The following is a 92,520-nucleotide window of genomic DNA, read 5'->3' as shown; positions in this document are numbered from 1 at the left end:
CGTATCCAGTTTCTTATCCACCTCTGTCAGGATATGCTCCTGCGATTCCGCAATCTCTTCTTTCATGATTGCTCGTATCATCTCCAGGTCCTGTCGTTCAAGCATTTATCCACCCCTTATCCTATGACCTGAGCGTTTCAGCACTCAGGTAAAAAACGTCGTTCAGATTCCAGTACCGTCTCAGCCGTACACTATATATAGCATATCTTACCTGGGGTGTCAAGGGAAGAAGCAGGGGTTATCCTCCCCTGCTCCTTTCTCATATCCGTGATTCATTTTTCCATAAATATTCCTGCCAATGAACTATTTTTATCTTTATTCGCTGAGATATGCTTTTTTTACCTGATCATTGTTCATAAGCTCCTTTGCATCTCCGCTGAGAGCAATATTTCCTGTCTCCAGAACATAGGCCTTATGTGCAATGGAAAGAGCCTTCTTTGCGTTCTGTTCCACAAGAAGCACGGTGGTCCCATCCCCGTTTATCTTCTGGATAATATCAAATATCTCATTTACATAGATAGGTGAAAGTCCCATGGAGGGCTCATCCATAACAATCATCCTGGGATGGCTCATAAGGGCCCTTCCCATGGCAAGCATCTGCTGCTCGCCGCCGGACAGTGTGCCTGCAAGCTGGTTCTTGCGCTCCTTTAGACGCGGGAAACGCTGGTATATCATCTTCAGCGTGGCTTCTATCTCTTCCTTGTCTTTTCTTGTATAAGCCCCCATCTTCAGGTTCTGCAGCACCGTAAGGGTGGCGAACACACGCCTTCCCTCCGGCACATGGGCGATTCCCATGCCCACCAGTTTATAACCGGGAACCCTGGTTATGTCTGTTCCCTCATATACGATTTTCCCTGTCTTCGCGCTGATAAGCCCAGTGATGGTGTGCAGGGTCGTGGTCTTTCCTGCACCGTTGGCACCAATCAGAGCCACGATTTCTCCCTGGTTCACATCAAAGGAGATTCCTTTTATGGCCTGGATTACACCGTAGTATACTTCCAGGTCCCTGACTTCAAGCATAGCCATATTATACGCTCCTCCTATTCACCAAGATATGCTTTGACAACTTCCGGATTGTGAAGCACCGCGCCGGTCTCGCCCTGGCACAGGACCTGTCCGAAGTTGAGAACGGTCAGTTCTTCGCAGATACCGCTTACAAGCTTCATATCATGTTCAATCAGAAGGATAGTCATGTCGAAATTATCCCTCACAAAACGGATTGTATCCATAAGCTCGGCTGTCTCGTTTGGATTCATTCCCGCCGCCGGCTCGTCCAGGAGAAGGAGCTTTGGCTCTGTGGCCAGCGCCCTGGCTATCTCCAGCTTCCTCTGTTTTCCGTAGGGAAGGTTGGACGCCTTGTAGTCGCACTCTTCATCCAGTCCGAATACTTTAAGCAGCTCCATGGCCCTCTCATCCATCAGCTTCTCCACCTTAAAATAGTTGGGGAAACGGAAAATTCCGGCCGTGGCGGAATACCTGTAATGATTGTGAAGGCCTGCCTTGACGTTATCCAGCACGGACAAATCCTTAAACAGACGGATGTTCTGGAAGGTCCTGGCTACGCCGGCCTGGTTTATTTCCGTGGTTCTCTTACCGGTAATGTTGACACCTGCCAGCTCAATGCTTCCCGCATCCGGCTTATATACGCCTGTCAGCAGATTGAAAATGGTGGTCTTGCCGGCTCCGTTTGGTCCGATAAGACCGTAAAGCTGTCCCTTTTCTATGCTGATTTGAAAGTTATCAACTGCCTTTAGGCCGCCAAAAGATATGCTTAAATTCTTAACTTCAAGTAATGCCATCTTATGCTGCCTCCTTTGCGGGTTTCTTATCTTTTCTGCTGAATTTCTCCGCCACGCGCTCACGCATCACCACAAACCGGGGAGCGGAGTTGAAAAGCATGACCAGAATCAGCACGATTGCGTACATGAGCATACGATAATTGCTGAGTCCGCGTAACATCTCCGGGAGGAGATACAGGATGACCGTTGCAATGACGGAACCGCGGATGTTTCCGATGCCACCCAATACCACATATACCAGAATCATGATGGACATGTTGTATCCAAAATTCTTGGGCAGAGCCGTCAGGGTGGTCAGGTTGTGGGCATACAACACACCGGCAACACCGGCAAGTCCGGCGGAAATGGAGAATGCCAGCAGCTTGTACTTAGTGATGTTGATGCCGATGGACTCCGCTGCAATACGGTTGTCGCGGATGGCCATGATGGCACGGCCCGTGCGGGAGTTCACCAGGTTCATGACAATGAACAGGGTGATGAGCACCAGGATAACGCCTATGGTAAAGGTGGCTGCCTGGGGCGTTCCCGTGATGCCTTGGGCGCCCTTTATCAGGATCTCCCCGCCCTCTCCCAGCTTTAAGGACATGGAATCCTTAAAGGAGATATGGAAGCCGGAAGCGTCCCGTCCCAGATAAACAGCATTGACCAGGTTCTTGATGATTTCGCCAAAGGCCAGGGTCACAATAGCCAGATAATCGCCTCTAAGGCGCAGTACGGGGATTCCGATGATGACGCCGAACAGGGCCGCTGTAACGGCTCCGATGAGAATGGCGATGACCAATCCCAGGGTCGGGTCAATGGCTCCCTTCATGCACTTTGAAAACAGGGCGCCGGCAAAGGCTCCCACGCACATAAAGCCTGCGTGGCCCAGACTCAGCTCTCCCAGGATACCCACGGTCAGATTCAGGGATACAGCCATGATTACGTAGATACAGAAAGGAACAAGAAGTCCTTTCATAAGGCTGGATATATGTCCTGTTCCCACCAGGACCTGCATGATGATATAGGCAGCCACCACCATGCCGTATGTTATCATATTATTTATGAATGTCTTTCGTTTTGCGTTACTCTTCATACCGGCACCTACACTTTCTCATTAATCTTCTTGCCCAGAATACCGGTAGGCTTCACCAGAAGCACGATAATCAGGACGGAAAACACAATGGCATCTGACATCTGTGAGGATATGTATGCCTTGGACAGAATCTCAATGACGCCCAGCAGGATACCGCCGATGAAAGCACCGGGAATGGAGCCGATTCCTCCGAATACAGCCGCAACAAAGGCCTTGATACCCGGCATGGAACCAGTATAAGGTGTAAGGGACGGATAAGCGGAGCAGAGCAGCACGCCCGCTATGGCAGCCAGCGCGGAACCGATGGCAAATGTAAGGGCAATGGTGCCGTTTACATTGATTCCCATGAGGGTAGCCGCCCCCCTGTCCTCGGAAACCGCCAGCATGGCCTGTCCGGCCTTGGACTTGTTGATAAATGCAGTGAGTCCAATCATGATGATGATACAGGAAAGGATGGTGACAATGGTCTCCCCTGTAATGGTCATCTCTCCTCCCGCCAGTTTGATGGCAGGCAGAGTCACCACGGAGGTGAAGGACTTGGTATCTGCCCCAAAGATAAGAAGGGCAACGTTCTGCAGCAGGTAGCTGACGCCGATTGCCGTAATGAGAACCGCAAGGGGAGAGGCGCCTCGCAGGGGCTTATAAGCAATCCGTTCAATGGTCATGCCCAACAGCGTACATACGGCCACCGCAAGGAGAACTCCCGCCATGGGCGGCAGTCCCATTGTGCTGACCGTGATAAATACCACGTAGCTGCCTATCATAATAACATCGCCATGAGCGAAATTCAGCATCTTGGCAATGCCGTAAACCATTGTATATCCAAGTGCGATTATGGCATATACACTGCCCAGGCTGATGCCGTTAATTAAATAGTTAATAAAGCCCATACCTACACCTCTTCGTCTGAAGTTTTTTTAGTTTATCGCTATAAAGCGACAGATAATTCAAAATTATATCATATATCGTTCTATAAACAAGAGGGTTGTCATAGTGACAACCCTCTGTTGGGTTTTCTGGTTGGTTCTGGCCGGATTCAAAGGACTGCTGATTACATTGCAGAGTAAGCTCCGTCCACTACCTTAACAGCCTTTGGAGCCTTGTGAGGCTCACCGTCCTCGGTCCAGGTCATGCCCTCACCGGTCAGGCCGTCTAATTTGATGTTCAGCATAGATGCCTTTAATGCGTCGCAAATCGTGCTGGCGTCTGCGTCAGGAGTTACATTGGCATCTTCAATGGCAGCCTTGATAGCGTAGATTGCATCGTACGCGTCTGCCGCGAACTGAACCGGAACCTCGTTGTAAGCTGCCTTGTAGCTGTCTACGAACTTAACGGTCAGGTCGTCGGTTGCATCTGCTGCGAATGGTGTCAGAAGCATAAGTCCCTCTGCCAGCTTGGTGTCAAAATTCTCAACCTGAAGGATACCGTCCATACCGTCACATCCGAAGAACTGCGGAGCAAATCCCATGGTGCTGGCCTGCTGAAGAATCAGGGAAGCCTCGGTATAGTAGATTGGCAGGAATACCAGCTCAGCGCCCGCATCCTTAGCCTTCTGTAACTGGGTGGAGAAATCCTTGTTGCTGTCAGCGGTAAACGCCTCTGCTGCAACAATCTCGATGCCCTGGTTTGCGGACTCTTCCGCGAACTTCTCATAGATACCGCTGGAATATACGTCGGAGCTGTCATAGATAACAGCAACCTTGGAAGCCAGCTTGTTCTCGCCTATGTACTTAGCGGATGCAGTGCCCTGATCCGGATCGGAGAAGCAGATACGGAATACGTTGGGGTTAGCCGCACACTCTACAGCGGAACCGGATGGTGTAATCTGGAACATGTTGTCAGCTGCGGTCTTGTCTGCAACTGCGATACATGGAGCGGAGGTAACCGTGCCCATCAGCACCTGCATCCCCCAGTCCTTTAATGTATTATAAGCATTGACAGACTTCTCTGCGTCATGCTCGTCGTCCTGGAAATTGAATTCAATCTGTGCGCCGTTTATTCCTCCGGCCTCATTGATTTCCTTTACTGCCAGTTCTGCGCCGTGCTGTACAGCCACGCCGTACACAGCTGCACCGCCGGTCACAGGGCCGATGCCGCCAATCTTGAACACGCCGCCTGCCGCAGTGGTATCTGCCGCCTCGCTTCCCTCTGCTTTTGCATCTGCCGCAGTGGTCTCCGCTGCCTTTGTGGTATCTGCCGTATTGGAACCGCCGCATGCTGTCAATGACATAGCCATAACGGCTGCCAGGCCCAGACTTAAAAATCTCTTCTTCATAATTAGTTCCTCCTCTTGCCTTGAAATATAGAGCTTTCTATATTATAGGTAGTCCGGGTGGTTTTGTCAATCGTTTCATGAAAATTATGGTGCATTTTCGATGATTCGCCGAAAAATTAGAGTAAAAACAGGTATAATACGCCAAAAACAGGCTATTTTTTAGGGGAAAGGCGCCATTTCTGGTTCCTTTCCCCTATTTTTTATTCCTCTGCCCACTCCAAATCCGAGTTTTCGATACGCTTATCCCTGAGCATCAGCTCCAGGACCGCTTCCTTTGCCGGCATGCCTCCGAACAGGATGGCATTGACCTGTTCCACGATTGGCATGGACACCTTGTACTGCTGTGACAGCGCCAGAGCCGCCTTGGCGGAATATACGCCCTCCACCACCATCTTTACCTCTGCCATGGCTTCCTCCATGGTACGGCCCTGGCCAATCAGTATGCCTGCCCTGCGGTTGCGGCTGTGCATGCTGGCACAGGTTACAATCAAGTCCCCGATGCCTGTAAGTCCGGCAAATGTCTCCATCCGTCCGCCCATGTCAATGCCCAGGCGGGATATCTCCGCGATTCCCCTGGTAATGAGAGCAGCCTTGGTGTTGTCACCGTATCCCAGACCGTCGGCCATACCGGCAGCCAGGGCAATCACATTCTTAAGAGCGCCGCCCAGCTCGATTCCCAGCACATCCGGGCTGGTATACACGCGGAACACTTCGCTCATGAAGATTCCCTGGACAAATTCAGCCACGCAGCGTTTATGGGCGCCTGCCACACATGTGGTGGGAAGGCCCCTGCTCACTTCCTCCGCATGGCTGGGCCCTGAAAGGACTGTCACCTCTGCCTCCGGCAGCTCCTCCTCAATAATCCGGGACAGGGTCATGAGGCTCTTCTCCTCGATTCCCTTTGCCACGTTGGTTATCACCTGGCCCTGCTTTATGTAGGGCTTCATCCTTTGTGATGTCTGCCTCACAAAAACCGAGGGAACAGCAAGTACCAGAAGGTCTTTATCCCTCATGGCCTCCTCAAGGTCTTCCGTAAGCCCGATTGCTTCCGGGAGCCTTGCCTCCGGAAGATTACGGTGGATACGTGTCTCCTTTAGTTCCGCTATCTCCTGTGGGATGGCGGACCATATCTGTACCGTATGTCCATTGCCGTTAAGTAAAACTGACAGGGCCGTGCCCCATGTGCCTGAGCCGATTACACCGATTGATGCCATAACCTCACCGTCCATTAATTGTTTTTTTACTGTCCTTTGTATATTACTCTGTCTTTTTCTTAGCGCCTACCTTGTTCTCCCTGCCCTGTACCAGCCTGACGATATTCGCCCTGTGTCTCCAGAAAGCCATGGCCGCAATCACCGCGGAAACAGCGTAGAACTGGGGTCTGGCCTCGGGCACGAGTCCGTAAGCCCCCAAATGGCCGAAATAGATGTTCCAGCACAGGAAGATGGCGGACACGACCAGAGAGCCCAGGGACACATACCTGGTCACTGCCACGATGAGTACAAAGGCCAGCAGACAGACCGCTGTCAGCCGCCAGTCCAGTGAAAACATGATGCCTGCTGTTGCCGCAATTCCCTTCCCGCCCCTAAACTTAAGATAAAAAGGAAAATTATGGCCCAATATGACGCCGAAGCCCGTACAGAGTATCAGCACATAGGTATACCCCGGCTGGGACCGGAAAAGAATCCTTACCAGGAAGCAGGGTATCACCGTCTTCAGGAAATCACCCATGAATACAATGAGACCTGCCTTTACTCCCATGACGCGCAGTGCGTTGGTGCTCCCCGAATTGCCGCTGCCGTGCTGGCGTATATCAATTCCCTTGGACTTGCCGTAAACGAAACCGGTCTGGAATAAACCAAAGACATATCCCATAACCAAACATATAATCTGTTCCACTCCTTAATCCCCCTTTCCTTACACTTACTGCTCTTTTCCTTTTCGTTCCCTGACAAGGAATTTTAAAGATGTCCCCTTAAAGCCGAAGGCATTTCTGATCTGGTTCTCCAAATACCTGGTATAAGAAAAATGCATCAGCTCCTTGTCATTGACAAAGATAACAAAGGTAGGAGGCTTTACCGCCACCTGGGTCATATAGTAAATCTTAAGCCGTTTTCCCTTGTCGGAAGGCGGCTGCTGCATGGCCACTGCCTCTGTCATGATTTCGTTGAGAACGCCGGTGGCCACTCTCAGATTCTGGTTCTGGCGCACCACGTCAATCATCTCAAAAAGCTTGGTGAGACGCTGTCCCGTTGCCGCGGATATAAAGAGGAATTCCGCGTAAGGGATGAAGGACAGGACCTCCTTGATTTTCCTGGTATATTCGTATATGGTCTTGTCCGTTTTCTCAATGGCATCCCATTTATTCACGGCCACGATGATTCCCTTGCCCCTCTCATGGGCGATTCCGGCAATCTTGGCATCCTGCTCCGTGACGCCTTCCGCTGCGTCTATAACCACAACCACCACATCGGCCCGTTCCACGGCGGACACGGTGCGGATGATGCTGTAGCGCTCCAGATCTTCCTTTATCTTGCTCTTGCGGCGCAGACCGGCCGTATCTATGAATACATAGGGAGTGCCTTCATGGATAACCTCCGTATCCACCGCATCCCTGGTGGTGCCCGCTATATCCGACACAATGACTCGGTTCTCACCCAGAAGCTTATTTATAATGGAAGACTTTCCCACATTCGGCTTGCCTACCACGGCAATCCTTGGCCGCTCGTCCTCCTCTTCCTCCATCTGCTCCGAGTCAAAGTGCTTCACCACCTCGTCCAGCAAATCACCGATTCCCAGCCGTGATGCAGCCGACACGGCGATGGGCTCTCCGATTCCCAGGTTGTAAAACTCGTAGACGTCATTGCCGTACTTGGCAACGCTGTCCACCTTGTTCACAGCCAGCACCACCGGCTTGTGGGACTTGCGCAGCAAATCAGCCACCTTGGAATCCGCGTCCACCAGTCCCTGGCGCACATCCACGATGAAAATAATCACATCCGCGGTGGAAATGGCAATCTCCGCCTGCTCCCGCATCTGGGACAGGATGATATCCTTGGAATCCGGCTCAATGCCGCCGGTGTCAATCAGCGTAAAATTCATATTCAGCCAGTCGCAGTCCGCATAAATGCGGTCCCTGGTCACTCCCGGCGTGTCCTTTACAATGGAAATGGTATCTCCTGCTATGACATTAAACAACGTAGACTTTCCCACATTGGGCCTGCCTACGATTGCAACTATTGGTTTACTCATGTTTTTATATCCTCCTCATCAATGACCTTCCGTCACATCTGCCTGCGCACAATCCGGTACTCATCATCGGACTGGTAATAAGGACATGCGCTTACGGTACCTCTCAAAAAGCGCCCCATCTCATCCTCATCCAGATTCACTTCACAGATATAGTAATCATTTTCCTCATCATATACGTAATTGCCGCAGCACTCGCAGCTGGTCTTTCTGTTCTTTCCCGTTTTCATCTGAATACATATCCTTTAACACAAATTCTTCGCATCCGCTTGATTTTACTATACCGGACCTGACTTGTAAAGCACTTTCTTATTAACCTCTATCATAGCAATATAACTTATTTTTGTAAATGCAAAGTTAATTTTCTAAAAATGTTTCTGAAAATATTTTGTTTTTTTTGACGAAATTATACCAACCCCTTGACCCGGTCAGATGGAAATGGTATAAATCATATGTGATATTTTCAAACAAATGATGATTTCAAAGGAGTAAAGCTATCATGGCTAACAATTTTGTATTCAAAGATTCCCTTCCCGTAGCGCCTTTAAAAATCGCCGCACTGGAAAGCTGTAAGAATCTTGCAGCCAAGGTGAACGACCATATTGTACAATTCAGGCGCAATGATATAGAGGAACTGATGCGCCGCAAGGAGGACCTTCACTACCGCGGTTACGACGTGGATTCCTATCTGCTTCACTGCAGCTGTCCCAGATTCGGAACAGGCGAGGGCAAGGCCGTCATCAATGAATCCGTAAGGGGCACAGATGTTTTTGTCATGGTGGATGTGATGAATTACAGCATTCCCTATACGGTAAGCGGTTATACCAACCACATGTCGCCGGACGACCATTTTCAGGATTTGAAGCGGATTATCGGGGCCTGCTCCGCCACTGCCCACAGGGTCAATGTGGTCATGCCCTTCCTATATGAAAGCCGCCAGCACAAGCGCAGCAAACGCGAGTCTCTGGACTGCGCCATGGCTTTAGAGGAACTGGCAGCCTTAGGCGTGGAAAACATCATCACCTTTGACGCCCACGACCCGCGGGTACAGAACGCCATCCCGTTAATTGGCTTTGACAATTTCATGCCCACGTATCAGTTTGTAAAGGCCCTCTTTTCCCATGATTCCAACATCCGTATTGACAAGGAACACTTAATGGTCATCAGCCCGGACGAGGGAGCCATGAACCGCGCCGTATACCTTGCCAACAACCTGGGCGTGGATATGGGTATGTTCTATAAGCGCAGGGATTATTCCCAGGTAATTGACGGACGCAACCCAATCGTGGCTCATGAATTCCTGGGTTCTTCCGTAGAAGGCAAGACCGTACTTATCATCGACGACATGATATCCTCCGGCGAAAGCATGCTGGATACCTGCAAGGAGTTAAAGGAACACAAGGCTGACAAGGTCATCGTATGCTGCACCTTCGGTCTCTTCACCAACGGCCTTGAGAAATTTGACGAGTACTACCACCAGGGATATCTGGATTATGTCATCACCACCAACCTGAATTACCGCACCCAGGAACTGATTGACAGGGAGTGGTATCTGGAAGCCGACATGAGCAAATACCTGGCCGCTATCATCAACTCCCTGAATCACGACCGCTCCATCAGCGCCTCCCTCTCTCCCACGGAGAAGATTCAGAAGCTGGTCCAGAAGCATCAGAACGGCGGATACGAGTATTTCCAGAAGCTTGTGTAAAGTCCTGTCACCCATGCAGAAAATCAATGTACAAAAATGCACAGTCCATGGCAGCGAAATGCTCACCGAAAGGGACTGTGCATTTTTTATGTTTCTCTCTATGTCTCATCCTGAAAATACTGTTCCATCTTTGGCTGGGCCAGGGCCCCGTTTCCAAGGTTAAATGAATACAGGAGATTATGCTACTTAAGGCACAGAAACGCTGCCAGGTTCCCCCGCTCCTCCCCCGCTTTCCTGTGCGAAAAGAGGTAATCGCTGTTGCACATGGTGCAGATGTTAGTGATATGGATATTCTCCCGGCGTATGCCTGCCTCACGAAAAATGATTTCATTGGCCTTCCACAAATCCAGCTGGTACTTTCCAGGCCTTTTTCCCCGGCAATACAGTTCTTCCCAATGTTCCGGCCCAAAAACTTCCCTGAATTCCTCCGCCACTTCACCGCCCACTTCAAAGCAGTCCCGGCAGATGCTGGGACCCACACACGCAATCAGATCCTCCGGCTTTGTGCCAAAGGCTTCCTTCATGGCATCCACCGTCACCTGGCCCATGCGTTTAACCGTCCCCCTCCATCCGGAGTGGCTGAGCCCGATGGCCCTGTTCACCGGGTCCAGCAGGTACAGGGGCACACAGTCCGCATAAAAGGTCACCAGGGTTAGCCCCGGCACATCGGTAATCAGGCCGTCGATGTCCCTGTAATCCCTGTCCCTTACAACGCCCTTTCCCGCATCCTCCTGTGTCACCCTGCGCAGGTTGACCGTATGGGTCTGGTGGGACACCACCATGCGGTCCCGCTCCACTCCCAGAGCAGCTGCCATACGCGTAAAGTTTTCCAGCACATCTTCCGCCGCGTCTCCCCTGCTGTAAGAGAAATTCATAGTGGAGAACTTTCCCCTGCTGGCTCCGCCCATGCGGGTGGAAAAACCATTGACTGCCAGTCCGGTATCATCCAACGCCTTAAATGAGAGATAGGGAACGCCTGTACTGTCTTTTGTGTCAAATACGTGAGACTTGTTCTTATAGCTCCAATTTATATCCATAACACCATTGCCTCCTTATATTCAAAATGCATCCTGTATCAGCTCAATGTCACTGCCCAGGATTCCCACCACGTCAAACCGGCAGGGAACATCCTCGCCCATTCCATGGCTGTACAGATAAAAGGCCGCGGCCCGCCGTATCCGCTCCTGCTTCCTTGCGCCAACAGCCTCTGCCGGGCTTCCCTTGGACAGCCCGGAGCGGTATTTTACCTCTGCGAAAACAAGATATCTGCCATGGCGGCAAATCAAATCAATTTCTCCCTGACGGCACCGGAAATTCCGTTCCAGCACGCGGTAACCCTTACTTGTTAAAAAAGCAGCCGCTGTTTCCTCATAACGGCTGCCTGTCTGTCTCTTATTCATATGTATCCGCCTGAACAATATTCCTGATAAAGCTTCTCCTGTGAATGGGGCAGGGACCAAGCTCCCTGATGGCAGCTATGTGGGCTGCTGTCCCGTATCCCTTGTGTTTGGCGAATCCATATCCGGGAAACAATTCCTCGTACTCAGCCATCATATGGTCCCTGGTGACCTTTGCCAGGATGCTGGCCGCCGCTATGGACAGGCTCTTTGCGTCCCCCTTAATAATAGGCACCTGCACTGCATCCAGCCCGGGAATGGTGACAGCGTCGTTGAGAAGTATTTCCGGCTTCACGGCAAGGCCCTTCACAGCCTCCCTCATAGCCTCATAGGTGGCCTGAAGAATATTTATTTCGTCAATCCTGGCAGGAGCCGCCAGGCCCACGTTCCATGCAACAGCCTTTTCCTTTATCTCTAAGAACAGCTCCTCGCGGCGCTTCTCCGACAGCTTCTTGGAATCATTGAGATACAGGATGCGGCATCCCTTTGGCAGCACCACGGCTCCTGCCGCCACCGGTCCTGCCAAAGGTCCGCGGCCCGCTTCATCAATGCCGCAGATATAAGTGTATGCATCATATTCCTTCTCGTATTCCGCCATGGCCTCCAGACGGGCCATTTCCTGCTCCAGCTTTTCTCCCTTTAGTACTCTTGCAGCCATTGTCATCCCACCTTGTCCTTTTGATTCTCCGGCTCCTCCAGCGTGATCCGTCCCAGCTTGCCTGCCCTGAAATCATCCAGAAGCAGGGCTGCCGCCCTGGACATATCCAGATCCCCGCCTTTTAACAGGCAGGCCCGGACCCTGGCAATTTCCTCCAGGATAAATGCTGCTTCCTTTCCCTCCGTCTCCAGGCCAAACCGTTCCGGCAGCACCTTAGGATAACGCTTTTTCAAAAAGCGTATGAGCTCGCAGGCCAGCTCGTCTTTGTTGAGAATCTGGTCATTGATGGAGCCGATGAGAGCCAGCTTAAGGCCCACCTGCTGGTCCTCAAACCTGGGCCACAGAATGCCGGGGGTGTCCAAAAGCTCCAGCGTCTTATTCAGGCGTATCCACTGGTTTCCCTTGGTGACGCCGGGCTTGTTGCCTGTCCTGGCGCAGGCCTTTCCTGCAAAGGAATTGATGAAGGTGGACTTGCCCACATTGGGAATCCCCACCACCATGGTACGAATGGGACGGTTTAGGATGCCCCTGCGCCGGTCCCTCTCTATCTTTTCCTTGCAGGCCTCCCGGATTACGGACTGCACCTGCTTAAGTGTTCCCTTGTTCCTGGCATCAATCTTCACCACGTGAATGCCCTTGTCCTCAAACCAGGCTGCCCAGCGGGCATTCTGCCGCTCGTCTGCCAGGTCCGATTTGTTGAGCAGCACCATCCTGGCCTTGCCCGCGCCCAGGTCATCTATGTCCGGATTCCGGCTGGAAAGGGGAACCCTGGCGTCTACCAGCTCGATTACCAGATCAATAAGCTTCATATCTTCCTTCATGGCCCGTTTTGCCTTGGTCATATGACCAGGATACCACTGAATATTCATATCTGTAAACTCCTGTTCTATCTTGAATGGATGAAGTCCAGCTTCAGAAGGGGGAACATCCTGAACCAGACCTTGCCCTGTATCTGTTCTCTTTTTACATTTCCAATATTAGGAAAACGGCTGTCCTCACTGCTGTCCCTGTTATCTCCCAGCAGGAAATACTCGTTGTCCTCCAGCTTAATGGGGGTGTCCGCCCTTCCTGCCAGGGACACCTGTTCCAGGCCGTCCTCGGCATTTAAAAGCTCGCCGTCAATGAATATATAACCGCCCTTAATCTGCACGGTCTCGCCGGGAAGACCGATGATCCGCTTCACATTCTTCTTGTGGTCCTCACGCTCAAATGCCACGATGTCAAACCGTTCCGGCTTTCCCACATCATAAATCAGGCGGTTCACCAGGACCACGTCGTCCGCATCTAAAACCGGCTGCATGGAACCGCCTGACACGGGCACCTGGGTACAGAAACTGTAGACCAGAAACCAGGCACAGGCCAGGACCAACACCACATTGACCGCCCAGCGGACTGATTTTCTCAGCCACGCCGTATCCTCATTCACATAAAAATCCATGTACCCACACCTATCTCTTAAGGCACTTCCCGGACTGCTTCCGGGTATGCCGCCTGCTTAACAAAATAGAGTTTGCATCTGCAAACTCTATTCTCGCTTCCACTACCTGATTATTTAACTAATTCTTTAACCTTGGCAGCCTTACCAACCCTGTCTCTTAAGTAGTTCAGCTTCGCTCTTCTTACTTTACCCTTACGTACAACCTCTACGTTGTCAACGCTTGGGGAATGTAATGGCCAGGTCTTCTCAACGCCGATACCATTGGAGTTCTTCCTTACGGTAAAGGTCTCTCTGGCTCCGCCGTTCTGTCTCTTAATGACAGTTCCCTCGAAAATCTGGATTCTCTCGCGGTTGCCCTCTTTAATCTTGTTGTATACCTTAACGGTATCGCCAACGTTAAAGCTGGGTACGCTTTCCTTCAACTGGGCTGCTTCAATGTTCTTAATAATATCGTTCATCGTGTGAACCTCCTTCATCTATTGGATGTTCTTAATACGCCGGCAGTAAATCAGATTCACCACTCACAGTAACAGAGGACCATCTATTTCTTGTCACAACGATTTATTCTAGCATATATTGTCCCAAAATGCAAGCATTTTATGAGCTGTTTTCCCGCTCTGAACTGTTACCGTTCTATTCCTCCTCTTTCTCCTCAGGAAGAATGTACAGATGGACCTTGTCAATACGGTTCTTTTCCACCTGCTCCACCACCAGGCGCACGTTGCCGCACACCACCTCTTCGCCCTGGGAAGGCAGATGTTCCAGGCGGTCAATCACAAGGCCTCCCACGGAATCATAGTCCTCAGAGGACAGTTCTAAATCCAGGATATCATTGAGGTCATCCAGCTTCATGGAACCTTCCACCAGATACTGGCCGCCTCCCAAATCCATCAGCTCCTCTTCCTCATCCTCGTCATACTCATCGCGGATATCGCCCACGATTTCTTCCAGGATATCCTCCAGAGTAATCAGCCCTGCCGTGGCGCCGTACTCATCCAGAACAATGATGATATTGTTGGGAGACTTCTTAATCTCCATCATCAGCTCGGATAGCTTTTTAGATTCAAAGGTATAAAAAGGCTGGCGCAGGTAATCCGACACACAGAAGGACGCCTTGTCCTCCACCAGCAGCAGGTCCTTAATATTGATGATGCCCACCACATTGTCCGTTGTCTCCTTATAGACCGGAAGCCTGGTATAATGCTCCTCCCTGAATATCTGAATCAGGTCATCATAATCAGCCTCAATGTCAGCAAACACCATATCGATTCTGGGAACCATGACATCCTTTGCCACGGAGTCTCCCAGGTCAAACACATTGTTAATCATCTCACGTTCTTCCGACTCGATGACGCCCTTTTCATGGCCCACGTCCACAATGGTCCTGAGTTCGTCCTCCGTAATGTCGTCGTTCTTCTTATCAGGGTCCACATGAAGGGCCTTAAGGACGATCAAAGACATCCAGTTAATGAGGACAATGAGAGGGGTCAGCACTGTCATCAGAATGTGAATCATATGGCCTACCCGCAGGGAATACCGCTCCGCCTCCAGGGTAGCCATTGTCTTAGGTGTTATCTCACCAAAAATCAAAATCAAAAGCGTCAGTACGCCGGTCGCGGCTCCAGCGGCTTTATTTCCAAATATTTCCGTCACCAGCACGGTAAGCATGGACGAGGCCGAAAGATTTACCACATTGTTGCCGATTAAGATGGCGCTGAGCATCTTTCCCTGATTCTCAGACAGCTTCATAACCCACTGCGCAGATTTGTTCCCCCCTTCTGCCAATGTCCTGATACGGATTTTATTGACGGTTGTGAGGGCGGTCTCCGAAGACGAGAAAAAAGCGGAAAGTCCCAGTAAAATGATAATGATAACGACACGTATGGCAATACTGTCACCCGATGGGTCCAAAAAAATCAACTCCTATTATTTCATATTTTACGGTCCCAAAAGCCTGGAAAGTATAGGCCGGAGCCTGTAATGGATGTATATATGTGGATAGTTTCAGAGAATTGTACAATATTATTGGGGGATTGTCAATATGGACGGATTCGCGGGGAGGGGGACGCGGGTGGAGAGGGATCGAGGAAAAGCAGCGGGAGGGGGCGGGGAGTCTGGACTCATGGTTCCTTCGGGGGCTGCCTCTAAGCCGGGATCGGGAGCTGCGCAGGGGGATCGGGAAAAGTTCGCCGAACTCTTGATGAGTGCGCCGACCTGTTCCCTTTCGCTCGGGCGTTGAGCGCCCTCCCTCACCCCCTGCTCCGCTCCCGCTCCCGGCTAAGAGTCAGCGGCCCTCAGTAAAATTCGCTCAGCCTCCCCGCCCCCTCCCGCTGCTTTTCCGGCCACTCTTTCTCTTTCCCGCTGACATTCCCCGGCTCATTTAAAAAGTCGCAGGCCGATTCTTTTTCTGGCCGGTATCCCGTGCCTGGTGTTTTTTGGCGGACCCCGCTTTCCGGCTCCGACGTATCTCTTTGGGCGCGGAATTACCGGCAGCCCATACTTTTAGCCGGAGACTGTCCTCCCCGCGAAGCGGGGGATATGCGGCTGATGGGGAGATACGTTGTGGAGTGAGAGGAACGGGGGCGGTGATGGAGGTGACTTTGGAGCGATTCGGAGAGACTTGGGCCCTAGTCTCTCCCATCGCGGAAAGCGGAACCTCCGGCACCGCCCCCGTTCCTCTCACGGCCGGATGCACCTCACCACCCCACCCCATCATCCCCCCGCAAGCACCCCCATCACTTTATAGTACCCCTCCAGTTCCCCCACCGTACAAGCCTTCTCTGCCAGCAATTTCTTGGCCTCGGCCATTGCCTTTCGTTTGGTGCGGCCGGCAAAGGTCTCGTCGCCCAGGGCTTTTACATATTGGTCCATGAGCTCCTCCAGGATTTCCAGGTCGCCCTTTTCCTGACGGAGGGAATCCAGGTATTTTACTTCCTTCATGGTCAGGCTGGCGTGTTTAAGAAGGTCCGGACGGCGTTCCAGGGTGCGCTTTATGGATTGCTGCCTGCGCCACTCCTCGATGTTTTTATGGTGGCCGCTTAAAAGCACCTCCGGAACCTCCATTCCGCGGAATACTTCGGGACGGGTGTACTGGGGGTATTCTAACAGGCTGTCATGGAAGGATTCCTCCTCCGCTGAGGTATCATTGTTCAGTACCCCCGGCACCAGGCGGGAGATACAGTCAATCATGACCATGGCGGGAAGTTCCCCGCCTGTGAGGACATAATCCCCCACGGAAAGATAGTCCGTGGCAATCAGCTCCAGGGCGCGCTCGTCAATTCCTTCGTAATGCCCGCAGAGAAAGACCAGGTCCTCCTCCTTTGCCAGCTCCTCTGCTATGGTCTGGTTGAACACCCTGCCCTGGGGCGTCATGTAGATAAGCCTGGGTTTCCTGCCGATGCGCCCGCACAGGGCCTCGTAAGCCTCGCACACAGGCCCGGGCTGCATGACCATGCCTGCGCCGCCGCCGTAAGGGGCGTCGTCCACGTGCCTGTGCTTATCCTTTGAATAATCCCTGATGTCAATGGCTTCCACGAATATGGTTTTGCTCTCCATGGCCCGCCCCGTTATGCTGGTTCCCAGGCCTCCCATGACCATGTCAGGGAACAGTGTCAGTATGTGAAAATTCATCCGGTCTCCTTCCAGCGGTTCTTAAGCTTTGTCTGAAGGCGGTACAGGGTGTTCATGGCATCAAGGGGAGTCATGGTGGACAGCTCCAGACTGTCCAGCTCGCGGATGATGTCGTCATCCTTTACCGTATCAAAGAAGGACAGCTGCTGCAGGTCCACCTCATCCGGCTTTGGCACCGCCTTGTGCTGGGTGATGTTGGAACTGATTTCCGCGATTTCCTTTGCCCTGGCCGTAATATCCGCATCGCTTAATTCTTCTGCGATTTCCTTTGCTCTGGCAATGACGGAATCCGGCACGCCGGCCAGCTTTGCAACCTGGATGCCGTAACTCTTATCTGCCCCGCCGCGGACAATCTTGCGCAGGAATACAATGTCGTCCCCCTGCTCCTTTACCGCTATACAATAATTCTTTACCCCCGCTATGGTGCCTTCCAGCTCTGTCAGCTCATGGTAATGGGTGGCAAACAGGGTCTTGGCTCCCAAAAGCTTGGAATTGCTTATGTGTTCAATAACAGCCCAGGCAATGGATAATCCGTCAAAGGTGCTGGTTCCCCTTCCGATTTCATCCAGTACCAGGAGGCTGTTTCTGGTGGCGTTGCGCAGGATGTTGGCCACCTCTGTCATTTCCACCATAAAGGTGCTCTGTCCGCTGGCCAGGTCGTCGGAAGCCCCCACCCTGGTGAAAACGCGGTCGCATATGCCGATATCGGCCTCCTGGGCCGGCACAAAGCTGCCCAGCTGGGCCATGAGTACAATCAGGGCCACCTGGCGCATGTACGTGGATTTGCCTGCCATGTTGGGGCCGGTGATAACGGACAGCCGGTTCTTTCCATTGTCCAGGAAGGTGTCGTTGGCCACAAACATGTCGTCCCGCATCATCTGCTCCACCACGGGATGGCGGCCGTTCTTAATTTGAATCACGCCCTTGTCGTTGATGGAGGGCTTCACATAATTGCGGCGGGTAGCTACCACGGACAGGGAACAGAATACGTCGATTCCCGCTATGGACTTGGCAGTCTTTTGAATGCGGATGACCTCCGCCCCGATTTTGTCCCTGACCTCGCAGAACAGGTCATACTCCAGGGACACCAGCTTTTCCTCCGCGCCCATGATAATGTCTTCCAGCTGCTTTAATTCATCTGTGGTGAACCGCTCCGCATTGGTCAGGGTCTGCTTACGGATATAGTAATCCGGCACCTGGTCCTTGAAGGAGTTGGTCACCTCAAAATAGTAACCGAATACCTTGTTGAATTTTACCTTCAGGGTCTTGATGCCTGTCTTTTCTTTTTCCTTTGCCTCCAGCTCCGCCAGCCAGTTCTTGCCCTCTGTCTTGGCCTGACGCAGCTTGTCTGCCTCCTCATTGTAGCCGTCCCTTATGATGCCGCCTTCCCTGACCGTAATGGGCGGGTCCTCCACGATGGCATTCCCTATGAGCTGGAAAATATCCTGCAGAGGGTCCAGTTCCCGGGCCAGCTCTGCCAGAAGTTCGCTGTTAAACTCTCCCAGTATCCGCTTGATGTAGGGAAGCATTTCCAGGGAGCTTCTGAAGGCAATCAGGTCCCTTGGATTGGCTGTCTTATAACTGATTCGCCCAATCAGACGCTCCAGGTCATAGATGGGATTTAAGTACTCGCAGATCTCTTCCCTGGAGATATAGTTCATGTTCAGCTCTTCCACCGCGTTCTGGCGCCTGATGATTTCGTCCCTGTGAATCAGCGGCTGTTCGATGCAGGCGCGAAGCAGCCTGGCGCCCATAGCTGTCTTTGTCTTATCCAGCACCCATAACAGGGTGCCCCTCTTCTGTTTTTCACGCATGGTCTCCACCAGCTCAAGGTTCCTTCTGGTGGATGTGTCAATGACCATGTACTGTCCGGTGGAATAGGGGGTAATCGTGGTAATGTGCTCCAGGGTGCTCTTCTGGGTCTCATAGATATACTGCATCACGGCGCCGGCAGCAATGATGCCGGTGGCATAGTCCTCCAGCCCCAACCCCACCAGGGCTCCCACCTTAAAATGCTCCATCAGGATGCGGCGGCAGGATTCCTCGCCGAAAAAGCGGCTGTCCAGGGCGGAAATGACCACCTGATAGCGGTTTTTAAGCTCGTCCATATCTACGCCTGACATGTAAAGGGCATTGTTGCAGATGATTTCAGATGGGGAAAATTTGTTGATTTCGTCAAACAGTTCCCGGTCTGAGTCCACCTCAGTCACCATGAAATCCCCGGTGCTGATATCTGCCGTGGATATGCCGTAGATTCCATCCATGTACACAATACCCATCAGGTAATTGTTCTTTGTCTCATCCAGCACCTGGGAGCTGGTAATGGTTCCCGGAGTCACCACCCGGATTACCTCCCGCTTCACCAGGCCCTTGGCCTGCTTAGGATCCTCCATCTGCTCTGCTATGGCAACCTTATATCCCTTCTGGACCAGACGGTACAGGTAGGAATCCACTGCGTGGAACGGCACCCCGCACATGGGAGCCCGCTCAGAAAGACCACAGTCCTTTCCTGTAAGGGTTATCTCCAGTTCCTTTGACACTGTCAGGGCATCATCGAAAAACATCTCATAGAAGTCACCCAGACGGTAAAACAGAATACAGTCCGGATACTCCTTCTTGGTCTCCATATAATGCTGCATCATGGGAGATAATTGTGACAAATCTATCAACGTGCTGACCTCTCTTCTCTAGTATGCTTGGTTATTCTTGTTTATCTTAATTTGTTTGTTTTTGTTGGTCTGGTTTTATTCATTTTCCTTATCAGCTATATGTCCCATATAATAAAATCCCTTGCTCTCCTGCAGATACACCGGCACCAGCTTTCCAATCATGGATGCATCTCCCGGGAAGTGCACCACTGTGTTGTTGGACAGGCGGCCTGTCATAAGCCCCGGCGCATGGCCGTTCACCTCTTCCACCAGAACCTCCTGGACTGTCTTAACGTCCCGCCCGCACACCTCTGCCGAAATATCCTGTACTTCCTTTAAAAGCCTGTCAAACCGCTCCTTCACAATCGCCTCCGGCACCTGGTCTTCCATGGCTGCCGCCGGTGTGCCGGTACGCTTGGAATAGATGAAGGTAAAGGCGCTGTCAAACCGCACCTTTCTCACCACATCCATGGTCTCCTCAAAGTCCTCGTCTGTCTCGCCAGGAAATCCCACAATAATATCCGTTGTCAGTGAGATGCCCGGCACTGCCTTTTTAATCCGCTCCGCCAAATCCAGATACTGCTCCTTTGTATAGCGCCGGTTCATAACCTTTAGAATCCGGCTGCTGCCGGACTGGAGGGGAAGGTGCAGATGTCGGCATATCTTTTTGGACCTGGCCATAACCTCTATGAGTTCATCGGATAAGTCCTTTGGATGGGATGTCATAAAACGGATCCGCTCAATTCCGTCTATCTTTTCCACTTCCTCCAAAAGCTGTGCAAAGGACATGGGATTGTCCAGGTTCTTTCCATAGGAATTTACATTTTGTCCAAGGAGCATGACTTCCACCACTTTGTCCGCTGCCAGCTTCTGTATTTCCTTAATGATTTCTTCCGGCCTGCGGCTGCGCTCCCGCCCTCTTACATAGGGCACAATGCAGTAGCTGCAGAAATTATTGCAGCCAAACATGATGTTGACTCCTGATTTGAAAGGAAACTTGCGCTCCACCGGCAAATCCTCCACGATCTGGTCCGTATCCTTCCATACATCCACCACCATCTCCGGTTTTCCCTGCTTCTGCCCGTCCATGGTCCGCCGCTCCAGGCACTGGGATACCAGTTCAGCCAGCTTGAATATGTTGTGGGTTCCGAAAATCAAATCCACATAGCGGTAGCTCTTCTTGATTTTCGCCACCACTTCCTCCTCCTGCATCATGCAGCCGCACAGGGCAATCATCATGTCAGGATGTTTCTTCTTATAGGTCCCCAGCTGTCCCAGACGGCCATAAACCCGCAGATTGGCATTTTCCCGCACCGTGCAGGTGTTGTAGAGCACAAAATCCGCTTTCTCCGATTCTACGGCCTTGTAGCCGATTGTCTCCAAAATCCCCAAAAGCTTCTCCGAATCCCTGGCATTCATCTGGCACCCAAAGGTGTTGATGCAGCAGGTAAGGGGACGTCCCAGCCTGGCGGAAAGTTCGGCCAGCTGTCTCCTGGCCCGCTCCATGAAGTACTGCTGCCGCTCCGGCTCTACGGCAGGCGGGCCCTGGTTTATGGTTGTTTCTGCATTTTCTATGTTGTCCATGGTATCTCTGGATTCTTCCATTAATCTGCTCCTCAGCTTCTATAATTTAGATAGTTCAGTTTGGATATTGCTTTCTTTCCCGAAACGCATAGCAGGCCGGGCTTTTTGCACGGACCGGCCAACTACGATTAACAGTATGAATTTTACTTTAAAATGGTTGGGAAGTCAACATAAAAAACTCCCTGCCCTGCGCCTGCAATAAAGGCCCTGCCCCGCAGCTGGTCTAAACCAACTGCGGGGCAGTCCTTATCACAGTTTCCGTCAAACCATTTTCGTTATGTGTTTCTGAGAATCCAGGTTTCATTCTAAACCCTCTCATTTGCACCACCACCTGTCCAGCCTCTTACGGCAGAAGGACGTACAGTAAAATGATAACAGACAGAGTACCGTGCCGTAAATTTTACAATGGAGGTGCCTTTATGGATAAAATTTACGACAATTGTTGTGGTATTGATGTGCACAAAAAGCTCATCGTTGCCTGCTTTCGAAAGGGCAACAAGCAGAAATACGCGAGTTTGGTGCAACAACCAGAGAGCTCCTTGAAATGGTTGACTGGCTCAAAAGCGGCGGCTGCGAAATGGCCGCTATGGAGAGCACTGCATCTTATTGGAAGCCTCTGTATAACATCCTTGAATCCTCAGACCTGAATGCTATGGTGGTCAATGCCCGCCATATGAAGGCTGTCCCAGGGCGCAAGACAGATGTAAAGGACGCAGAATGGATCGCTGATCTTCTTCAGCATGGCCTGCTTCAGCCCAGCTATATTCCCAATAAGGATCAGCGGGAACTCAGGGAACTGGTCCGTTACCGAAAAAGCCTTGTTGGTGAGCGCACCAGAGAGTTAAACCGTCTCCAGAAGATGCTGGAAGGCGCCAACATCAAGCTATCCGGCACAGTGTCGGATATCAATGGCAAAAGCGCACGCAGTATTTTAGAATACCTTCTTACTGGGGCGTCCATTGACGAAGCATCCACATCAAAAATCTGGATGAGGAGATCGACAGCTTTATGAAACCGGAAGAAAAACAGGCGTCTCAGGCAATTCAGGACGTCACTGGCATAGCTCTCTTTTGCGGACAACCCTGATTACCTGTGCACATTCGGCTGTCAAGAATAAAAAATCCTATTTCCATGCACAGTTCATGAGGATCAGTGCCCATAGGGGATCTAAACGTGCCTATGTCGCAGTTGCCCATTCCATGCTCACCGGAAGGTTATGTTTCACAGTACAAGTTTTACTTATCTCATTCCAATTGGTTCTTTCGATGGGATTTTCAGTCTTATAGATTTTCTTGTAGTACTGCGGGATATTTAAAAATAAAAACAACATTTACTGCAGGTTAACCGCTATGGCGATTGCTATGGCAGCAGTTCCCATAAGGAAGAAAAATGCCTGCATCTTAATCTGAAATTTTGCCCATTTTCCCCAGTCAATCCTGGCAACGCCCAGAACGCCGATCAGACTGGCGGAAACCGGTGTGAACGCATCCACAAATCCGGCTCCCATCTGAAATGCCAGTACCGCCACCTGACGTGTGACGCCCACCAGGTCCGCAAGGGGCGCCATGATGGGCATGGTCAGGGCGGCCTGACCGGAGTTGGAGGTCACAATCAGATTAAAGCAGCTCTGGAACAGGTACATAAACAGCGCTCCGATGAATGAGGGCACTCCTGCAAGCGCATTTCCGATGGTGTACAAAATCGTATTCAGCGTGGAAGCCACATTTGCATCGGAGCCGCCCAGCACCAGCAGAATTCCTTTGGCCATACCTACCACCACCGCGGTTCCTGCCAGGTCAGCCACGCCGCTCTGGAAGGCGGAAGCCATACCGTTGACCGTCATATCATTGAGCTTAAAGATGACCGCGGTCACACCGGCCGCAAATCCCATCACAAAGAACTGGGAGGCAATTTCCGGAATATAATACCCTTCCTGGGTAACGCCCCAGATAATCCAAATCAGGACTGCCAGCATCTCCAGAAGAATCAGCTTGTGGCCCAGGCCAAATTCCCTTTCCTCCTCCGATACAGAGTCCATCCTTCCCCTGAAATAGGCGTCGCTCTCATAGACAACGGAGCGGGCAGGATTCTTACGTATCTTTTCAGCGTAAATCATCAAATATCCTGCGGAAAGCAGAGTGACAATCGCCCACAGGGCCAGACGAAAGCCGGCGCCGGACAGAACCGGGATTCCCGCTATGCCCTGGGCTACTGCCACTGAGAAGGGGCTCATCCACGAAACCGCATTGCCCACCTGTGACGCCACGTAGGTAACAGTGATGGCCACAATGGAATCATAGCCCAGCGCAATCGCAAAGGGCACCATAATCATGGAAAAGGGAATGCATTCCTCCGCCATTCCAAAGGTGGCGCCGCCCAGTGAAAACAGGATAAACAACAGCGGCAGGGCCAGACGTTCCAATCCCTTTGTCTTTTTGATAAAGGCATAAATACCCGCATCAATCGCCCCTGTCTTCATGATGATTCCAAAGGAACCTCCCACCACCAGAATCAATGCGCAGATTCCAACCGCGGAGCCGGAACGGTCTCCTGTCACCAGCCCCTCGAATACATAGTTGAGGAAGCCAAAGCCGCCAAAATCCTCTGTGCCCCATACCTTTGCCGTCTTATGAAGCTTCTGGCTGGTATCATAGATGGATTCGCCGTACTGTCCGTACAGCACATCATCTGTCAGCCCCAGTTCATCCAGATCCTCCTGGGTCCACTCAGAAGAATCCGTTTCAAGAAACGCATCCAGCTCTCCGGGGTCAACGCCCAGGGATTCCATCAGAGCTTCATCACCGCTCATGGCTGCCAGGTTATCCTTCACCGCTTCCCGGTCCAGGCGGTAGCTGTAGCGGAACGTGTCCGCCATCAGCACGGTCTTGGTCTTTACCTCACCATTGGAATCCGTATATTCTACCTTGTGGGTACTGAATTTTCCCGCCGGAACCAAAAATGTCAGCATCCAGCATAGGAATATGGCGGCAAATATGATTGCATACGTATGGGGTGTCTTCATTTTTGTATAATCCCGCTTTGGGGTACCGGTATTCTTTTTGTTGTTAAATGGCATGGTTCGTATCTCTCCTTAGTCACGCATATGTCTATCCCATCCGGTCCTCAGCAGGAAACCTGCATGGGAACTGCCGGTATCCTGGGCATTTCCTTGTACTTCTTAGGAGGCACTCCCAGTACCTTCTTAAATGCCCGTGAAAAATAATATTGATTGTCATATCCCAAATGCTGGGCCACCTGATATATATGCATATCTGTATTACAGAGAAGATAGCAGGCCTGCTCCATCTTCATGTTGATGTAGTAATCCATAGGCGCACACTTGACACATTCCTTAAAGACCGCGTTGAGATAGCTCTCCGACAGCCCTGCTTCCCTTGCAATCCGGGTCAGTGTCAGGTTTTCCTGCAGATGCTCCCTCATATAGGTTATCACACGATTCAGATATTGGCTCTTTGCTGTCCTGCATCTTCTCTCCAAAGCAATCTCCTCTTTTCTCCGTTTTTTGATTCCTTCTGATTTCTATTATAAAAAAACAACAGGATTTATCCTTGAAAATCATGCGCAGAAAAGGGAATATATTGAGTTTTTTATTTAAAAATGTTATAATTCATGGGATATAACTCGACAATATTGAGATTGAGCAGAACAGACAAAAAGAAACAGCCTTCCCAAACCGAAAAAACATGCAAAAGGAGTCCGCGGCAATGCCTTCTAAAATCCAAATCATCACCAACGAACACCAGGAAGAGCTAAAGGAACACGGGACCTATGAATTTCCCGTCCTTGTCAGCGACGAGGCCCTGTCCAGGTTCTACACCAGTTCCTTCCAGTGGCACTGGCATACGGAAATCGAACTTACCCTCATCACAGAGGGGACTATGGTATATCAAATCAATGACCAGATATTCCGTCCCAGGGCCGGGCAGGCGCTCTTCGGCAACTCCAATACCATGCACACCGGGCGCATGGAAGACGGCCATGACTGCAAGTACATCTCCATCACCTTCCACCCCAGGCTGCTGTACGGCTACCAGGGAAGCCGGATTGCCAGCCGGTATACGGACCCTCTGACGGAAAATACCGCCCTGCCGGCTGTCTGCTTCGACCTGTCGGAGGAATGGCACAGGGAATCCGTCGGGCTTCTGGAGGATATCATACGCATTGACAGCCTGCGCTATGATACCTATGAAATGGACATCCAGATGGACCTGTGCCGTTTCTGGAAGCTTTTATACCTTCACTGCCGTCCTGACCGGGAACCGGCACATACGGCGGGCAGGAAGAATCAGGAACGGATTCGGCAGATGCTCTCCTTCATCCATGAAAACTATCAGTCCGATATCACCCTGGATGATATTTCCCGTCGCATCCATATCTGCAAAAGCGAGTGCTGCCGGGTCTTTAAGGGTTACATGAAGGAATCCCTGTTTGAATACCTGTTAAAATACCGCATTGAAAAGAGTATCCCCGATGTGCTGGAAGGAAAGCTGACCATGACCGAGACAGCCCTGAGGGCCGGCTTCACCGACCCCAATTACTTCTCCAAGGTCTTCCATAAGATAAAAGGCTGTTCGCCGAGAGCCTACCGGAATGCCCGGTCCTCCGCACCGCTTTCATGACCCTGCTCCTCTCCTTTACACGGCTTTCGTGACTCCGGTCCGTTTCACCTTGTCAATGCCGCCCGACATGTGGGGAATCCGATTCCCCACGAAAACAGCCCTCTGCACACAGTCCTCCCCGTACCGTTTTCTTATCTCATCCACGGCCGTGTCCAGCCTGGAGTATTTATCATGGAGTCCCCTGTCAAAAAGCTGATACTGATAATGGCCTTTGGGACTGACCTTACTTGTATGGACTCCCATCTGGCGGATGGGAGAATGATTCCACAGACGGTCAAACAGGCTCCAGGCCGCCTCATAGATTTCCAGGGTGGTATCCGTAGCCGAAATCAGGGTGGTCTGACCGGAACCATGCCTGAATTCCCTGTCCGTGATGGAAATGCCCACGCAGGCAGCTTCCATACCATCGGCCCGGAGCCTGGCGCACACGGTTTCCGTAAGGGACAATATGACCTGCCCTGCCGTCTCCCGGTCCGTCACATCCAATGGCGTGGTCATAGAATTGCCGTACCCCTTATTCTGCGGAAGTTCTCTCAAAAATGGGGACACATCCCTTCCGTTGGCATAATTCCAGATAAACTCCCCCTGCTTTTTAAGATGCCTTTTTAACAGCTCCAAATCCGAGACAGCCAGCTCCCCTATGGTCCTTATTCCCAGCGCCCCCAGCTTTCTCACCGTGGCGGGCCCCACCCAGAACAGTTCGCTTACAGGCAGCGGCCACATCTTTCTCTCTATCTCCCAGGTAAACAGGGTGTGGACCTGGTCCGGCTTTTGGAACTCAGAAGCCATCTTGGCCAGCAGCTTGCTGTCCGACACACCGATGTTCACAGTAAAGCCCAGTTCCCGGCGTATTTCTTCCTTCAGCTGGTGCGCAAACGCTGTGTGTGTTCCCCACAATCCCTTTGTTCCCTCCACCTGACAGAATGCCTCATCTATACTGTACTGGTGGACATAGGGAAAATACTTCCTGAGCAGCTCAACAAGGGCTCTGGAACAGCTCACATACAGGCTGTAATCCGGGGGTTCGATTACAAGTCCCGGACATTTGCATCTGGCCTCCGCCAGTGTCTCCCCTGTCCTGATTCCATACTCTTTGGCAGAGCCGGATTTGGCCAGCACGATGCCATGCCGGTCTGCCTCGCTTCCTCCGATAACAGAGGGAATGTCCCGCAGATCCAATTCCTCCCCCAGGATACAGACCCTGTATGCGGCTGTCCAGCTTAAATAGGCGCTGTTCACATCCACATGGTACCATACCTGCTTTTTTTGGCTTCTCATGACAGTGTCCTGAAAAATGACCACTTATGGGTAGATATGCGGTATCTCAGCTCAATAAGGTGCCTCTGTCCCTCCGCCACGGCCCAGCACACAAAGCTGATATGCTCCATGCCGCAGAACTTCTCTTCCCTGGAAGAAACAATGCTCTCAATCTTCACCGTGATGATTCCGTGCTCCTTATTCTCATACCGGAACCAGAGGGGCGTCATATCTCCCAGGGTACTGCAGGCGCCAAACATCTGTATAGGTATATTTAAAGCCGCCACTGCTTTCACCTCCTGGCTCCAATATATCAGAACATACGTTCTGTTTCAAGTGGTAATTGCTGGGAGCCGAAGGATCCGAAAAAGGGCAGGAGACGGACGCAGCGTTCGCACAGACAAAATCATCTATTGAATCGTGAAACGGTTCTTCTCATATGAAATCACTCCATCCCTCTGCATCCTGGACAGCTCCGCCGACAGCGCGCTCCTGTCCACGGACAGATAGTCCGCCATCTGCTGGCGGTTAAAGGGCACTGTGATGGTACGGCTCCCCTGCTTTACGGATTCCTGGGACAGGTACACCATGACCCTCTCCCGCAGGGACCTGAGAGTGATGATATCCATTTTTTTCGTAAGCATCAGGTTTTTCCCGGCCAGGACATACATCAGGCTCCGTATCAAACGGTTGTGGAAATCACAGCCGGATGAACAGGTCGTCAGGATGCGGTTCACGTCCATAAACAGGATTCCGGATCGTTCCGATGCCTGCACATCCACCATCAGGGGTTCCCCCTTAAGACATGCATACGTCTCCCCGAATATCTGTCCCTTTCCTATATTCTCAATGATTTTCCTGTTTCCCCACACATCGTCCTTAATGATGTTCACAGCCCCCTCCATCACCACCCCCAGACGGCCTGTCACATCGCCGGCCCTGTATATATAGGCTTCCTTCCCATAGGTCCTCTCTTCCGCCGAAAGGCATGTAAGCATGGCTTCTATCTCCTGCTCCTTAATTCCGTGAAACAGCTTTGTTCCTGACAACAGATGAATATCCATATTTTTCTCCTTTAATGTTGTTACAACAACATATTTGTTGTCAAAATTATATTATACTTTATCCATACCGTCAAGGGCAGGCAGAACATGCCGCCCATTCACGCATATTTAAAAGGAGGATAAGAATGGAACACAATATGTTTTGTTTTCAATGTGAACAGACCGCGGGATGCAGCGGATGTATGGGAAAAGCAGGCGTGTGCGGCAAGACAGCTGCCACTGCCAGGATTCAGGACGAACTTACAGGAGCCCTCATCGGCCTTGCCAGGGCCGCGGAGGGGAAAGAGCACTCCAAAGAAGCAGACCACCTTATTGTAAAGGGACTGTGTGCCACCCTGACCAATGTAAGCTTTGATGACAATGCCCTGAATGAGCTTCTGGAGGAAGCCGGACGCTTAAAGGATTCCCTGTCCCCTCTGTGCAGCTCCTGCACGTCAGAATGCGGCAAGACAGAAGATTTTGACCTGAATAGGCTCTGGACCGATAACGAGGATATCCGCTCCCTCAAATCCCTCATTCTTTTCGGCATGAGAGGAATGGCAGCCTATGCGTATCATGCCATGGTGCTGGGCCATGAGGACAGAGGGGTCATGGATTATTTCTATAAAGGACTGTTTGCCGTTGGCTATGACAGCTATACAATTCAGGACCTTCTGCCCATTGTCATGGAACTGGGCGCTGTGAATCTGGACTGCATGGCGCTGCTGGACAAGGCCAACCGCCAGGCCTTCGGCATCCCTGCCCCGGCGCAGGTAAGCCTTGCCGTGGAGAAGGGTCCCTTCATCGTCATCTCCGGACATGACCTTCACGACTTAAAGCTTCTGCTGGAACAGACCGAAGGCAAGGGAATCAACATATACACCCACGGGGAAATGCTGCCCGCCCACGCTTACCCTGAGCTCAGGAAATACGGACACCTGAAAGGCAACTTCGGAACCGCATGGCAGAACCAGCAAAAGGAATTTGCGGACCTTCCGGCCCCTGTGCTCTTTACCACCAACTGCCTGATGCCGCCCAAGCCATCTTACTCCGACCGTGTATTCACCACTGCTGTGGTATCCTTTCCGGGCATGGTCCATATTGACGACCGCAAGGACTTCTCTCCGGTCATCGGGAAGGCCCTGGAACTGGGCGGCTACAAGGAGGATGTGACCATCCCCGGAATCAACGGCGGAACAAGCGTCACCACCGGCTTTGGCAGGGAGGCTGTCCTGGCTGCCGCGGGCACCGTGGTGGAGGCTGTCAATCAGAAGGCGCTGCGCCATATCTTTCTGGTAGGCGGCTGCGACGGAGCCCGTCCAGGCAGGAATTACTACACGGACTTTGTAAAACAGACGCCTGAGGACACGCTGGTCCTGACCCTGGCCTGCGGCAAATACCGTTTTAATGACCTGGAGCTTGGAACCCTTGCCGGCCTTCCCCGCCTTCTGGACATGGGACAGTGCAACGATGCCTTCGGCGCCATCCAGGTGGCCGTGGCCCTGTCAGAGGCGTTCGGCTGCTCAGTCAACGACCTGCCCCTTACCCTGGTGCTGTCCTGGTATGAGCAGAAGGCTGTCTGTATCCTTTTAAGCCTGCTGCATCTGGGCATTAAGAACATTTACCTTGGCCCCACCCTTCCGGCCTTCCTCTCACCGGCCATACTGGATTATCTGGTGGAACAGTTTGATATCCGCCCCATCTCCACCCCCGGGAAGGACCTGGCCACGATTTTAGCCTGACATCCTGGCCGTAAAAAGGCTTAAGGATACCGTAAAACCCGGACAGGATGCGCAGGTGCTCCTGCACATAATCCCACTGTCAAGGAAACAGGGAAGATTTGCCCATTCCAGCTCGTCTTCCCTGATATTCATTTTCTTGGCAGGCGATATGATTATCTTCATCCTGTCTCTTACTCCACTTTTTCTATCTTTGGAAAATACGTAAACAGCACCTTGGCGATAATCTTGTCCTTCTCCACGAACTGGTTCTTCCAGAACCGGGCATCCAGGGAATTGTTCCTGTTGTCCCCCATCATGAAATAGCATCCCTCCGGCACTGTATAGGGCCCGTAGGAGCCTTCCATTGGTTCGGGAAGGTAGGGTTCGTCAAGAGGCGTGTCTGAATCATTGATATAGACTTTTCCGTCCACCACGTTCACGGTCTCACCGGGAAGCCCTATGACACGCTTCACGTAGTAGATTTTTCCCGTTGGATCGTCCGGGAAATGGAAAATCACCACATCCCCCCTCTCAGGGTCGCTGGTCAGATAGGACAGCCTGGAACCGATGACGCGGCTTTTGGACATGATGGTGTTCTCCATGGAACCGGTTGGCACACGGCTATTGGCTATGATAAAATTGTTAAGGACCAGGGCGATGATGACCGCTGCCACGATAATCTGTATCCAGCTGATAATCTCCTTCTTCCAGCTGAAGGGCTCTTCCTCCTGCTGTTTCCTGCTCCTTTTCTTGCTGCTTTCCTCTTCGAGCATATATATTTCCTCTTTTCCTGCATTCTGTCTGACGAAGCCGGGAACAAATTTAAAATGTCCCGGCTCCTCTGTAGCTGTAATCAGCGAATCTGTCCATCTCCGTAAATGATATACTTGGTGGTGGTCAGTTCCTTAAGGCCCATGGGGCCTCTGGCGTGAAGCTTCTGGGTGCTGATGCCGATTTCTGCTCCGAAACCGAATTCCTCACCGTCTGTAAAACGGGTGGAAGCGTTGACGTAGACAGCCGCAGCGTCCACCTCGTTTAAAAACTTTTGGGCGTTGAAATAATCAGAGGTCACGATTGATTCCGAATGACCTGTATTGTAGGTATTGATATGACGGATAGCCTCATCCACAGAGTCCACCAGCTTTAAGGACAGGATATAATCCAGGTACTCCCTGCCCCAGTCCTCCTGCGTGGCCCGGACAAAGGCCGGCTCAATGGCACACGCGTCCTCGTCTCCCCGAATCTCCACCTGCTTCTCCTCCAGCTTCTTCCTGAGAAGGGGCAGGAAGTCCTCTGCAATGCTCCTGTGCACCAGCAGGGACTCGCATGCATTGCACACGCCGATTCTCTGGGTCTTGGCATTGAAGATAATGTCCACGGCCATATTCTGATCCGCGGAAGCGTCCACATATACATGGCAGTTGCCGATGCCCGTCTCTATGACAGGGATGGTGCTGTTCTCCACCACGGTCTTTATGAGTCCTGCCCCTCCCCTGGGGATAAGCACGTCAATGTACCTGTTCAGGCGCATCAGCTCCCTGGTGGTATCCCTGCTGGTATCCTCAATCAGCTGGACCGAGTCCTCGGGCAGGCCGGCGCTTGAGAGTCCCGCGCGCAGACACCGGGTGATGGCCATATTGGAGTGAAGGGCGTCGCTTCCGCCCTTTAAGATAACCGCATTGCCTGATTTGAAGCATAGGCCGAAGGCGTCTGCCGTCACATTGGGGCGGGCCTCATAAATCATGCCGATAACCCCCAGAGGCACACGCTTCTGCCCAATCTGAAGGCCGTTGGGGCGAAGCTTCATGGACAGCACCTCCCCTACGGGGTCCTCCAGGGAAGCCACCTGCAGCAGGCCGTCCGCCATGGCCTGGACTCTGGCCGGCGTCAGTTTAAGACGGTCCAGCAGTCCCTGGCTCATGCCGTCGGATTTGGCCTTCTCATAATCCCGGGAATTGGCCTCCAGGATTTCCTCCTCGCCTTCCAGCAAGGCCCTGGCCGCTTCCTCCAGTCCCATATTCTTCTCCCTGGAACCCAGGGTACCCAGTACACGCGATACTTCTTTTGCACGGCTGCCTATTTCATTCAATGTCATCATAATCTCCCCTTCACAATGCATCAGACTTCCTTGATTCCGCCATATTTCTTTCCCAAATCCGTGATGGAGCCGTCCGGCTCCTTGATGGATATGTTATTCAGGTTATTGCGGAGGCTTCCCCGAATCGCTGCAACGTACTCCTGGCGCAGCCGGGCCTGTTCCTCCTTCTCCTGGTCCGTCAGTCCCACTGCCTGGGACTTGTGATAAAGTTCGTTGATGCGGTCAATCCTTGACACGTCCATACATTCACCTCTTTCAGGGCCTGGTACCCGGCCGGGCGCCTTCCCTAGTATTCATTGTTCAGATAATGCATCAGGTCAAAATCCAGATTGGTATGGGCCAGGAACAGGGTTCCCTTTTCCTTGCCTGACATGATGTCCAGTATGACATCCACCTGGTCTCCGTTGGCAATGACCATATCGGCTCCGCTGTCCGTGGCAATCCGGGCCGCTGCCAGCTTGGCTGACATTCCTCCGGTACCCACGTCGCTGCCCGACGTATCCTTGCCCATACGCAGGAATTCAGGCGTGATTTCAGGCACCAGGCTGATAAATCCGGCCTCCGGATTCTCCCTGGGGTCATCCGTGTAAAGGCCGTCTATGTCAGACAGCAGGATGAGCAGGTCTGCTCCGATCAGGGCCGCCACAATGGCTGACAGCCGGTCATTATCACCAAAGCTGTCCACATATGGAATCTCTGAGGTGGATACCGTATCGTTTTCATTGACAATGGGTATGGTTCCCAGATTCAGCAGCTCGTCAAAGGTATTCTGGGCATTGTATCTGGAAGAATCATTGACCATGGTGTCCTTTGTGAGAAGGACCTGGGCAGCTGTCTGGTTGTATTCCGCAAAAAGCTTCTGGTAAATCATCATCAGCCTGGCCTGGCCCACAGCTGCAAACGCCTGCTTCTCAGCCAGGGTATCGGGCTTCCTGTGATGGCCCAGGGCCTGCCGCCCTGCCGCAATGGCCCCGGAGGACACCAGGACCACGTCCTTTCCCTGTCCCCGCAGGTCGCTGATAACCCGCACCAGCTTTTCTATCTTCATCAGGTTCACTTCCCCTGTCTCCACATGGGTAAGGGAAGATGAGCCAATCTTAATCACAATCCTCTGCTTCTGTTCAAGATTCTGACGTTCCTGGGTTTCCATGATATACTCCTTTATCTCTTCAAACGATTCTTGTTTATCTTACACCAATTTACAGGTCACGTCAATTTCTATGTTGTAAATGTTCCTCTTCCGCTTCCGGTGAAAGAGGCTTAGGTAGCCGAAAGACTTAAGGGGCTGTACCTGCGTATGATTTCCTCTGCTGTCTTGATTCCGTCCATGGCCGCTGAGGTGATTCCCCCGGCATAGCCCGCGCCTTCCCCGCAGGGAAAGATTCCCTTTACAAGACTTTCCATCTTCTCATCCCTGGGAATGCGGACCGGGGATGAGGTACGGCTCTCAATGCCGGCCAGTATGGCATCCGGCCGGTCAAAGCCGCGAATCATGGTTCCAAATCCTTCCATTCCTTCCATGAAAGCCCGGGACAATGTTTCCGGAAACAGCTCCCTGAGATTGGCAAAGGCATACCCGCCCCTGAAGGCGGGACTCACACCGCCAAAGCCGTCTGAAACCCGGCCTGCCTTAAAATCCCCGTAGAGCTGCACCGGTATGTTTCCCTTTCCCAAGCAGAAGGCAGTCTCCTCCAGGCGCCTCTGAAACCGGATTCCTGCCATGGCATCTCCCGGCGTCCTGCAATCCTTCTCCGCCTCACAGCCCTTCTCCATCCCGGACGCTGCTTCCATCCGGCCGAAATCCTCCGGCGTGACCGTTACAATAATGGCGCTGTTGGCATTTTCCCCTGCCCTGTCATGATAGCTCATGCCGTTGACCGCCAGGCGACCCGGCTCAGAGGACGCATTGACCACGTAGCCCCCGGGGCACATGCAGAAGGAATAGACTCCTCTTTCGTCAGAGGCCTTCCATGTAAGCTTGTAGCTGGCCGGCCCCAATTCACCGCATTCCTCCATGCCGTACTGGCTCTCATTGATCAGCGTCTGGGGATGCTGTACCCTGAGTCCCACTGCAAATGCCTTTGGCTCCATGGGGATGCCCCTGGCCAGCAGGGTCTCAAAGGTATCCCTGGCGCTGTGTCCGATGGCCAGGACCACTGTCTCAGTCTCAAGGACCTGGCTGCCGTTGATAACAAGGGCTTTTATATGCCTGGATTCCCCCTGCTCCCCGTCCGTCACAAAATCCGTGACCTGGCTCAGGAAGCGGACCTCTCCGCCCAGATTTTCAATCTCCGTTCGTATGGATTTGACAATGCGGCTTAATACATCTGTTCCAATGTGGGGTTTATTCACATACAGGATAGATGGGTCCCCGCCGAACTCCGTCAGTATGCGCAGCACTTCCCGGTTTCTTCCAAACGTATCCTTTACAAGGGTATTAAGCTTCCCGTCGGAAAATGTTCCTGCCCCGCCTTCCCCGAACTGCACATTGGAGGACGGGTCAAACTGCCCTGTTTCCCAGAACCGGGCCACCCGGTCTGTCCGTGCGTCCACGTCCTCCCCCCGCTCCAGAAGTATGGGCATGTATCCCTTTCTGGCCAGCATAAGGCCGCAGAACAGCCCTGCCGGGCCAGTGCCGATAATGACAGGACGGCTGGCCATTAGCTTAGTCCCCGGCTCAGGAAGCCGGTAGGGCGTTTCCTTATGGACCGCTACATTCCGGTCCTTCAGCCTGCGCACCAGCTTTTCCTCCTTCTGGAGTCCGGCCTGCCTGATTCCTATGTCCACCACATAACTGTACCATATATCCGGCTTTTTTCTGGCGTCCACGGACTGCTTGATGATGGTAAGCTTCTCTATCTCCCCGGCCGGAACACGCAGTACCCTGGCAGCTTTCTCCAAAAGTCCCGCCCTGTCGTGTCCCAGGGGCATCTTTAACTGATTTATACGAATCATTTTCTGTTCCTCTTTCCGCTTGGGGCAGGGGCATATGATCCATGTGCCGCCACCCCATTTCTGCCTGCCTCATGTATCCCCGCGGAATGTCCTCCCGCTGCATATACCCCCGCTATCATACCGCTGGACCAGGCAAACTGCAGGTTGTATCCGCCGCAGATTCCGTCCACATCCAGCAGTTCTCCCGCCAGATACAGATTGGCATGAATCCTGGATTCCATGGTGGCGGCATCCACCTCCCTGGTATCCACCCCGCCGCAGCACACCTGTGCATTGGCAAAGGGATTCACTGACATGACAATGGCTTCATATGACTTTATCTGTCCCAGAAGCAGTTTCAGCTGTTTGGGAGACAAATCCCCTGCTTTCTGGGACGGTTTGATGCCTGACAGCTTAATGAGCACCAGGGCCAGCTTCTTGTTCAGCAGACCTGTAAACAGTTCCTCCACAGTCTTATGGCCCAGAAGGGCCGCACGCTTTTTAAGCAGGCCAAATGCCTCACTGTCATCCCAGGATGGCATGAAATCCACCAACGCTGTGACCCTCTTTCCCCGGTCCAGAGCCCTGGCCGCAAACCGGCTGACCTGGAATACCGGGATACCGGACAGGCCGTAGTCTGTCAGCTGCAGCTCTCCCCTGTCCTGGGCCAGCAGTTCATTGGCCGCCATAAGCTTTACCCCGGCCTCCGTACGGATACCCGCCATCTGCCGGTACAGGTTTCCCTGGCACCGCAGCTGCACCAGGGCGGGAAGCGGTTTGATTACCCGGTGTCCCAGTCTCTTTGCCAGCTCATACCCGCTTCCGTCCGAACCGGTGGACGGAGCTGCCTTGGAGCCGGCTGCCAGAATAACTGCGTCCGCATCCAATATGCCCTGGTCCGTGTACACTTTATAATGGACGTCACTGCCGCCTCCGGCCGTTTCTATCTTCTCCACACTGCACGAAAGAAACACCGCCACGCCCAGACGCTCCACCTCGCTGCGCAGCACGTCCAACACGGCTGACGCCTGGTCCGAATTGGGATAGATATATCCGTTTCTGTCCTTTGGCTCTATTCCAAGACCTTTAAAAAAGGCCAGGGTCTCGTCCACCCCAAAGCCCCGGATAACTTCCATGGGAAACCCCTTCTGGCCGCAGCGGTAACAGTCCGCCTCCATCCTCAGATTGGTCAGGTTGCACCTGCCGTTGCCTGTGGACAGGATTTTCTTTCCCACCCGGTCCATGTGCTCCACAATGGTCACACGGGCCCCGTTCCTGGCCCCGCCAATGGCAGCAGTCAGTCCTGAGGCCCCGCCTCCTATGATGACGATTCGTTTTCTCATGATTTATCCAAAGCTCCTTATCCTGCTCTTTTGCTCTTAAGTTTACACCCCATTTTATATGTTTTTCTGTCACATTTCAACTGTTTCCTGTTATTTACGGCACCTATTTATGGGAGCAGGCCGCATACAATCCTGAATTCCGCAAAAAGGACTGGATTTCCCGGTGCGGAAATCCAGTCCCTCTAAATTATATCTTCCTTTTGCTACTCAGCGACCGCGTCATCGTCATGTCCAGGGAAAAGGGACATCTGGCCACCGCGTAGGCCGGAGATTGTCGCATAGGTCGGATCTTATCAGCTTGTATACGATTCCAAATAATGGTATACATCCATCATGGACGGAAACCATATGCCCTCCATCAGCTTCTCCCTCTCCTTTTCTGGAAAATCCGTGACAGGAATATGTGTGTAGAGGCAGATGGTGCTGCGGTCGCTGCAAAATACCAGGAGAAAGCCGGACTCCGACACAAGATAGTATTCTTCCGCCGGAGAAACGCTTTCCAGTATTGGCTTTACCTGTTCCTGGTTCATGGCGGCCCTGTCATCCACATCGTTGACTGTCTCCGTCTCAATAACCGTATTGGGAACTGCCGGTTCCTGTCTGACGCTATATCGGGTAATTCCATATGCAACAATCAGACACACAATGGATGTGACTGCAAACAGGGCAAAGCAGTATAATAACTTCTTCATGAACTAACCTCCTCGCTGGCCCCGGCCCCGCCATGCCTGCCGGCATGGCGCCGGACGCCGCTTTAAGGTTAGTATCTGCTTTCTTATTCAGTTTTAATCATGCATTCTCAAATTTTTCCTAATATATCACAACAAACAGATAAGCCCATATGTCTCTTATCCCAGAAGCCGGAAACGGTTCAAAAGACGGACCAGTCTCCTTCCTCCCGGCATACCCTTAAGCTCCTCCTCTTCCACTGCCCTGAACCTTACAAGGAGCACGGCATAGACCAGGACGGCCGCTGCCACGGAAGGGAACACTACAATGGCCATGCCCATCCTGCCCCTCATCAGCCGGTCGGGAAGCAGGGCGTAAACGCCTCTGTATACCCCATAAGCGGCCGCTCCCATAAACGCGGCGCATATTGTGGGCAGTATGAGAGTTCTCTTATATTCCTGCCTGTATCTGGCAAACCTGGCAATGGCATGTCCGTTTAACAGGCACATCACAAGGGCAAATATAATATTGGCAAACACCACGCTGTAAATTCCCATCTTAAATACCATAAGGAACACCTCCAGCACCGCCACGTGGATGACCAGGGCAATGACCGCGTGGCGTATGGGCACGTCCATGTGGTTCAGGCCCTGGAGGATGGCGTTTGTTACGGTTGACAGGGAATAGAACACCACAGCCAGGGAACCCGCCATGGAGAGCCGTATCAGCATGGTATTGTCCTCGCTGATAAACAGCAGGTTGCAGACCGGCTTAGCCAGCACCGTGATTCCCACTGCGGCCGGAATGGCAATCAGCAGGGAGAAACGTATAGAGGCGGCAATCCGCTCCAGCTTCTCCCTCCTGTTCCTGTTTGCAACAGCCCTTGTGAGGGATGGTATCAGAGAGGATGAAAGGGCATTGGAAACAGCCACCGGTATGTTAAAGAGCAGCTGGTACTGCCCCAGCACGCCCCAGCAGGTGGCGATGGAATCCTCCAGATAGCCCAGCTTATCCATGCCCTGGCCGAACAGATAATTGTCCACCACATTGGAGCAGTTGTAGATGCCGCTGCTGATGACAATGGGCAGCACGGTGATGGTGAGCACATAAAATATCCTTCGGTAGCTCTCCGTCCTCCCCGACACATCCTCCCGGGCCATCTGCCTTCTCTCCCGCCCTTTGGATGCAGTAAGGCATATAAAAAACAGGAAGGCCGTGAGCGCGCCTGCCCCGGTGCCAATGGTGCCGCCCGCAGCACCCAGTGCATAGGAATACTCCTTTGCCCCCTGGACAGCGTTGATGGACGTGCCCACGCCAAAGAGAATTCCGGCTGCGACCACGCTGACCACCGCATTGACAATCTGTTCTAAAATCTGGGACACTGCCGTGGGCACCATGGTGCCCGTTCCCTGGAAATATCCTCTGAGCACGCCCAGATACGCCATGATCCAGATGGTGGGCGCCAGGGTCTTTAACGCGTATCGGCTGAAAGGCGTCTTGATGAGTTCCGCGAACAAATCCGCGCCAAACCACAGGACCAACGCCGCTATGCCTCCCACTGCCGTAGCATAAATAAGAGCCGCTTTTAAGATGCGGCTGCAATTTCTGTGCTCCCCCCTTGCCAGCCGGGCAGATATCATCTTCGACACTGCCACCGGCATGCTGTAGGAGGATAATATAAGGAGGATATTATACACATTGAAGGCCGACGTATAATATCCGTTCCCCTGTTTTCCTATAATGTCGTTAAGGGGCATCCGGTAGAGCATACCGATGATGCGCACCACGATACCGGCCATGGCCAGGATGCTCCCCTGTATGACAAAATTGGCTGCTTTCTGTTTCCTGGTTTTTTTCCTGCTTGTCCTTGGATTCATGTCTATTACTGTGTATCCTCATTTCCGATAATTTCCGACTTGGCAAAGTCCCTGGTGGGAATGATGCAGACCCAGGTCTTTCCCTGATTCAGCACAACTTCATCGTGATTGGTATCATAGTAACGGGTGGGACCGAACTCGCCGTCCTTCTCCCAGTTAATAGGAATCGCTTTGCCGTCTGTCATAAAATACCCGCATTCCGTAGTATGTACATTGATGTCCAGATAATCCGTGGTGGCGTAACGGCCGGTCTGGCAGTACTGGAAAATCACGTTTTTCACCGCAATGGGCCCTTCATCCCCCTGATGGATTTTGCCGTACTGGTAACGGTGGTAAAGCCCGTCCGAAGGGTCGTACACAAAGTATGCCTGGTTCATGATGTAGCCGGTCTTTACCGTGCCTGCATCCATGACTCCCGGACGCTCCATTAAAGATGCCTCCCTGCCGTCCCTGGCAAAGAGATAATGGCCCTTGTAGGATGGAACATAGGACTGCGTGTACCCCAGCTTCTCAATGGAGGCCGTAATCCTGTCCCCGCTGGTATAGGCGTTATGGGGCGATTTCTTGTCCTTTGTGCGGTAAAAGGCCAGATCGCCGATGGCATCCAGACCGTTGATATTATCCACATTTTTCAGATAAGGCTTGGCAAAGGTGCTCTGACCATAGTGGACGTAGACAGCGTCAAACTCCCTGGCAAAATAGGTGTAGTAGGTCCGGCAGCTGCGCACCGAGCCTATGCGCTCCAGGCCGTCATAATCCTCTATAAGGGCCATGTACCGGTTCATGCTTCCCTCCACCGGCGCCTCATAGACCACCCCCGCCCTGTTGATACCGTACTGTGGCCTGGCTTCCTTGTCATTGCTCATCATCACAGCCGCGGGCCGGCGGTTTCCCTTAGCGGTTTCCACCATCTGGCCGGTCAGATAGCTGCGTATCATCCCGTTCTCCTCGGTCCGTTCCTCCGGAAGGTAATAATTCTGAAGATTTCCTGTATCCTCCCCGGTGGTCTCAGGGTCAGACCGGATGATGATATCGGGTTCAGCGGCCTCAGAAGTGGCAGGAGGCTCCTGAACCGTGGTTGCTTCCACGCTGGCTTCCTTAGCGCAGCCCGTCAAAAGCGCGGCTGCCGTCAGTCCTGCCGTTAAACCCATTGCCATCCATCTGAACCCGTTTCTCATCTTGTATACCCCCTGGTTTCCAGTATCTCTTTCTGCTTTTCTTCCATCACCAGCCGTTCGCCGTCCTCCATGTGGTCGTAACCAAACAGATGGAGCATGCTGTGGGCCGTCAGAAAGGCCAGCTCCCTGGTCTGGGAATGGCCGTATTTCTCAGCCTGTTCCTCCACCTTATCCACGGAAATCACAATATCCCCCAGCATCAGCTCGCCGGTCTCAGGATTGAAGTAATCCTCCACAGCTTCCTCCACATGGTCAAAATCCGATGGCGACTCATAATCCACCATGGGAAAGGACAGCACGTCCGTAGGAGCGTCAATCCGGCGGTGTTCCCGGTTGATTTCCTGTATGGCGTCATTGTCCGTAAGAATGACATTGACCTCCGCCTCATAGGGACAGCCCTCATAATCCAGGGCAGCCAGCACGGTATCCTCGATGATTTCCCGGTAGGGCAAATTCAGTACTTTATCTGCTTCGTATTCAATTGAAATGGTCATGCTCACTTCTCCTTGGCGGATTAATTCCGCTCCCGTATCCTGCGCCGTCCTGCAGGCGGGGTATTCTTTTGTTCATATGTCTCATAGGCCTGTACAATTTTCTGCACCAATGGATGACGCACCACGTCGGAACTGGTCAGGTAGCAGAACCCAATGTCGTCAATCCGTTTCAGCACCTTAAGTGCTGTGTCCAGACCGGAAACCGCGCCTCCCGGAAGGTCCTTCTGAGTCTGGTCTCCCGTTATGATGACCTTGGAACCAAAACCGATTCTGGTAAGGAACATCTTCATCTGGGCCGGGGTGGTGTTCTGGGCCTCATCCAGGATGATATAGGCATTGTCCAGTGTTCTTCCTCTCATGTAGGCCAGGGGCGCCACCTCAATCAGCCCCTTCTCCGAATTGTGGAGATAGCTTTCCGCCCCCATAATCTGGTACAGGGCGTCATAAAGAGGACGAAGATACGGGTCAATCTTGCTCTGGAGATCGCCCGGCAGGAATCCCAGCTTCTCACCGGCCTCAATGGCCGGCCTGGTAAGGATAATGCGCCCCACCTCGCCGTTCTTAAATGCCTGGATGGCCATGGCCATGGCAAGGTATGTCTTTCCCGTGCCGGCCGGTCCGATGCCGAACACAATCATCTTCTTGCGGATAGCATCCACATAGTGCTTCTGCCCCAGCGTCTTTGGCTTCACCGGCTTGCCGGATATGGTCCGGCATATGATGTCCTTGTCAATCTCCAAAATCTGCCCGTCATTCTCCGTGAAAGACAGGGATAGGGCATAGTCCACGTTCTGTTCCGTGATGGTATTGCCCCGCTTGGACAGTTCAATCAGGTTGTTGAACACGCTTTTTGCCTGGCCTATGGTTTTCTCAGGTCCGATGATTTTTATTTCGCCGTCCCTGGCAATCATGGTCACATGCAGGGTGCGCTCTATCTTCTTTAAGTAGGTGTCAAATTGTCCGCAGACATTCCGCTCATGCTCTGCGGGAATGTCAATCATTGTCTCAATTACACTCATTCAGCAGTTATTGTCTCCTCTGGTTTTTCTCCCGGCTCCACGCCGGAATTCATATCAGGCTCCGCTGCCGGCTGTGTCTTAACAATGGATTCCTCTGTCACGAGTTCACCTGTCAGGCGGCATTCAGAAACACTTGTTTCTATTCTATCATTATTTTCTAGAATTTGTACCCCCTTTTCCTCTAAATTTTTGACAAATTGGTAATTTATGGCTTTGGACAGCTCTTTTAACTCATCCTCCCTGTAATTTCTCTCATAGGTTGCCATTTCCCGGCCCTGTATGGCGCCCATATAGACAGGCAGATAAAAATTGGAAAACAGCCTGAGCTGTTTTTCCTCCATGGAATAATCCCACTCCCCCTGTCCCCTCACCGGGGTCAGGAAGGTAAAGGACCAGGCCCCGGCCTTCATGTACCATCCTCTCCGCCTGCGCCCTGTGTGGACACGTTCCTGATGCAGCAGGGGAAATGTTTTCTCATATTGTTTGACGGTCCTGGCCACAATATCCGCATCCGCGTGAACCATGTAGGCATTGATTTCCTCCTCGTTGTCACCGATGATGGGCACCCGTCCGCTGACCAGTACCTGTCCCTCCTCCACCTCGTCCCCAACACAAACCTGGGCAACTCCCTGGCGCACCACCATGGAGGTGATGACTCCCGGCTGGGACGCCACAATGTCGCAGGGTGTCTCGTCCTTCTCCGGGATAGTGGACAGCACCTCGTTTTCCTTGATGTGGATGAGCAGCCTTGTACCGGAAACACGGGCAGATACCCAGGTTATCTCGGGAAAGCTTGTGCGCATGGAGGCTTCCAAATCCTCGCAGTTAATCCTGGCCTTTAGCATGCCGTAATCAATATCCTGGGTGTCCAGAAAACGGACCAGAGTATCGTAGGTATACCTGTAATTGCCCTCAAACTGGATATCCCAGATGAACAGGGACATGATATAAAGCACCAGGAAAAAGGCCATGATTCCAGCACCGTAATACCAGCGCTTCCTGTGCCTGTAAATAAAAAATGGGAGGCCGAAACGGCCGGTAATGTGCAGCCTTACCTGTGCCTTGCGCACCAGGGGCTTCACCCGGCGGTATCCTTCCACAGTCATAAAAAACTCATAATCCCCGTCCCGGTTGCATATCAGTCCCCATACCTCCAGACCCCTGGCATTGCAGAGATTCAGGAAACGTTCCGGTGAATAGCCGTGAAGACGGAGTCTTACATATCCTTCCCAATTATGTAACAGCCATTCAATCAAACAGGCCCCTCCTTTGATTTATGTTTCAAATTCCAAAGAACCGACCTGGCCGGTTATCTTCATCTCCTCCGCCGTATAATAATCAATCTTTAAGCGGGCTCCGTGAATCACCACCTTGCAGTTCCTGGCCTGGAGCTTAATCAGGGTATCCGTGTAAATCAGGATGCTCCTGTAATTTTCCACATTCACCTGACTCCTGCCCACAAAGCTTATAAGCACATCCCCCAGAATCACGTCCCGGGGCAGCCCCAGTGCGGATACGGCTGTTTTCTTTGGTTCCCATGACATACGCCCACGCTCCTGATACACTGGTTCTTTTTATTATATGCATCAGCCCGCCAAAAATGCAGTCCCCTTTTTTTCAAAAAAAACATACACATTCCTTATTCCATATGAATAGACTATAGTGAATCAATCTTTTGCGAGGTCTCTATGAACAATCAGTCCTATCATACAGACAGAATGAGTGAGTATCCGGACACCCTCCTGGCCACGGCAGAGCTGGGGGATGCCGATGTTCCCGTAACTCCCCTTCCCAATCCGGGCGAGGGCGGTCCTGTGGACAGCGGCGGCAATCAGAATAACGGTGCCAATGTCCCGGTCATCCCACTACCCAATCCAGGCGAAGGCGGCCCTGTGTACAGCGGCGGCAATCAGAATAACGGTGCCAATGTCCCGGTCATCCCACTACCCAATCCAGGTGAAGGCGGCCCTGTGTACAGCGGCAACCGTCCCGGCTTTCCGCCTATCTTCCGGCCCATTTTCCCCGGAAACAGAGGCTCTGTCACCGTCATTCCCGGCATCACCTTCCCATGCTACAACTGTACCGCCACCAGCTTCGGCAGGGTGCGCATCCTCAATGCTTCCACCGGGTACCAGCCGTTTTACGTGTACCTGGGCAACTGGATGGTGGCAAGCAGCCTGGGGAACGGGGACATAACAGGCTACGTCCAGTCTGCCTCCGGCACCCAGACCGTCACCGTGTCAGGAGCCAACGGCTATGTGTACATTCAGAAGACAGTACAGGTGCGCTCCTCCGCCTCCATGACCATTGCCATCATCAATACGGCAAGCGGCCTGGACATCATGGAAATATCCGACATTTCCTGCAACGCGCCTTCAGGCTCCAGCTGTCTGCGGGCCTGCAACCTGTCACTGAACCTGGGGCCCTTCGACGTATCCATCGGCAACCAGAACTCCTCCTACACTGCTTTCAGCAATGTACGCTACAGGGAAGTGACCCCTTACACCAGCTTCTACCCGGGGTGGTATCAGCTCTACATCTCCAGGACCGGCTCCTACCCCAACACTTCCGTGGCAGCCACCTCCGCCAACATGAGCGCCAATACATCCTATACTCTGTATATCTTCAATGCGCCAAACGCAACGGATGGGTTGAAGACTTTGGTGGTGTCCAACTAGACGGAGAGCAGTTAAAGGCCATATTTCTGTTTTTGTCAGAAACCATCAAAGAATGGGGCAGTCGGTTAATACCGATTTTTAGGACTCCTAAACTAAAATAAGCATATCCCACAGAGTTCCTTGCTTTTCAGCAAAGCGGGCTCTGATGGATATGCTTGTTTTCTCTTTGTCCCGCCTGTTTTTGAGCGCAAAATCCCCTTTTTCCATAATCCCGGACTCACACTGTTTTCTATGCTGTTTTCTGCTCATTTTTCCCAGTGAATCTCTCTATTTCATGGTAAAGAAAACGATGATATTTATTTATATTTCGGCCGATTGCATACAGCATGAATTCTTTATATACTTTTGTGCTGCGGTAATTGAACCGCCGAAAACTGTCGTTCTCCTTAATATCCCCAAAGTGCCCTTCGGTCTGGATGGAACGGATCTGACGTTTCAGAATTCTCTTCTCGCTCTGGATGTTGGCATTGGATTTTCTTTTAATGCTTCCCACTGCTCATTGATCTTCATTACTTTATTTCGGTCGCCGTCCTATCCAGAAGTCCGACAAGATGGTAGTTGATGCTTCCACGCCAGACAAAGGTATACTTATTGACATTAGCTTCTATTTTGGTGCCATCCAAAAAGTAATTCCGCATCTTGATATAGTCCTTTTCCAGCAGGAGCTTTACCACCTCATAAAAAATATCTTCTATGATGTCCTTCATTTGCAGACGGAAACGGTTGATCGTGCGGAAATCCGGTTTGTTTCCCCCGGCAATCCACATGAAGTTGATATTTTCACGAAGGGCTTCGAGTATAATCTTTGAACGGCGTGGTAACCGTTCTCCTTTTTTTGAAGAAATCAAAGGAGGATATCCCCCAAGTCATTTCACGGCTTTTGGGACACCCTCATCCTTTGGGCTGACTATTTCCCGACTGCTCCTTTTCCTTTCTAACACGTTATAGTGCCAACCTTTTCTTTAATTTCTCCCATACCCCTGTTTTTGTCCAGAACAGCATCCACTCACTATAAGATGCCGTTCTGCTTTTAATTTATTTCACCAAATATCCTCCATCTACAGGAATGGTAGTGCCATTCAAATAATCAGAGGCGGATGATGCCAGAAACAGCACCGGTCCTTTTAAATCTTCCGGTGTTCCCCAACGGCCGGCAGGTATACGCACGGTGCACTCGTCCTTCCGCTCCTGGGTCATGTTCGCGCACATTTCTGTATCCATATATCCCGGGCAGATGCAGTTGATATTGATATTGCGCCCCGCACAATCTACCGCCAAGCTCTTGGTTAACTGGGATACCGCGCCCTTAGATGCCGTATAAGCCGGCACCGTGGTTCCTCCAAACCAGGTAACCATAGAACCAATGGTAATAATCTTTCCGCCCGTAGCCTGCTTAAGCATAACCTTGAGGGCCTTCTGAATCATCAGAAATACTGCATTTAAGTTAATGTTCAGCACCAGATCCCATTCTTCAATGGGAAATTCTTCCGGAAGGTGTCTTCTCTGAACGCCAGCCGCCGGAATCAGCACATCCAGCTTTCCATCCAGAATCTCCATGGCCTCTGTAAATATCCGGTCCACATCTGCCCGGTCCGAGAGATTTCCACATACTTCATATGCCTCATATCCCATGGCACGGTATTCTTCACACACAGCTTCCAGCTTTTCCTTCTGGATGTCAACCAACACAACCTTGCAGCCATTTTCCAGAAGTCCTTCTGCCATTCCGCGAGAAAGTCCCTGGGCGCCACCTGTCACAATTGCATGTTTTCCTGATACATTGAACATTTTTTTATAATCGTAAGCCATTTTTATACGATCCTTTTTTATTGAATATAGTTGTATGAATCAGCTTCTCTGTCAGTCAAACAAAATTACCATTTTCTTTGATTCCGTACATGGATGATCCATATAATAGAATACCTTGTCTATTTCACTGAAGGGGATAAACATGGTTGCAATCCCCTTTGTATTAAATTCCCCGTTCTCCATTCTCTGGATAGTAGGTTCGAATTGGAAGCAGGACATCCTGGAACCAATCACATCAAGTTCCCTCTGGTTAATCATGGCCTGTGTAATCTCTTCCTTTGCGGTAGAGAAACCCAGAGGAACCATACGTCCGGCATTACAAAGGATTCCCGGTTGCATACACATGGTAAGGGACCCCGGAAAACAAGCTGAGTCAAATGCCACCGTAACACCATGGTTATGGGTAATCTCCGCCACCCGTTTCACTACATCCTCCGTCTTTGAATTGATTACATGGTCGGCGCCGTATTCCTTCGCGCGTTGCAAAGATACATCATCAATATCGCAGCAAATGACCATTTGGCATCCTTTCGCTTTACAGGTCTGAAGAATAATGGAACCAATGGTGCCTGCGCCAAGGATGAATACCACATCCTCCGGAACAATCCTGGCGCGGTCAGTGCAATGGGCACCGATAGCATACGGTTCCACAAGGGCGGCATCTTTCCAATCCACCGAATCATCAATTTTGTACACTTCGGATGCGGGAGCCGTAAAATATTCTCTCCAGCCGCCATCTGCGCCTGAACCTCTGACCCGCACATGTTCACACACATTTTTTCTTCCAATCCGGCACTGATAACAGGTTCCACAGGTGGAAATCAGGTCTACAATTACATGGTCGCCCACCTTAACATTGGTAACCGCACTGCCCGCCTTAACCACCACTCCGGCATTTTCATGTCCCGGAATACGCGGATAGGTAGAACACGGATTCAGACCGTGATAGATATGGTGATCACTGCCGCACACACCCGCGGATTTCATCTGAATCAATACTTCGTTCTCTCCGGAGAGTTCCGGCACCGGTACTTCCCTCACTTCTGCCTTGTGTGGCTCTTCCACTACTACTTCTTTCATTACTTCTTTCATTATGAGCCTCCTACATTTTATTTATTTTGTGAATCAATGTCAGGTCTTTTAACCTGATATCAGGTTGGGCAATAGGGTTGACAATACAGGCACCATAGCAAACAGAACACCGCACATGATTTCTACCAGTATGAATGGAACAATCTGCCTGGAAACCGCACCAACTGACCGCTTACTGATTCCACATGATACGAACAGGCATGTTCCAAAAGGCGGCGTTGCCTGTCCCATCGCCAAAAGGAATACAAATACAAGACCAAAATGTACCGGGTCTATCCCAAAAGCAGCTGCAATCGGAGCCAGAATCGGGGCCAGAATCAGATTCGTGGCACCTACTTCCAAAAACATGCCGCAGACGATCAAAAGCAGAATGATAATTCCCCAGAACATATATTTTCCGGATACATATGACAGCATAAACCGGGTTACAAATTGCGGAATCTTATAATAGGTTATCAGCCAGCCAAACATCTGGGCCGTCACCACCAGTATCATCAGGTTAGCCGTTCCCACCGCCGTGGACTGGATGATTTCCCATATGCTTTTAAAGGTTACTTCCCGATATATGAACAAACATACAAGGGTTCCATACACCACAGCAATGACCGCCGATTCCGTCGGGGTGAAGATTCCGGCGTAAATTCCGCCCAGGATGATAACCGGCATGACCAGAGCCCAGATTGCACCTTTAAAAGAATGGAGAAATCGTTTAAATGAGAATTTTTCCGCTTTGGGAAACTTATATTTTTTTGCTTTGTAGTAGGCATAGATGCACAGAAAGATGCAGCATATCACCCCCGGAATCACTCCCGCCATCAGCAAATCCCCTACCGGCGTTCCCGTAATGTTGCCGTAGATTACCAGCACAATACTGGGCGGAATCACGATTCCCAGCGTACCGCCAATGGCCTGTACCGCCGCTGAATAATCCTCCGGATACCCTCTCTTAGACATCTCCGGGTACATCAGACCGCCGATGGCTGCCGTTGTTGCAACGGAAGAACCTGAAATGGCCGCAAAAAATGTACAGGCAACGATGGAAACCAGCGAAATCCCACCGGAAATCCATCCTACAAGCGAGTCCGCAAATGCCACCAGCCGCTTGGAAAGCCCTCCCTTGGACATAATATCTCCCGCCAGGATGAATGCCGGAATTGCCAGCATGGAAAAACTGTTTGAATTTGCAAAGATGCGCTGTGATATTACAACAAATGTAAGGTTGGGGTCCAATAGTACCGCCACAATACAGGCCAGTCCCAGGGACCATGTGATTTCCAGGCCGCAGGCCATGGTGACAATCAATGCAACGATTAATGCAATAGCTGCCGTATCCATTATTTTACCTCCTCTTCGGGGACTCTTACATATGTCTCATACAGATCAATCAGACTGGCAAATACATTCATGGCAAAGCCAATGAATATAATACCGTAAAGAAGGCTCATGGGAATCCTCATAGCCGGGCTGGTCTGGTAAGCCCCAATTAGAATCAGTTTAAAACTGCTGTAAACAAACACAATATTTACATATATCATGATAAATTTACGAATCAAATTCATCATAACTGCTGCCGTTCCCTTCAAATAATTGTCAATTATCTCAATCCTGACAAACAGATGATTGGTAATTGCCAGGTTTACTCCCAGAACAATTAATGTCACAAAGAGGTAGCGGGACAACTCTTCAGACCATGACAAGCTCCTAAAAATAACGAAGCGGCAGAATGTCTGGATAAATACCACTCCTACCATAGCCAACAGAGCCAGGCTGATTATGACCGTATTAATTCTTTGCATTTTTATAAAAACACTTTTTATCCCCTTCATCCTATGCCTCCTATTGTTTATTCTGCAATGCCTGAATCTGGGACATGATATCTCCATACTGCTTTTCCCATTCACCATAAAGGGATGCTGCCGCTTCGGTAAACTGCTGTTTATCCGGATATGTAACCACCATTCCCTGTTCCTTGAGCTGCTCAACTGCTTCCGCATCCATTTTCCTGCTAAGCTTTCGTTCCTCGAGACCGCATTCCATAACCGTATCCTGGAAAACCTGTTTCATTTCCTCATCCAGGGATGCCCACGTTGCGGGGCTCATTACCAAAAATACAGTAGAATACGCATGTTCAGTCACCGCCATATGTTTATTGACCTGGGCCACGTTGTTGGTCAGTATTACTGTAGAAGGATTCTCCTGTCCATCCAGCGCTCCCTGCTGCAAAGCCGTGTAGGCCTCTCCCCACGCCATGGGAGTGGCATCCGCCCCCAACGCTTTCCAAAATGCAATATGAATCTGGTTTTCCATAGTCCGGATCTTAAGTCCTGTTATGTCATCCACAGAATTCACATCTGCCTTGCTGTTTGTCAAATTTCGAAATCCTGACTCCCAGATTCCCAGGCCATAAAGCTGCACTCCAGAAAGTTCATCCAGAAAATAATTTCCTATTTCTCCCAGAAATACCTGATCCGCCTGATCCGTAGATGTAATTAAATATGGAATATCAAGTGCCGGAAAATCCGGAATAAAATTTCCAAGGGTGGACTGATTTACAACAGCAATGTCAATGGTTCCCATCTGACACCCCTCAATCGTGTCAATCTCCGCCCCCAGCTGCCCGTTATGATAAACCTCTATTTTATATTTCCCTCCGGTTCTCTCATAAATCTTATCGGCAAATGCATTCATGGACTGCCCGATTGCGCCTGTCTCTGATGATGTCTGCGCCATCCTTAAGGTGATAACCCCATCCTCCGACTGTGGAGGGCGTGAATCCTTATAGATACTTGCGCTCCCCGCAATCAATGCCGTCACCACAAGCAAACCTGCAATCTGTTTTCTTATCATGCTATTATCCGCTCCTTTCACTTTGCTCAATTTGATTCGCCCATATCTATGGTGTCTGCAGCGCTCCATCTTTCCTTCTGGTTTGCGTCCATGTGGTCACCGTATTCTCGCAAGGGTACTTAACAGCTTCCTTTTCATCCAAATCAACCCCCAGTCCCGGCTTATCATTGGCATATACATAACCATCCTTGTATTCAGGAAGCCCCGGAAATACTTCCAAAAGCGCTCCATGGGGTCCCTTCAAATCCTGAATCACAAAGTTGGGTGGCTCAATGCCGGACCATTCCTGAACGCCAAAATTCGGAGCCGCCAGGTCGATGTGAATATTCGCTGCATGCGCCAGGGGAGACATATCTCCAGGTCCGTGCCATGCCGTCCTTATCCCGAACTGCTCGGCAAATATCTGAAGCTTTCTGGCGGGAGTGATTCCTCCAATCTGACTAATATGTACCCGTATAAAATCAATCAGATGTTCTGTAATCAGCATTTTCCATTCGGCGGGGTTGTTAAACAGCTCACCCTCTGCAATCGGAATAGAGGTCTGCCGACGCAGCTGCCGCAGCCATTCCGTCTGCTCGATAGGCACCGGATCTTCCAGGAAGAACAAATCATAAGGTTCCAGCAGTCTTGCCAGACGAATCGCCTCCACCGGGGCAATGCGCTCATGGACGTCATGGACCAGATTCATCTCATATCCAATCTTGCTTCGGATGCCTTCAAACAGATTCACTGTGTCACGTATGTAGGATCTGGAATCCAGATAAACTCCGGGCAGAGAATTAGCGGGGGAATCCTTCGGCGTGCTTCCATATGCATCCCCTCCGTAGCCGCCGCACTGGCATCGGATTGTTCTGATTCCCATTTCCTGAAACCTTTGTATATTTTCACACAGCTCGTCTAAGTCCCGTCCATCCGCATGCCGGTAAACAGGAATCCCCTGACGGCATTTTCCACCAAATAGCTGATATACCGGCATCCCGGCCAGCTTCCCTTTAATGTCCCAAAGAGCCATATCCACCCCGGAGATTGCATTGTTCTCCGCCGGCCCATTGCGCCAGTAAGCATTCTGATGCATCAGCTGCCACAGCTCCTCGATACTCTCCGCATCCCTTCCTTTTAGCAAAGGGTCCAGATATTCCTCCACTATGGTTTTCACAGCCAAATGGCGGTAGGCAAAGGTTGCACAGCCGAGTCCATATAACCCGGGCTGATTTGTCTCAACCTTAACTACCACAAGATTAATGCCCTCCGGTGCCGTGCTTATGACTCTGATTCTTTCGATGGTAACTGACATATTAATCCCTCCTTCTTCTTGTTAGTCGTCTGACAAGTACTTTCTTAAATAATGGCTCAAAATGCCCATTCCCGTAATTACTCCGGCTCGTTAAGCTTATCAATCGCTACCTGTAAATGCTCATACATACATTCTCTCGCCCTCTTGGCATCCCCGGATCGAATCGCATTCAAAATCAGCGTATGATAATAGATACCATCCTTAAATCCAAACAGTTCATATGTCCTTCCCTGATCCTTACACGCCTCCTCAAAAACCTTGCTCATACTTTTTTCAAGTAATGGATTCCGGGATTCCCGGCAGATAAGTTCATGAAACGCCGTATCAGCCATAATAAAGTTTTCTTTGTTCACTTTATTGGATGCCATAGTGTCCAGACACCGCTGAAGTTCATTTATAAACTCGTCAGTAGCATATCTGGTCGCCAGATAACAGGCCTCTGTCTCCACAATCCTTCTGAACTCCAGCACTTTCTGCAAATCCTTGCAATCCTGGGCTGTAATCTTTCCTTTATTGGCAGACATCTCGTCTACCTGATTATCCATAACATATGTACCTTTTCCGTGCCGGCTTTCCAATATACCAAGACCAACCATCTGCTGAATCGCCGTCCGCACACTTGCCCGGCTTACCCCAAGTGTCTCTGTCAGCTGGTTTTCCGAAGGAATCTTTTCTCCTACTTTCCATGCTCCTGATACTATATTTTCCTTAAAATAGCTAACCAACTGCTCCGTGACATTTGAATGTGTTATAATCATATTTTCACTCCTTGTCTGACAACTTGTCTTAATTATAACACTTCTAGATTTCTTGTCAATGAAGGGATCTTCCTGATTTAACAGTGGCAGACACATATTTCCAAACTCAAAATTCTACATTTTCTTTTGTACTCCTTTCCATTTTGTTTACTTTTTAGGCGTTTGCGTACGCCAGAAACCGCATAAATACGGGATTCTTTTTGCTACAAAATAAAACAACTCCTCACTGATTTATGGTAAAATTATTGATGACTCTTGAGATATTTCCCCATACTTTTTTAAATGAGATACTGTTGCATCTGTAATGGATACGGAACGTTCCTTATTGATATTTTCTTGGACGCATATTAATCACCTCAAGCTTATCTTACTACTTTATTTTTGGTATTACAAACTTTTTGTACTACTACATTGCTTTGTTAATTGCTGTATTGCTTTCATTTTACACTCTCGGGAAGCGCAGAGGCTTTCACAAAGAAGATTTATACGAAATATCCTCTAAAGCGTTCCTGCCCGTAGGATTAATCATTCTGGTAACCGGAGCCGGAGGCGTGTTTAAACAGATACTTTTGGACAGCGGTGCGGGAGATGTCATAGCACAATCAGTGGAAACCATCGGCCTCCCACCCATCATTTTGGGGTATCTGGTTGCTGTATTTATAAGAGTCAGCCAGGGCAGCGGCATGGTGGCTATGATAACAGCAGCCGGTATTGTCAGCCCTTTGCTCGCTATCTCACCTGTATCGAAAATGCAGAGGGCTCTGGTTGTATTGGCGATTGCCGCTGGTTCAGTGGCCGCTTCCCATGTAAATGACAGCGGTTTCTGGCTGGTCTATGACTGAAGGCCAAACATTGAGAACATGGACGTTCATCACCGCATTCCTCTCCCTCTGTTCCCTGATTCTGGTAATCCTGCTCAGCTTAATTATACCGTAAAAAGACTCAAATCCGCCTTTTCTATGACAAAAAGTCCTCTGCAGCAGATCATGATAACCTGCCGCAGGGGACTTTCCATTTCATAGTACCAACGCAGCACAACCCTCTAACTTAGCTGCGCTCCATTTGGGCAATGCCCGTGTTTATTCATCCCAGTTATGGTACACGGCCTGGACATCGTCATCCTCATCCAGCAAATCCAGTGTACGGTTTAACTTCTTAATATCATCCTCATCGGTCAGCTCCACCCATGTCTGGGGAATCATGGTCACATCCGCCTGCATCATGGGAATGCTCTGGGCCTCCAGTGCCTCGCGCACAGCGCTGAAATCCTCAGGCGCCGTAACGACCTCGTAGCTGTCCTCCTCCTCGGAGAAATCCTCTGCTCCCGCGTCCAGGGCAAGCATCATCAGTTCGTCCGGATCCATGCCGCATTCTTCCTTGTCGATGATAATCTGTCCCTTTTTATCAAACATATAGGACACGCTTCCCGGTGTGCCTACGTTGCCGCCGCCCTTGGTGAAGGCGCTCCTCACATTGGCAGCCGTGCGGTTCTTGTTGTCGGTCAGTGTATCCACGATAATAGCCACGCCGTTGGGGCCGTATCCCTCGTATGTAAGGGTCTCGTAGTTCACGGAGTTGGCATCGCCTGCCGCCTTTCTGATGCCGCGGTCAATGGTATCATTGGGCATGTTGTTGGCCTTTGCCTTGGCGATAACGTCCCTCAGCTTACTGTTGTTGGCCGGATCTGCTCCGCCCTCTTTTACAGCGACTGCAATCTCACGGCCGATGACAGTGAAGATCTTGCCCTTGGCAGCGTCGTTGCGCTCTTTCTTATGCTTAATGTTGGCAAACTTTGAATGTCCTGACATTGGTAAACATCCTTTCCTGTTTCTTCTTTTATGGTTTATACGTTCAAATACGGCCCTCTGCTGTATTTTATACACATCTTTTCTATATTAACACGATTTTTTTTATATGGCAAGAAAAATTCTCTCCCTTAATTGCCCGCAGGAGATGCCGGGCTTAGACACTGGCTCGAATGCCGCCCGCAAACCCTTTGTTTCAGCCCCCTGCCCGGCTCACCCCACCTCCGCCGCCAGGTTTCTGAGCCACTTCTTCTGCCTGTACCGTATATATCCCAGCACAGCCTTATATACCTCTTCCGTCATCACCAGCGCATACACTGTATAGATAGGCAGCCTCCACACCAGGGCTCCCAAAAACGCCAGGGGTACGCCGATAAACCACACGCCGCTGGTATCCAGGAACAGACACATCTTGGTATCGCCTCCGCTTCTCAACACGCCCACCACATTGACATAATTAAACATCTTCGCCGGCATGTAGGCCGCAAAAATCAGGATGCACAGGCTTACGTTCCGGGCCACCTCAGGCGTGATGTTGTAAAGGCTGATGATGGGCCACCGAATTCCAATCAGCACCACAGCCACGCCTACCGTGGCAATGAACTGGAGGATAAAGAAATGCACCGCATACTTCTCCGCCCGTTTGAGATGGCCCGCCCCCAGCTCATTGCCCAGGATAACGGCAGTGGCCGCGCTCAGGCCCTGAAACAGCACCACCAGGATATCCTGAATGGTGGTGGCGATGGTGATGGCCGCCACCGCCTCGTCTCCCATGCGCCCGTAGGCCAGGGAATACATGGTAGTGCCCAGCCCCCACATAAACTCATTGGCAATGACAGGTGCTGACGTCCTGAAAAACTGGCTGATGAACAGGCCGCTCCAGCCAAACAGCTCCCTGAGTCCGCAGGCCACCGGAAGCTTTTTTCCGTACACGTACCCCAGAATCAGCGCAATCTCAATCGTCCTTGCTATAAGGGTGGCCACGGCCGCGCCGGACACTCCCATGGCCGGTGCGCCAAACTTACCGAAAATCAGCACATAATTCAGGCAGATATTAATCAAAATGGCTATACAGCTGCTTATGACAGGGAATATAACCTTGTTCACCGCCCTGAGTATGGCCACATATACATTGGTCATGGCTAAAAAGGGGTAGGTTAAAACCGCTATCTTTAAATACTTTGCCCCCAGCTCCACGCTGTCATGGCTGGTGGTAAATATGCGCATGACGGATTGGGGTGACATAAGGGCCGGCACAACGAAGAACAAGGCCCCTGTCAGGGCCAAAAGGATGGAAAGTCCCAGGACCTTCCGTATGCTCCTTAAATCGCCGTTTCCCCAGAACTGGGCCGCCAGTACGCCGCTTCCGCTGACAATTCCGAATACCAGAAGCGAAAAAACAAAGAAGAACTTATTGGCCAGTCCCACTGCCGCTATGGCTGTGGCCCCCATGGTTCCAATCATCAGGGTATCCACCAGATTTACCACTGTGTTAAGCATTCCCTGCAGAGCCACGGGACAGGCAATCATAAGCGCCTTCCTTAAAAATCTGCTGTCACGAAACATCTCCTTCGTACTCTCTATTAACTGCATCATACTTCTCTTCCACCGAATCTTTCCAGCTGTCCGCAGCCTTCCCGCCTTCCGGCACAGGAACTACCCGGACGCTCTCTATCATCTTATTACCGGCCCGCTCCACTTCAAAGAGCCAGCCGCCGAATTCCACCTGGGGATTCTCCCCTTCCTGAGGGATGCGGTCCAGCCGTGAGACCAGATATCCGTTCAGGGTGTCGTAGGTGTCACTGTCCTCCTCAGGCAGTTCAATATCCAGGGTTTCCATCACATCTTCTAACGGCGTAAGACCACTCATGACAAAGGTGCCATCCTCCATGGCCTGTATGAAATCCTCTTCCTCATCGTATTCATCCATGATGTTGCCCACGATTTCTTCCAGTATATCCTCCATGGTGAGAAGACCGGCTGTCTGTCCGTACTCGTCCACCACGATTTCCATGTGAATCTTGCGGGACTGCATCTCCTTGAAAAGGGTGTCTATGTTCCTTGTCTCAGGTATGAAATTGGCTTCCCTCAAAAGGCCGGGTATGTCCATAACCATCCTGTCCTTGTTCTCTTCCTTTTCCGCAAAGGCCATGGCATCGCGCATGTGGAGTATGCCAATGATATCATCTATGTCCTCCCCGTATACAGGATACCGGGTATTCACGCCTTCATTCAGGATGAAATCCACTGCTTTCTTAAGGCTCATGCTGCCGTCCAGGGCCGTCATGTTGGTACGGTGCGTCATGATATCCGCGGCTTCCTTGTCTCCCAGCTCAAAGATATTGGTTATCATCTCTGTCTCATCCGCTTCCAGGACACCCTGTTCATGGCCCTCATTGACCATGGACATGATATCCTCCTCTGTCACGTTGCCGTCGTCATCCGCCAGGTCCACCCCAAATGGCTTAAGCACCAGGGAAGAAATCAACGTAATCAGGCGTGTCAGGGGCAGGAATACCCCCGCGAAGAAGAGCACAACCGGAAGCATATGGTATCCCCACTTCTCAGGCTCCCTGGCCGCCAGACGTTTAGGTATGATTATGCCGAAACTGATGACCAGCACCAGGACAAATATGGTGACCAGGGCCAGAATCCCTGCCCACTGCCACCAGGACGGATTCCTGTACCATGGCGTGTCCGCCATCTCCATCACCTGGGCCGGATCTGCCCAGGCCAGCACCTTTCCCAGAAGGAACCTGCGCTCCACCATGCCAATCATGGCAGGAAGGATTGCCGCACCTATAATCATACCCATCAGATGGGTAGTGACCTGGATGGTATGGACGAACCGCACGGGACGGTTCACTATCTCTAACAGGCGCGCAGCCTTTTTATTCCCCCCGGCCGCCTCCTCTTCCAGCTTCCCCTCGTTCACATTCTGTATTGCCGAACCAAAACCGTAAAACACTGCCTCCAGAAGAATAAATCCTATCAATATGAGGATACTGACAGGTGGATAACCATCGTCCATAATGACAAAAAGACTCCTTTCATACTCATGAAACACCATAACCGTCGGGCCCTGCCAAAAAAACAGAGCTATACCTCTAAAATACGGCATAACTCTGCTTATCATATCATTTTTCTCATATTTCGTCAATGGTGCCTTATGCTCCTGACCATGGTGCCCCCGCCTGCTTATGTACGCAGTTCCAGGCTAATCATAAGGGCCTCATCCACCTTCTGCTGCAGTTCCTCATCAATGTGGCAGATTTTCTCCTTCAGTCTCTGTTTGTCAATGGTGCGCAGCTGTTCCAGGAGAATGACCGAATCCTTGATCATGGCACAGCGTCTGGTGGGCAGTTCCACATGGGTGGGCAGCTTGGCTTTGTTCATCCTGGATGTAATGGCTGCACATATGACCGTGGGGCTGTGCTTGTTTCCCACGTCATTCTGGATAATCAGCACAGGGCGCACTCCTCCCTGTTCCGAGCCCACCACCGGCCGCAAATCCGCATAATAAATATCTCCACGTCTGATAATCACATCGTTCACACTCCGTCAATTTATTCAATCTTAGTATTGACATTTTTGACCTGTGTATACATAGCCCAGATACACTGGGGCATCCGGCCGGCTTTACGCCACACTAATAACATATGAGTCAGACGTTCTCTTTGAGCCTGGTAGGCTTTTACATATATCCAAAGCCCTCGTAAATATCGTTAAAGTAATCCTTTTGCCCAATGGCCTTCCCGTCCCGCAGGTAGACTCTTGGAACCCGTTTGCCGATTCCACAGATAATTTCATAGTGGAAACCGCCGCCCAGACGGGCCAGCTCCTCCACCGTAATACATTCCTCCCCATCCTTTCCAATGAGGGTCACCTGATCTCCTTCCGCTGCCTCAGGGATGTCCGTAACATCTGCCATGAACTGGTCCATGCATATCCTCCCAAGGATCCCTGCCCGTTTTCCGCGTATGAGCACCGCGCCCTTGTTGGAGAGACTGCGCAGATAACCGTCCCCGTATCCCACAGGAATGGTGGCCACCCGCATGGTACGGTCCGCCACGAAGGTACCCCCATAGCTCACGGCCGTACCTGGTTCTATGGTCTTTATGTATGTGATGAAGCTCTTAAGCTCCATGGCAGGAACCAGCTTCACCCTGTCCCGGACCACCTCGTCTGAAGGATACAGGCCGTAAATGGAGATTCCGGCACGCACCATATCCAATCCGTTGGAGTCCAGCCCTTCCACAATGCCGGCGCTGTTGGAGCAGTGGCGGATTGGGATATCCACGCCCCGGCTGTGGAGCATTTCACAGAAATCCCTGTATTTCTTATACTGTGCCTCATAAAATGCCTTATCCGCCTCATCTGCCCTGGCAAAATGGGTAAACATACCCTCGATGCGGATTCCGGGAAGCCTGGATATCCTGGCCGCCTCGTCTGCCGACGCCTCATCCGGCGCCATTCCAATCCGGCTCATGCCCGTATCCACCGCCAGATGTATGTTTGCCCTGGCGCCGTTCTTTACAGCTGTTTCAGATAATTTTCCGGCCTCCTCATACCGGAACATGGCCGGGCGTATATCGTACCGGACCAAATCCTCAAAACGGCTCTCATGGGTCACACCCAGTACCAGAATCATTTTCTGGATGCCGTGGCGGCGCAGGATAACCGCCTCGTCAATGGTGGCCACCGCATACCCTTCCACATAAGGAGCAATGGTCCTGGCCACCGGAACCGCCCCGTGTCCGTACCCGTCTGTCTTTACCACCCCGATCATGGAAGTGGAAGGAGGAAGGCTGTCCCTCATTGCCCTCATATTGGATTCCACCGCATCCAGGTCAATGGCTGCGTAAACTCTGCTGTAAGAATTCATTGTTGTTGCCTCCTGTGTCGCGGGCCCCTGTCCCGGCCCAATCTCAATTGTATTTAAAATATTATTGGCGTGGCGGAACAGCCATTACACCATGGCCATCACACTGCCGACAGCATCCGCCAGTTCCGAAGCCAGCAGGCTGTGGGCGCCGCTTTTAGAGACAGCCGCGTCCCCTGCCCGACCATGAAGATATACACCCAGACAGGCAGCCTCCTCCTCATCCATGCCAATGGCTATCAGGCCTGCTATGATGCCTGTGAGCACGTCGCCGGAACCCGCCTTTGCCATGGCGCTGTTGCCGCTGTAATTGATGTACAGGTTCCCGTCCCGTCCCGCGGTGACTGTGGCTGCGTCCTTTAACACGCAGGTGAGGCCGTAACGACCCGCATACTCCAGGGCCGTGGCTGCCAGGTTCTCCTTAATCTGATCGACGGTCTCCCCTGTGAGCCGGGCCATTTCCCCCAGATGGGGCGTCACGATAATATTCTCCGTATAGTAAGAGGTAAGGTATGGATGAGCCGCTATGGCGTTCAGGCCGTCCGCGTCAATGATGACAGGCACGAACGCGCTGGTCAGTATATCCTCCACCAGGTATTCCACATAGGGTCCATTTCCCAGTCCCGGTCCCAGTACCACCACGTCAGCCCAATCCATCTGGGCTTCTATCATCTTCCTGAATTCATCCCTGCCCTCCATGAGCTGGTCCGGGGTGTAGGTGGCTATAATGGCCTCAGGCAGGCGTTCCTGGAGAATCTGCCGGTTTTCCTCCACTGTAAGCATTTTTACCAGTCCCGCCCCTGTCCTGTATGCGGATAAGGCGCTCAGGTAAGCGGCCCCGCACATATTCTTAGAGCCTGCCACAATCAGCACCTTTCCAAAGGTTCCCTTGTTGGAATAGGCAGGGCGCTTGGGAATCCGTTTCAAATCATCATCACCGTAGGTGACGGCAAAATCCCCCGCCGCCGTCCCCTCTGCTTCCTTCACCGCATCCAGGGCCTGTCCGGGAAATCCGATATCAGCCACTTCCACCTGGCCCGCGTACTCCCGGCCCGGATACAGGGCTGTCCCGGTTTTCTCCCATCCAAATGTAACGGTCAGGTCAGCCCTCAGGGCTATGCCCATGACAGTCCCCGTATCCCCGTGGATGCCCGACGGCACATCCACCGCCACAGTGCGGCGGATGGACTTGGCCTCAAGCATCTTAATACACTGCCTGTACTCCCCCTCAACAGGGCGGCTCAGTCCCACGCCGAACACCGCGTCTATGAGAAGGCCGCATTCTTCCTTCTCCCCCTCCTGCCAGGACGAGGAGGAAAGGCCCACATTGCCTGCAATCTTAATCTGCGTCCTGAATTCGTCTGTTCCTTTATCCGGATTTCCTACCAGGAATACACGCACCGGATATCCTTTTAAATGAAGCATCCTGGCTGCCGCCACGCCGTCGGCCCCGTTATTGCCGGTGCCGCACACTGCCCAGATTGTATCCCCCTTCTCCCACAGACTCTCCGCTGCCTGGGCCACCTTAAGAGCTGCCCGCTCCATCAGGACCAGGGACGGAACACCTATGGTATGGATGGTGTATGCGTCAATGGCTTTCATCTGTTTTCCCGTTACCAGCATCCTCATATGGCTGTACCTCCTTTATCCTTCCTTCTCCCACCGCAAACGCCATGGCATATTCCCTTGTATTGGTGATGGACACCTCCAGGCGTTCCATCCCCATCTCCTGAAACCGCGCCAGGGCGCCTCTGTAAAGGCGGACATAGGGTTTTCCCACATCGTCCCTGAGCACCTCCACGTCGATGGGCATGAAGGTCCGAAACCCCGTTCCCAGGGCCTTTGCAACCGCTTCCTTCACAGCAAAAGAGCCGGCCAGCTTAGAGGCGGACCCCTTTGCTTGCCGGCTTTCCATATCCGTAAATGTGCGCACCACAAAATAATCCTTTTTACAGGCTTTTTCCATGCGTCTGATTTCAACTAAATCCGTTCCAACTCCAAGTATCATGGTGCTGTCTTCCTAAACATTTACTTTAACGCGTTCTTTTTCTCCTCCTGCAGGTCGTACATGCTGCTGACCCGGTAGGAAAGACGCATCAGGCTCTCGGACAGGTGTACGTTCTCCACCACCACGTCCTCCGGTACCACCAAGTCCGTGTGGGCAAAATTCCAGATAGCCCTGATTCCCGCGTTTACCAGGCGGTCCGCAATCTCCGGCGCCTTTGTTTTCGGGATGGTCAGAGCAGCAATCTGAATCTCATTCTCCCTGATAAACGTCTCCAAATCATCCACGGAGCGAATCTCAATTCCCCTGATGACCAGGCCAATCAGTTTGGGGTTAATATCAAACATTCCCCTGATAACAAAGCCCCTGCGCTCGAAATTCGTATAATTGGCAATTGCCTGTCCCAGGTTTCCTGCTCCGATGATGATCACATTGTGCTGTCTGTCAATCCCAAGTATCTTGGCGATTTCCGAATAGAGGTACTTTACATTATAGCCGTATCCCTGCTGCCCGAATCCGCCGAAATTATTCAGATCCTGACGGATCTGAGATGCGGTCACTTTCATTCTGGAGCTCAGCTCATTGGAAGATATACGCTCCACACCTTCCTCTATTAATTCACCTAAATAACGGTAATAACGGGGCAGCCTGGAAATCACTGCCTTCGAAATCTCCTTGCGTTCCATGATGTATCCACCTTCCCATTGTGCAGTTCTGTCAAAACTCTAATAGTTCTATTATAAACAGACGTCAAAAAAATGTCAAACACGTTTACATATGTTCTTGAAAAAATCGTCACCGTATATTATACTTGGGAGAGCTAAATATGTCGTTTTTAAAGGAGTTTACCATGATTTTATCATGCAGCAATATAAGCAAATCATTTGGAGAGAAACATATATTAAAGCAGGTTTCCTTCCACCTGGAGGACCATGAAAAGGCAGCCATCGTCGGAATCAACGGCGCCGGCAAGTCTACCCTCCTGAAAATCATCATTGGGGAACTGGCCTCCGACGAGGGGTGCGTGGCACTGAGCAAGGGGGCCTCCATCGGCTACCTGGCCCAGCACCAGGACCTGGACAGCGAGAGCACCATCCACGACGCCCTGCTGGAGGTCAAGCGTCCCATCCTTCAGATGGAAGAACGCATCCGCTTCCTGGAACTGGACATGAAAAGCGCGTCCGGCGAGCGTCTGGAAGCCATGCTGGAGGAATACAGCCGCCTGACCCACCAGTTTGAGTTGGAGGGCGGCTATGCCTGCCGCAGCGAAATCACCGGCGTATTAAAGGGTCTTGGCTTTGCCGAGGAGGAATTTTCAAAGCCCATCAACGCCCTGTCCGGCGGCCAGAAAACCCGCGTATCCCTGGGAAAGCTTCTGCTGACCAAGCCTGACATTCTGCTTTTAGACGAGCCCACCAACCACCTGGACATGGAATCCATTGCCTGGCTGGAGACATACCTTAAGACCTACAACGGCAGCGTAATCATCGTTGCCCATGACCGTTATTTCCTGGACCGTGTGGTGACAAAAATCGTGGAGCTGGACAATGGAATCGGGACCGTATTCAGCGGCAATTACACTGCCTACAGCGACAAAAAAGCCATGCTCCGGGATGCCAGAATCCGGGCATACTTAAATCAGCAGCAGGAAATCAGGCACCAGGAGGCGGTCATTGCCAAGCTTAAATCCTTTAACCGGGAAAAATCCATCCGCAGGGCCGAGAGCCGTGAAAAGATGCTGGAAAAGATTGATCGTCTGGAAAAGCCCATGGACATCGACGACTCCATGGACATCCGGCTGGAGCCGGATGTGGAAAGCGGCAAGGATGTGCTTACCGTCACCGGCCTGAGCAAGTCCTTTGACAGCCAGACCCTGTTCACGGATGTAAATTTTGAAATCAAGCGCGGGGAACGGGTAGCCATCATCGGCAACAATGGCACCGGCAAGACCACTCTCCTCAAAATTATCAACCAGCTGCTGCCCGCCGATGCCGGAGAGATACGTCTGGGTTCCAAGGTACACATCGGCTACTACGACCAGGAACACCAGATTCTTCATATGGATAAGACCCTGTTTGACGAAATCCAGGACACCTATCCCAACATGAACAATACCCAGATCCGCAACACCCTGGCGTCCTTTCTCTTTACAGGGGATGATGTGTTCAAATTAATCCGCGATTTAAGCGGCGGTGAGCGCGGACGCGTCTCCCTGGCCAAGCTGATGCTTTCCGACGCCAATTTCCTGCTGTTGGACGAACCAACCAACCACCTGGACATCACCTCCAAGGAAATCCTGGAAAGCGCCCTGTGCCGTTACACCGGAACCGTACTCTATGTATCCCATGACCGGTATTTCATCAACCGCACAGCCACCAGAATTCTGGATTTGACCGGACAGTCCCTGATTAATTACATTGGCAGCTACGACTACTATCTTGAGAAAAAGGATGCTGTGGAAGCCGCATTTGCAGCCAGGAACAACCGTACATTCTCTGTACCCAATTCCTTCCAATCCTCAGACCGGCCTTCCCAGAGTTCCCAGAACGACCCGAAACTGGCATGGAAGGCTCAGAAGGAAGAACAGGCCCGCATACGCAGGATTCAGAACGAGCTCAGGAAAACAGAGGATTACATTCACGCCCTGGAGACCAGGGACAGCGAGATTGACGCCCTCCTCACCCGGGAGAAGGTTTACACCGATGTGCCCAGGCTCATGGAGCTGAATAAGGAAAAAGAGGAAATAGCCGGACAGCTGGAGAAGCTGTACCAGATCTGGGAAGAATTGGCCGAGGAGGCCTGATGCCGCAGAAAGGAGCTGTTCAATGAAACTGAAACGCATATTTGCCCTTATAGGAGCCGTCCTGCTGGCAGGACTTTTTATTCTGGCCATAATTTTGGCTGCCATGGGCGCGCCAAAGAATTATCTCATGGCGGTCATCTTCTCCCTGGTATTCATTCCCATCATACTGTACGCCATGGGGCTTATGACCAGAGTGGTGAAACCATCCGATCCCTTTGAAGACATGGATGAGGACGTAAAGCAGCCCCCTTCGGATAAAACTGACGCGGATTCAGATGATGAGCATAATATGACGCAAAACAGGACCCGCCGGCTGCTGCCGTAAGGTCCTGTTTTTCATTATTCCATATTTATTTGCGCATGATGATGTCGTCTCTTCCCGGTCCGTTGGATACCATTGAGATAGGAGCTTCAATTTCCTTCTCCACGAATTCAATGTATTTGCGGCAATTCTCCGGAAGATCCTGGTACTTCTTAATGCCGCGGATATCGCACTTCCAGCCGGGCAGTCTGGTAAGGACTGGTTTGGCCTTCTCAAGCTTAGACGTAGTCGGGAATTCCCTGGTGACCTGTCCGTCAATCTCATAACCAACACATACCGGTATCTCATCCAGATAGCCCAGCACATCCAGCACGGTAAATGCCACTTCCGTGGTTCCCTGAATCCGGCAGCCGTATCTGGTAGCCACCGCATCGAACCAGCCCACGCGTCTGGGCCTTCCCGTGGTGGCGCCGTATTCTCCGCCGTCGCCTCCCCGGTTTCTCAGTTCATCTGCCTCGTCCCCAAATATCTCACTGACAAAGGCACCGGCGCCCACTGCACTGGAATAAGCTTTTACAACCGTCGTGATATCCTTAATCTCATACGGAGGAATGCCTGCGCCGATGGCTCCATAGGCAGCCAGCGTGGAAGAAGATGTAACCATGGGATAAATGCCGTGGTCCGGGTCCTTAAGGGAGCCCAGCTGTCCCTCTAAAAGGATATTCTTTCCTTCCTTGATGGCCTCATGAAGATAAGCCGAGGTATCGCATACATACGGCTCAATCATATCCCGGTAGCTGAGGAGCTCCTTAATGATTTCCTCAGGATCCAGAAGCGTTTTATGGTACAGGTGCTCCAGAAGCACATTTTTCAGCTCGCACACCCTGTATGCCTTTTCCCTCAGCAGGTCCTCATCAAAGAGTTCACTGACCTGGAAACCAATCTTGGCATATTTATCCGAATAGAAGGGAGCAATACCGGACTTGGTTGAACCAAAGGATTTTCCGGCCAGGCGCGCTTCCTCGTAGGTGTCAAACAGCACATGGTACGGCATGAGAATCTGAGCCCTGTCAGAAACCAGGATTCTGGGCTTTGGCACGCCCCGCTCCATAAGTGACTCAATTTCCTGAATCAGATAAGGAATATTGAGGGCCACTCCATTGCCAATAATGCTGGTTGTATGCTGATAAAACACGCCGGATGGAAGAAGGTGAAGGGCAAACTTGCCATAATCATTGATAATGGTGTGGCCCGCATTACTTCCGCCCTGGAAACGGATGATAATGTCAGACTCCTTGGCAAGCATATCCGTAATCTTACCCTTTCCCTCGTCACCCCAGTTAGCACCTACAATTGCTCTAACCATACTAAAATCCTCCTTCGGGTATCTCCCGTTCAATGCTCATTTGCAGTTTATAAAAGGATGGACACGCATTCCTGTGTATCTTATCCTTACCTAATTTACTACAACCCATACCATAAGTAAAGACGTTCTTTATTATATTCTCCATAAGCAGCGCTTATGTTACCACAAGAGAACACTCATCTGCTGTCCGTCACCTGTCCGCCGGTCATCATATCCAGCAGCCTGCGCCCCGGCATGGAAATCAAGCTGGATTCTCCCGTAACCAAACACATTTGGCGAGGAGGCATCTCTTTTTTGAACCTCAGCCGGAACACCTCGCCTCTGTCTATGGCATCCTCCGCAAAACCTTCCATGACACAGCCGACTCCCATGTTGCGCCTGGCAAACTGCACTATCATGTCGCTGATAGCCAATTCAAATTCCGGTTTAAGCAAAGTCCCCTGCTGTGCCAGGAAGGTGTCCATAAATGTTCTGGTGCTAGTATTCTTTTCCAGTGCAATGCACGGAAAAGCCTCCAGCTCCTTGTACTCCAGCTCCCGCCCTTCCAATTCCTTAAAGCTGCTGCCTGCGATAAATACATTGCGTATGGTCTTTACCTGGAACTGTTTGACAGTACCCCTGCTGGTAAAAGGCGTGGTCACGACCCCAAAATCAATTCTGCCCTCTTCCAGGCTTTTGATAGTCTCAGGGGTAGGCGCATTCGTAACATTCACTTTAATCTTAGGGTATACCCGGTGGAACTGTTCCAGATAAGGAAGAAGGTAAAACTGAAGCGTCATATCGCTGGCCCCGATCCGCACCTCCCCCACCTCCATATTCAGCATCCGCTCCAGCATCTTCCCGCCTTCCAGGAGTTCCTCCACTCCCGGTTTCACATAGTGATATAAAAGTTCCCCTTCCCGTGTAAGCTGCACCCCTTTAGAAGTACGAAAAAACAGCTTAGTCCCAGCCTCCTTTTCCAACTGCCGCACAGCCTGGCTTACAGCCGGCTGTGAAATACACAGTTCCTGGGCAGCCGCCGTCAGGCTGCCATAGGCGCACACATGGTAAAACACCTTATAATACTCAAAATTCACATTCATCCATAAGTTCTCCTTATTGAAAGATGATATAATCAAAATTAGCTCTTATGGATATATCATAGCATAAAATAGAGTGATTGCAAGGTAGGATTAGACGCTCATTGCCCCTCCTTTTGTGCTGCCAGGTCCTTAGCGTTCAATCCGCCCCCCCCCCCACTACACATTAATCTCCGCCGTCAACCCCAGTTCTCCCGCATTTTCCTCAAGCAGCGGCTTAATGACCTCTTCCAGGAATTCCTCCACCTGCTTTGATGAACGTCCGACATAACGGGACGGATCCATGGTCATTTTCAGTTCATCCAGGGAAAGATTAAAGGCCGGGTCAGCTGCTATCAGCTCCAGGAGGTTGTTATCCAGGCCCTTTTCCTTCACGTTCTTTCCTGCCTCCATGGACAGCTCACGAATCCGCTCATGGAGCTCCTGACGGTCGCCTCCTGCCTTTACCGCGTCCATCATGATATTCTCTGTTGCCATGAAGGGAAGCTCAGCCATCAGGTGCTTTTCAATGACCTTGGGATATACCACCAGGCCGTCCACCACGTTCAGGTACAGGTCTAAGATTCCGTCCACTGCCAGGAAACCTTCCGGCACGGACAGTCTCTTGTTGGCGGAGTCGTCCAGGGTCCTCTCAAACCACTGGGTGGACGCCACCAGCATGGGATTCATCATATCGCTCATCACATAGTTGGCCAGGGAGGCAATACGCTCGCTGCGCATGGGGTTCCTCTTGTAGGCCATGGCGGATGAACCGATTTGCTTCTTCTCAAAGGGCTCCTCCACCTCCTTCAGGTGCTGGAGAAGACGGATGTCATTGGAGAACTTGTGGGCGCTCTGGGCAATGCCTGCCAGAACGCTTATGACACGGCTGTCCACCTTCCGTGAATAGGTCTGACCGGATACCGGATAGCAGCCCTCAAATCCCATCTTCTCTGCAATCCTTGCATCCAGGCGGCGGCATTTCTCATGGTCCCCGTCAAAAAGCTCCAGGAAGCTGGCCTGGGTGCCCGTGGTTCCCTTGGAACCCAGAAGGCGCATGGAACCGATTAGGTAGTCCAGGTCATCCAGGTCCAGCTTAAGCTCCATCATCCACAGGGTGGCGCGCTTTCCAACCGTGGTTGGCTGGGCCGGCTGGAAGTGGGTGAAAGCAAGAGTGGGAAGGTCCTTGTATTTTTCAGCGAACCCGGACAGCTCCGCCAGTACGTTGAGCAGTTTCTTCCTCACCAGCTTCAGGGCCTCGGTCATGATGATGATGTCCGTATTATCTCCCACGTAACAGGAGGTAGCCCCCAGATGGATGATTCCCTTTGCCTTGGGGCACTGTACGCCGTAAGCATAGACATGGCTCATGACATCGTGGCGGACTTCCTTCTCCCTGGCCTTAGCCACATCATAATTGATTTCCTCTGAATGGGCCTTCAGTTCCTCAATCTGCTCGTCCGTGATGGAAAGCCCCAGCTCCTTCTCTGTCTCAGCCAGCGCAATCCAGAGCTTTCTCCAGGTACAAAACTTCATGTCAGGTGAAAAGATGTACTGCATCTCCCTGCTGGCATAGCGCTCAGAAAGAGGGCTTACATATCTGTCGTGGTCAATCATGTCATATCCTCCGTATTCATTGATTTGATGTTTTCTATCATACCATATACAATTACTTATATAAATGCCTGCGCCCTATTTCTCATAGCTTCCCCGGATGTCCTGGGAAGGCGGGGCCATAGGGTAATCCCCTGTAAAGCACGCGGTGCAGATAGGCCTTTCAGATGCCATCTGGGACAGCCTCTCCTGCCTTAAGAAGGAAAGGGTGTCTGCCCCGATGATTTGCCTCACTTCATCCACGGTCCTTCCATGGGCAATGAGCTGGTCCTCCGATGGAATATCCGTGCCAAAATAGCAGGGGTGTAAAAATGGAGGCGCGCTGATTCTCACATGGACCTCTCTGGCACCCGCGTCCCGCAGCATCTTCACAATCAGCGCGCTGGTGGTCCCCCGGACAATGGAGTCGTCAATCATGATGACCCTTTTTCCGGCCACAGCCTCCTTTAGCACATTGAGTTTGATGCGCACGGCAGACTCCCTGCTGCTCTGCTTTGGCTTGATGAAGGTCCTTCCCACGTAGGAATTCTTCACAAAAGCATTTCCGTATGGAATCCCGGATTCCATGGCATAGCCCAGGGCCGCCGCGTTGCCGGATTCAGGCACGCCCACCACCAGGTCTGCCTCCGCCGGTGAATCCAGGGCCAGGAACCGGCCGGCATGAATCCTGGCCTTGTATACGCTCACTCCGTCAAAAACACTGTCCGGTCTGGCAAAATAAATATACTCAAAGATACATCTGGCTTCTCCGGAAGGGTCAGGCAGGCACATCTCCTTATCAGAGGATATGCCGTCCGCCGTGATGGTCACGATTTCCCCCGGCTCCACATCCCGGACAAACTCAGCCCCTATAGTCTCCAGGGCACATGTCTCTGATGCCAGGATGTAGGCATTATCCCGTTTCCCGATACACAGAGGCTTGAACCCCATTGGGTCTCTCGCTCCAATCAGCTTGCGGGGACTCATGATTACCAGGGAGTAGGCTCCCTTCAGCTTCTTCATGGCTGTGGCTACTGCGCTCTCCACATTGGGGGTATGAATCCTGGCCCTGGCTATGTGGTAGGCAATGACCTCCGAGTCAATGGTAGTCTGGAAAATAGCCCCTGTGTACTCCAGCTCATGGCGCAGCTCAGGCGCATTGACCAGGTTGCCGTTGTGGGCCAGACCCAGGGTTCCTTTTACATAATTGAGCACCAAAGGCTGTGCATTTTCCCGCGTGCTGCTGCCGGCCGTGGAATACCGCACATGGCCCACGCCGATATTGCCCTTCAAACCTTCCAGCACCTCCGGCGTAAATACCTCGTTGCAAAGGCCCATCCCCTTATGGGCCGCCACCTTCCCCTTGGGTCCTTCTGTGTCGCTCACCGCTATACCGCAGCTTTCCTGTCCCCGGTGCTGCAGGGCAAAAAGCCCGTAGTATATGGCCCGGGCCACGTCGTTCCCATCAAAATCATACATCCCGAAAACCCCGCACTCCTCACGCAGTTTATCTGCCCCAATATCAAAATCCATCAGGTTATGATTCATGAAGTCATGTCCTTTCTGTGTGTCAGGCTATTCTCTTCTCAAAGAAGGGAACGCCTGGGTAATCATGCCCAGGCGTTGTATCTTAATTTGTCCGCGTCAAACCTTCCGGTCGCTTACTGGATACCCAGTCTGCGGAATACTTCTTCGTATGCGTCCTCTACATTGCCCAGGTCTCTTCTGAATCTGTCCTTATCCAGCTTCTCGTGGGTATCCTTATCCCAGAGACGGCATGTATCAGGAGAAATCTCGTCAGCCAGGATAACCTTGCCGTGATAACGGCCGAACTCAATCTTAAAATCAATCAGGTCAATGTTCAGTCCGTCAAAATATTCCTGCAGCACTTCGTTTACCTTAAACGCATACTCAGTGATATCGTCAATCTCCTCCTGGGTAGCAAGTCCCAGTGCCAGTGCGTAATAGCTGTTGATAAATGGGTCGCCCAGGTCGTCGTTCTTATAGCTGAATTCCAGAGTCGGGCATTTGAACTTGATGCCTTCCTCCATTCCCATCTTCTTGGCAAAGCTGCCTGCGGAGTAATTGCGGATGATTACCTCCAGGGGTACAATCTCCACTTTCTTCACAGCGGTTTCCCTGTCATTTAATTCTTCTACCAGGTGGGTAGGTACCCCCTTCTCCTCCAGTTTCTTGAAAATGAAGTTGGTCATACGGTTGTTGATGGCGCCCTTTCCAACAATGGTTCCCTTTTTCAGACCGTTGAATGCGGTTGCATCATCCTTGTAGGACACGATTAACACGTCCGGGTCCTCCGTTGTGTAAACCTTCTTAGCCTTTCCTTCGTAGAGCATCTCTTTCTTTTCCATGGGTATCCACCTGTCCTTTTCTTATATTCGTATGGTTGCGATATGGATTTATAAGCTGACGCTATAAAAGAATACCATTTCAGAAGAAATTATAATACACAATGTCTTTGAATACAAGCGTGGCAATCATTAAAATTCCTAATGAATGTCCTCTGCCCCGCTAATCACTCCCTGAACCGCCGGCCTTCTCACGGTCCTTATACCCTTCCTCAACCTGGAATATGTGGATTTTCTTTTCATCCAGACGAATGGTAAAGCCCCGCTTCAACGATATCATCCCATCCCCGTCTGCCGCCCTGGCCGGACTGCTCTCCTCAATCCGTTCCATGTGCGGTATCTGCTCCCGGACCCAGCGGATAATGCCCCGGCCTGTTCCTGCCCAGGCCATGGTACCTGCAGCCAGAAGGAACAGGGCGCCTCTGATACGGCGCATCCTGCGCCTGACGGACGGACAGCGCTCCTTCCAGGATTTTACCGCCCTCCGGCGCATCCTTCTCAGCCCCATCTTCCTAAAACACATCTCCCTCAGACTTATCTTCCCTATTTGCACCTGTCTGAAACGTCTGATTATGTAACCCAATCAATCCCCTTTCCCGTCTGTCCATGATATTGATTATAATCCTTAACAGGAAGCTCTTCAAGAGGCATCTATGTTTTTACGCAGATAGACCCTCTCCAGCCGTCCCCGGCATAGAAAGGGTCCATAGGCCCTGACAGCAATTTACTATCTGGCCTCTGTTGTATTGTTGGTGCCGCTCTCATTGACTGTGTTTGATTCGCCTGTGATATCATTCACGCCGTTCTTAACGTCATTTGCGCCCTTTTCCACGTCATTCATAAGTCCGTCAATGATGCCGTCCCCTTCCGTTTCCATGGAAGAGGTCTCCATCCCTGTGGTTTCCTGGGACGAGGTACTGGTGGAAGTGGCTGCTGAGGATGAGTTCTGGCTGGCACCTGTTGAAGACTGTGTATTGGAGTTATTGCTTCCACAGGCTGTAACAGACATAACCATGATGAGCAGCAGCATTGCAAAAATTGCAGGTCTGATTTTTTTCATAATGACATTCTCCTTTCGTTTTCTACATATATTATGTGCTTTAGGAGAATGGATTATGGTGGAACATCCTGCCTGTTCTGGAAATTTCTGTCATAATCCTACCACATCCGTCATGGAGTACATGCCGGGCTCCTTACCGGCCAGGAATCTGGCTGCCTCCAGGGCGCCTTTGGCGAAAATGGCCTTAGAATAAGCCGTGTGGCTGAAGGTGACCACCTCGTCCATACCCGCAAATATCACGTCGTGTTCGCCAACTATGGAACCGCCTCTGACGGACGAGATTCCGATTTCCTTCGGATTTCTCTTTTCCCGTCTGGTACTCCTGTCACAGGTATAGGTGTACTGCCCGTCCATGGACTGGTTCATGGAATCCGCCAGTGCCAGGGCTGTGCCGCTGGGTGCATCCACCTTCTGGTTGTGGTGCTTTTCCACGATTTCCATGTCAAAGCCTGAACCTGCCAGTACTCTGGCAGCATCACTCACCAGCTTGAGCAGCAGGTTTACTCCCAGTGACATGTTGGCGGAGCGCAGGATGGCCGTCTTTTCGCTGGCCTTTTCCACTGCCCTAAGCTGCTCTTTCGAGAGCCCGGTGGTACAGAGGACCACGGGAACCTGCTCTCTGCAGCTGTAGGCCAGAAGCCCGTCCACTGCCTTTGGAGACGCGAAATCCACAATCACGTCCGCCTCCACGCTGCACTGGTCCAGGGAAGGGAACACGGGATATCCCAAATCCGTTCCCTCCCGCACATCGATGCCTGCCACAATCCGGATCTCTTCATCTTCTGCCGCCAGTCCCGTGATTACATGTCCCATGGCCCCGCAGCAGCCGTGCATTATCATCTTTACCATTAGTATACCGTCCTTTCCCGGAATCTTCCCTACAGGATGCCGTAAGCTGTCATGGCCTTCTTAAGCTTCTCCTGATTCTGGGGCTCCATCTCAGTCAAAGGCATGCGTAACGGTCCCACGCCCTTGCCCATCATGTTCATGGCAGCCTTTACAGGAATGGGGTTTACCTCGCTAAAGAGCTCTGTAATCAACGGTATGGCCTTTAACTGAAGGCTGGCGCTGGTTTTTACATCCCCCGCGAAGTAGGAAGCGCAGATGTCGTGGGTCTGGCGCGGAGCCACATTGGACAGCACGGAGATAACGCCCTTGCCTCCCAGGGAGAGAAGGGGCACAATCTGGTCATCGTTGCCTGAGTACAAATCCACCTTGCCGTCTGACAGGCTCATAAGAGTGGCAATGGCTGAGAAGCTGCCGCCGGCCTCCTTAACCCCCACAATATTATCCACGTCCTTACACAGGGCCGCAATGGTCTCAGGCTTAATGGTGACGCCTGTCCTGCCCGGGATGTTGTAGAGGATAATGGGAATCCTCACCGCGTCCGCAACAGCCGTGAAATGGGCCATAAGTCCCTTCTGGGTAGCCTTGTTATAGTATGGGGACACCAGAAGAAGTCCGTCCGCTCCCCTCTTCTCTGCCTCCGCGGAGAGATAAACGGCTGTCTCCGTACAGTTTGAGCCGGTCCCTGCAACCACAGGAATCCGTTTCTTTGTCACCCTGCAGATGTACTCAATCACATCCAGATGCTCCTCGTGGGTCATGGTGGAGGCTTCGCCTGTGGTACCGCAGGCAATGATGGCGTCTGTGCCGCCTGCAATCTGCTCTTCTACGATCTCCTCCAGTTTTTCGTAATTTACTTCACCGTTTTCCTTAAACGGGGTCACCAGTGCTACACCTGCTCCTTCAAAAAGTGCCATACTATGTTCTCTCCTTTTTTCTTGATTCAATCACAGTGTGCTTTTCCCCATAGAAAATAAAACCCGGACGTACTTTCCTTGGAAACAAAAAAGGGCTGAGGTAAATGTCAGCCCTTCCATATACGTATGATTCCAGTGTCTAATCCACGTTCTTTGGTAGCTCTCCATCCACCCGGATGACAGTCATACGGCTCTTAACCATATGCCCAGAGGGGGCGTGAACAAGGAACGCTTCCTCTTCGGCGTTTCTCCCTTTCCCTAAGCCATCGCCTGTGCCTGCCACATCCGGCTTATCTACTCATGATTAACGCAACCTCTACTCTATGATTGTTGGTATTATATTATCACCCTGCCAACAGTCTGTCAACAGGAAATCACTCATATCTTGTCTGAATCCTTGTGACCTCATCCACATGACCATCCAGGCACTCCGGATATATGGTCCCTGTGAGGATCAGCTGTATCTGCGCATTCCTGGCCTGGGCTATGATGGCACACATCTCCTCTCCCGATATCACTCCCTCGTCCAGGATTCCCAGAATCTCATCCAGGATAAGCACATCACACTCCCCTGTCACCAGAACCTTCCTGGCAAAATTCAGGCCGTTCAGGATACAGATTCTTGCCTCTGCCTTCTCCTCTTCCGTCAGCCGGTCAAAGAAAACAGGTGTCTTCTCAAATCTGAAAATTTTAAATTCCGGTTCCAGACGCTGTATGATTTCCATGTTATCCGCATCCAGGGCGCCCTTAAGGAACTGTACCATATAGACACGCTTTCCCCTGGTCAGCGCGGTTATTCCCCTTCCGATGGCACTGGTGGTCTTACCGCGTCCCGGTCCACAGATAACCTGTATCATGCTCTCTTTCATCATCTTGCACCTCATGCTTTACTTGCTTTTTCCTAAGAACAATTGGACTTGCTCATAATAGCATAGTTTAGCCAATATTGCAAACATTTCTTACATTTTTCGAAAGATATTCAAAAGGAATCTTTAGATGACAGCGTCTGAAGCATCTTCTGTTCAAGCCTCGTCACATTCCAGCTTGCTGATGGAGACCTCATATGCAATGCGCTTCTCGCACTCTGTCTCACTGAGCTTCTTGGTGTACTCGCGGCTCTGCACACGGCCCCACACCCTTACCCTGGTGCCCACCTCGAAGCTGGAAGCAAAACGTGCGTTGCGTCCCCAGCTGATGCAGGGTATGTAATCTGATTTGCCGTAGGGACGGTTCACAGCCAGAAGGATATCTGCGATTTCCCGTCCAAGAGGAGTTTTTCTGTATATGGGCGGCTTGCAGATATAGCCGTCCAGGAATATCTGATTGGTCTTGGTATAATCCGTGAATTCCTCAATGAAATGGATTTCCCTCACAAAGATGGACAGCATCAGCCGGTTCTTGATTCCCTCATGCCGGTTGTAGGAACGGAACTGGCCTATGGATTCCACGGTGCAGCCTGAATAGTCTTTATGTACGTCTATAAGGCGCTCGGATATCATCAGGGGAATGATGTCCGCCTGCTCGCTGAGTCTGTTGACAGCCACATCCACCATATAAAACCCTTCTCCGAAGACTTCATGGCTGAAGGTAAATCCCGATACGATTTCTCCGATGACGCTTACCCTGTTGTTTTCAATCATTTTTTCTGACATAGTACATCTCCTCTTCGCTTCTAAAATATTTCTCATTCTGCCGTTTTACTTGTTTCATCCTTTTATTCTCTTGCTTTTGTACGGCACATTGATAGTTTATGAGGGGAAATGCCATAATAGAACAAAAAATAAGGCAAATCCCGCCAGAATCGTTCGACAGGATTCGCCATTTCGCTTACAAAATGTCGATTTTTATCTATTTGTTCTTAAATGAAGCCCTTTTTCTCAGGGTTGAGTCCAGAATCTTCTTGCGGATGCGCAGGCTCTCCGGAGTCACCTCCAGAAGCTCATCCGTATCAATGAAGTCCAGGGCCTGCTCCAGGCTCATGATTTTAGGCGGTGTCAGCTTAAGTGCCTCGTCAGCGCTGGAGGAACGGGTGTTGGTCAGCTTCTTTGTCTTGCAGACATTGATTTCAATGTCCTCTGCCTTAGGGCTCTGACCCACTACCATGCCGGAATACACCTTGACGCCCGGTCCGATGAACAGGGTGCCTCTTTCCTGGGCATTGAAAAGACCGTAGGTAATGGCCTCGCCTGCCTCAAAGGCAATAAGGGAGCCGGTCTGACGGTAGAATAAATCGCCCTTGTACTCTGCGTATCCGTCAAAAATGGTATTCAGGATACCATTTCCCTTTGTATCTGTCAGGAAGTCGCCGCGGTAGCCGATGAGTCCTCTGGATGGAATGGAGAATTCCAGCCTGGAATAGCCGCCTGCTGCCTGGCTCATGCCCTGAAGGGCGCCCTTGCGGCTGGTCAGCTTCTGGATGACTACGCCTGTGTATTCCTCAGGCACATCCACATAAGCCAGCTCCATGGGCTCCAGCTTGCGGTTTCTCTCATCGTACTTATAGAGTACCTCTGCCTTGCTGACAGCAAACTCAAAGCCCTCGCGGCGCATGTTTTCAATCAGAACGGACAGGTGAAGCTCACCGCGGCCAGACACCTTGAAGCAGTCTGCGGAATCAGTCTCCTCCACCCGCAGGCTCACGTCCGTGTTAAGCTCCCTGAACAGACGGTCACGCAGATGGCGGGAGGTGATATATTTACCCTCCTGGCCTGCCAGCGGGCTGTCATTGACCATGAAATACATGGCAATGGTTGGTTCAGATATCTTCTGGAATGGAATGGACTCCGGGTTCTCAGGGGAACAGATGGTGTCGCCGATATGGATGTCGGCGATACCGGAGATGGCAACGATGGAACCAATACCGGCCTCCTGCACCTCCACCCTCTTAAGCCCGTCAAACTCATAGAGCTTTCCTATCTTAATTTTCTTAAACTTATCCGGATCGTGATGGTTTACCAGAACACACTCCTGGTTCACCTTGAGTCCCCCGTTGTCCACCCGTCCGATGCCGATTCGGCCTACGAACTCGTTGTAGTCAATAGTGCTTATGAGTACCTGTGTCTCCGCATCCGGGTCTCCCTCCGGAGCCGGGATATGGTTTATGATGGTCTCAAACAGAGGACTCATGTCCACTTCCGGGTCCTCAATCTTGTATTTTGCAAATCCGGCCCTGGCAGATGCATAGACAAAGGGGCAGTCCAGCTGCTCGTCCGTTGCATCCAGGTCCATCATCAGCTCCAGCGTCTCGTCAATGACATCCGCAGGTCTGGCCTCAGGCCTGTCAATCTTGTTGATACATACGATGACGGACAGGTTCAGATCCAGCGCCTTCTGAAGCACGAACTTTGTCTGGGGCATGGGTCCCTCATAGGCATCCACTACCAGCACAACGCCGTCCACCATCTTGAGCACACGCTCCACCTCGCCGCCGAAATCAGCGTGTCCTGGTGTATCGATGATGTTGATTTTTGTGTCTTTATAAAATACAGCCGTGTTCTTGGACAGAATGGTGATTCCTCTCTCACGCTCCAGGTCATTGGAGTCCATAACACGCTCCTGTACCTCCTGATTCACGCGGAACACGCCGCTCTGCCTCAGCAGCTGGTCTACTAATGTGGTCTTACCATGGTCTACATGGGCAATGATAGCGATATTTCTTACATCTTCTCTTTTCATCTTCATAGTGATTACTCTTCCTTATTATATACGTCTACAGCCACGGTTTTATAGTATAGCATTGGTGTGTTGATATTGCAAGGGATTTTGCACCATTTCCGCTAATTCACGCTATTTTTCCCATCCCACAGCGTCCTATTGGACCGGCTCAAAACTTTGGTATGGGAATCTGCTTCGGATCCTAATTCCTCTTAAAACACCACCAGACCGTTGTCACCAAGGCCGTAGTATACCTCATCCTCTCTCCGGATGACAGCCTTTCCGGCCGTTCCTTCCGTAATCTGGGCCGTGAATCTCCCCTCCTCTGCTATGGGAACCAGGAAGGTGAACACGGCTTTATCCGTATACTGGGTATCCAGGGTGTCGATCCCGCCCTGGGCCGCAATGTATTGTATCTTGCCCACTCCGTTGTAATCCGTGGTGATGCTCAGACGGACAGCCAGCTTTTTCTCCAGGATGACGCAGTTCTTAATCCCTTCCTTGACAGCACCGGAATACGCCCGCACCAGTCCCCCCGTACCCAGCAGGGTGCCTCCGAAATACCGGGTTACAACGGCACACACATCGTGGAGCTCATCCCCTGCCAGCACATCCATCATGGGTTTCCCGGCTGTCTGGGACGGCTCCCCGTCGTCGCTGCACCGGGCGGTCTGTCCCCTGTCCCCGATAATATAGGCAAAACAGTGATGTCTTGCATCCCAGTATTTCTTTCTGATTTCCTCTATAAATTTCAGGGCTTCCTCCTCTGAAGACACAGGGCGCAGGTCCGCTATGAAGCGCGACTTCTTCTCCGCCAGCTCTCCTGAGCCTCCCTTGTACAGAATTTTGTAACTATCTACCACTTTTACGGCTCCTTTACGGTTATTTGTGGGTTACCATCCCCACCTTTCGACATTTTTTACCTATTTTTTATCATAATATAGATATCAGGCGATGGCAAGGGCATATTTAAACCTTTTCAATTTTACAAAATTGGTGTATAATCTACAAGATAGGTATGAGGGTCCGCAGGGGGGCGGATTTTATTCAGATTATGTACGAAAAGGAGAATCTATGAACTATGGAAAGTACGAGGCTGAGCGCAGGCTTAAGTCTCTCCACTCTAAATCAGGCAAATACGCTTCACGGCTGCTCCTTAATATATTTAAGGCGCTTTTTGTCCTGTTTTTGTTTCTGGCAGTAGTGGGTGCATCCATCGGTTTCGGTATGGTTAAAGGCATTATAGATAATGCCCCTTCCGTTGATATTCTAAATATTCAGCCCAGCCGTTTTGCCACTGCGGTATACGACTCTGCCGGGAACCTGACGGATACCCTGGTCACCAGCGGCTCCAACCGTGAGGAAGCCACCTACGAGGAACTTCCAAAGGATTTGATAAACGCATTCGTAGCCATTGAGGATTCCCGTTTCTGGACCCACAACGGCATCGACATCCGCTCCATTGCCAGGGCCGTAAAGGGCATTGTCAGCGACGACTATGCGGGCGGCGGAAGCACCATAACGCAGCAGCTCATCAAGAACAACGTGTTCTCCGGAGGAATGGAATCCGGCTGGGGAGCCAGGATTGAGCGTAAACTGCAGGAACAGTACCTTGCCGTGCAGCTGGAAAAGAATTCTGGCATGAGCAAGGAAGATACCAAGAAGCTGATTATCACCAACTATCTCAACACCATCAACCTGGGCAACAACACCCTGGGAGTAAAGGTGGCGGCCAAACGCTATTTCAACAAGGACGTTTCAGACCTGACCCTCTCCGAGTGTACAGTGCTTGCATCCATCACCAAGAATCCCTCCAGACTCAATCCCATATCAGGACGCGAAAACAATGCGGAACGCCGAAGAATCGTACTCCAGTATATGTATGAGCAGGATTATATCACCAAGGCCCAGCAGGAGGAGGCCCTGGCAGATGATGTATACGACAGGATACAGAACGTGGATACAGCCACCAAAGGGGCCAACAGCCATTACAGTTATTTTACGGACGAGCTCATTGAGCAGGTCATCAGTGCCCTGATGGAAAAGCTGGATTACACGGAAAGCCAGGCCAGCAATCTCCTGTATTCCGGCGGACTCCAGATTTATACCACCCAGGACCCGGCCTTACAGGCCATTGTGGACGAGGAGATCAATAACCCGGACAACTATTCCGTTGCCAAGTATTCTGTGGAATACAGGCTTTCCATTACTCACGCGGACGGCACCACGGAGCACTATTCAGAGGAGAACCTGCGCACCTTCCGCAAGAGCGTGCTGGGAGATTCCTCCTTTGAGGGACTCTATGCCTCCAAGGAAGCGGTCCAGGATGACATTGACCAGTATAAGGCATGGCTTTTAAAGGATGGCGATGAAATCATCGGCGAGCGCCAGAACCTGATTTTACAGCCGCAGGCTTCCTTCGTTCTGTTAGACCAGCACACAGGCGAGGTCAAGGCGCTGTGCGGCGGCCGCGGCGAAAAGACGGCCAGTCTTACCCTAAACCGCGCCAGCAACGTATACCGCCAGCCAGGCTCCGCCTTTAAGGTTATCACGGCCTTCGCGCCTGCCCTGGATGCCTGCGGAGCCACCCTGGGCACTGTCTACTACGACGCGCCTTATACCATAGGAACCAAGACCTTCCGGAACTGGTGGAATTCCGGCTATGGCTTTACCGGTTACTCCAGCATCCGGGACGGCATCATCTACTCCATGAATATTGTGGCTGTGCGCTGCCTTATGGAGACAGTCACGCCTCAGCTTGGCGTGGAGTACGCAGAGAACATGGGCATTACCTCCCTTACAAAGGACGACCTGGGAGCAGCCACTGCCCTGGGCGGCATCACAAAGGGCGTTTCCAATCTGGAGCTGACCACGGCCTATGCCTCCATTGCCAACGGCGGCGTGTACACAAAGCCCCGTTTCTTCACCAAGATACTGGACCACAACGGAAAGGTCCTCATAGACAATGAACCGGAGACAAAGCAGGTGCTGAAGGATTCCACTGCCTTCCTTTTAACGGACGCCATGTCGGAATCCATGAAGAGCAACCGAAAATTCACCCGCCCGGGCGTGTCCATCAACTCCACCAGCACCCGCGCTGCCTTGACAGGCATGACTGCGGCCGGCAAGAGCGGCACCACCACCTCCAACAACGATGTATGGTTCGTGGGCTATACGCCTTATTACACCGCCGGCATATGGGGCGGATGTGACAACAACCAGAAGCTTAAGCACGGCGGCGTGAACAACGGCGGCACCACCTTCCACAAGGACATCTGGCGCAACATCATGAACCGTGTCCACGAGGGCATGTCAGACCCGGGCTTTGCGGTGCCGGACAGTATCGAGACCGCGGAAATCTGCCGCAAATCCGGCAAGAGAGCTGTCTCCGGTGTCTGCAACCACGACCCCAGGGGAAATGCCGTCTACACTGAGTATTTTGCAAAGGGAACCGCTCCCACGGAAGTCTGCGACAAGCATGTGGAGGTTACCGTATGCGCGGAATCAGGCATGCGCCCCACTCCCTACTGTCCCACAAAGACTACCAGGGTATGCATGACACTGCCGGAGGGCGAGGAGGGAGCTACGGATGATTCCGTATTTGCTATCCCAGGCTACTGCACCATCCACTCCGACGTTTCCACCATCATTCCGCCAAACACCAATGATCCCGGAAATACAGGTCCTACCGTGACTCCAATCGGTCCGGGTTATCAGGCCTCGCCGGAATCCACGGAAGGGTTTGGCCCGGGCAACCGGCCTTACTAGAGCGTGTTTGAAAATCCAGTACTGACAGAAATCATTTTAAAAAACCGGAACGCAAGCCGTCAGATGACGGCTGTGTCCCGGTTTTTTCGTTATTCTGCTGCTGCCTTCTATTCTGTTTCTTTCTATTCTGCTGCCATCTATTCTGCTGCCACCTTTTATTCGGTTGCCGCCCTTATTACTTTCATGCTTTCCATATTAATTTTCATCACTTCATCTTCGGCTTGAACACAAGGGACGCCAGATAGCCGAATACCAGGGCGCCGCATATTCCCGCGGAACTGGCCGTGAGTCCGCCCTTAAAGATGCCCAGTAGCCCGTCCTCTCCGATTCCCTCCTTTACGCCCTTCCAGAGAGTGTTTCCAAAGCCCAGAAGAGGCACCGTGGCCCCTGCCCCTGCCCATTTCGCAAAGGGCTCATAGAGCCCTATGGCTCCCAGTATGGCGCCGCTGACCACCAGGGTGACCATGACCCGCCCCGGCATCATCTTTGTCTTTTCCAGCAGAATCTGGACCAGGGCACAGATGATTCCTCCCACGATAAATGCTTTTAAATAGTCCATATCATTTCCTCCTTAACTGTCGATATGTTCAATGACGACTGCGTGGGCAATGCCCGGTATGCTCTGTCCTTCATTGAAGCTGACCGAGGACAGCAGCGCCCCGGTAGGGACAAATAAAACCCGCTTCCAGGTGCCATCCTGTACCTTGGGGAGGATGTAGGAGCACAGGGTAACGGCGGAACAGCCGCATCCGCTTCCACCTGCATGGGTGTCCTGCTGTTCCTTATCGTATATCTCCATGCCACAGTCCATGTGAAGCCGGCTTAAGTCCCTTCCTTTATTCTTCATAAACTCCAGCAGGATGGTCCTTCCCACCTCTCCCAGGTCCCCGGTGATGATTTTATCATACCAGGTCTCATTGACCTGGAAATCCTCCAGGTTCTGTTCAATGGTATGGAACGCTGCCGGGGCCATGGCAGCTCCCATATTCATGGAATCCTTGGCGCCCATGTCTACCATGCGTCCGGTTGTGATGCCTGCGATGCGGGCCATCCCATCCTTCCGGTTTCCTGCCAGAACCACGGCGCCGCAGCCCGTGACAGTCCATGTGGCAGAGGGCGGCCTCTGGTTCCCATAGGCCAGGGGAAAACGAAACTGCTTTTCTGCCGTGGCAAAATGGCTGGACGCCATGGACATGACCTGGTCCGCATACCCTGCGTTGACTGCCATTGCTCCCAATCCCAATGCCTCCCCCATGGTGGAGCAGGCCCCGTAAAGCCCAAAAAGAGGGATCTCCAAATCCACGGTACCAAAGGATGTGGCTATGAGCTGCCCCAGCAGATCGCCCGCAAACAGATAGCGCAGGTCACCCTTTCGTATGCCGCCCTTTTCAATGACCAGGTCCGCGGTTTTCTTCTGCATGGTGCTCTCCGCCTGTTCCCAATTATCCATACCAAACATATCGTCCAGTTCCACCTCGTCGAACAGGCTTCCCAGAGGACCTTCGCCCTCTTTTTTCCCAACGACGGAGCCAGCGCTTATGATGACCGGGGGATGTTCAAATTCAATACTTGCCTTGCCTTTCATCTGTCCCATTTCATGCACTCTCCTTCCTGTGACAGGATGTAATAATTACAGTATCCCTCGTTTCCGGAAAAATACTCAAAAATAAATGAACCCAAAAAGGCAGCCTGCTTAGTGGAAAGGCATTGCCTGCATCTGCCAGGGCCTGGCAGGACAGCTCCCCAGTCCAAATGTCAACTGCATGTTTCCGGAAAAAAAAATTGCCTAAAACTGCTCTCCCTACGTATCAAAAATCTTTCATCATCCGCTTCACAGTTTTATCAAAATCTGATTCAATCGGTTGTATTCTATTAAAAACATCATACTCGCTATACGCTTTTTCCAATGCTTGTTTATGCGATATTTTACCGTTATCTTTAAGAATTTTAAACTGTCGAAACTCTAGGAAGGCATTTACACTTTGCTCAAATTCTTCCATAGTAAACACATTTTCACGTTCTATTAAATCTTCGATATAATCAAAATATCCGGTAACAGCCCTCTCTAACTGTCGTATTTCCTTTTCGGTTAAATAATTTTTAGCAATTGATACATCAGACTTAAGAATTCGCCCATCTGGTGCATTCTTCCATGTTGTAAGTCCCATATGCTCTTTCGTATGATCTGCTTTATTATATACAATTTCAGCTGCTGTGCAACTCGTTATTGCATAGTGGAAACAATTCTGTATAGTCGCATAAAAATGATATGCGATCTCAGAATCCTTCGTATAATCAATACTGCATTCGGCAAATATGTCAGTTATTTGTTGCCATATCCGACGTTCACTTGCTCGAATAGAACGAACTCTTTCAAGTAATTCTCTGAAGTAATCTTTCCCAAATGCAGCCTTTCCCTGCTTAAGCCTATCATCATCCAACACAAACCCTTTTTGCATATATTCTTTCAGAATTTTTGTTGCCCAAATTCTAAAATGAGTTGCTTTTTTTGAATTCACTCTATAGCCAACGGATATTATGGCATCTAAATTATAAAATTTTGCTTCCATTGTCTGCGTTTTTCCATCAATCGCACCATGTGGAGTGGTTATTTCCATTTTGGAAACAACCACTCTCTCCTCAAGCTCACCATCATGAAAAATATTCTTAAGATGCTTACTGATTGCGGGAACCTGAACACCAAACAACTCCGCCATTGCCTTCTGCGTTATCCAAAGTGTCTCATCTTTTATATACGCATTAACTGATACATCGCCATCGTCGGAGTGGTATAAAATCATTTCCATCTCTTTTGAAAAGTTTTCCAAAACTAAACCTCCCTATATTGTCAAGTGATTCTCCTTAAAAAATCAAGGAATTTTAAGTTTCATATCTCAGGTGAATGAACTCACTCTCTGTTACATATCCCCGTCAGATAACAGATCAATCGCTCCTTAAAAAATAGTTTTTCACATCTGTCCAGCACATCTCCTGACTCTTTTATGTACCATCCGTTCTTCGATATAATTCGCACCATTTACTAAAGTTGATTCACTGAAATGACATCAAGCTGCAGGGAATCGGACTCTATCTTTTATTAAAATATATCCTATCTATTTTACTCAAACTTCCCAAACCATTTGGTATGCTAAACCTTGCTGCAAAAACAAAGCTCGCAGCAAGGCACAAGCCCCATTTTTAATGTGGAAAGCGTGAATCAATCATTAAAACATCTTTTCCATTCATTACGAATCAGTTCATCAGCTTTCGGTAAAGCATACTTCAAAAGTTTATCCGCAAGAGTGATTGTCCCTGCTGGCAACAAAGAACTGCTTTCACACCACATCGCCGGATATGCAGCAATCCTGCGCCTTTTATTTCGCATCTCAACAAAATGCTGTATCCCATCCCCAACTATTTTATATTCCGCTCCCATAGCGTTTAATGGTTCCAGCAATTCTTCCTGTTGATCATAAGGCAATTCTGACGGAAGACTGAAATTCTCGCACCATTCCAACAGTTCTAGCGCTGCAAAACGGTCTAACAAGCCATGAACACGTTGATTCCAGTAATGCATCAGACATTCATGGCAGGCACTGTCACACCCAGCATGACAGCTTATCAGGACCTTTTTTGTTTCCCCCATCAGCTCCTGTGTTTTTTCCGCCAATGCAGAACAATACCCTGCTCCACTAGAAAGGCTATCAAACAAAAAGACATCTACATACGCTTTAAAACCATCTTCGGAATAACGCAACCGATATCCACTTTTGATTTCATTGAATTCAATATCCAGCAGGCGCCCGCCTGCCAAAGTCATCGCCTCTGCCAAAGTCTGACCGGCTCTTCGTATCCAAAGCCCGCCAGGATTTACATTTATCCGTTTTGCATCAAGGGTAATCTCATACACTACCATGTCTGTCCTAAACTGATTGCCCAGATAAGTGTTTACAACGCTTCCTGCCCCATGATGACAGCTATAATTTGTATACGGATGGCGATATGGTTTATATATCTTCCGAAGCAGCGCTTCGTCATCCCCGGGAATCGCAGCCCCGCAATCTTTGCAGACCATAAAACCTGTAGATTTCGGTCCCTTATTCAAGATAATCAACGGATCATTCGCTCTCTTTGAATAGCGCAGGTTGCTAAAACCGATTACCGTCTCCATCTCGCTTTCTTTTGGTGTAATAGAATAACAAGGTTCCTCTGCATAAGTCATTTCTGCTTCAGCCCCTGCTTCCTTGGCACTTGTTCCGTTGACAGGTGCAAATCCCCACGGCTTTAGCATCTTTTGACTCCGAATGGTTGCTTTTCCACAAAACGGGCATTGGCTTTCGTATTTCAGTCCCATCCAACTGCAGGCGGAATCTCCGCAATAATATAGGTCTTTAAAATATTCCTTACTTTTGCTTTCAAAGAAAGGTCTGGCAGGGTGTTCCTGCTCATCCGCACGAAATTTTGAATGAAAGCTGTAAATACCGCCTGATTTATAAGTAACCTTATTAATCACCACTAACCGCCCAGGTGCGTATTCACTAATTGCCATGTCCAAAGCGCGTTCCGGCTTTTGTTCAATGGATGATCCCTTTTCATTTTCCACATAAAAACCTACAACATCTTTAGGAAAAGAATATGTTGGAAAAATCCCCCTTTCCAAAAAAGTATCCAGCACGCGCTTTTCCTGGTTATCATCATCCTGGTATTCCTCCGGAAATTCTTCCGTACTTTTTCTTAATTCTTCCAGTTGATCCAAAATTTCTTTTTTATATTCCGCAATGTTGAAGTTAATCCCCTCTGGAATAAGTGTTTCCAGTTCAAAATCCTGTTCCTCTTTCCCATAGATAAACTCTTCAAAGTTTTTAAAATCAGTCCGGAAAAAATCACAAATCCTGACTTCGTCCGCCCCTGATCCCATCCTGTCAAAAAACTCTGTAGCACAAATTACATTCATATGTCGATATGCTAATTTTTTATTGTCAACATCAATCCATGGCGTTCTGGGAACACCGGAAATGATTTTTTCAGGATTATGAAAGTAATAACTGTCATGAGGCCTGTTGTCTGTATATGTGACAATTGTGGATATTGCTGCGCTTTTCCGACCTGCACGCCCGGCACGCTGCTGGTAATTTTCCCGCATAGGTGGAATATTTCTCAAACCAACCGCCGTCAGCGATCCAATATCAATGCCTACTTCCATAGTCGTAGTACAGCTCAATATATCTACCGGACGATCATTGTTTACATGAACATTTTGAAATCTCATTTCAAAATCTTCCGTAGTTGACCAGGTTTTTTGCCGTTGATCCTTATGGGAAAGCTGTGCGGTATGTTCTTCTGTGTTAATACGCGTCATATATACCTGCGGATTACCATGAACCGCCCCCAGAACAGGTGCCCGCCAGAATTTGATGCCATCAAAGTCCTCCTGAGTCATCTTTCTGGAAATCCCTTTCCCACAGTGTACACATTTTCCCCACAATACGAAAGGAAACACGCCACTGCATCTGGGGCATTTATACCATTCATGGTTTTCACCAAAGCGTAACATAATCATATCCAAATTGAGATACATAGAGGATGTATGATTGCCTTTGGCAAGAAACTTGCATAACTGCCTGACCACAATTTCAATCTGAGCCTTTGTAAATCCCTGAGCTTCCAGCATCTTCCTGATTCTGGGCGGCAATTCGTTTCCATTCCCGACTCCCAGCCGGGGATATGCAGTAATATTTCTTCGCACGTCATCATCAATTTCAGAACCGACCGCATACTGTGAAGTCATGATTTCCATTGCCCATGCGGAAAACAGCACCTTGAACTCATCTAATGACATCTCAATTTCTGCTTCCTCCAGCTCCTCTTCTATTTCGTCAAAGGTTTCCTCGTCAATGTCACAAGGCTCCATCCAACATAATCCTGCATCCGTCAAAGACCGAAAGCTGCTGCACAACTGTCGCAACAAATGTTCATAGTACTGACTTGGTTTATGTTTAAAGTATTTATTAATGACAATATTGTATTTTATCTTGTCCTGCTTTTTCTCATATAACTCCTCCATCTTCTTTAAATCTTCCAACAATTCCTTTTCATTATTTCCATAAAAAAACTGAAGTCCATTTTGATAGGCAACTTTCAGAAAAACAGCATACAAAATGTTCAATGTTGGAATTTTATGGTTCCGTGCCGCCCACTCCTGGAGTTCATTTGCTGCAACTGTCAGCGCTTTTTTCATAGCCCATTCATCTGCCGCACGGGTCAAGTCCCTTGCCAGAACAGCAGCACGCTGTCTGCTGTCTGAAAACAGCAAAACTTTTCGTCCACCATTGGCCTCATTCTTATATCGAGAAATAGGTGGCTGTACATAGAATTGCTCCGATACCAGATTGAAAAACGGTTCATTTCCTTTGGTAACAAAATCAGTTGCCTCAAAGCGCATTTTGTCGCATTTGGGACAAGTACTAAAAGTCCATAAATTCGGCCTGCCCTTAACTTCCACATCACAGTATGCTACTTGAATACAGTTTTTCTTCCCGCCAGGCTCCTCGGAAAATCTGTCCAGGTATCCTGTCATCGCATTCAGATATGCGGTTTGAATCTTTCTGCTTCCTTTACTTCTTTTAAAGTTGCCATCCTGAAGAATCGGATAAAAAAGAACTTCTTTCAAGTTATCCGTAAACTGGATACCCGGTTCATTCCAGACAAAAGGATTTTCATGTTCAGATACATCCATATAGCCACGCAGAAACAATGCACCGCAAGATCGCTCATTCAACAGTTCATATATCATGCCTCCGCATTTGCAGCGTGCTCCTGGTTTTCGCAGATAGACACGACCTAATCCAAGCCCTGCATCCTCATAATTTTTTTGTGTGCAGGATGGATTGGAACAGGCATAAATCCCCTGCAATCCCCGAAACATCATATGCAGTCTGGCAGGATACAGAACCTTCCCCTCAGTATTTTTTGCAAATGGAGCGATTGCAAGCAATACGCTGGTTGCCTTTTCCGCAGCAGGGGATTCACTTTTTGGGAACGCAATTTTCACTAATTTCTTAAAGCTGACTGCATGCCCCCGGGTCTGTTTTATAATCCGCAGCAGTGGATTACACAAGCGCAAACAATCATACAGCCACGTTTCGACATTTGTTTCATCCTCAGAACCATTGTATACAGGAAAGTTTACCCGTCTGGCAAAATCCATAATTGCTGGATAGCGCCCATTCCAGTCCTGCTGCAGTGCGTCCAAATCGTAATCCATCAGAACAATCGGGTCAAACTCTCTACCACTTACCGGAAGTTTCTCCGCTGTTCCTTTGATCAATACAAATGTATTTCTGTTTTTTTGCTGGGCGCTTAAATCACTAGCAAATTTGTATACTTCTCTCTCCTTTTCTTTTTCCGATGGAACGCTGGCACTGGTAAGAATAAATTGTACCTGACTGCGCTTAATACCCAGCTTATGCAATAATCTACGCACTAAAAGAGCAACCTCTCCTCCAGACGAGCCTCGATACATATGGGCTTCATCCATAATAAACAATAATCTGTTTCCTGGAGCGCTGTCAATCCACTCCTTCGTCCTATTCCAAATCTCCTTTTCAATCGGACGCATCAACATGTATTCCAACATAGAATAATTTGTAATCAATATGTCGGGACAATACTGATGCATTTCATGACGGGTTATTAACTCCGCATCTTCTGGATCTGTCAGGCAATCCTCCTGTTTCCTCAAGCGTTCCACAAACGCTCCCAAATTTTTTTTAGATGGATATTTTCCAAGTTCACGAAGCTTTTTCTTAGTTTCTTCTGACTGCTTAAGAATATCTTTCTCCATCGTATTCGCCAAATTTAAGTTTTGATTTCTGTCAGCTCTACCTGAATACGGTGTGCGACCGGTATACATCCCAAACTGCACTACCCGGCGTCCTGGAGCCATTTCATTGATTAAGCTATGAAAACCGTTTTCACCATTGCCGATCATACAACGAAGTCTTCCCAATTGATCAGAAACCAACGCATTCATTGGATACAGCATGATTGCCCGCACCCCACGAATCTCCCATGTTCTGGGAGAACGCATCTGCTCCAGAACCAGTTTACTCACCATCGGCCACATAAAACATTCTGTTTTCCCGGAACCTGTACCCGTAGCGACAAAAAGGTCTTGTCCTTGATAAAATGCCTCCAGGGCTTCGATCTGGTGTTTGTATGGGTTCCTAAACACGCCTAAATCCAACTCTGCCATTTTTAGAAGAATTCTTTTGACAGCCATCTCCAACGCTGCGCCGTTAATTCCCCCTTCCGCTTCCAGGTAAGCGGGATTGGCCTCTATATAAGGTTCTTGAAACACCATCCCCGCTTTTTGCAGCTCTTTTTCACAAGCAACACGTAATGCGTCATTTTTACCAAGATATTCGGTATTGATATAATCCAGCAGCCGGTTTCTGATCGCATCATAAGTGTTCCTTACTCCATACTTATCCATGTCCTGTCCTTTCTTCTATCAGTTTTATCCCTAATCCATATAAGTGCGGCTTTACAAATTTCCACACCAGTTCACCCATATCCCATTCCAGCTTATCCATAATAGAATTGTGGGGCCATGCGTATGTTTCCAACAGGGAGCTTTCCTTTTGCGGCAAATGAATCCTCAATTTCACCGAAACATGGTCTGCATAGTGATACATCTGTACTGGCACATCATTCCCTGCCATGTGCCTCATTGCCATCATAAACCGTCTATGTTCGTAAACTTCTTGTAAGAACGGATCCACTCGATGTTCATACAAATATTCACCCTGGCGCAGAAGATAATACTCATATCTGTTTTGACAGATATTACGGCGGGCAAACGATATTCCTTCCACTGATTTTGGCCGTTCTGACTGCCAACAGGAATGATTATTTTTTGACTTCCTATATGCATTAAAATATTGAACATTCTTATCCATACCCGCAGTTTTCCACCAGGCAGAGCGTACAAAGTCCCAAAACCATCCTGTTACATCTGTAACTGGCTCAGGTTTGTATATTGTGCTTTCTTGTGTTTTCTGAAGCATTGCTATACCTGAATAATATGTATCCTGCGAAAGTATCTCCCCTTTTCTGCACCCCACTTTACCTGATAGCGGCATTTGGCTGCTTCCTGCAAGAATCAGGTTTGTCCCAAATCCAACCTGCAGCAAATCTCCATGTCTTATCAGTCTGCCCAGCAACACAGTAATGGGGCTGTCTACTTCTGATTCCGTTTCAAACCACGGTCTAGATTCTGGATGTCTTTTCAACATTTCATTAAGGATAGCAGTACATTTATCAAAAATATGCCTTCTACTCACCCCTTGCACATTCTCCTGTACACTGGTGACCGGCTGATCCAATGCAGAGGCTTTTACCCAACTGGCCATCGCTGAATACAAAACTCTGCTGCAAAATTGCATTTCTGATTCATTTCCATATCTATCAATCCCTAAGTCAGTAGCCATGGCATATAGGATTCTGTCTTCCATCCGCCGTACCTCACAGGTATTTTGCAATATATCTGTTGGACTTTACATCCAATCCAATTGTTGAAAGCTTTTCTAAGAAATCCTCCTTTTTCTCGGAAGATTTCGCACTCAGCAAAATCTGAATGAATATCATTTCATCCGCTTCCATTGTTCCATCTGTCACAGCCAGATATTTTGCATAATTTAATACTGCCATGTTATCAATCATTCCATAAAACTGTTTTAACAGCTTACGCTTTTTTCGAAAAACTTCTGCATCGTATTCTAAAACAAAATCAACTGAGGAATAAAAAGCATTTAAAGTGTCCGTCTCAAAATCTGTAATTCCGATATCTCCGTCAATAAACATAGTTTGGTTCCATACATGGCTTGAAATCATTTCTGTATTACCATTCAACGGGAAAATAAGAATCGCCTTATTCCCCCATTCTTCTGAACGTTGCCTTATCTCATGAAAAGCGTTCAAGCTAAATCCCTCAAAAATGCCATTGACGATAAACACTCTATTGACAGCTTTTATCTCCTGCCCGATAAAATCACAGATTTCTTTGCAGCGAGGCTCGCCTATGGGCAAAGAGAGCATACAAGTCCCATCGCACCCAAACATGGAGGAAATACAATCTGCTATCCTTTCTGCGTGTTCACCACATACAATAGGCATATTATTACAAATAGCAAATACAATTATCTGCGCCATCTGAAGCGCAACTCTCTCATCATAACCTGACAAAATTAGGTTCTCTGTCAATTCCTCCTCAAAAGAATCCATATCCGTTATTTCAGTGCCCAAATGATACTTCTTTTTTCTATAGGTAACCGATATGGAACTTTCTTCTGACAGCACACCTTTACTTTTAATATCAATTGGCATGGCAAATGCCATTTCAGATATAAAGTCCGCCGCATCTTTTCTTGCTAAAGCAATTCGGGCTGCAATTTTCTCTTGTACATCCTGAGCCAGTTTTTCCTGTTTTGAAATCTCTGCCTGGAGCTCTTTCAGTTCCTTCTGCACCTTGCTGTGCTGCTCCTTATATGTAGTATAATTATCTCTTTCCTCTTTGACTGCTCTCTGTACCTTTTCCAGTTCGTCTTGCGCCATGAGAAGTTGTTGGGAATTCTCCTTTTGCCAGTCTTCCGAAAGCAATTCTTTACATCTCCTCACAAGCTCCGTATTTCTCTCCACCGCAGCTCCTAACGTTTCCATATCAATGTCGTCTTCTGACAAATAGGAATCTGCCTGTTTAATAAAGGAGGATAAATATTCCTCAGCTTCTTTCTCCGTGCATTCATATGCGTCAACAATTTCCTGATATATCGTCTTTTCTGGCAGTTCTTTCAAAAAAGCCTGGCAATGCTGAGTTTCTTTTATACTAAGACCGCTTTGACGCAATTTTGCACTTGTAGCACGTCTTACCACGATCTCCTTTACAACTTCCAGCGGACTCTTTACTTGAAAAATGCTTTGAGGCATACCCAGATTAAGGTATCTGTAAATTTTCTTTCCAGCAATCTCTAATACATCACCAATATCAATGGTGTACTGCGGCAATATGTACACGTTTTTCTTCAACCGGGCAAACCCATCACAAAATTCCAGTTCACTAGTTCCACACAGCAAACCATTCATCTCATTTTCTGTCGTATGGTACACAAAAAGCACTTTGCTTCCTGATATGCAGGAGAAATCATGACCAATGAGAAAATCTAAAAGTTCCTCACAGTTATGGCATTCTGTAAGTTCCACAACCTCTATGTAATTCATATTACTATTATACTGCATTTTATTTACATAATCTCTATTGGAATCCTTATAATTGGGAATGACATTCCAGTTCCATATTCCAATAAATTCCTCTGTATCAGGCCCATCAAGCAATGGTAATTTGTCACGATTGCTGAAATAAGGCGGTTCCTCCTCAATTTTAATGAACCGGCTGACTTTCCTGTCCTCAATATCTGCTAACCGCCTGCACTTTTTTCCATTATAATCGTTAAATATCTGACAAATAGATGTGTATTGATAATCTTCACTTCTTTCTTCTGTCTCCTCGTCACTATACTTTGACAGTTTGCGAAATTTATCTAGTATAACTCGATTTTAATAAGTTTACATTATTATCCTGAAATGGTATAATACTTATAGACCATTTCAGGAGGTAAAATGATGCCAAAGAGTGCTACGCCTATTTTTCTTTCCAATGATGATAAGTCATATTTAAAGTCCATTCTACAGAAGGGGACTGTTGAAGCCAGAGTCCACAGGAGAGCCAAAATCCTCTTATTAAAATCAGATGGCATGGCAGATGAAGCCATTGCTGACAAACTCGATATTTCGAGACCGACGGTAAAGCTCTGCCTGAAAAAATATATGGAATCAGGCGTGAAAGCTGCCATGGAAGACAGTAAAG

General features: G+C 50.4%; 83 protein-coding genes, 1 pseudogene and 1 riboswitch. Of the genes and pseudogenes, 10 read left to right on the top strand and 74 right to left on the bottom strand.

Annotation, left to right across the window (positions count from 1 at the left end):
* Positions 1-315: 315 nt before the first annotated feature.
* The 9 genes from G614_RS0124535 to G614_RS0124495 form a co-directional block, all read right to left on the bottom strand.
* Complete coding sequence (locus tag G614_RS0124535) at positions 316-1,026, bottom strand: ABC transporter ATP-binding protein (protein WP_027643974.1); 711 nt, start codon at positions 1,024-1,026, stop codon at positions 316-318.
* 14 nt (positions 1,027-1,040) lie between these two features.
* The gene (locus G614_RS0124530; RefSeq protein ID WP_027643973.1) at positions 1,041-1,799 is read right to left on the bottom strand and encodes an ABC transporter ATP-binding protein; all 759 of its coding nucleotides are present in this window, start codon (positions 1,797-1,799) and stop codon (positions 1,041-1,043) included.
* A gap of 1 nt (position 1,800) precedes the next feature.
* On the bottom strand, positions 1,801-2,874 hold the full coding sequence (locus G614_RS0124525; RefSeq protein ID WP_027643972.1) for a branched-chain amino acid ABC transporter permease: 1,074 nt from the start codon (positions 2,872-2,874) through the stop codon (positions 1,801-1,803).
* Between the two features lie 8 nt (positions 2,875-2,882).
* Entirely contained in the window at positions 2,883-3,764 is an 882-nt protein-coding gene (locus G614_RS0124520; protein WP_027643971.1) for a branched-chain amino acid ABC transporter permease, read from the bottom strand.
* 161 nt (positions 3,765-3,925) lie between these two features.
* Positions 3,926-5,149 carry an ABC transporter substrate-binding protein gene (locus tag G614_RS0124515; protein WP_027643970.1) on the bottom strand — a complete coding sequence of 408 codons (1,224 nt, stop codon included), beginning with the start codon at positions 5,147-5,149 and terminating at the stop codon, positions 3,926-3,928.
* A 200-nt stretch (positions 5,150-5,349) separates the two neighbouring features.
* Positions 5,350-6,363 carry an NAD(P)H-dependent glycerol-3-phosphate dehydrogenase gene (locus tag G614_RS0124510; RefSeq protein WP_027643969.1) on the bottom strand — a complete coding sequence of 338 codons (1,014 nt, stop codon included), beginning with the start codon at positions 6,361-6,363 and terminating at the stop codon, positions 5,350-5,352.
* Positions 6,364-6,406: 43 nt separating this feature from the next.
* Complete coding sequence (gene plsY / locus G614_RS0124505) at positions 6,407-7,048, bottom strand: glycerol-3-phosphate 1-O-acyltransferase PlsY (RefSeq protein ID WP_027643968.1); 642 nt, start codon at positions 7,046-7,048, stop codon at positions 6,407-6,409.
* A gap of 24 nt (positions 7,049-7,072) precedes the next feature.
* Positions 7,073-8,401: a ribosome biogenesis GTPase Der gene (gene der, locus G614_RS0124500; RefSeq protein ID WP_027643967.1), complete on the bottom strand. Its 1,329-nt coding sequence runs from the start codon at positions 8,399-8,401 to the stop codon at positions 7,073-7,075.
* Between the two features lie 32 nt (positions 8,402-8,433).
* Positions 8,434-8,628 carry a DUF6472 family protein gene (locus tag G614_RS0124495; protein ID WP_027643966.1) on the bottom strand — a complete coding sequence of 65 codons (195 nt, stop codon included), beginning with the start codon at positions 8,626-8,628 and terminating at the stop codon, positions 8,434-8,436.
* Between the two features lie 269 nt (positions 8,629-8,897).
* Here G614_RS0124495 and G614_RS0124490 point away from each other — a divergent pair, with 269 nt between their 5' ends.
* On the top strand, positions 8,898-10,106 hold the full coding sequence (locus G614_RS0124490; RefSeq protein ID WP_027643965.1) for a ribose-phosphate pyrophosphokinase: 1,209 nt from the start codon (positions 8,898-8,900) through the stop codon (positions 10,104-10,106).
* 182 nt (positions 10,107-10,288) lie between these two features.
* Here G614_RS0124490 and pgeF read toward each other — a convergent pair whose 3' ends face one another.
* The 10 genes from pgeF to miaB all read right to left on the bottom strand — a co-directional run bounded on the left by pgeF (position 10,289) and on the right by miaB (position 21,482).
* Positions 10,289-11,143 carry a peptidoglycan editing factor PgeF gene (gene pgeF, locus G614_RS0124485; protein WP_027643964.1) on the bottom strand — a complete coding sequence of 285 codons (855 nt, stop codon included), beginning with the start codon at positions 11,141-11,143 and terminating at the stop codon, positions 10,289-10,291.
* A gap of 21 nt (positions 11,144-11,164) precedes the next feature.
* A complete protein-coding gene (locus G614_RS0124480) occupies positions 11,165-11,506 on the bottom strand; it encodes a YraN family protein (RefSeq protein ID WP_027643963.1) in 342 nt (113 codons plus the stop codon).
* Positions 11,499-12,161 carry a ribonuclease HII gene (locus G614_RS0124475; RefSeq protein ID WP_027643962.1) on the bottom strand — a complete coding sequence of 221 codons (663 nt, stop codon included), beginning with the start codon at positions 12,159-12,161 and terminating at the stop codon, positions 11,499-11,501. Before G614_RS0124475 ends, G614_RS0124480 begins: the two co-directional genes overlap by 8 nt.
* Positions 12,162-12,163: 2 nt before the next feature.
* Positions 12,164-13,030 (bottom strand): ribosome biogenesis GTPase YlqF, encoded by an 867-nt coding sequence (ylqF, locus tag G614_RS0124470; RefSeq protein WP_027643961.1) that lies wholly within the window; start codon positions 13,028-13,030, stop codon positions 12,164-12,166.
* A gap of 17 nt (positions 13,031-13,047) precedes the next feature.
* Positions 13,048-13,599, bottom strand: coding sequence for a signal peptidase I (lepB, locus tag G614_RS0124465; protein ID WP_027643960.1), 552 nt, complete (start codon positions 13,597-13,599; stop codon positions 13,048-13,050).
* A 110-nt stretch (positions 13,600-13,709) separates the two neighbouring features.
* Positions 13,710-14,057, bottom strand: coding sequence for a 50S ribosomal protein L19 (gene rplS / locus G614_RS0124460; RefSeq protein ID WP_002567490.1), 348 nt, complete (start codon positions 14,055-14,057; stop codon positions 13,710-13,712).
* 175 nt (positions 14,058-14,232) lie between these two features.
* The gene (locus G614_RS0124455) at positions 14,233-15,510 is read right to left on the bottom strand and encodes an HlyC/CorC family transporter (protein WP_027643959.1); all 1,278 of its coding nucleotides are present in this window, start codon (positions 15,508-15,510) and stop codon (positions 14,233-14,235) included.
* 801 nt (positions 15,511-16,311) lie between these two features.
* Positions 16,312-17,229, bottom strand: coding sequence for a tRNA (guanosine(37)-N1)-methyltransferase TrmD (gene trmD, locus G614_RS0124440; RefSeq protein WP_027643956.1), 918 nt, complete (start codon positions 17,227-17,229; stop codon positions 16,312-16,314).
* Complete coding sequence (gene mutS, locus G614_RS0124435; RefSeq protein ID WP_044918904.1) at positions 17,226-19,871, bottom strand: DNA mismatch repair protein MutS; 2,646 nt, start codon at positions 19,869-19,871, stop codon at positions 17,226-17,228. Before mutS ends, trmD begins: the two co-directional genes overlap by 4 nt.
* Before the next feature lie 102 nt (positions 19,872-19,973).
* Entirely contained in the window at positions 19,974-21,482 is a 1,509-nt protein-coding gene (gene miaB / locus G614_RS0124430; RefSeq protein WP_027643954.1) for a tRNA (N6-isopentenyl adenosine(37)-C2)-methylthiotransferase MiaB, read from the bottom strand.
* A 457-nt stretch (positions 21,483-21,939) separates the two neighbouring features.
* Between miaB and G614_RS33255 the strand changes: the two genes are divergently transcribed.
* Entirely contained in the window at positions 21,940-22,473 is a 534-nt protein-coding gene (locus G614_RS33255) for an IS110 family transposase (protein WP_330367116.1), read from the top strand.
* 318 nt (positions 22,474-22,791) lie between these two features.
* Here the strand turns inward: G614_RS33255 and yfcC are convergent, their stop codons facing one another.
* Positions 22,792-24,537 carry a putative basic amino acid antiporter YfcC gene (gene yfcC / locus G614_RS0124420; protein WP_027643953.1) on the bottom strand — a complete coding sequence of 582 codons (1,746 nt, stop codon included), beginning with the start codon at positions 24,535-24,537 and terminating at the stop codon, positions 22,792-22,794.
* A 47-nt stretch (positions 24,538-24,584) separates the two neighbouring features.
* Complete coding sequence (locus tag G614_RS0124415; RefSeq protein WP_027643952.1) at positions 24,585-24,959, bottom strand: helix-turn-helix domain-containing protein; 375 nt, start codon at positions 24,957-24,959, stop codon at positions 24,585-24,587.
* Positions 24,960-25,186: 227 nt separating this feature from the next.
* Here G614_RS0124415 and G614_RS0124410 point away from each other — a divergent pair, with 227 nt between their 5' ends.
* On the top strand, positions 25,187-26,101 hold the full coding sequence (locus tag G614_RS0124410) for a helix-turn-helix domain-containing protein (RefSeq protein WP_027643951.1): 915 nt from the start codon (positions 25,187-25,189) through the stop codon (positions 26,099-26,101).
* Between the two features lie 15 nt (positions 26,102-26,116).
* Here the strand turns inward: G614_RS0124410 and G614_RS0124405 are convergent, their stop codons facing one another.
* The 3 genes from G614_RS0124405 to G614_RS0124395 form a co-directional block, all read right to left on the bottom strand.
* A complete protein-coding gene (locus G614_RS0124405; RefSeq protein WP_027643950.1) occupies positions 26,117-27,379 on the bottom strand; it encodes a DNA polymerase Y family protein in 1,263 nt (420 codons plus the stop codon).
* Complete coding sequence (locus G614_RS0124400; RefSeq protein WP_027643949.1) at positions 27,376-27,645, bottom strand: hypothetical protein; 270 nt, start codon at positions 27,643-27,645, stop codon at positions 27,376-27,378. The genes G614_RS0124405 and G614_RS0124400 overlap by 4 nt, the downstream gene beginning before the upstream one ends.
* Positions 27,646-27,768: 123 nt before the next feature.
* Positions 27,769-28,422, bottom strand: coding sequence for a Crp/Fnr family transcriptional regulator (locus G614_RS0124395; protein ID WP_027643948.1), 654 nt, complete (start codon positions 28,420-28,422; stop codon positions 27,769-27,771).
* 125 nt (positions 28,423-28,547) lie between these two features.
* Between G614_RS0124395 and hcp the strand changes: the two genes are divergently transcribed.
* Positions 28,548-30,143, top strand: coding sequence for a hydroxylamine reductase (hcp, locus tag G614_RS0124390; protein ID WP_027643947.1), 1,596 nt, complete (start codon positions 28,548-28,550; stop codon positions 30,141-30,143).
* Here hcp and G614_RS31615 read toward each other — a convergent pair.
* From G614_RS31615 to G614_RS0124320, 14 genes are all read right to left on the bottom strand, one after another.
* Positions 30,135-30,305: a hypothetical protein gene (locus tag G614_RS31615; RefSeq protein ID WP_207637868.1), complete on the bottom strand. Its 171-nt coding sequence runs from the start codon at positions 30,303-30,305 to the stop codon at positions 30,135-30,137. The two genes, hcp and G614_RS31615, sit on opposite strands and share 9 nt — an antisense overlap.
* 8 nt (positions 30,306-30,313) lie before the next feature.
* Positions 30,314-30,895: a signal peptidase I gene (gene lepB, locus G614_RS0124380; RefSeq protein WP_027643946.1), complete on the bottom strand. Its 582-nt coding sequence runs from the start codon at positions 30,893-30,895 to the stop codon at positions 30,314-30,316.
* Between the two features lie 80 nt (positions 30,896-30,975).
* Positions 30,976-32,217, bottom strand: a complete 1,242-nt coding sequence (locus G614_RS0124375) for a glutamate-5-semialdehyde dehydrogenase (RefSeq protein ID WP_044918936.1) — start codon at positions 32,215-32,217, stop codon at positions 30,976-30,978.
* Between the two features lie 23 nt (positions 32,218-32,240).
* Entirely contained in the window at positions 32,241-32,462 is a 222-nt protein-coding gene (locus G614_RS0124370; RefSeq protein WP_027643944.1) for a DUF896 domain-containing protein, read from the bottom strand.
* Positions 32,463-32,506: 44 nt separating this feature from the next.
* Positions 32,507-33,370, bottom strand: a complete 864-nt coding sequence (gene proB / locus G614_RS0124365; RefSeq protein WP_027643943.1) for a glutamate 5-kinase — start codon at positions 33,368-33,370, stop codon at positions 32,507-32,509.
* Between the two features lie 110 nt (positions 33,371-33,480).
* The gene (locus G614_RS0124360) at positions 33,481-35,175 is read right to left on the bottom strand and encodes an NAD(P)/FAD-dependent oxidoreductase (RefSeq protein ID WP_027643942.1); all 1,695 of its coding nucleotides are present in this window, start codon (positions 35,173-35,175) and stop codon (positions 33,481-33,483) included.
* Positions 35,172-36,497, bottom strand: coding sequence for an NAD(P)/FAD-dependent oxidoreductase (locus G614_RS0124355; protein ID WP_027643941.1), 1,326 nt, complete (start codon positions 36,495-36,497; stop codon positions 35,172-35,174). Before G614_RS0124355 ends, G614_RS0124360 begins: the two co-directional genes overlap by 4 nt.
* Positions 36,498-36,790: 293 nt before the next feature.
* Positions 36,791-37,189 carry a hypothetical protein gene (locus tag G614_RS0124350; RefSeq protein WP_027643940.1) on the bottom strand — a complete coding sequence of 133 codons (399 nt, stop codon included), beginning with the start codon at positions 37,187-37,189 and terminating at the stop codon, positions 36,791-36,793.
* A 156-nt stretch (positions 37,190-37,345) separates the two neighbouring features.
* Positions 37,346-39,043 (bottom strand): putative polysaccharide biosynthesis protein, encoded by a 1,698-nt coding sequence (locus tag G614_RS0124345; RefSeq protein WP_027643939.1) that lies wholly within the window; start codon positions 39,041-39,043, stop codon positions 37,346-37,348.
* 5 nt (positions 39,044-39,048) lie between these two features.
* A complete protein-coding gene (locus G614_RS0124340) occupies positions 39,049-40,221 on the bottom strand; it encodes a DUF3048 domain-containing protein (RefSeq protein ID WP_027643938.1) in 1,173 nt (390 codons plus the stop codon).
* Positions 40,218-40,715: an rRNA maturation RNase YbeY gene (gene ybeY, locus G614_RS0124335; protein WP_027643937.1), complete on the bottom strand. Its 498-nt coding sequence runs from the start codon at positions 40,713-40,715 to the stop codon at positions 40,218-40,220. Before ybeY ends, G614_RS0124340 begins: the two co-directional genes overlap by 4 nt.
* 20 nt (positions 40,716-40,735) lie before the next feature.
* Complete coding sequence (locus G614_RS0124330; protein WP_002574484.1) at positions 40,736-41,734, bottom strand: PhoH family protein; 999 nt, start codon at positions 41,732-41,734, stop codon at positions 40,736-40,738.
* Complete coding sequence (locus tag G614_RS0124325) at positions 41,731-42,990, bottom strand: sporulation protein YqfD (RefSeq protein WP_027643936.1); 1,260 nt, start codon at positions 42,988-42,990, stop codon at positions 41,731-41,733. Before G614_RS0124325 ends, G614_RS0124330 begins: the two co-directional genes overlap by 4 nt.
* Positions 42,991-43,008: 18 nt before the next feature.
* Positions 43,009-43,278, bottom strand: coding sequence for a YabP/YqfC family sporulation protein (locus G614_RS0124320; protein ID WP_002567462.1), 270 nt, complete (start codon positions 43,276-43,278; stop codon positions 43,009-43,011).
* A 144-nt stretch (positions 43,279-43,422) separates the two neighbouring features.
* Between G614_RS0124320 and G614_RS0124315 the strand changes: the two genes are divergently transcribed.
* A complete protein-coding gene (locus G614_RS0124315) occupies positions 43,423-44,412 on the top strand; it encodes a DUF4397 domain-containing protein (RefSeq protein ID WP_027643935.1) in 990 nt (329 codons plus the stop codon).
* 229 nt (positions 44,413-44,641) lie between these two features.
* Here G614_RS0124315 and G614_RS0124305 read toward each other — a convergent pair.
* From G614_RS0124305 to G614_RS0124265, 9 genes and pseudogenes are all read right to left on the bottom strand, one after another.
* Positions 44,642-44,937 (bottom strand): annotated as a pseudogene (locus G614_RS0124305) (transposase); the annotation flags it as partial.
* On the bottom strand, positions 44,922-45,260 hold the full coding sequence (locus G614_RS0124300) for a transposase (RefSeq protein ID WP_027643933.1): 339 nt from the start codon (positions 45,258-45,260) through the stop codon (positions 44,922-44,924). The pseudogene G614_RS0124305 and the gene G614_RS0124300, both read right to left, overlap by 16 nt.
* 187 nt (positions 45,261-45,447) lie before the next feature.
* On the bottom strand, positions 45,448-46,221 hold the full coding sequence (locus tag G614_RS0124295; protein ID WP_027643932.1) for an SDR family NAD(P)-dependent oxidoreductase: 774 nt from the start codon (positions 46,219-46,221) through the stop codon (positions 45,448-45,450).
* Positions 46,222-46,272: 51 nt separating this feature from the next.
* Positions 46,273-47,313 carry a zinc-dependent alcohol dehydrogenase gene (locus tag G614_RS0124290; RefSeq protein WP_002583644.1) on the bottom strand — a complete coding sequence of 347 codons (1,041 nt, stop codon included), beginning with the start codon at positions 47,311-47,313 and terminating at the stop codon, positions 46,273-46,275.
* Between the two features lie 48 nt (positions 47,314-47,361).
* The gene (locus G614_RS0124285) at positions 47,362-48,648 is read right to left on the bottom strand and encodes a TRAP transporter large permease (protein WP_027643931.1); all 1,287 of its coding nucleotides are present in this window, start codon (positions 48,646-48,648) and stop codon (positions 47,362-47,364) included.
* Complete coding sequence (locus G614_RS0124280; protein ID WP_027643930.1) at positions 48,648-49,139, bottom strand: TRAP transporter small permease; 492 nt, start codon at positions 49,137-49,139, stop codon at positions 48,648-48,650. Before G614_RS0124280 ends, G614_RS0124285 begins: the two co-directional genes overlap by 1 nt.
* Positions 49,140-49,149: 10 nt before the next feature.
* Positions 49,150-50,160, bottom strand: coding sequence for a TRAP transporter substrate-binding protein (locus G614_RS0124275; RefSeq protein WP_027643929.1), 1,011 nt, complete (start codon positions 50,158-50,160; stop codon positions 49,150-49,152).
* A 46-nt stretch (positions 50,161-50,206) separates the two neighbouring features.
* Positions 50,207-51,454, bottom strand: a complete 1,248-nt coding sequence (locus G614_RS0124270) for an enolase C-terminal domain-like protein (protein WP_027643928.1) — start codon at positions 51,452-51,454, stop codon at positions 50,207-50,209.
* A 77-nt stretch (positions 51,455-51,531) separates the two neighbouring features.
* The gene (locus G614_RS0124265; RefSeq protein ID WP_027643927.1) at positions 51,532-52,212 is read right to left on the bottom strand and encodes a FadR/GntR family transcriptional regulator; all 681 of its coding nucleotides are present in this window, start codon (positions 52,210-52,212) and stop codon (positions 51,532-51,534) included.
* Positions 52,213-52,610: 398 nt separating this feature from the next.
* Between G614_RS0124265 and G614_RS29000 the strand changes: the two genes are divergently transcribed.
* A complete protein-coding gene (locus tag G614_RS29000) occupies positions 52,611-53,054 on the top strand; it encodes a hypothetical protein (RefSeq protein WP_330367094.1) in 444 nt (147 codons plus the stop codon).
* A gap of 237 nt (positions 53,055-53,291) precedes the next feature.
* Here the strand turns inward: G614_RS29000 and G614_RS0124255 are convergent, their stop codons facing one another.
* The 8 genes from G614_RS0124255 to G614_RS0124220 all read right to left on the bottom strand — a co-directional run bounded on the left by G614_RS0124255 (position 53,292) and on the right by G614_RS0124220 (position 61,590).
* Positions 53,292-54,020, bottom strand: a complete 729-nt coding sequence (locus tag G614_RS0124255) for a YebC/PmpR family DNA-binding transcriptional regulator (protein WP_027643925.1) — start codon at positions 54,018-54,020, stop codon at positions 53,292-53,294.
* A gap of 210 nt (positions 54,021-54,230) precedes the next feature.
* Positions 54,231-55,613, bottom strand: coding sequence for an MATE family efflux transporter (locus G614_RS0124250; protein WP_027643924.1), 1,383 nt, complete (start codon positions 55,611-55,613; stop codon positions 54,231-54,233).
* A complete protein-coding gene (locus G614_RS0124245; RefSeq protein ID WP_027643923.1) occupies positions 55,573-57,048 on the bottom strand; it encodes a hemolysin family protein in 1,476 nt (491 codons plus the stop codon). The genes G614_RS0124250 and G614_RS0124245 overlap by 41 nt, the downstream gene beginning before the upstream one ends.
* Before the next feature lie 167 nt (positions 57,049-57,215).
* Positions 57,216-57,563, bottom strand: coding sequence for a type II toxin-antitoxin system PemK/MazF family toxin (locus G614_RS0124240; RefSeq protein WP_002567397.1), 348 nt, complete (start codon positions 57,561-57,563; stop codon positions 57,216-57,218).
* 148 nt (positions 57,564-57,711) lie between these two features.
* A complete protein-coding gene (gene alr / locus G614_RS0124235; RefSeq protein ID WP_027643922.1) occupies positions 57,712-58,902 on the bottom strand; it encodes an alanine racemase in 1,191 nt (396 codons plus the stop codon).
* Positions 58,903-58,986: 84 nt separating this feature from the next.
* Entirely contained in the window at positions 58,987-60,528 is a 1,542-nt protein-coding gene (locus G614_RS0124230; RefSeq protein ID WP_027643921.1) for a bifunctional ADP-dependent NAD(P)H-hydrate dehydratase/NAD(P)H-hydrate epimerase, read from the bottom strand.
* Positions 60,488-60,907, bottom strand: coding sequence for a holo-ACP synthase (acpS, locus tag G614_RS0124225; RefSeq protein ID WP_027643920.1), 420 nt, complete (start codon positions 60,905-60,907; stop codon positions 60,488-60,490). Before acpS ends, G614_RS0124230 begins: the two co-directional genes overlap by 41 nt.
* 20 nt (positions 60,908-60,927) lie before the next feature.
* Entirely contained in the window at positions 60,928-61,590 is a 663-nt protein-coding gene (locus G614_RS0124220) for a redox-sensing transcriptional repressor Rex (RefSeq protein ID WP_022202552.1), read from the bottom strand.
* A gap of 164 nt (positions 61,591-61,754) precedes the next feature.
* Here G614_RS0124220 and G614_RS0124215 point away from each other — a divergent pair, with 164 nt between their 5' ends.
* The gene (locus tag G614_RS0124215) at positions 61,755-63,707 is read left to right on the top strand and encodes an ABC-F family ATP-binding cassette domain-containing protein (RefSeq protein ID WP_027643919.1); all 1,953 of its coding nucleotides are present in this window, start codon (positions 61,755-61,757) and stop codon (positions 63,705-63,707) included.
* A gap of 22 nt (positions 63,708-63,729) precedes the next feature.
* A complete protein-coding gene (locus tag G614_RS28995) occupies positions 63,730-64,032 on the top strand; it encodes a hypothetical protein (protein WP_044918897.1) in 303 nt (100 codons plus the stop codon).
* 25 nt (positions 64,033-64,057) lie between these two features.
* On the opposite strand, the gene G614_RS0124205 is transcribed toward G614_RS28995, so the two are convergent.
* The 13 genes from G614_RS0124205 to G614_RS0124145 form a co-directional block, all read right to left on the bottom strand.
* Complete coding sequence (locus tag G614_RS0124205; protein WP_027643918.1) at positions 64,058-65,335, bottom strand: adenylosuccinate synthase; 1,278 nt, start codon at positions 65,333-65,335, stop codon at positions 64,058-64,060.
* A 176-nt stretch (positions 65,336-65,511) separates the two neighbouring features.
* On the bottom strand, positions 65,512-66,417 hold the full coding sequence (locus tag G614_RS0124200; RefSeq protein WP_027643917.1) for a LysR family transcriptional regulator: 906 nt from the start codon (positions 66,415-66,417) through the stop codon (positions 65,512-65,514).
* Positions 66,418-66,573: 156 nt separating this feature from the next.
* Entirely contained in the window at positions 66,574-68,010 is a 1,437-nt protein-coding gene (gene purB / locus G614_RS0124195; protein ID WP_027643916.1) for an adenylosuccinate lyase, read from the bottom strand.
* A gap of 75 nt (positions 68,011-68,085) precedes the next feature.
* Positions 68,086-69,534 (bottom strand): amidophosphoribosyltransferase, encoded by a 1,449-nt coding sequence (purF, locus tag G614_RS0124190; RefSeq protein ID WP_027643915.1) that lies wholly within the window; start codon positions 69,532-69,534, stop codon positions 68,086-68,088.
* Positions 69,535-69,647: 113 nt separating this feature from the next.
* A complete protein-coding gene (purC, locus tag G614_RS0124185; protein ID WP_027643914.1) occupies positions 69,648-70,355 on the bottom strand; it encodes a phosphoribosylaminoimidazolesuccinocarboxamide synthase in 708 nt (235 codons plus the stop codon).
* Between the two features lie 160 nt (positions 70,356-70,515).
* Positions 70,516-70,935 carry a hypothetical protein gene (locus G614_RS0124180; RefSeq protein WP_027643913.1) on the bottom strand — a complete coding sequence of 140 codons (420 nt, stop codon included), beginning with the start codon at positions 70,933-70,935 and terminating at the stop codon, positions 70,516-70,518.
* A gap of 144 nt (positions 70,936-71,079) precedes the next feature.
* Positions 71,080-71,412 carry a hypothetical protein gene (locus G614_RS0124175; RefSeq protein WP_027643912.1) on the bottom strand — a complete coding sequence of 111 codons (333 nt, stop codon included), beginning with the start codon at positions 71,410-71,412 and terminating at the stop codon, positions 71,080-71,082.
* Positions 71,413-71,502: 90 nt separating this feature from the next.
* On the bottom strand, positions 71,503-72,261 hold the full coding sequence (gene dapB / locus G614_RS0124170; RefSeq protein WP_027643911.1) for a 4-hydroxy-tetrahydrodipicolinate reductase: 759 nt from the start codon (positions 72,259-72,261) through the stop codon (positions 71,503-71,505).
* Positions 72,262-72,290: 29 nt separating this feature from the next.
* The gene (gene dapA, locus G614_RS0124165; RefSeq protein ID WP_027643910.1) at positions 72,291-73,175 is read right to left on the bottom strand and encodes a 4-hydroxy-tetrahydrodipicolinate synthase; all 885 of its coding nucleotides are present in this window, start codon (positions 73,173-73,175) and stop codon (positions 72,291-72,293) included.
* A gap of 149 nt (positions 73,176-73,324) precedes the next feature.
* Positions 73,325-73,502: riboswitch (Lysine riboswitch) on the bottom strand.
* A gap of 47 nt (positions 73,503-73,549) precedes the next feature.
* Positions 73,550-74,047: a cob(I)yrinic acid a,c-diamide adenosyltransferase gene (locus G614_RS0124160; protein WP_027643909.1), complete on the bottom strand. Its 498-nt coding sequence runs from the start codon at positions 74,045-74,047 to the stop codon at positions 73,550-73,552.
* Positions 74,048-74,197: 150 nt separating this feature from the next.
* Positions 74,198-74,827, bottom strand: a complete 630-nt coding sequence (locus tag G614_RS0124155; protein WP_027643908.1) for a single-stranded DNA-binding protein — start codon at positions 74,825-74,827, stop codon at positions 74,198-74,200.
* Positions 74,828-75,023: 196 nt separating this feature from the next.
* On the bottom strand, positions 75,024-76,856 hold the full coding sequence (typA, locus tag G614_RS0124150; RefSeq protein WP_027643907.1) for a translational GTPase TypA: 1,833 nt from the start codon (positions 76,854-76,856) through the stop codon (positions 75,024-75,026).
* Positions 76,857-77,041: 185 nt separating this feature from the next.
* The gene (locus G614_RS0124145) at positions 77,042-77,692 is read right to left on the bottom strand and encodes a YigZ family protein (RefSeq protein WP_027643906.1); all 651 of its coding nucleotides are present in this window, start codon (positions 77,690-77,692) and stop codon (positions 77,042-77,044) included.
* 211 nt (positions 77,693-77,903) lie between these two features.
* Between G614_RS0124145 and G614_RS0124140 the strand changes: the two genes are divergently transcribed.
* Positions 77,904-80,597, top strand: coding sequence for a transglycosylase domain-containing protein (locus tag G614_RS0124140; RefSeq protein WP_027643905.1), 2,694 nt, complete (start codon positions 77,904-77,906; stop codon positions 80,595-80,597).
* 205 nt (positions 80,598-80,802) lie between these two features.
* Here G614_RS0124140 and spoVAE read toward each other — a convergent pair whose 3' ends face one another.
* The 6 genes from spoVAE to G614_RS0124100 form a co-directional block, all read right to left on the bottom strand.
* Positions 80,803-81,156 (bottom strand): stage V sporulation protein AE, encoded by a 354-nt coding sequence (gene spoVAE / locus G614_RS0124130; protein ID WP_002567369.1) that lies wholly within the window; start codon positions 81,154-81,156, stop codon positions 80,803-80,805.
* Between the two features lie 12 nt (positions 81,157-81,168).
* Entirely contained in the window at positions 81,169-82,191 is a 1,023-nt protein-coding gene (gene spoVAD, locus G614_RS0124125; protein ID WP_027643903.1) for a stage V sporulation protein AD, read from the bottom strand.
* Positions 82,192-82,405: 214 nt separating this feature from the next.
* Positions 82,406-83,404, bottom strand: a complete 999-nt coding sequence (locus tag G614_RS0124115) for a virulence RhuM family protein (RefSeq protein WP_044918934.1) — start codon at positions 83,402-83,404, stop codon at positions 82,406-82,408.
* Between the two features lie 410 nt (positions 83,405-83,814).
* Positions 83,815-89,091 carry a DEAD/DEAH box helicase gene (locus G614_RS0124110; protein ID WP_027643901.1) on the bottom strand — a complete coding sequence of 1,759 codons (5,277 nt, stop codon included), beginning with the start codon at positions 89,089-89,091 and terminating at the stop codon, positions 83,815-83,817.
* Complete coding sequence (locus G614_RS0124105; protein WP_027643900.1) at positions 89,084-90,112, bottom strand: hypothetical protein; 1,029 nt, start codon at positions 90,110-90,112, stop codon at positions 89,084-89,086. Before G614_RS0124105 ends, G614_RS0124110 begins: the two co-directional genes overlap by 8 nt.
* A 10-nt stretch (positions 90,113-90,122) precedes the next feature.
* Positions 90,123-91,874: a hypothetical protein gene (locus tag G614_RS0124100; protein WP_155245155.1), complete on the bottom strand. Its 1,752-nt coding sequence runs from the start codon at positions 91,872-91,874 to the stop codon at positions 90,123-90,125.
* A gap of 399 nt (positions 91,875-92,273) precedes the next feature.
* On the opposite strand from G614_RS0124100, the gene G614_RS28990 reads away from it, so the two are divergent.
* A partial coding sequence (locus G614_RS28990; RefSeq protein ID WP_242828214.1) for a helix-turn-helix domain-containing protein occupies positions 92,274-92,520 on the top strand: 247 nt, incomplete at its 3' end.

It is taken from the genome of [Clostridium] clostridioforme AGR2157 (assembly GCF_000424325.1).
Classification (GTDB): Bacteria; Bacillota; Clostridia; order Lachnospirales; family Lachnospiraceae; genus Enterocloster; species Enterocloster clostridioformis_A.
This window is presented reverse-complemented; position numbering and strand designations above follow the sequence as displayed.

Excerpts from the sequence above, each read along its gene's own strand:
- G614_RS0124535 (WP_027643974.1), bottom strand. The coding sequence starts at position 1,026 with ATGGCTATGCTTGAAGTCAGGGACCTGGAAGTATACTACGGTGTAATC.
- G614_RS0124530 (WP_027643973.1), bottom strand. The coding sequence starts at position 1,799 with ATGGCATTACTTGAAGTTAAGAATTTAAGCATATCTTTTGGCGGCCTA.
- G614_RS0124525 (WP_027643972.1), bottom strand. The coding sequence starts at position 2,874 with ATGAAGAGTAACGCAAAACGAAAGACATTCATAAATAATATGATAACA.
- G614_RS0124520 (WP_027643971.1), bottom strand. The coding sequence starts at position 3,764 with ATGGGCTTTATTAACTATTTAATTAACGGCATCAGCCTGGGCAGTGTA.
- G614_RS0124515 (WP_027643970.1), bottom strand. The coding sequence starts at position 5,149 with ATGAAGAAGAGATTTTTAAGTCTGGGCCTGGCAGCCGTTATGGCTATG.
- G614_RS0124510 (WP_027643969.1), bottom strand. The coding sequence starts at position 6,363 with ATGGCATCAATCGGTGTAATCGGCTCAGGCACATGGGGCACGGCCCTG.
- der (WP_027643967.1), bottom strand. The coding sequence starts at position 8,401 with ATGAGTAAACCAATAGTTGCAATCGTAGGCAGGCCCAATGTGGGAAAG.
- G614_RS0124495 (WP_027643966.1), bottom strand. The coding sequence starts at position 8,628 with ATGAAAACGGGAAAGAACAGAAAGACCAGCTGCGAGTGCTGCGGCAAT.
- G614_RS0124490 (WP_027643965.1), top strand. The coding sequence starts at position 8,898 with ATGGCTAACAATTTTGTATTCAAAGATTCCCTTCCCGTAGCGCCTTTA.
- pgeF (WP_027643964.1), bottom strand. The coding sequence starts at position 11,143 with ATGGATATAAATTGGAGCTATAAGAACAAGTCTCACGTATTTGACACA.
- G614_RS0124480 (WP_027643963.1), bottom strand. The coding sequence starts at position 11,506 with ATGAATAAGAGACAGACAGGCAGCCGTTATGAGGAAACAGCGGCTGCT.
- G614_RS0124475 (WP_027643962.1), bottom strand. The coding sequence starts at position 12,161 with ATGGCTGCAAGAGTACTAAAGGGAGAAAAGCTGGAGCAGGAAATGGCC.
- ylqF (WP_027643961.1), bottom strand. The coding sequence starts at position 13,030 with ATGAATATTCAGTGGTATCCTGGTCATATGACCAAGGCAAAACGGGCC.
- lepB (WP_027643960.1), bottom strand. The coding sequence starts at position 13,599 with ATGGATTTTTATGTGAATGAGGATACGGCGTGGCTGAGAAAATCAGTC.
- rplS (WP_002567490.1), bottom strand. The coding sequence starts at position 14,057 with ATGAACGATATTATTAAGAACATTGAAGCAGCCCAGTTGAAGGAAAGC.
- trmD (WP_027643956.1), bottom strand. The coding sequence starts at position 17,229 with ATGAATTTTCACATACTGACACTGTTCCCTGACATGGTCATGGGAGGC.
- mutS (WP_044918904.1), bottom strand. The coding sequence starts at position 19,871 with ATGATGCAGCATTATATGGAGACCAAGAAGGAGTATCCGGACTGTATT.
- miaB (WP_027643954.1), bottom strand. The coding sequence starts at position 21,482 with ATGGAAGAATCCAGAGATACCATGGACAACATAGAAAATGCAGAAACA.
- yfcC (WP_027643953.1), bottom strand. The coding sequence starts at position 24,537 with ATGCCATTTAACAACAAAAAGAATACCGGTACCCCAAAGCGGGATTAT.
- G614_RS0124410 (WP_027643951.1), top strand. The coding sequence starts at position 25,187 with ATGCCTTCTAAAATCCAAATCATCACCAACGAACACCAGGAAGAGCTA.
- G614_RS0124405 (WP_027643950.1), bottom strand. The coding sequence starts at position 27,379 with ATGAGAAGCCAAAAAAAGCAGGTATGGTACCATGTGGATGTGAACAGC.
- G614_RS0124395 (WP_027643948.1), bottom strand. The coding sequence starts at position 28,422 with ATGGATATTCATCTGTTGTCAGGAACAAAGCTGTTTCACGGAATTAAG.
- hcp (WP_027643947.1), top strand. The coding sequence starts at position 28,548 with ATGGAACACAATATGTTTTGTTTTCAATGTGAACAGACCGCGGGATGC.
- G614_RS31615 (WP_207637868.1), bottom strand. The coding sequence starts at position 30,305 with ATGAAGATAATCATATCGCCTGCCAAGAAAATGAATATCAGGGAAGAC.
- lepB (WP_027643946.1), bottom strand. The coding sequence starts at position 30,895 with ATGCTCGAAGAGGAAAGCAGCAAGAAAAGGAGCAGGAAACAGCAGGAG.
- G614_RS0124375 (WP_044918936.1), bottom strand. The coding sequence starts at position 32,217 with ATGACATTGAATGAAATAGGCAGCCGTGCAAAAGAAGTATCGCGTGTA.
- G614_RS0124370 (WP_027643944.1), bottom strand. The coding sequence starts at position 32,462 with ATGGACGTGTCAAGGATTGACCGCATCAACGAACTTTATCACAAGTCC.
- proB (WP_027643943.1), bottom strand. The coding sequence starts at position 33,370 with ATGGAAACCCAGGAACGTCAGAATCTTGAACAGAAGCAGAGGATTGTG.
- G614_RS0124360 (WP_027643942.1), bottom strand. The coding sequence starts at position 35,175 with ATGATTCGTATAAATCAGTTAAAGATGCCCCTGGGACACGACAGGGCG.
- G614_RS0124355 (WP_027643941.1), bottom strand. The coding sequence starts at position 36,497 with ATGAGAAAACGAATCGTCATCATAGGAGGCGGGGCCTCAGGACTGACT.
- G614_RS0124350 (WP_027643940.1), bottom strand. The coding sequence starts at position 37,189 with ATGAAGAAGTTATTATACTGCTTTGCCCTGTTTGCAGTCACATCCATT.
- G614_RS0124345 (WP_027643939.1), bottom strand. The coding sequence starts at position 39,043 with ATGAATCCAAGGACAAGCAGGAAAAAAACCAGGAAACAGAAAGCAGCC.
- G614_RS0124340 (WP_027643938.1), bottom strand. The coding sequence starts at position 40,221 with ATGAGAAACGGGTTCAGATGGATGGCAATGGGTTTAACGGCAGGACTG.
- ybeY (WP_027643937.1), bottom strand. The coding sequence starts at position 40,715 with ATGACCATTTCAATTGAATACGAAGCAGATAAAGTACTGAATTTGCCC.
- G614_RS0124330 (WP_002574484.1), bottom strand. The coding sequence starts at position 41,734 with ATGAGTGTAATTGAGACAATGATTGACATTCCCGCAGAGCATGAGCGG.
- G614_RS0124320 (WP_002567462.1), bottom strand. The coding sequence starts at position 43,278 with ATGTCATGGGAACCAAAGAAAACAGCCGTATCCGCACTGGGGCTGCCC.
- G614_RS0124315 (WP_027643935.1), top strand. The coding sequence starts at position 43,423 with ATGAACAATCAGTCCTATCATACAGACAGAATGAGTGAGTATCCGGAC.
- G614_RS0124295 (WP_027643932.1), bottom strand. The coding sequence starts at position 46,221 with ATGGCTTACGATTATAAAAAAATGTTCAATGTATCAGGAAAACATGCA.
- G614_RS0124290 (WP_002583644.1), bottom strand. The coding sequence starts at position 47,313 with ATGAAAGAAGTAATGAAAGAAGTAGTAGTGGAAGAGCCACACAAGGCA.
- G614_RS0124285 (WP_027643931.1), bottom strand. The coding sequence starts at position 48,648 with ATGGATACGGCAGCTATTGCATTAATCGTTGCATTGATTGTCACCATG.
- G614_RS0124280 (WP_027643930.1), bottom strand. The coding sequence starts at position 49,139 with ATGAAGGGGATAAAAAGTGTTTTTATAAAAATGCAAAGAATTAATACG.
- G614_RS0124275 (WP_027643929.1), bottom strand. The coding sequence starts at position 50,160 with ATGATAAGAAAACAGATTGCAGGTTTGCTTGTGGTGACGGCATTGATT.
- G614_RS0124270 (WP_027643928.1), bottom strand. The coding sequence starts at position 51,454 with ATGTCAGTTACCATCGAAAGAATCAGAGTCATAAGCACGGCACCGGAG.
- G614_RS0124265 (WP_027643927.1), bottom strand. The coding sequence starts at position 52,212 with ATGATTATAACACATTCAAATGTCACGGAGCAGTTGGTTAGCTATTTT.
- G614_RS0124255 (WP_027643925.1), bottom strand. The coding sequence starts at position 54,020 with ATGTCAGGACATTCAAAGTTTGCCAACATTAAGCATAAGAAAGAGCGC.
- G614_RS0124250 (WP_027643924.1), bottom strand. The coding sequence starts at position 55,613 with ATGATGCAGTTAATAGAGAGTACGAAGGAGATGTTTCGTGACAGCAGA.
- G614_RS0124245 (WP_027643923.1), bottom strand. The coding sequence starts at position 57,048 with ATGGACGATGGTTATCCACCTGTCAGTATCCTCATATTGATAGGATTT.
- alr (WP_027643922.1), bottom strand. The coding sequence starts at position 58,902 with ATGAATTCTTACAGCAGAGTTTACGCAGCCATTGACCTGGATGCGGTG.
- G614_RS0124230 (WP_027643921.1), bottom strand. The coding sequence starts at position 60,528 with ATGAGGATGCTGGTAACGGGAAAACAGATGAAAGCCATTGACGCATAC.
- acpS (WP_027643920.1), bottom strand. The coding sequence starts at position 60,907 with ATGATACTTGGAGTTGGAACGGATTTAGTTGAAATCAGACGCATGGAA.
- G614_RS0124220 (WP_022202552.1), bottom strand. The coding sequence starts at position 61,590 with ATGGAACGCAAGGAGATTTCGAAGGCAGTGATTTCCAGGCTGCCCCGT.
- G614_RS0124215 (WP_027643919.1), top strand. The coding sequence starts at position 61,755 with ATGATTTTATCATGCAGCAATATAAGCAAATCATTTGGAGAGAAACAT.
- G614_RS28995 (WP_044918897.1), top strand. The coding sequence starts at position 63,730 with ATGAAACTGAAACGCATATTTGCCCTTATAGGAGCCGTCCTGCTGGCA.
- G614_RS0124205 (WP_027643918.1), bottom strand. The coding sequence starts at position 65,335 with ATGGTTAGAGCAATTGTAGGTGCTAACTGGGGTGACGAGGGAAAGGGT.
- G614_RS0124200 (WP_027643917.1), bottom strand. The coding sequence starts at position 66,417 with ATGAATGTGAATTTTGAGTATTATAAGGTGTTTTACCATGTGTGCGCC.
- purB (WP_027643916.1), bottom strand. The coding sequence starts at position 68,010 with ATGATTGACCACGACAGATATGTAAGCCCTCTTTCTGAGCGCTATGCC.
- purF (WP_027643915.1), bottom strand. The coding sequence starts at position 69,534 with ATGAATCATAACCTGATGGATTTTGATATTGGGGCAGATAAACTGCGT.
- purC (WP_027643914.1), bottom strand. The coding sequence starts at position 70,355 with ATGGAAAAGAAAGAGATGCTCTACGAAGGAAAGGCTAAGAAGGTTTAC.
- G614_RS0124175 (WP_027643912.1), bottom strand. The coding sequence starts at position 71,412 with ATGAAAAAAATCAGACCTGCAATTTTTGCAATGCTGCTGCTCATCATG.
- dapB (WP_027643911.1), bottom strand. The coding sequence starts at position 72,261 with ATGGTAAAGATGATAATGCACGGCTGCTGCGGGGCCATGGGACATGTA.
- dapA (WP_027643910.1), bottom strand. The coding sequence starts at position 73,175 with ATGGCACTTTTTGAAGGAGCAGGTGTAGCACTGGTGACCCCGTTTAAG.
- G614_RS0124160 (WP_027643909.1), bottom strand. The coding sequence starts at position 74,047 with ATGATGAAAGAGAGCATGATACAGGTTATCTGTGGACCGGGACGCGGT.
- G614_RS0124155 (WP_027643908.1), bottom strand. The coding sequence starts at position 74,827 with ATGTCAGAAAAAATGATTGAAAACAACAGGGTAAGCGTCATCGGAGAA.
- typA (WP_027643907.1), bottom strand. The coding sequence starts at position 76,856 with ATGAAGATGAAAAGAGAAGATGTAAGAAATATCGCTATCATTGCCCAT.
- G614_RS0124140 (WP_027643905.1), top strand. The coding sequence starts at position 77,904 with ATGAACTATGGAAAGTACGAGGCTGAGCGCAGGCTTAAGTCTCTCCAC.
- spoVAE (WP_002567369.1), bottom strand. The coding sequence starts at position 81,156 with ATGGACTATTTAAAAGCATTTATCGTGGGAGGAATCATCTGTGCCCTG.
- spoVAD (WP_027643903.1), bottom strand. The coding sequence starts at position 82,191 with ATGGGACAGATGAAAGGCAAGGCAAGTATTGAATTTGAACATCCCCCG.
- G614_RS0124115 (WP_044918934.1), bottom strand. The coding sequence starts at position 83,404 with ATGGAAATGATTTTATACCACTCCGACGATGGCGATGTATCAGTTAAT.
- G614_RS0124110 (WP_027643901.1), bottom strand. The coding sequence starts at position 89,091 with ATGGATAAGTATGGAGTAAGGAACACTTATGATGCGATCAGAAACCGG.
- G614_RS0124105 (WP_027643900.1), bottom strand. The coding sequence starts at position 90,112 with ATGGAAGACAGAATCCTATATGCCATGGCTACTGACTTAGGGATTGAT.
- G614_RS0124100 (WP_155245155.1), bottom strand. The coding sequence starts at position 91,874 with ATGAATTACATAGAGGTTGTGGAACTTACAGAATGCCATAACTGTGAG.